The following is a 114004-nucleotide window of genomic DNA, read 5'->3' as shown; positions in this document are numbered from 1 at the left end:
GGCCCATGCCGCCGGTCGCGAGGACCACCGCGGGGGCGTGGACGGCCCCGACGCCGTCGTGCTGGCCCTCTCCCATGACGTGCAGGCTCACGCCGGCGGTGCGGCCCTCGGCGTCCGTGAGGAGGTCCAGGACGAGCGCGTTCTCGACGGTGCGCATGCCCCGCGCGCGGACGGCCTCGACCAGGGCGCGGGAGATCTCGGCGCCGGTGGCGTCGCCGCCCGCGTGGGCGATGCGGCGGCGGTGGTGGCCGCCCTCGCGGGTCAGTGCCAGCTCGCCCTCGGACTCGTCGAACCGGGCGCCGGTCTCGATGAGGCGGCGTACGGCGTCGGGGCCCTCGGTGACCAGCAGGCGGACGGCGTCCTCGTCGCACAGGCCCGCACCCGCGACCAGGGTGTCGTCCAGGTGCTGCTCGGGGGTGTCGCCGTCGCCGAGGGCCGCGGCGATGCCGCCCTGCGCCCAGCGGGTGGAGCCGTCGTCGAGACGGGCCTTGGTGACGACGACCGTCCGCAGGCCCGCGGCCTCGCAGCGCAGGGCGGCGGTCAGGCCCGCGACGCCGGAGCCGACGACGACCACGTCCGCGGCGATGGACCACCCGGGGGCGGGCGCGTGCAGTCGTATGCCTGTGGTGGTCACGAGGCGGCTCCGAAGCTTCCGAAGGTGAGGGGGATGTTGTCGATCAGCCGGGTCGTGCCGATCCGGGCGGCGACGGCGAGGACGGCGTCGCCGGTGAAGTCGTCCCCGATCTCGGTGAAGTCCGAGGGGTCGACCAGGGCGAGGTAGTCCAGGGCGAGCGGCGGATCGAGGCGGGCGGCCTCGTCGAGGAGCTGGCGGGCGGCCGCGCGTACGGCCGCCGGGCCGCCCGGGACGGCCGTCGCCACGGCGTGCGCGTCGGCCGCCGCGCGGGACTCCCCTATGGCGCTGAGGGCCTCGGCACGCGCCTGTGTGGCGGGTACTTCGCGGGCCCGGGCGCGCAGCGCCTCCTGCGCGGCATGCCGGTCCCGGCCCGCGAACAGAGCACCGGACAGGGCGAGGGCGGTGCGCCGCTCGGCGGCCGAGAGGTAGCGGTTGCGGCTGGACAGGGCCAGGCCGTCCTCCTCGCGGACGGTGGGCACACCGACGATCTCCACGCCGAAGTTCAGGTCCCGCACCATGCGGCGGATCAGGGCGAGCTGCTGGGCGTCCTTCTGCCCGTACAGGGCGACGTCGGGGCGCGTGAGGTGCAGCAGCTTGGCGACGACGGTGAGCATGCCGTCGAAGTGGCCGGGACGGGAGGAGCCCTCCAGGCGCTCGCCCATGGGGCCGGCGGTGATGCGGACCTGGGGCTCGCCGCCGGGATACACCTCGTCCACGGCGGGGGCGAACACCACGTCGGCGCCCGATTGTTCGGCGAGCTTGATGTCGGCGTCCAGGGTGCGCGGGTAACGGTCGAGGTCCTCCCCCTCGCCGAACTGCAGCGGGTTGACGAAGACGGTGACGACGACCTCTCCGTCCGGCCCGGCGATGCCGCGCGCGGTGCGGATCAGCGTGGCGTGGCCCTCGTGCAGGGCGCCCATGGTCATCACCACGGCGCGGCGACCCGCACGCGTGCGTGCCCGCAGTTCACCCGCGGTGCGCAGCAGGGTGGTGGTCATCGGGCGCCCCCTTCGGTGCCGTCGGTCCCGGTGGCGAGTACCCCGAGGAGGTCCTCGGCGAGTTCCGGCTTCAGCAGGCCGTGGGCCAGGGCCCGGTCGGCGGTCGCGCGGGCCATCGCCAGATAACCGGCGACGGTCTGCGGGGCGTGCCGGCGCAGCTCGGTGACGTGCGCGGCGACCGTGCCCGCGTCCCCGCGTGCGACCGGGCCGGTCAGGGCGGCGTCGCCGGAGCGCAGGGCGTTGTCCAGGGCCGCGCCGAGCAGCGGGCCGAGCATCCGGTCGGGGGCCGACACCCCGGCCGCGATCAGCAGCTCCATGGACTGGGCGACCAGCGTGACCAGGTGGTTCGCGCCCAGGGCGAGCGCCGCGTGGTAGAGCGGCCGGTTCTCCTCGGCGATCCACTCCGGTTCGCCGCCCATCTCGATGACCAGGGCCTCGGCGGCCAGGCGCAGCTCCTCGGGGGCGGTGACGCCGAAGGAGCAGCCGGCCAGCCGCTGGACGTCCACGGGGGTGCCGGTGAAGGTCATCGCGGGGTGCAGGGCCAGCGGCAGGGCGCCCGCGCGCAGGGCGGGGTCGAGCACCCGCGCGCCGTACCGGCCGGAGGTGTGGACGAGCAGCTGCCCGGGCCGCACGGACCCGGTGTCGGCGAGACCGGTGACCAGCTCGGGCAGGGCGTCGTCGGGAACGGTCAGCAGCACCAGGTCGGCCCGCTTCAGGACCTCGGCGGGCGGCATCACCGGCACCTCGGGCAGCAGTTGCGCGGCCCGGCGCCGGGAGGTCTCCGAGACCGCCGAGACGGCGACCGGGCGGTGACCGGCGAGCTGCAGGGACGCCGCCAGGGCGGGGCCGACACGGCCGGCGCCGACGACGCCGACGGTGAGCCGCGCGGGGCGGTCCTTGGGGTCTGGCTGTGGGGTTGTGTTCACTCGACGACGGCCTTCCCGTTCCAGTCCGCTCCGGGTACCGGACGATTTCTCGTCATGTTAACGCGATCGGTTCGAGGGGCGTTCGGTCGTCCACAGGCTGTGCACGCCCGTGCGGCGTTCCCGGGAGGGCGTAGCGAAATGCGGATGCCCGGCGACGCGCGGGCGAGGGAGGATCCGGCCATGACCGACACAACAGCGGAACAGGACGGGCAGCCGGACGGACGGCGGGCGGACGAGGACCGGGGGGCACGACTGCGGGAGCGGCGGCTGGCCGCCCACCGCGCGGCACGGCGCGTGTTCGCGCGCTTCGGCTTCCACCGCACCCTCCGGGAACGCCTGGCGGTGCTGGAGGAGGCGGCGGGCGTGCACGACCTGGACGAACTGTCCGACCTGTACGGCGGCGGTGTCGTCGAGGCGCTGGAGACGAAGGTGGCCGGGCTGCTCGGCACCGAGGCCGCCGCGTTCTTCCCGACGGGCACGATGGCCCAGCAGGTGGCCCTGCGCTGCTGGGCCGGCCGCACCGGGAACCCGACGGTCGCCCTGCACGCGCTCAGCCATCCCGAGGTGCACGAGCGGAACGCGTTCAGCGAGGTCGGCGGTCTGCGCCCGGTACGGCTGACGAGCGAGCCGCGGCTGCCGACCGCCGCGGAGGTGCGCGACTTCGAGGAGCCCTTCGGGGCGCTGATGCTGGAACTGCCCCTCAGGGACGCCGGTTTCCTGCTGCCCACCTGGGAGGAGCTCACCGCGGTCGTGGAGGCCGCGCGGGAACGGGACGCGGTCGTGCACTTCGACGGGGCCCGGCTGTGGGAGTCCACGGTCCACTTCGGCCGGCCCCTGGAGGAGATCGCGGGCCTGGCCGACAGCGTCTACGTGTCGTTCTACAAGTCCCTGGAGGCGTTCGGGGGCGCGGCGCTCGCGGGTCCGAGGGAGTTCGTCGAGGAGGCGAAGACCTGGCGGCACCGGTACGGCGGGATGGTCTTCCAGCAGTTCCCCACGGTGCTGTCGGCGCTGGTCGGGCTGGAGCGGCAACTGCCCCGGCTGCCGGAGTACGTGGTGCACGCGCGCCTGGTGGCCGCCGCGATGCGCGAGGGGTTCGCGGCGGCCGGGGTGCCGTGGGCGCGCGTGCATCCGGAGGCGCCGCACACCCACGACTTCCAGGTGTGGCTGCCCTACGAGCCGGACGTCCTCGCGGAGGCGGCGGTCCGCGCGGCCGAGGAGACGGGGGTCGTCCTTTTCGGCAGCGGCTGGGAGCGGGGCGGCCCCGGGCTGGCGTTCACGGAGGTGCATGTGCGGGCCGAAGGACTGGAGTGGACCGCCGAGGACGTGAAGGCGGCGGTGGCCGAGTTCGTGGCCCGGCTGCCGGAGCGGGACGGGTAAGGCGGCGCCACCGCCACCGCCACACGGCCTCCCGGAACGGCAGCGGTCCTGGCGGCCCGCCAGGACCCCACGGAAGCGCCGTTCGTCGCGCCGCTCCCGTACCACCGGCCGGTCGTGGGTGCCCGGCGCGGGCCGGGCGGGCTCGCCGAGCAAGCGGGCGCGGTGGGCTCCCGTACCACCGGCCGGTCGTGGGTGCCCGGCGCGGCCCGGGCGGGCTCGCCGAGCAAGCGGGCGCGGTGGACCAGGCGGGCCTGATCACCCGCCGCCGCGGCCGCTGCTCCCGCACCAGCTGGACGTGACCTTGGTGACCCTGCTCGGCAGCGAGTCCCTGGAGGGATCCTCAGGTAGCGGGCCCGGGCGGGCGGGTCAGCCGTGCCCGCCGGCCCGCACCAGCCCCGTCTCGTAGGCCAGCACCACGACCTGCACCCGGTCCCTGAGGCCCAGCTTGGTCAGGATGCGGCCCACGTGCGTCTTCACGGTCGCCTCCGACAGCACCAGCCGCGCCGCGATCTCACCGTTGGACAGGCCCTGCGCGACCAGCCCCATGACCTCGCGCTCGCGTTCGGTGAGCCGCTCCAGCTCCTTGTGCTGGGGCTGCTTGGTGCCCGGCAGCATGGGCGCGAAGCGGTCCAGGAGCCGCCGGGTGGTGGAGGGCGCGACGACGGCGTCACCGCTGTGCACGGCCCTGATCGCGGCCAGCAGCTCGGCCGGCGGCACGTCCTTGAGCATGAAGCCGGAGGCGCCCGCCTTCAGCCCGGAGAAGGCGTACTCGTCGAGGTCGAAGGTGGTCAGGATGAGCACCTTCGGCGGGTCGGTGTCCGCGCAGATCCGCCGGGTCGTCTCCACCCCGTCGAGCTTCGGCATGCGGACGTCCATCAGCACCACGTCGACCTCGGCCGTGCGCAGTTCCCGGAGGGCCTCGACACCGTCGCCCGCCTCCGCGACGACCTCCATGTCCGGCTGGGCGGCGAGCACCATCCGGAACCCGGTGCGCAGCAGCACCTGGTCGTCGACGAGCATCACGCGGATCGCCATCGGTCCTCTTCCCTAAGGGTCGTTACAGGTGTCAGCAAGGGGCGTGTGCCGGTGTCAGTGCGCGGGTTTGAGCGGCAGCAGGGCACTGATGCGGAATCCTCCGCCCGGGCGCGGGCCCGCGTCCAGGGTGCCGCCGACCATACCGACCCGCTCGCGCATGCCGATCAGGCCGTGGCCCTGACCGTCGAACCCGCCCTCCTCGTACAGCTCGTGCGGGGCGCCCTTGCCGTCGTCCTCGACGAGCAGGCCGAGGCCGTCGTCGAAGTACACCAGGCGCACGCTCGCGCCCGCGTTGGCGCCGCCGTGCTTGCGGGTGTTGGTGAGCGCCTCCTGCACGATGCGGTAGGCGGTGAGCTCGACGCCGCTGGGCAGCGGGCGGGGCGTGCCCTCGACCTTGAAGTCGACGGGCAGTCCGGAACCGCGGCACTGCTCGACGAGGTCCTCGATCTGCCGCACATCGGGCTGCGGCACGTACTCGCCGGCCTCCTGGTGCTCACCGGTGCGCAGCACGCCCAGCAGGCGGCGCATCTCGGCGAGGGCCTGGCGGCCGGTGGAGGAGATGGTCTCCAGGGCCTTCTTGGCCTGGTCGGGCGCGGCGTCGAGGACGTAGGCGGCACCGTCGGCCTGGACCACCATCACCGAGACGTTGTGCGCGACGACGTCGTGCAACTCGCGGGCGATGCGGGCGCGTTCGGCGGCGACGGCGACCTTGGACTGCGCCTCGCGCTCCTTCTCCAGTCGGGCGGCCCGCTCCTCGAGCTGCGCGAAGTAGGCGCGGCGGGTGCGCATGGAGTCGCCCAGCACCCAGGCGAGGGCGAAGGGCACGGCCATGAAGACGGTCAGGACGATGTTGCCGAAGACGGAGGTCTCGTCGCTCGGCCAGCGCGCCTGGGCCAGGGGGGCCGCGCACAGGCCGGCGCCCAGCGCGAAGCGGGAGGCCCAGCGCGCGCCCTCCGCGGCGACCGTGTAGACGATCACGAGCATGGCGAAGTCGGCAGGGCTGATCTCCACGTCGGTGATCAGCTGGGCCACCCCGGCCGCGGCCGCGAGCAGCAGCATCTTCTCCGGCATCCGCCGGCGCAGCGCGATCACCAGGCACAGCAGCAGGACGAGCGGAACGGCGGCGGCCGGAGGTCCGTAACCGCCCCCCACACCGCCCACCAGCGACATCCCGAGGAGGACGACGGCCCAGGTGCCGTCGACCCACGTCGGGTGCCTGCGGAGGAAGTCATAGAGGCGCTGCACGTAACCCAGCGTAGGGAAGCGGGATAGGTGCAGGGGTCAACCGGAGGGCCGATCCGTACCCGTCGCGCATACTCCGCAAGGTGGAGTTGCGTACGTTGCGTGCGCTTAGCCTGGGCCGGTGACAGCGGGAACCGGAGACCAGTGGCGCGGGTGGCGTGCGGCGGCGCAGGACGCCCTGTACGCGCCGGGGGGCTTCTACCGGCGCGCGGAGGGGCCGGCCGGACATTTCCGGACGTCCGTGCACGCCTCGCCACTGTTCGCCGGGGCCGTGGCCCGGCTGCTGTGCCGGGTCGACGAGGCCCTGGGGCGGCCCGCGGCGCTGGATCTCGTCGACATGGCGGCCGGGCGGGGCGAGCTGGCCGGCGGGGTGCTCACCGCGCTCCCCGCCGATGTGGCGGCCCGCACGCGCGCGTACGCCGTCGAGATCGCCGAGCGGCCCGCGGGGCTCGATCACCGGATCGAGTGGCTGGCCGAGCCCCCGCGGGGGACGACCGGGCTGCTGATCGCCAACGAATGGCTGGACAACGTCCCCGTGGAGGTCGCCGAGGTGGACGCCGCGGGCGTCGCGCGGCGGGTGCTGGTCCGGGAGGACGGCACCGAGCGGCTCGGTGAGCCGGTGGGCGGGGAGGCGGCGCGGTGGCTGGAGCGGTGGTGGCCGCTGCCCGGCGAGGAGGGACTGCGGGCCGAGATCGGCCTGCCCCGCGACGAGGCCTGGGCCGCGGCGGTCGCGACGGTCGTCCGGGGACTCGCCGTCGCCGTGGACTACGCGCACACGGCGGGCACCCGGCCGCCGTTCGGGACGCTCACCGGCTTCCGCGGGGGCCGCGAGACCACACCGGTGCCGGACGGCTCGTGCGACCTCACCGCCCATGTCGCCCTGGACGCGTGCGCGCTGCCCGGCGGGCGGGTGCTTCCGCAGCACGAGGCGCTGCGCGCCCTGGGCGTGACCGGCGCGCGCCCCCCGCTCACGCTGGCCTCCACCGACCCCGCCGGGTACGTGCGCGCCCTCGCGCGTGCCGGAGAGGCCGCCGAGCTCACCGCCGCGGGCGGGCTGGGCGACTTCGGCTGGCTGGTACAGCCGGTGGCGATCCCGGACCCGTTCCGGGAATGAGCCCTACTTGTCGATGTCCCCGACCACGAAGAACATCGACCCCAGAATCGCCACCATGTCCGCCACCAGCGTCCCCGGCAGCAGCTCCGTCAGCGCCTGGATGTTGTTGTACGACGCCGAGCGCAGCTTCAGCCGGTACGGGGTCTTCTCGCCCTTGCTGACGAGGTAGTAGCCATTGATGCCGAGGGGGTTCTCGGTCCAGGCGTACGTGTGGCCCTCGGGCGCCTTCAGGACCTTCGGCAGCCGCTGGTTGACCGGCCCGGGCGGCAGCTCGGCGAGCCGGTCCAGGCAGGCGTCGGCCAGGTCCAGCGCGTTGTGCGTCTGCTCCAGGAGGCACTCGAAGCGGGCCAGGCAGTCGCCCTCCTGCCGGGTGACCACCTTCAGGGTGTCCTGGAGCTGGCCATAGGCGAGGTACGGCTCGTCCCGGCGCAGGTCGAAGTCGACGCCCGAGGCGCGCCCGATCGGCCCGCTCACCCCGTAGGCGTGCACGGCCTCCGGCGTGAGCCCGCCCACGCCCCGGGTGCGGCCCCGGAAGATCTCGTTGCCGAGCACCAGGTCGTCGAAGCGGTCCATCCGGGAGCGCACATCGGCGACGGAGGCACGCGCGCGCGTGGTCCACCCGGCCGGCAGGTCCTCCTTGAGGCCGCCGACCCGGTTGAACATGTAGTGCATCCGCCCGCCGGAGACCTCCTCCATGACGTGCTGGAGCTCCTCGCGCTCCCGGAAGGCGTAGAAGATCGGGGTGATGCCGCCGAGCTCCAGCGGGTACGAGCCGAGGAACATCAGGTGGTTGAGCACCCGGTTCAGCTCGGCCAGCAGGGTGCGCAGCCACACCGCGCGCTCGGGCACCTCCATGCCGAGCATCCGCTCCACGGCGAGGACCACGCCCAGCTCGTTGGAGAACGCCGACAGCCAGTCGTGGCGGTTGGCGAGCATGATGATCTGGCGGTAGTCGCGCGCCTCGAACAGCTTCTCCGCGCCGCGGTGCATATAGCCGATCACCGGCTCCGCGTGCCTGATGCGTTCGCCGTCCAGGACAAGCTTCAGCCGCAGCACGCCATGGGTGGACGGGTGCTGCGGCCCGATGTTGAGCACCATGTCGGTGCTCTCCGCGGCGCCGCCGATTCCGACCATGGTCTCCGTCGTAGGAGTCATGGACACAGTCTCTCCTACGTACGCTGGCCCTATGGATACGGGGAGTGCGCAGGGGGCGGGACCGGACGGGCCGCGGGGCACGGTCGAGGCGGCCGGGGTCGAGCCGGTGTGGATCGCGCTGCCGCCCGGCCTGCTGAGGATGCGCCGGCTGCTGCTGGTGGTGTGGCTCGGGCTGATCGCCCTGGCCGCCGGGCTGCTGCCGGGGCTGCTGGCCGGGCCCGCCTGGGCCGCCTTCGCGCTGCCGCCGCTGGCGCTGATGGCCTGGGGCTGGGGGATGATCGAGCGCAACTGGCGTTCCTGGCGGTACGCCGAGCGCGCCGACGACCTGCTGATCAGCCGTGGCGTGCTGTGGCGGGAGGAGACGGTCGTGCCCTACGGCCGGATGCAGCTGGTCGAGGTCACCTCCGGGCCCGTCGAACGGCACTTCGGGCTGGCCAGCGTGCAACTGCACACGGCCGCCGCGGCCACCGACGCGACCATCCCCGGCCTGGACCCGGCCGAGGCGGAACGGCTGCGCGACCGGCTCACCGAGCTGGGCGAAGCCCGGTCGGCGGGGCTGTGACGGCGCCCGGGGCCGCCGAGACCTCACCGGGGGCCGTCGAGGTCATCGAGCGGCGGCTGCACCCCGTCACACCGCTGCGCCGCGCCTGGGCACCGGTCGCCGTGCTCATCGGCTGGACCGTGCACGACCCCGACGGGGCGCAGCGCCATCTGACCCGGCTGACGACGACCACCCTGCTGATCGGCCTCGCCGTGCTCGTCCCGGCCGCCGCCCTCTACGGCTTCTGCTCCTGGTGGTTCACGCACTTCGCGGTGACCGAGACCGAACTGCGCATCCGTACCGGACTCGTCTTCCGGCGCACCGCGCACATCCGGCTGGAGCGGATCCAGGCCATCGACGTCACCCAGCCGCTGCTGGCCCGGGTCGCGGGCGTGTCCAAGCTCAAACTCGACGTCATAGGCACCGACAAGAAGGACGAACTGGCCTTCCTCGGCGCCGATGAGGCCCGGTCGCTGCGGGCCGAACTGCTCGCCCGGGCGGCCGGTTTCGCCCCCGAGACCGCGCACGAGGTGGGCGAGGCCCCGTCCCGGCGGCTGCTGCGGGTGCCGCCCGGCGTGCTCGCCCTGTCGCTGGTGCTGACGGGTGCCACCTGGGTGTCGCTGGCCGCGGCGCTCGTCGTCCCGCCGGTGCTGTGGCTGTTCACCCACAGCCTGTGGACGGTCCTCGCGGTCGCCCTGCCGCTGCTGGGCGCGGCGGGCGCGAGCAGCGTGGGGCGGTTCGTCGCCGAGTACGACTGGACGGTGGGCGAGTCGCCCGACGGGCTGCGCATCGACCACGGGCTGCTGGACCGGGCCCACGAGACGGTCCCGCCGGGGCGCGTGCAGACCGTGCGGATCGTGGAACCGCTGCTGTGGCGGCGGCGCGGCTGGGTGCGCGTGGAACTGGACGTGGCGGGCTCGTCCAACTCCGTGCTGGTGCCGGTGGCTCCGCGCGAGATCGCCGAGGACGTGATCGGGCGCGTGCTGCCCGGGGTGAGCGTGCCGGAGGCCGCGGCCCTGTCGCCCGCGCCGCGCAACGCCCGCTGGTGCGTGCCCCTGTGGTGGCGGGGCTACGGACTCGCCGTCACGGACGCGGTGTTCGCGGCCCGGTCCGGGCTGCTGCGGCGGAGCCTGGCGCTGGTGCCGCACGCCAAGGTGCAGAGCGTGCGGATGACGCAGGGGCCGTGGGAGCGGGCCCGGGGCGTCGCCGACGTGTGTGTGGACACGGGCGCGAACAAGACGGTGCGGGCCCGGCTGCGGGAGGCCGGTGAGGCACGCGCGTTGCTGGCCGCGCAGGCGGAGCGGTCCCGGACGGGGCGCGGGGACGCGCGGCCGGACCGCTGGATGGCCTGACCGTCCGCACGCAGCAGGGCCCCGCGTCCAACGGCCACGGTCCCCGCAACTCCCACAGATCGCGGGCGTTGCGAGGACCGTTAGAACCCAAGCCGCAGCCGAGGGGCCCTGCGTCGCGGCGAGCGTCAGGACACCGCGCTGCGCAGTCCCTGGAGGTCGATCTGCTCCGTCTCGTCGTGCGCCGTCAGGTCGATGACCTGGCCGATGCCGCGCGACTCCTCGTCGGCCGGCTTGTACCGGGCCTCGGTCTCGGCCTTGTGCAGGGCGAGCGCCTCCTGGCCGACGACATCGGCGAGGTCCTCGTTCTGCACGGCCTCCAGGGCCGCGCGCGAGGTGCCCGCCTTGGTGCCGAAGAAGTCGAATCCGCCCTCCGCCAGCGGACGCCGGACCGGCGGCTGCGGCGGGACGGCCACCGCGGTCGGCACGGTGTAGTGCCCGGAGAGCCGGCCCCCGGACCGCTCGGCCCGGGCGGACTCCGGCAGCTGACCGGCCTCGCCGACCGGGCCGGAGCTCTTTCCGGCCGGGCCGGAGGTCTCGCCGCGCAACGCGGAGGTCTCGGCGCCGGGCGCGGAGGTCTCGGCGCCGGGCGCGGGCGTGTCGGCGGTCGCGCGCTCGTGCCCGTCGGCGGCCGCCTCGGACCGCCCCTGCTTCTCGTCCTCCCGCGCCTGTTCCCCCCGCTCCGCCTGCTCCTGCTTCGGCTGCTGCGCGGACTCCGCGTCCTCGCCCCGCGGCACGCCGTCGCCGTCACCGCCGCCGTCCGGGTCCGGGGCCGTCTCACCGTCGAACCGGGCCAGTGCGGCAGCGGCCCGCAGGAAGAGCCGGGTACCCTCGGGCGAGAACACGGCGGGAACCGCGGGCTCCTCCGCGGCGGCGAGAGCGGCCGGCGCCTCGTCCGGCCCCGGCGCCGCGTCCGCCGTCCCCGCCGGCAGCGCGGCCCGTGCCGGAACCGTCGCCTCTATCTCGAGCACCCGGCGTTCCTCCAGGACGCTCGCGCGCTCGGTCTCCGCCGTGGCGTACCGGCGCAACAGCGCGGCGTGCTCGTTGCGCAGCCCGGCCAGTTCCGTGCGCTTGGCGCGCAGCCGCTGCTCCAGCTTGCCGCGCAGTTCGCGCGACTCCTCCAGGTCGGCCTCCAGTTCGGCGACCCGCTCCTCGAAGCGCCACTCGTCGCTCGCACGCGCGCGTGTGAGGTCGGCGACGCGCTTGCCCGCCTGGGTGTCCCAACGGCGCAGCACGACCGCGCCGATGACCGCCGTCGCCGCCGCGGCGGCGGCCAGACCGCGGAGCACCATCGGCTCCGTGAACACCCAGGGCCCCAAGGCGCAGACGAGGGAGACGCCTGCGATCGCCGACGGGGGCAGCAGCCTGTGCAGGGGCGGGGAATGGCGGTGACGTCCACGTGGCATGGCCAGAAACTTACCGCGCGTAGGCGAATCATGGTGACCCACCCCGCAAAAACAAAGCCACACCGAAACGTTCACACGGCATCCGAACGCGCGAAGAAGTGGAATCGGCCGCTCAAGCAATTCCCAAGATCATTTCAACGCCCGCTCAGCCGCCCGCTCATCCACTCCAGGGCCGCCGGAATCTCACGCCGCCAGGTGTTGAAGTTGTGCCCACCGCTTTCCAAGACGATCGACGAGATCCGCGTCCGCCCGTTGCCCTCCACCCGCTCTATGAACCGCAGCGTGTCCCGGTAGTTGGCCTCTCCCCGCTTACTGCTGCTGACCAGCAGGGACGTATCGGGAGCGGGCATGTGCGCGAGGTACCACCACAGATCGGCGCGATTGCGCAGCCCCTTGTCGCCCTGGAAGAGATCGCCTGTCGTGGCGTCGATCGGCGCCTTGTAGTACGCGGACAAGCCCGCCCCGGCGCCGTACACATCGGGATGGTGCAGGGCGATCTTCAACGCGCAGTAGCCGCCCGTGGAGTTGCCGATGATGCCCAGACCACCCGGCTTATCGGCCACCCTGTAGTGGGTGCGCAACGCGTCGGGGAGATCCTTCGCGAAGAACGACTCGGTCTGCGGACCGCCCGGGATGTCGACGCACTCCGTGTCCCGGGGCGGCGCCACCGTGGGACGCAGCATCACGAGGATCATCGGCTTCGCCCGGCCGTCCCGGGCCAGTTCCAGCGCCGTACGCGGATAGTGGAGCTTCTCCACCAGCGCCGACGCCGTACCCGGATAGCCGGTCAGCACGACGGCCGTCGGGAACCTGTGGGTGCGGTACCGCGACTGGAAGTACTCCGGCGGCAGATAGACGTACGCAGGCGTCGAGATCCGCGTCGTACGGCCCACGATGTCGACCTGCTGGACCCGGCCGCCGGCCCGGGGCGCCACGCCGCCCGCCCCCGGCACCCGCCGCGAGCCGACCACCTCCAGCGGACCGCCGCCCGGCGTGTGGTCGACGACCACGCCCTGGTCCTTCTCCTGCCCGAACAGGTCCGCCCAGCTCGCGTAGAAGCCGAAGGCCTGGTTGGCGGCGAGGCCCACCGCGGCGAACAGCGCCAGCTGGGTGCCCAGCAGCAGGCCGACCCGCCCGCTCACGGCACGCCAACTGCGCCGGGCCAGCCGTGGCCACAGCCAGACCGTGCCGGCGAACAGCAGCACGGCGGACACCTCCGCCAGCGCCAGCGTTGTGTTGCTCGTCAGACCCATGGGTTGGTTACCTGTCCGCGCTCTCTGTCCGGGCCCGCCCCGCGATCACACCTTCGCAAGGGCTTGCCCCGGACTTTCCTCAGCCTTTGAAACGGCTTTGACATGGGGAGTGAACCTCTCCCCCCGAGACACCGTCCTAGAGGGCGCAATGTCGCCGGATGACCGAAGCGGCACCGGATTCAAGGTCTCTCGCAGAACTACGGGATGCGATGTCTGTCAGGACAGATGAGGAAATGTCGGGCGAGGTTCCGAGTCGCGGCAGCGGCACGGCCCGTCCGGGCCGGGTGCACCGGATACTGAGCGGACCACGCCCCGAGGCGGTCCCTGTCCTCGTCGGCAGAGCCTGCGCCCTGGTGGGCGCCCTGGACATCGCCGCGGGCGTCTTCCCCCGCTTCCGGCACAGCCGGATGCACACCATCGCCGAGGTCCTGCCCGGCGCGCTCGGCCCGTTCGCGGCCGCCCTCTCCCTCAGCACCGGCGTGCTGTTGCTGCTGCTCGCCCACGGCCTCAAGCGCGGCAAGCGCCGGGCCTGGCGGGCCGCGGTGGCGCTCCTGCCCGCCGGTGCCGTCGCGCAGTTCACCTACCGGCACTCGCTCGTGGGCGTGCTGATCTCCCTGGCCCTGCTGGCGCCCCTGCTGCGCCACCGCGACCAGTTCAACGCCCTGCCCGACCCGCGCAGCCGCTGGCGGGCCCTGGCCAACTTCGTCCTCATGGGCGCCGGTTCACTGCTGCTCGGACTGCTCATCGTCAGCGTCCACGCCGAGCACATCGTCGGCGACCCGAGCCTCGCCGACCGCATCACCCACGTCATCTACGGCCTGTTCGGCTTCGAGGGCCCCGTCGACTACCAGGGCAACACCTCCTGGACCGTCGCCTTCTCCCTCGGCGCCCTCGGTCTGCTCACCGCCGTCACCACCATCTACCTGGCCTTCCGCCCCGAACACCCGGCCGCACAGCTCACCGAGGAGGACGAGGCCCGGCTGCGCGCCCTGCTGGACAAGCACGGGCGCCGCGACTCCCTCGGCCACTTCGCCCTGCGCCGCGACAAGGCCGTCGTCTTCTCCCCCAGCGGCAAGGCCGCGGTGACCTACCGGGTGGTCTCCGGCGTGATGCTGGCCAGCGGCGACCCGATCGGCGACGTCGAGGCCTGGCCCGGCGCCATCGAACGGTTCATGGACGAGGCCAAGGCCCACTCCTGGACCCCCGCCGTCATGGGCTGCTCCGAGACCGGCGGCGAGGTGTGGACCCGCGAGACCGGGCTCGACGCCCTCGAACTGGGCGACGAGGCGGTGGTGGACGTCGCGGATTTCTCCCTCGCCGGCCGCGCGATGCGCAACGTGCGTCAGATGGTCAAGCGCATCGAGCGCGCCGGTTACGAGACCCGGGTACGACGTGTCCGTGACCTCGGCGAAGCCGAACTGGAACGCATCCGCCAAGCCGCCGACGACTGGCGCGGCACCGACACCGAACGCGGCTTCTCCATGGCCCTGGGCCGGGTCGGCGACCCCGCCGACGGCGACTGCCTCATCGCCACCGCCCACAAACAGGACGAGCACCCCGGCCCCTACGGCGACCTGAAGGCGATCCTGCACTTCGTGCCCTGGGGCACCGACGGCGTCTCCCTGGACCTGATGCGCCGCGACCGCTCGGCCGACCCCGGCATGAACGAACTGCTCATCGTGGCCGCCCTCCAGGCCGCCCCCAAGCTGGGCATCGCACGCGTCTCCCTCAACTTCGCCATGTTCCGCGCGGCCCTGGCCCGCGGCGAGAAGATCGGCGCCGGCCCGGTGCTGCGCGCCTGGCGCGGACTGCTGGTCTTCCTCTCCCGCTGGTTCCAGATCGAGTCCCTGTACAAGTTCAACGCCAAGTTCCGGCCGCGCTGGGAGCCGCGCTTCGTCGTCTACCGCGCCTCCGCCGACCTGCCCCGCATCGGCTTCGCCGCCATGCAGGCCGAGGGCTTCGTCAACCTCGCCGTGCCGCTGCCGCGCTTCCTGCGCCGCCGGCGCCCCGCCGCCCACCGCCCGTGCGCCCACGCCGCCAGAGCGGAACGCGACGTCCGGGCGGCCTGACCCGTCCCACGCGGACGCCGTCCGCCCGGGCCGCAGCGCCTGACGGCCCTCGCCGGGGCCTACGCTGAACATATGAGCAACCAGAGCGGACGCGGGCGCGTGGCGGGCCTACCCGAATGGGACCGCTGCGCGGTCATGGGAGTCGTGAACGTCACCCCCGACTCCTTCTCCGACGGCGGCCGCTTCTTCGACACCACGGCCGCCGTCAAACGCGGCCTCGGCCTGGTCACCGAAGGCGCGGACCTGGTCGACGTCGGCGGCGAGTCCACCCGCCCCGGAGCCACCCGGATCGACGAGGCCGAGGAACTGCGCCGCGTCATCCCCGTCGTGCGCGGCCTGGCCTCCGAGGGGGTCACGGTCTCCGTCGACACCATGCGCGCCTCCGTCGCCGAACGGGCCCTCGCGGCCGGTGCCGCCCTGGTCAACGACGTCAGCGGCGGCCTCGCCGACCCCCGCATGATCCCGGCGGTCGCCGACGCCCGCGCCCCCTTCGTCGTCATGCACTGGCGCGGCTACCTCCAGGGCGGCAACGTCCGGGGCGAATACGCCGACGTCGTCACCGAAGTCGTCGACGAACTGCACGCGCGCGTCGAGGCCGTCCTGGCCGGCGGCATCACCCCCGACCGCGTCATCGTCGACCCCGGCCTCGGCTTCTCCAAGGACGCCGAGCACGACCTCGCCCTCCTCGCCCACCTCGACCGGGTCCTCGCCCTCGGCCACCCGCTGCTCGTCGCCGCCTCCCGCAAACGCTTCCTCGGCCGGGTCCTCGCCGCCCCCGACGGCCCGCCACCCCCCGCACGCGAACGCGACGCGGCCACCGCCGCCGTCTCCGCACTCGCGGCGCACGCCGGAGCATGGGCGGTCCGCGTCCACGAGGTACGCGCCACGGCGGACGCCGTCCGGGTCGCCCGCGCCCTCACCGCGGCCCGCGGAACGAGCAGCGCGGAAGGAACCCGGTGAGCGCCCCGCACACCGACGTCGAGCAGGTCGAGGCCGCCAACACCGCCTTCTACGAGGCACTGGAACAGGGCGACTTCGAAGAACTCGCGTCGCTCTGGCTGACCCCCTCCGACCTGGGCGTCGACGAGACCTACCACGACCCGGCCGACACCGGCGTGGTCTCCTGCGTGCACCCCGGCTGGCCCGTACTCACCGGCCGCGGCGAGGTCCTCCGGTCATACGCGCTGATCATGGCGAACACCGACTACATCCAGTTCTTCCTCACCGATGTGCACGTCTCGGTCACCGGCGACACCGCCCTGGTGAACTGCACCGAGAACATCCTCAGCGGCGGCCCCGCCCCCGAGGGCGCCGACGAGGAGCTCGGCCCGCTCGTCGGACAGCTCGTGGTCGCCACCAACGTGTTCCGGCGCACGCCCCAGGGGTGGAAGATCTGGTCGCACCACGCATCCCCCGTCCTGGCCGAAACCGACGAGGACGAACAGGACGACACCCCCACCTGAGTGGGTACGCGCCAGGAAGTGGTTGGAAACACCCAGCCACGGGTAGGGGCGGCTACCAGCCTGTGAGCCGACGGGTTCCCCCGGGAAAACGCCGGATGAACCCTGCCGGACCCGGCCGAAGCCCCCACCCCGTGCCCCGGCCCCGTCGGTGCGCGCAGGTAGATTCGACCGAGGCCGGTGTGCCGACCGCACACGGCACCGCCCGGCCCTGACCGACGATTGCAGGAGTGATTCGCGTGGATCGTGTCGCGCTGCGCGGCCTGAAGGCCCGCGGGCACCACGGGGTGTTCCCGAAGGAACGCGAGGAGGGCCAGACCTTCATCGTGGACCTCGTCCTCGCCCTGGACACCCGCCCGGCCGCGGCCGACGACGACCTGGCGAAGACCGTGCACTACGGCATCGTGGCCGAGGAGGTCGTGGCCGCCGTCCAGGGCGAGCCCGTCGACCTCGTCGAGACCCTCGCCGAGCGCATCGCCCAGGTCTGCCTGAAGCACGAGGTGGTGCAGGAGGTCGAGGTCTGCGTCCACAAGCCGGACGCCCCGATCACCGTCCCCTTCGACGACGTGACCGTCACCATCACCCGGAGCCGAGTATGACCGCGCCCTTCATCAAGGGTCCGACCGACCCGACCGTACAGCCGGTGCCCGCCTCCGTCGTCGAGAAGGTCGACGCCGCCGACACGACGCTGTCCAACCCCAAACGGGCCGTGGTCGCCCTCGGCTCCAACCTCGGCAACCGCCTGGAGACCCTCCAAGGGGCCATCGACGCCCTGGAGGACACGCCCGGCGTCCGCGTCAAGGGCGTCTCCCCGGTCTACGAGACCGAGCCCTGGGGCGTGGACCCCGGCAGCCAGCCCGCCTACTTCAACGCCGTCGTCGTCCTCAAGACCACCCTTCCGCCGTCCTCGCTCCTGGAGCGCGCACACGCGGTCGAAGAGGCCTTCCACCGCGTCCGGGACGAGCACTGGGGCCCCCGCACCCTCGACGTCGACATCGTGTCCTACGCCGAGCTCGTCTCCGACGACCCGCGGCTCACCCTCCCCCACCCCCGCGCCCACGAACGCGCCTTCGTCCTGGCCCCCTGGCACGACCTGGACCCCGAGGCGCAGCTGCCCGGCCGTGGCCCCGTGGCCGGTCTGCTGGACGCCGTCACCCGCGACGGAGTGACGCCCCGCGCGGACCTGGAACTCCGGCTGCCCGAGTAGCCGTTAAGGTCAAGACGGCCGCGAACCGGGCCGGAAGCCGGGGGAATCGAAGGGACACCGTGAGAGAGCTGCGTATCCGGGTGCTGGCCGGCGTCTTCGTCGTGGCCGCAGTCCTGTCCTGGGCGGGCGCCCGCCTGTGGAACTCGGTCGGAACGCTCCCCAGCGTCCCCCTGGCCGCCCCCGTCGTCCTCGCCGTGATCGCCGTGATCCTGCTGGCCACCGCGCTCTCGATCCGCGCCCGTCTCAGGGCCCAGCGCGAGCGCCGCCCCGAGGCCAAGGGCGTCGACCCCCTCATGGCGGCCCGCGCGGTCGTCTTCGGCCAGGCCAGTGCCCTGGTCGCCGCCCTCGTCTCCGGCATGTACGGCGGCACCGGCGTCTTCCTCCTGGAGTCCCTCGACATCCCCGCCCGCCGCGACCAGGCCGTCTACGCCGGCCTTTCCGTCCTCGCGGGTATCGGCGTCATAGCGGCAGCGATCTTCCTGGAACGCGTGTGCAAGCTCCCGGAAGACGACGAGAACGACGGCACGGGAGTGGCCCCGACGGTCTGACGCGGGGCTTCGGCAGGGCGTCAGCGGGCCATGATGAGGCTCATCGCCTCGTTCCGCGTGGCCATGTCCCGCAGCTGCCCCCGCACGGCCGACGTCAGCGTCTTGGCTCCAGGCTTGCGGATCCCCCGCATCGACATGCACATGTGCTCGCACTCCACGACGACGATGACCCCGCGCGGCTCCAATATCTCCATCAGGGAGTCCGCGATCTGCGTGGTGAGGCGTTCCTGCACCTGTGGGCGCCGGGCGTAGACGTCCACGAGACGGGCCAGCTTGGACAGCCCTGTGATCTTGCCGTTGGTGGCCGGGATGTACCCGACGTGTGCGACTCCCCGGAACGGTACGAGATGGTGCTCACAGGTCGAGTACACCTCGATGTCCTTCACCAGCACCATCTCGTCGTGCCCGATGTCGAACGTCGTCGTCAGCACGTCCTCGGGCTTCTGCCACAGCCCCGCGAATATTTCCTTGTACGCCCGCGCCACCCGCGCCGGCGTCTCCCGGAGGCCCTCGCGGTCCGGGTCCTCACCGACCGCGATCAGCAGTTCGCGTACGGCGTTCTCGGCGCGCTTCTCGTCGAACTCGCCGATCCGGCCGTCGCCGTCCAGCGTCACGGGGTCGGTCATCTGGTGCCTCGTTCCTGTGTCTTCACGGGGCGGCCTGCGGAAATGGCGAAAAGCCGCGCCCCCCAGGCTAAAACCTGGGGAGCGCGGCATCCATTCCGGGGCCGTGGGCCGCCGGGAGAGCCCGGATCAGCTCTCGGGGCGGTCCTCCGGGGTGCGCTCGGGCGCCGGGGCGGGCTCCGCCGCGGTGCTCTTCGCGGTGGAGATGGCCGGCGTCGCGCCGTTCGCACCGTTCGTCAGGGCCAGCTCCTTGGGGGAGAGGACCGGCGGGCGGGTGGACGGCGTGCGGCGGGAGGAGCCGGTCCAGGCGGGCCTGGGCGGGCGCTTGACGATGGGGGCGAAGATCTCGGCGATCTGCTCCTTGCCCAGCGTCTCCTTCTCCAGGAGCTGCAGCACGAGGTTGTCGAGGACGTCGCGGTTCTCGACCAGGATCTCCCAGGCCTCGTTGTGCGCGGTCTCGATGAGCTTCTTGACCTCTTCGTCCACCAGCGCGGCGACCTCTTCCGAGTAGTCGCGCTGGTGAGACATCTCACGGCCGAGGAAGGGCTCGGTGTTGTCGCCGCCGAACTTGATCGCGCCGAGACGCTCGGTCATTCCGTACTGCGTGACCATCGCGCGGGCCAGGCCGGTGGCCTTCTCGATGTCGTTCGCGGCGCCCGTGGTGGGGTCGTGGAAGACGAGCTCCTCGGCCGCGCGGCCGCCCAGCATGTAGGCGAGCTGGTCCAGCATCTCGTTGCGCGTGGTCGAGTACTTGTCCTCGTCCGGCAGGACCATCGTGTAGCCGAGGGCACGGCCTCTCGACAGGATCGTGATCTTGTGGACGGGGTCGGAGTTCGGCGAGGCCGCCGCGACCAGGGCGTGTCCGCCCTCGTGGTACGCGGTGATCTTCTTCTCCTTGTCCGACATGATCCGGGTCCGCTTCTGCGGGCCCGCGACCACACGGTCGATCGCCTCGTCCAGCATGTGGTTGTCGATCAGCTTCTGGTCGCTGCGGGCCGTCAGCAGGGCGGCCTCGTTCAGCACGTTGGCCAGATCGGCACCCGTCATGCCGGGCGTACGGCGGGCGACGGCCGACAGGTCGACGTCGGGCGCGACCGGCTTGCCCTTCTGGTGGACCTTGAGGATCTCCAGACGGCCCTGCATGTCCGGGCGGTCGACGGCGATCTGCCGGTCGAAGCGTCCGGGGCGCAGGAGCGCCGGGTCGAGGATGTCGGGCCGGTTCGTGGCGGCGATGAGGATCACGCCGCCCTTGACGTCGAAGCCGTCCATCTCGACGAGGAGCTGGTTCAGGGTCTGCTCGCGCTCGTCGTGACCGCCGCCGAGGCCGGCGCCGCGGTGGCGGCCGACCGCGTCGATCTCGTCGACGAAGACGATCGCCGGGGCGTTCGCCTTGGCCTGCTCGAACAGGTCTCGGACCCGGGAGGCACCGACACCGACGAACATCTCGACGAAGTCGGAACCGGAGATCGAGTAGAAGGGAACGCCCGCCTCGCCCGCGACGGCGCGTGCGAGCAGGGTCTTGCCGGTGCCGGGGGGCCCGTAGAGCAGGACGCCCTTGGGGATCTTGGCGCCGACGGCCTGGAACTTGGCCGGTTCCTGGAGGAACTCCTTGATCTCGTGGAGTTCCTCGACGGCCTCTTCGGATCCGGCGACGTCGGAGAAGGTGGTCTTGGGGGTGTCCTTGGTGATGAGCTTCGCCTTGGACTTCCCGAAGTTCATGACCCGGGAGCCGCCGCCCTGCATCTGATTCATCAGGAACAGGAACACGACCACGATCAGCACGAAGGGCAGCAGGGAGAGCAGGATGCCGACGAACGGGTTCTGCTTGGACGGCGAGACGGTGTAGCCGTCCGGGATCTGCTTGTCCTGGTACTTGTTCTGCAGGTTGTTGGCGATGGCCACGCCCTGATCGCCGATGTAGCTCGCCTGGATCTTCGAGCTGCCCTCGATCTTTGCGCCGTCTTTGAGCGTGACCTTGATGATCGACTCGTCACCGGTGGTGAGCTTGGCCGACTCGACCTTGTTCTGGTTGATCGCCTGGACGACCTGGCCGGTGTCCACCGTCTTGTAGCCGCCGGACGAGCCGACGACCTGCATCAACACGACCACGGCAAGGACGGCCAGCACGATCCACATGACCGGCCCACGGAAGTATCGCTTCACGTCCATCCATACGGAGCGGTGCCGCCCCGTCCCTCCTGCCATAGTGAGTTTGATAAAGACTGTTCTTCGGACGGTACCCCAGCATTGTCACCTGAAGCCGCGAGGGACGGCTGGCGATCCGCCTACGCCTGCTCCAACGGCGGGAAGTCCGCTGGGGTTCCCGATCACCGGCACGGCACCCCGGCCGGGGTGTCAGCCGCCGTACACGTGGGGCGCGAGCGTACCGACGAACGGGAGATTGCGGTACTTCTCGGCGTAGTCGAGGCCGTAGCCCACGACGAATTCGTTGGGGATGTCGAAGCCGACCCATTCCACGTCGATGGCCACCTTCGCGGCCTCGGGCTTGCGCAGCAGCGTGCACACCTTGAGGGAGGCGGGCTCGCGCGAGCCGAGGTTGGAGAGCAGCCAGGACAGGGTCAGGCCGGAGTCGATGATGTCCTCGACGATCAGGACGTGCTTGCCCTTGATGTCGGTGTCGAGATCCTTGAGGATCCGCACCACACCGGAGGACTGGGTGCCCGCCCCGTACGAGGATACGGCCATCCAGTCCATGGTGACGGGGGTGGACAGCGCCCGAGCGAGGTCGGCCATGACCATCACCGCGCCCTTGAGGACTCCGACGATCAGAAGGTCCTTGCCCGCGTACTCCGCGTCGATCTTCGCTGCCAGCTCCGCCAGCTTGGCGTCGATCTCTTCCTTGGTGATGAGCACCTTCTCGAGGTCGGCACCCATGTCTTTCGCGTCCACCCGCATCACTTTCGGTCGTCCCACCGGCCGAGCGGCCCCTCCTGGCGACTGCGGGGAGGGGTCGCGGTTCAGCCTTGCCGAATCACCAGTCTGCCACCCTGCCGCTGTGCCACGACTTTGCCGGGGAGGTTGATGGCTCCCTGACCGCGCCAGCCGGTGATCAGCCGGTCGACTTCCTCGATGTGACGGGCGAACAACGATCCGGCGGGCGCACCGGCCGCGATGGCGGCCCGGCGCAGGACGCGGCGGCGTACGGCGGGCGGCAGGGCGTAGAGCTTGGCGCACTCCAGGAGTCCGGCGTCGTCGCGGACGGTGGCCTCGGCCTGGCCCGCCCAGGAGTCGAGGGCGTCGGCGTCGTCGCGGGAGAGCCGGGCCGTGCGGGCGAGGGCTTCGACGACGCCCTTGCCGAGGGCCTTCTCCAGGGCGGGCAGGCCCTCGTGGCGCAGCCGGGAGCGGGTGTAGGCCGGGTCGGCGTTGTGGGGGTCGTCCCAGACGGGCAGGGACTGGACCATGCAGGCCTTGCGGGCGGTCTGCCGGTCGAGTCCCAGGAAGGGGCGGCGGTAGCGGCCACCGGCCCCCGAGACCGCGGCCATGCCGGACAGGGAGCGGATGCCGGAGCCCCGGGCGAGGCCGAGCAGGACGGTTTCGGCCTGGTCGTCGCGGGTGTGGCCGAGCAGGACCGCGGCGGCGCCGTGGCGTTCGGCGGCGGTGTCGAGTGCGGCGTAGCGGGCGTCGCGGGCGGCGGCTTCGGGTCCGCCGGCGCGGCCGACGGTGACGGCGACGGAGTCGACCGGGTCGAGGCCGAGTTCGCGCAGGCGCTGGACGACCTCCGCGGCGCGGGCGTCGGAGCCGGGCTGGAGTCCGTGGTCGACGGTGACGCCGCCGGCCCTGATGCCGAGCTTGGGGGACTCGAAGGCGAGGGCGGAGGCGAGGGCCATCGAGTCGGCGCCGCCGGAGCATGCCACGAGCACGAGCGGCGGCTGCTGCGGCTCGTGCGGGGAGGCGTGCGGGACCGCGGCGGGGGCGCGGTGGTGTTCGGTGAGGAGGTCGTGGAGGACGCGGCGGACCGCCAGGCGTATCGCCGCGACCGCAGGATGGGGACCCATGTCCGGTTCCCTTCATGAAGTTTTCGGGGGGTGAGCCCGCGTGTCGGTCACGCAGAGTGTGTAGATGGTGACAGAACCGGGCCGTTCCCCGAGCATTGCACGCCTACCCCTGCGTCACGGTCCCTCGGACGGGTGATTGGAGGGGCGTTCGCCTGCCGTCGGCCGGTTTCCTTTCACGACCGTGCCGCGATGTTCACTACTCGGCCCTGCGATGCACCCGCGCGACCCAGTCCGCCGGTTTGGCGATCTCCGACTTGGTGGGGAGGGTGTTGGGCGAGGTCCACACGCGGTTGAAGCCGTCCATGCCGACCTCGTCGACGACGGCCCGCACGAAGCGTTCGCCGTCGCGGTACTGGCGGAGTTTGGCGTCCAGGCCGAGCAGCTTGCGCAGGGCCAGGTCCAGACGTGAGGCGCCCTTGGCGCGGCGCTGCTGGAACTTCTCGCGGATCTCGCCGACGGACGGCACGACGGACGGGCCGACGCCGTCCATCACGAAGTCGGCGTGGCCCTCCAGCAGGGACATCACGGCCGTGAGGCGGCCGAGGATCTCGCGCTGGGCGGGGGTCTGGACGATCTCGACGAGGGAGCGGCCACCGTCGTCCTCCTCGGCCTCGGGGCGGCCTCCGGCGAGGGTCTGGGCGGCTTCCCGGACGCGTTCCAGGACGGTCATGGGGTCGACGTCGGTCTCCGTGAGGAACGACTGGATTTCACCCTCAAGGTGGTCCCGCAGCCAGGGCACGGCGGTGAACTGGGTGCGGTGCGTCTCCTCGTGCAGGCACACCCAGAGCCTGAAGTCGTGCGGGTCCACGTCGAGTTCGCGCTCCACGTGCACGATGTTCGGGGCGACGAGCAGCAGCCGGCCGCCGCCGTTCTCGCCGGAGGGGAGTTCGCGGGTGGCCGGGGCGAAGGTCTCGTACTGGCCGAGGACGCGGGAGGCCAGGAAGGACAGCAGCATGCCGAGTTCGACGCCGGTGACCTTGCCGCCGACGGCGCTCATGACGGAGCCGCCGGGGGTGTCGCCGCGCCGTTCCTGCATCTTGTCGAGCAGGGGCCTGAGGATTTCCCGGAATCCGGCGACGTTGGCCCGGATCCAGCCCGCCCGGTCGACGACGAGGACGGGGGTGTCGTGCCCCTCCTCGGTGCCCAGCCGGGTGAATCCGCGGACGTGTTCCTCCGAGGCCTTGGCATGCCGGCGCAGTTCCGCGACGACGGCCCGTGCCTCGTCGCGACTGACCTCGGGGCCCGGCCGCACGAGCCGGGTCGCGGTCGCGACCGCGAGATTCCAGTCGACCATGCCGGTTGAAGCGCCACCGATGCTCGTCATGCGTCAACCGTACGTGAGCGCCGCCCGCTGGGGCAGGGCGGCGAGGGCCGGGTGACGCCGGGCCCGTCGTCCGGTGCCCGGCGCCGGGGGCCGTCATCCGCAGCCGCACGCCGCCAGGGCGCCGGCCACTCGGTCCAGGGCCTGCTGGGTCGCTTGCGGCCGGCCGGGGTCGGTGTCCGTGGCCAGGAACGCGAAGGCCAGCAGGCGGCCGTCCTCGTCGACCAGGGTGCCCGCGAGGGCGTGGACGCCCGAGAGGGTGCCGGTCTTGGCGCGTACGACACCGGCCGCGCCGTCCGCGTAGCGGCTGGTCAGGGTGCCGGTGAAGCCGGCGACGGGGAGGCCGGTGAGGGCCGGGCGGAGCTCGGGGTGGGCGGGGTCGGCCGCCTTGGCGAGCAGCGCGGTGAGGAGGCCGGGGGTCAGTCGGTCGGCGCGGTTGAGACCGCTGCCGTCCTTGAAGGCGGCGTCTTTCAGGGGGAGGCCGAGCTTGCGCAGCCGGGAGCTGACGGCCTTGCCGACGCCGGCGAAGTCGGCCCGCTCGCCCGTGGCGATCGCCGTCTGGCGGGCTAGGGCCTCGGCGATGTCGTTGTCGCTGTTGGTCAGCATGCGTTCGACGAGGGCGGAGAGCGGGGGCGAGGAGACCGCGGCGAGGGTGTGGGCGCGGGTGGTGGCCTTGGACGGGCCGGGGGCCGTGGTTTTGACGCCGTGGGACTTCAGGAAGTCCCCGAACCGGCGGGCCGCGTCCGCCGCCGGGTCCTGCACGCGTTCGGCCGGTCCGCTGGTCGAGTCGTTCGTGCGGCCCTCGTCGGCCATCAGGGGGGTGACGCGGGCGAGGTTGCCGTCGACCCCGATCGGGTGCATCTCGTCGCCCGCGTAGAGGGTCGTGTCGTAGGACAGGGTGACCTCGCGGACGCCCCGGTCGGCGAGGGCGGCGGCCGTATCGGCGGCCAGGGTGCGCAGGCTCGCCGAGTCCCCGGCCTTCTCGCGGGCGGTGAGGGTGGGGTCGCCGCCGCCGACCAGGACGACTTCCTTCGTGTCGGGTTCCAGCGCGGCGCGGGTGGTGAGGCGGTGGTCGGGGCCCAGGGCGGACAGCACGGCGACGGCTGTGGCGATCTTCGTGGTGGAGGCGGGGGTGAGCCCGGTGTCCGGGTTCTCGCCGTACAGGCGCCTGCCGGTGGTGACGTCGATGACCGAGGCGGCGGGCCGGGGGCCGAGGGCCGGGTCCTTCAGCAGGGGTGTGAGGGCTCCGGCGAGGGCCTTGGCCTGCGGGGCGGACTTCACGGTGCTGACGCCGCCGAGGCCGGTGAGCACCGGTCCGGCGCTGGGGGCGGGCCGGGGTCGGCCGGGCGCGCCGGGGGCGCTGCCGTGATCTGTGCCACCCGGGCGGCCCAGGGCCACTGCCCGGTCCCGCTCGGCCGTACGCTGACCCGAGGAGTCCCAGGGACCGGCGGCGGTCACGGCACCGGCGGCCAGTGCGAGCCCGGCGGTGGCGGCGCCTGCGGTGTACTGCCAGGACTTCGGCCGCGTGACCCGCGCGACCTGCGGTTTCCCGGTTCGTGCGAGCCGTGCGAGCCGTGGTTTCGTAGCCGCTGCGGCCCGGGCCAGGCTCGGTCGTACGGCATCCGCGAGCCGCACCACATGCGGTCTCGCGGCCCGCCAAGGCCTCAGCTCTGGCACGACCACCAGCCCCTTTCGCGATCACACACCTGCGTGAGGGACACTTAACCACCAGAACTATGTGTTGATCATGGAGGAGCCACCGGTGGAGTTCGACGTCACGATCGAGATTCCGAAGGGTTCGCGCAACAAGTACGAGGTGGACCACGAGACCGGTCGTATCCGCCTGGACCGGCGACTCTTCACCTCGACCGCCTACCCGACCGACTACGGCTTCGTCGAGAACACCCTCGGCGAGGACGGCGACCCGCTGGACGCGCTGGTCATCCTCGACGAGCCGACCTTCCCGGGCTGTCTGATCCGCTGCCGCGCGATCGGCATGTTCCGCATGACGGACGAGGCGGGCGGCGACGACAAGCTGCTGTGCGTGCCGTCGACGGACCCGCGTGTGGAGCACCTGCGGGACATCCACCACGTGTCGGAGTTCGACCGCCTGGAGATCCAGCACTTCTTCGAGGTCTACAAGGACCTGGAGCCCGGCAAGTCCGTCGAGGGCGCCGACTGGGTGGGCCGTACCGACGCCGAGGCCGAGATCGAGCGGTCCTACAAGCGTTTCAAGGACCAGGGCGGTCACTGACCCCCACTCCTGTTGCCGATGGGCCGCACGCGTGCGCGTGCGGCCCGTTCGTCCGTCTGTGCACATACTGAGGCTGTGGGGGGTACGAGGCTGACGTGTCGTACAGGGAGTACCAGGCAGTGAGGGACGCGGAGGACCGCAAGCCGAGGTCGGACGAGGTGCGGAGCGCGTTTCTGCCTCCGGCCGGGACCGGCCTCGACGGTGACATGTCGACGACGTCGGAGTTCGCGATCCCCGAGGGCCTGGCCCTGCACAGAGCGGTCGGTGCGGAGTCCGAGGCGACCTCCGAGTTCGCCCTGCCGCAGGGGCTGGACGTCCAGGCGGCGCCCCCGGTGGAGCAGGAGGGGTCGGCGTTCACCCCGCCGAGCACCTACAGCGCGAAGCACCCCCCGACGGCTTTCACACCGCCGAGCGGGATGCCCGTGGTCAGTCTGACCAAGGACGTGCCCTGGCAGGACCGGATGCGCACGATGCTGCGCATGCCGGTGGCCGAGCGGCCGGCGCCCGAATCGATCCAGCGCGGCGGCGACGAGAGCGGGCCGGCGGTGCCGCGCGTGCTCGACCTGACGCTGCGTATCGGCGAGTTGCTGCTGGCGGGCGGTGAGGGCGCCGAGGACGTGGAGGCGGCGATGTTCGCCGTCTGCCGGTCGTACGGGCTGGACCGCTGCGAGCCCAATGTCACCTTCACGCTGCTGGCGATCTCGTACCAGCCGTCCCTCGTCGAGGACCCGATCACGGCGTCGCGGACCGTGCGCCGCCGGGGCACCGACTACACGCGGCTGGCGGCCGTGTACCAGCTGGTGGACGACCTCAGTGACGGCGAGACGGCGGTCTCGCTGGAGGAGGCCTACCGGCGGCTGGCGGAGATCCGCCGTAACCGGCACCCCTACTCCGGCTGGGTGCTGACCGGTGCGAGCGGGCTGCTGGCCGGTGCGGCCTCCGTGCTGGTGGGCGGCGGCCTGATCGTGTTCGTCGCCGCGGCGCTGGGCGCGATGCTCGGTGACCGGCTGGCGTGGCTGTGCGCGGGGCGCGGACTGCCGGAGTTCTACCAGTTCACGGTGGCCGCGATGCCGCCGGCCGCGATCGGGGTCGCGCTGACGCTGGGCCACGTGGACGTGAAGGCCTCGGCGGTCATCACCGGTGGGCTGTTCGCGCTGCTGCCCGGGCGGGCGCTGGTGGCGGCCGTGCAGGACGGGCTGACGGGCTTCTACATCACCGCGTCCGCGCGGCTGCTGGAGGTCATGTACTTCTTCGTGGGCATCGTCGCGGGTGTGCTGCTGGTGCTGTACTTCGGCGTGCAGCTGGGGGCGCGGCTCACCCCCGACCAGGCGCTCGGGGCCTCCGACGACCCGCTGATGATGATCGGCGCGTCGATGCTGCTGTCCCTGGCGTTCGCGGTGCTGCTCCAGCAGGAACGATCCACCGTGGTGTGGGTGACGCTGAACGGCGGTGTCGCGTGGGTCGTGTACGGCGCGATGCACAACGTGGGGGACATCTCGCCGGTGGCGTCCACGGCGGCGGCCGCGGGGCTGGTCGGGCTGTTCGGGCAGTTGCTGTCCCGGTACCAGTTCGCCTCCGCCCTGCCCTACACGACGGCGGCGATCGGGCCACTGCTGCCGGGTTCGGCCACCTACTTCGGGCTGCTGGCCATCGCGCAGAGCGAGATCGACCAGGGGCTGGTGTCGCTGTCGAAGGCGGTGGCGCTCGCCATGGCCATCGCCATCGGGGTGAATCTCGGGTCGGAGATCTCCCGTATGTTCCTGCGGATCGGGTCCGCGGAGAAGCGGCGGGCCGCCAAGCGGACCAGGGGTTTCTAGCCGTCGGCGGCCGTGGGCCGGTGGAGTGAGGCGGTTCAGTAGCCGCCGTTGTACGGCTGCTGCGGCTGGTGCGGCTGGTGGCCGCCGCCCTGCTGCGGCTGGTGGCCGTAGCCCGGGGCCTGGGGGTACTGGCCGTAGTACTGCTGGTCGTCGTAGCCGTTCCGGTTGCCGTACGGCGGCTGCTGCGGCCGGTGGTGGGGCGGCTGGTCCTGCGGGGTGACGCGGCGGAGCTGGGTCGTGGCGTCGTCCATCACGGGGGGCTGCTGCCGCTCCACGGGCGCCTGCGCCGCCGCGCGCCTCCTCTTCGAGCGGTCCCGCAGGTACTCGACGATGATCGGGACGACGGACAGCAGCACGATCAGGATGAGGATCGACTCGACGTTCTTGTTGATGAAGTCGACCTGGCCGAGCCAGTAACCCGCGAGGGTGACGCCGGTGCCCCAGGCGATGCCGCCGATGACGTTGTACGTGAGGAACGTGCGGTACTTCATGCGGCCGGCGCCGGCCACGATGGGGGCGAAGGTGCGCACGATGGGGACGAAGCGGGCCAGGACGATCGCCTTGGGGCCGTACTTCTCCATGAAGTCGTGGGCCTTGTCCAGGTTCTCCTGCTTGAAGAGCTTGGAGTCGGGGCGGCTGAAGAGCCTCGGGCCGAGGACCTTGCCGATCGTGTAGCCCACTTGGTCGCCGAGGACGGCGGCGATCACGATCAGCGTGCAGACCAGCCACAGCGGCTGGGTGATGTAGGTGCCCTGCGCCACGAAGAGGCCCGCCGTGAACAGCAGGGAGTCACCCGGCAGGAAGGCGAAGAGACCGGACTCCGCGAAGACGATGAGCAGGATGCCGGGCAGGCTGAACGTCGAGATCAGGTAGTCCGGGCTGAGCCACTCGGGGCCGAGCGCAAGCGTGGTCACGGGGATGTGGCTCCTGCTGCTGTGGGATATGGGCGGGGCTGGCTGCCTCAAGGTATCAACGCAGCCGTCATGGCCCAGGTTCCACCAGGTTCCTTGGGCGTACTCAGGATGCACTGTGTGGGGTCCCGGTCAAAGCTGTGCACCATGGGCATCGATGAATACGGCGGCGGACAGGGCCCGGAGCCCGATGTCCTCGTCGTCACCACGAACGACATTCCCGGCTATCACGTGCGCGAGGTGATCGGCGAGGTCTTCGGCCTGACCGTGCGCTCCCGGCACCTGGGGAGCCAGATCGGCGCCGGGCTGAAGTCGATGGTCGGCGGCGAACTGCGCGGGCTCACCAAGACGCTCGTGCAGACCCGCAACCAGGCCATGGAACGGCTCGTCGAACAGGCACGCGCGCGTGGCGCCAACGGCGTGCTCGCCTTCCGCTTCGACGTGACGGAGGCGGCGGACGTGGGCACCGAGGTGTGCGCGTACGGCACGGCGGTGGTCCTGACCCGGGAGTGAGACACCCCCGGGCCGGGGATCAGGAGGTGTGACGCGCGGCGTTCGCGGCGATCGCGTCCTTCAGGTGCTCGGCGAGGCCCGGGCGCAGCGCGTCGTAGAACGCCTTGAAGCGCTCGTCCGAGACGTACATCTCGCCGAGGCAGCGGTGCAGCTCGTAGGAGCACTCGTAGAACCACGTGCAGATGTGCTGCCGGTGCTCCTCCGCCAGGGTCATGGCGGCCTCGCCGGTGGGCGGCTCGTCCGCCGCCATCAGGGCGCCGTAACGCTGCCCCCAGTCGGCGGCCTCGGCCTGGACGCGCTGCCAGTCCTCCTTGGTGTAGCTCGCGGTGCGGCGCTGCGACTCGGCGTACTCGTCCGTGCCGCCCCAGCGCTCCTCCACCTCGTCGGCGTACTGCTCCGGGTCCTTGCCCCCGAAGACCTCGAACTTCTCCTCGGGCGTGAGGTTGAGTCCCATCTTGCGTGCCTCCATGGCGTGTTCCACGGCCGCCGCCATCTTGCGCAGCTTCTCGATCCGGGTGGTCAGCAGCTCGTGCTGCCGGCGCAGGTGCGCGCGCGGGTCCACGTCCGGGTCGTCCAGCAGGACGGCGATCTCGTCGAGCGGGAAGCCGAGCTCCCGGTAGAACAGGATCTGCTGCAGCCGGTCGAGGTCGGCGTCGTTGTAGCGCCGGTGGCCCGCACGGCTGCGCTCGCTCGGGACGAGCAGGCCGATGTCGTCGTAGTGGTGCAGCGTGCGCACCGTGACCCCGGCGAAGCCCGCGACCTGTCCCACGGAGTAGCTCACGTCCGCTCCCTTCTTCTTCCGTGCTCCACGGTCGGGCCTCACGCCACGTGAGGCGCAAGCACGTTCCCCGTTTGTCCCCTATGAGGCGTTTATGGTGTGCGCGTGGTCCAGGATTCCGCGCAGCAGGCGCCCTCCGTCACCCCCGCGACTCCCGCCCGCGCCCTGCTGCCGACGATCCTGCCCGCTCTGGCCGTGGGGATCCTGTCCTGCCTGGTCCTGGTGGGGGTGGAGGTGGCCGCGGAGGAACTCCAGCACGTGCTCTGGGGGCCGTTGCCGGACGCGCTGGGCATCGGCCGGTACTCCGTGGCGTGGATGTTCGTGATGCTCTTCGCCACGGGGGTCGCGGTCGGGCTGGTGGTGTGGAAGGCGCCGGGGCACGCCGGTCCGGATCCGGCGACCGTCGGACTGGACGCCCCGGTGCTGCCGCCCGTGGTGCTGCCGGGACTGCTGCTGGTGACCGCGCTGATGCTGGCCGGCGGGCCCAGTCTCGGCCCGGAGAATCCCGTCATCACCGTGAACGTCGGCCTGGCGGCCTGGCTGGGCACCCGGCTCGTGCCGCGGGCGCCGGGCCGCGTCTGGCCGGCGCTGGCCGAGGCCGCGACGATCGGCGCCCTGTTCGGCACGCCGGTCGCGGCCGCCCTGGTGATCTCGGAGGCGCTGGCCCTGCGGGAGACCCGCGGGCTGCTGTGGGACAACGTCTTCGCGCCGCTGACCGCCGGCACGGCCGGTGCCCTCACCGCCACCCTCATCGACCGTCCGAGCTTCGACCTGGACCTGCCCTCCTTCGGCCGGCCCGGCTGGGGCGACCTGCTGTCGGCGATCGTGGTCGCCTCCGTGGGCGCCCTGCTCGGCATGGCCGTCGTGCGGGCCTTCCCGTACGTGCACGGCGTGTTCCACCGGCTGCGCCACCCGATGCTGCTGCTCCCGGCGGGCGGCCTCGTGCTGGGCGCCCTCGCGGCCCTGGGCGGTCATCTGACGCTGTTCAAGGGACTGGACGAGATCGCCGAACTCGCGCGGGACCCGGACGGCCGGTCGGCCGGGGAGTACGCCCTGCTGACGGTCGTGAAGCTGGCCGCGCTGCTGGTCGCGGCGTCCTGCGGCTTCCGGGGCGGGCGCATCTTCCCGGCGGTGTTCGTCGGCACCGCCCTCGGCCTGGGCGCCCACGCCCTGGTGTCCGGAGTGCACCCTTCGATCGGGGTCTCCGCCGCCGTGCTCGGACTGCTGCTGGCCATCACCCGGCAGGGCTGGGTGAGCCTGTTCGTCGCCGCGGTGCTGGTCGACTCGCCGGGGATCATCGCCGTGCTCTGCGTCGCCTCACTGCCCGCCTGGCTGCTGGTGACGGGCCGGCCGCAGATGCAGTTGCGCCACGACGGCACGTCCGTCCACTGAAGCCACCCCTCCCCCACCACCCTCTGGAGGCACTCATGCCGCTCACCGAAGGCTCCCCCCGGCCCGGCGACCGCCGCCTGTCCGTCAACCCCTTCTACGGCCCCGCCAACCCGCTCGGCGACATGGCCGAGGCCCCGCCCACGCACCGGCTCCCGGCCCAGCCCATGGCTCCGGCGACCGCCCACCAGCTGGTGCGCGACGAGCTGATGCTCGACGGCAACGCGCGGCTGAACCTCGCCACCTTCGTCACCACCTGGATGGAGCCGGAGGCGGGGATGCTGATGGCGGAGTGCCGGGACAAGAACATGATCGACAAGGACGAGTACCCGCGCACCGCCGAACTGGAGCGGCGCTGCGTGGCGATGCTCGCCGACCTGTGGCACGCGCCCGACCCGGCGAGTGCCGTGGGGTGTTCGACGACCGGGTCGAGCGAGGCGTGCATGCTCGCCGGGATGGCGCTCAAGCGGCGCTGGACCACGCGCAACGCCGACCGCTACCCCGGAGCCCGGCCCAACCTGGTGATGGGCGTGAACGTGCAGGTCTGCTGGGAGAAGTTCTGCAACTTCTGGGAGGTGGAGGCGCGGCTGGTGCCCATGGAAGGCGAGCGGTTCCACCTGGACCCGCAGGCCGCCGCCGAGCTCTGCGACGAGAACACCATCGGTGTCGTCGGCATCCTGGGCTCCACCTTCGACGGGTCCTACGAGCCGATCGCCGAGCTCTGCGCGGCGCTGGACGCGCTGCGGGAGCGCACCGGGCTCGACATCCCCGTGCATGTCGACGGGGCGTCGGGCGCCATGGTCGCGCCGTTCCTCGACGAGGACCTGGTGTGGGACTTCCGGCTGCCGAGGGTGGCGTCGATCAACACCTCGGGACACAAGTACGGGCTGGTCTACCCGGGCGTCGGCTGGGCGCTGTGGCGGAACGCGGAGGCCCTGCCGGAGGAGCTGGTGTTCCGGGTGAACTACCTGGGCGGCGACATGCCGACGTTCGCGCTCAACTTCTCCCGGCCGGGCGCGCAGGTCGTGGCCCAGTACTACACGTTCCTGCGGCTGGGCCGGGACGGCTACCGGGCCGTCCAGCAGGCCGCGCGGGACGTGGCCACGGAGCTGGCCGGGCGGGTCGCGGCGCTCGGCGACTTCCGGCTGCTCACCCGGGGCGACCAGTTGCCGGTGTTCGCCTTCACGACGGCGCCGGACGTCACGGCGTACGACGTCTTCGACGTCTCCCGGCGGCTGCGCGAGAGCGGCTGGCTGGTGCCCGCCTACACCTTCCCGGAGAACCGTCAGGACCTGTCCGTGCTGCGGGTGGTGTGCCGCAACGGCTTCTCCGCCGACCTCGCGGAGCTGCTCGCGCAGGACCTGGAGCGACTGCTGCCGGAGCTGCGCCGGCAGCCGCGCCCGCTGACCGAGGACAAGGGGGCGGCGACCGGCTTCCACCACTAGGCGGTGTCGTCGGGCGGCAGCACGCCGGCGAACGGGTCGCCCTCGCCCGCGAAGGTGTAGGCGCCGGCGCGGACACGTTCGATGAGGTCGCGGGTCCACTCCGCACCCGCGTCGGCCGAGTGGACCCAGAAGTTCATGATCTCGCCGATGTGGCCGAGCTGTTCCGGGCCCTGCGCGGGCAGGTAGTCCCTGACCACGGTGGCCCGCCACTCCTCGATGGCGCGCACGCGCTGTTCGAGCAGGCCGAGGGCCTCCTCGCGACCGAGGTCGACCATGAAGCCGAGCGCGGTGGTGAGCACGTCCGGCTTCTGGTCGTAGGCGGTGAGGGACTGCCGGAGCAGCCTGAAGTACTCCTCGGTGCCCTGCTCGGTGACCTCGTACTCCGTGCGCGGCGGGCCACCGGCCGTGGACGGGGCGATCTCGTGTGCCCGCAGCATTCCCTGCTTCGCCAGTTGCTTCAGGGCGTGGTAGATCGAGCCGGGCTTGGCGTTGGACCACTCGTGCGCGCCCCAGAACTCCAGATCGTTGCGCACCTGGTAACCATGGGCCCGCCCGTGCCGGCGGACCGCGCCGAGCACCAGGAGACGGATCGCTGACATGGGGCCAGCGTAGAACCGGAGAGGTCAGCCCCGGCTGCCGCCCTGTTCCTTCGCCACCAGTTCGAAGGCGGTCGCACCGTCCAGCGACTCGCGGACGATGTCGGCGTGGCCCGCGTGCCGGGCCGTCTCGCGGATCAGGTGCAGACACAGCCAGCGCATCGAGAGCTGCTCGTCCTCCGGGTTCCAGGACGTCTTCGGCAACAGGAAGGTGTCGTCGAGGCTGGGCACCGAGCGGATGAACGCCTCCGTGCCGGCGGCCACCTTCTCGTAGTACGCCAGACACGAGTCCACCGTCTCGTCGCCGACCAGCCGGAAGCACTCGTGCCAGTTCGAGTCGTCCCGGTGGACGGCCGGCGGCTCGCCCTTGGCGCGTGCGATCCAGCCCTGCTCGACCTCGGCGACGTGCTTGAGCAGCCCGGCGAGCGACAGCTCACTGGCGCTCGGAGTGCTCACGGCCTGCTCGTCCGTCAGCCCGAGCAGGGCCCGGCGGATGCCGCCGCGCTGCTCGGCGAGGAAGGAGAGCAGTGCTCCGCGCTCGTCGCCGTGTGCCTCCGCGGGAACGTGCTTGACCATGACCGCCGCCTTTCGCCCACTCGGCCCCCGCGTCGGGAGCCCTGCTGTCTGACACCGACCACGCTACGGACCCTTGCGGTCAGCTTCTGTCCGCAAGGGTCCGCGGCGTCTGCGCAACGGGCCTGTGGCGACGGCCTGGGCGGGACTCCTCTACCGGTCGAGGTACAGACTCAGGTGCTGACCGGTGTGCGAGTGGACCGCCCGTGCCAGTTCGGCCGGGGTCCCCGTGAAGACGATCTCACCGCCGGTGTTGCCGCCCTCGGGCCCGAGGTCGATGACCCAGTCGGCCTGGGAGATCACGGCCAGGTCGTGCTCGATGACGATGACGGTGTTGCCCCGGTCGACGATCCGGTTCAGCAGGCCGACGAGGTTGTCGATGTCGGACAGGTGGAGGCCGGTGGTCGGCTCGTCGAGGATGTAGACCGTCCCCGAGCCGGAGAGCCGGTCCGCGAGCTTGAGCCGCTGCCGTTCACCGCCGGACAGGGTGGCCAGCGACTGGCCGAGTCCGAGGTAGCCGATGCCGGTCTCGATCAGGGCGTTGGCCTTGGCGCGCAGCGGCCCCGAGAGGAAGAAGTCCCCCGCCCCCTCGGCGGACATCGCCAGGACGTCCGCGATGTTCTTGCCGCGCACCCGGTGCTGGAGCACCGACTCCTTGAAGCGGCGGCCCTCGCAGACCTCGCAGTGCGTGGTGACCGGGTCCATGTAGGCGACCTCGGTGATGAGCAGGCCGCGGCCTTCGCACTCCTCGCACGCGCCCTTGGAGTTGAAGCTGAAGAGGCTGGCGTCCTCGCCACTGGCCTTGGCGAAGAGCTTGCGGATCGGGTCCATCAGCTTGAGGTAGCTCGCCGGGGTGGACCGCGAGGACCGCGGGATGGACGACTGGTCGACGAAGACGGCCCCCGGGTACTGGGCGCGGAAGGCCTGGGCGATCAGGGAGCTCTTGCCCGCCCCGGCCACGCCGGTGACGGCCGTGAGGACCCCGGTCGGAATCTCGGTGGAGACGTCCTTCAGGTTGTTCACCGTCGCGTTCCGGATCGGGAGGGTCCGGCCCCACGGACGGGGTGTCTCCTTGATCCCGCCGGTGCGCCGCAGCCCCTGTCCGGTCAGCGTGTCGGTGACGCGAAGCTCCTCGTAGGCACCCTCGAAGACGATGGTCCCGCCGTGCACGCCGGCCCGCGGCCCGATCTCCACGACGTGGTCGGCGACCGCCATGACGTCGGGATCGTGCTCCACGACGAGGACCGTGTTGCCCTTGTCGCGCAGTGCGCGCAGCAGGTCGTTGAGCCGGCTGACGTCCCGGGGGTGCAGGCCGACGCTGGGCTCGTCGAAGATGTAGGTCAGGCCGGTCAGTTCGCTGCCGAGGTGGTTGACGAGCTTGAGCCGCTGGCCCTCGCCGCCCGAGAGCGTGGAGGTGGCCCGGTCGAGGGTGAGGTAGCCGAGGCCGATGGCCTGGATCTGCTCCAGGGTCTCGATGATGGTGGTGACGAGCGGCGTGTCGAGCCGCTCCCGGAGCTCGGCGACCACCCCGATGAGGTCGCTGACCTGCATCTGGCACCAGTCGGCGATGTTGTGGCCGTCGATACGGGTGGCGAGCGCCTTCTGGTTGAGCCGGGCGCCCTCGCACGTGGGGCAGACGCCCTCGGTGAAGAACTCGGCCGCCTTGTCGCGGGCGGCCTTGCTCATGCCCCCCGTGTCCCGCTTGAGGTGGCGGCGGACGAAACTGTCCACCAGGCCCTCGTAGCGCAGGGCCAGCACGTTGCCGTTGGGGTAGGTCACCTCGACCGTGCCGCTGCTGCCGTGCAGCAGGGTGTGCATCTCCTCGTCCGTGTAGTCGGCCAGCTTCTTGTCGGCGTCGAGGCGCTCGTAGTTGGCGTAGAACTGCCAGTTCGCGCTGCCGACGGTGTAACCGGGGAGGAGGATGGCGCCCTCGGCGATCGACTTGCCGAGGTCGGTCATGAGTTCCGGATTGGGGCGCCGGGCGCGGCCGAGGCCCTCGCACTCCGGGCACATGCCCTTGGGGTCGTTGAAGGAGTAGAGCCAGGTCTGGCCGAGGCCGTCGTTGCCGTGGTTGGCGAACAGCACACGCATCACGGTGTAGACGTCGGTGACGGTGCCGACGGTGGACCGGGCGTTGCCGCCCAGGGGCCGCTGGTCGACGACCACCGGGGTGGTCAGCCTGGTGACCGCGTCCACGTGCGGGCGTTCGAACTTGGGCAGGTCGTGCCGGATGTTCCAGGGGAAGGTGGCATTGAGCTGCCGCTGGGCCTCCACGGCGACGGTGTCGAAGACCAGGGAGGACTTTCCGGAGCCGGAGACGCCGACGAAGACTGTGATCCGGTTCTTGGGGATGACGAGGGAGACGTCCTTCAGGTTGTTCTCTCGGGCACCGACGACCTGAATGCCCTCGTCGGTTGCGGTAACCGGCGTCTGGTTCACAAATCATCCTCTCTGCATCGTGTGAGTCGTCGAGGAGCTGAGACTCGACGGGCTCAGTGCAACTGCGCGCGTACGGCGCGCAGGAGTTCGGGGTCCTGCGGGTCGACCGTGGGGCCGAAGCGCCCCACGCATGCGCCGGCGGACGAGACGAGGAACTTCTCGAAGTTCCAGCGCACGTCCCCGGTGTGGCCCTCCGCGTCGGCGAAGGAGGTCAGGGCTGCGTAGAGGGGGTGCCGGTCCGCTCCGTTGACGTCGGTCTTCTCGGTGAGCGGGAACGAGATCTGCTGGACGGAGCAGAAGTCGGCGATCTCCTCCGGGGTGCCCGGCTCCTGCTCGCCGAACTGGTTGCAGGGCACTCCGATGACGCTCAGCCCGTCCTCGCGGTGACGGCGGGCGAGCGTCTCCAGTCCGGCGTACTGGCCGGCCAGGGCGCAGCGGGAGGCGACGTTGACGATGAGCAGGGTCCGGCCGCGGTGCCGGGACAACAGGTCGGCCGGGCCGTTCAGTTCCGCGATGTCGATGTCGAAGAGGGTCATGCGATGCACGCTAGGTTCGGCCGCTCCGGACGTGGTCGACATCGCTTCGCGGGGACCTCGCGCACCGCTCGACGAATCGCCCGCCGGGTGGCGGGCGGGCTGGGGGGTGTGAGCCGGCCCGGGGGATGTAGCCGGCTCACACCCCGGCACGGGGCCGTCCCTACCGGCTCAGGGCGCGGTACTTGCGGACGGCCAGCGGGAAGAACACCAGGAAGATCGCGAGCGGCCAGACGAACGACATGAGCATCGCGTGTTCGGCGATCCACGAGGTGCCCCCCACGCCCGGGTTGCCGAACAACTCACGGGTGGCGTGGGCGGTCGACGACAGCGGGTTCCACTCGGCGATCGTCGCCAGCCAGCCCGGCATCATCTCCGGGGAGGCGAAGGTGTTGGCGACGATGCCGAGCGGGAAGAGCAGGGTGTAGACGGCGGAGGCCGCCTCCGGGGTGCTGATGATCAGCCCGAGGTAGATGCCGACCCACAGCAGGGCGAACCGGAGCAGCAGCAGCAGCGCGAAGGCGCCCAGCGCCTGCCCGATCCCGTCGTTCCAGCCCCACCCGGCGATGACCCCGCAGCCCATGAGGATCATCAGGACCACGGTGCTGTACAGCATGTTGACGATGCTCTGCCCGATGACCACCGATGCGGCGGACATGGGCATGGAGCGGAACCGGTCGGTGACGCCCTTGGAGGCGTCGGCGGTGACGCCGGCCATGGTCTCACCGATACCGAAGGCCATCGACATGACGAACATGCCGGGCATCAGGAACTCCATGTAGTCCCCGCCGCCCTCGACCTGCATGCCGCTGCCGAAGATGCCGCCGAACAGCAGCACCATCAGGATCGGGAAGGCGAGGCCGGCCAGGATCTGGGTGGGGTTGCGGGCCCAGTGGGACAGTCCGCGGAGGGTGAGCGTCCAGGAGTCCGCGAGGACCCAGCCCAGTTTGGCCAGTGGGTTCCTGGGCAGTTCGGGCGCGATGATCGCGGTCATGACTGGGCGACCTCCTTGAGGCTCGGATCGGCGGACGTGGCCGCCCCGTTTCCGGTCAGGTTCAGGAACACCTCGTCGAGTGTCGGCCTGCGCAGGGCGATGTCCTCGGCCTCGATGCCGGCGTCGTCGAGCTCGCGGGTCACGGCGGTGAGGGCGGCGACCCGGTTGGCGACGACGACGCTGACGCGCCGGTTGTCGGCGTCCGTCTCGGGCTCGGAGCGCAGTAGGGCGCCGATCATGCGGGCGGCGCGCTCGATGTCGTGGGACCGGCGGAGCACGACATCGATCCGGTCGCCGCCGATCTTGTTCTTGAGCTGGTCGGGAGTGCCGGACTCGACGACCCTGCCGTTGTCGATCAGGGCGATCCGGTCGGCCAGTTGGTCGGCCTCCTCGAGGTACTGGGTGGTCAGCAGGACGGTGCGGCCCTCGGCGATCAGGCCGCGGACGGACTCCCAGACGTCGTTGCGTCCCCGCGGGTCGAGCCCGGTGGTGGGCTCGTCGAGGAACAGCACGGACGGGGCCAGGATGAGGCTGGCGGCGAGGTCGAGCCGCCGCCGCATACCGCCGGAGTACTGCTTGGCCGGCTTGCCGGCGGCGTCGGCCAGGCCGAAGCGCTCCAGCAGCTCGTCGGCCCGGCTCTGCGCGTTGCGCTTTCCGATGTGGTATAAGCGCCCGAACATCACGAGGTTCTGACGCCCGCTCAGATCCTCGTCCACCGCGGCGTGCTGACCGAGGAGTCCGATGCTGTAGCGGACCTGGGCCGACTGGGTGGCGACGTCGTAGCCGGCGACCCGGGCCATTCCCTCGTCGTACTTCAGCAGGGTGGAGAGGATGCGGACCGCGGTGGTCTTTCCGGCGCCGTTCGGGCCGAGAAGCCCGTAGACGACGCCTCGGGGTACCTCCAGGTCGAGTCCCGCGAGGGCCTCCTTGTCGCCGTATTTCTTCTTCAGAGCTTCGGTCTGGATCGCCAGGTCGGCGCCGCCCATGCCCACCCCTTCTTCCGGGTGCTCAAATTTGGGTACCCGGCGAGCATAGTGAGGGCGGGCCGGATATTCAAGTTTTAGTACCCCCCGTCGGCGTCCTCTCCCCGGGCGTCCCAGTGGTCACGGTGAGCGGCGTACCACTCGACCGTCTCGCGCAGCCCGTCCGCCAGCGACCAGCGCGGCTCGTAACCCAGTTCGCGGCGGATCTTCGTGTCGTCCACGGCGTACCGGAAGTCGTGTCCCTTGCGGTCCTCGACCCGCTGCACGAGGTCCCAGTCGCGACCGCACAGCGCGAGGAGGCGGCCGGTCATCTCCTTGTTGGTCAGGTGGGTGCCGCCGCCGATGTTGTAGACCTCCCCCGGCCGGCCCCCGTCCAGCACCAGTCGCACCGCACGGCAGTGGTCGTCGACGTGCAGCCACTCCCGCAGGTTCGAGCCGTCCCCGTACAGCGGGACCGGCCGTCCGTCGAGGAGCCGGGTGACGAACAGCGGGACCAGCTTCTCGGGGTGCTGGCCGGGGCCGTAGTTGTTGGCACAGCGGGTGATGCGCACGTCGAGACCGTGGGTGCGCCAGTACGACCGGGCGATCAGGTCGGCCGCCGCCTTCGACGCCGCGTACGGCGAGTTGGGGAGCAGCGGCTCGTCCTCCGTCCAGCGCCCCTCGGCGATGGAGCCGTACGTCTCGTCCGTGGAGATGTGGACGAAAACGCCTGTCCCGTGCCGCAGCGCCGCTTCGAGCAGGGCCTGCGTGCCGAGCACGTTCGTGCGGACGAAGGCCTCGGCCCCCGCCACCGAACGATCCACATGCGACTCGGCGGCGAAGTGCACCACCGCGTCGTGGCCCGGGAACACCTTGTCCAGCAGTGTGGTGTCGCAGATGTCGCCGTGCGCGAAGTTCAGCCGCGGGTGGTGCGGGGGCAGGTTGTTCAGCGTTCCCGCGTAGGTGAGCTTGTCCACGACGGTCACCCGGTCCCCCTCGTGACCGGGGTATCCGCCGCCGAGCAGTGTTCTGACGAAGTGCGAGCCGATGAAGCCGGCCGCGCCGGTCACCAGGATGTTCACGCTTCTCCCGTCCTCGCCACGTCAGCGCGCCGCGGCCGGCGATCGGTGACGTGCCGTCAGTTTTTCCAGGGTGGGCACCACTTCGTTGGGGCTCGGCGCCGCCAGCATGGCCAGACGCAACCGCCGCGCCCCCTCCGTGAACGAGGGGTCGTCGAGCACCCGCATGAGCTTGTCGCGCAGGATGCCGACGGTCAGGCCCTCGGAGTGCAGGTGCAGCCCCGCGCCCAGTTCCTCCACCCGCTGGGCCCGGTAGATCGCGTCCCACATCCAGCCGAGCGCCACCTGCGGCACCCCGTGCGCGGCGGCGGTCGCCCAGGTGCCCGCGCCACCGTGGTGCACGATCGCCGAGCAGGTGGGCAACAGGGCCAGCAGAGCCACGTGGTCCACCACCCGGGTGTTGTCCGGCACCCGCGACACATGGGCGAGTTCCTTCTCGCTCAGCGTCGCCACCACCTCGACGTCCAGGTCGGCCAGCGAGGCGAAGACGTCGTTGACGTCGACGGCGTTGGGGAACTCCGTGTCCCGGATGGTGAGCCCGAGGGTGAGGCAGACGCGGCGGCGCTCCGGCGGCCGGCGCAGCCAGTCCGGTACAACGGCCGGGCCCGGCCCGTTGTACGGCACGTAGCGCGTGGGCACCGTCGGCAGACCGAGCTCCATCCGCACACCGGGGGGCATCTGGTCGACCGACCACTGTCCCGTGATCACGTCGGGATCGAACGTCGCGCCGTGCCGGTCGAGGGTGTACGCCAGCCATTCCTCCAACGGGTCGTCGCGAAGCTCCCCGGGCAGTTCCGCCTGACGGCGGCGCAGCGTCAGATAGGTGTGGGCGAAGAGGTCGGGGAACGCCAGCAGCCGGGCGTGGGCGGCTCCCGTCGCCTTGGCGGCGACGGCACCGGCGAAGGTGAAGGGTTCCCAGAGCACCAGGTCCGGCCGCCAGAACCGGGCGTAGTCGACGAGCGCGTCGATCATCGTGTCGTTGTTGATCTGCGCGTAGAAGGTCGCCGTCAGTATCGCGTTCGACGCCCGCAGGTAGTCGAGGCTCAGCCGCTCCGGACGGTTCTCGAGGTAGTCGCGGTCCATGTGGTGCACGAGCATCCCGGGACCGACGGTGGGGATGACGGCGTCCATCCGGTGGTTCTCGCCCACCGGAACGGCCGTCAGACCGGCCCGGGTGATGCTCTCGACCGCGGCCGGCTGGCTGGCCACCCGGACCTCGTGCCCGGCGGTCCGCAGCGCCCAGGCGAGCGGGACGATGCCGTTGAGATGGGCGTCCTGTGCGAAGGCTGTCAGCAGTACACGCACCGAGGTGCTCCTCCCCTGGTGATGGTCGGTCCGGTCATGCGACCGGGAAGCGCAGGACACCGCGCAGCACCGCCGAGCGCATGCGGTGCAACACCTCGGCACCCGTGCGCAGGCCGGGCCGGAGCTCGGCGAGAACGCGGACCGCTGCTTCCGTCTGGACCCGGACCAGCGCCTCGGTGACCGGCGCCGCGGGACCGCCGAGGAGCGTGAGTGAACGGTCACCGTCGGCGCGGTCGGGGACGAAGGCGTCCGGGTCGGCGAAGGACTCCGGGTCGCGGTTGGCCGCGTCGACAAGCACCACCACGCGCCGGCCCTCCTCGACGGTCTTGCCGTCGAACTCGATCCGCTCGCGCGCGATACGGCTCTCGAACCTGAGCGGCGGAGCCAGTCGCAGGGCCTCCCGGACCGCGGCCCCGGCCAGTTCCGGGTTCTGCCCGATCCGCTCCCACTGCCCGGGGTGGTCCAGGAGGACCTGCACCGCGTTGCACACGGCGGTGGCGGTGACCTCGACGCCCACCACCACGGCGAGCGCCCCGATCGCGACGGCGTCCTGCGGCGAGGCGCCGGAGAGAGCGGCGAGGCCGGTGGCGCGGTCGGCGTCGACCAGGCCGGTCAGCTCGGCGGACAGGTCCGTCACGGCTGTGAGCAGCGCCCGGGCGGTCGCCAGCTGCTGCGGGCAGTGCCCGGCGTCCAGGGCGGTGGCGAGGCCGGCGTGCAGGTCGGCGAGGCGCTCGCGGGTTTCCGCGGGCAGGCCGAGCACGTCGGCCACCGCACGCAGGGCGGCGGGGACGGCGAAGTCCCGGTACAGGTCGAACCGTTCGCCCCTCGCGGCCAGCGTCTCGCGGTAGACCGCCTCGATCTCCGGCAGCCGGGCCTCGAGCGCCTCGGCCGACAGCAGCGGAGCCGCCGCCTCGGCCAGCTTCCGGTATGCGGACGGGTCGAGGTTGAGGTGGGCGTCGTCGAGGGGGACGACGTGGCACAGCAGCGGGTTCTCCCAGACGTCGACGCCCGGGTGGTGCTGGGGCCCTTCCTCGGCATGGCGCGGGGAGAACCGCGCATCGCCGAGGATGCGAGCACCGAGTTCGCGGCCGGCGGTGACCCACGCGCCGATGCTGCTCTCGTGCAGGCCGAGTTCACGGGCACGCGCCCCGTGGCCGAGCGGCTCGTCGTCACCGGCGCGAAGGATCATGGCGAAGGGGTCGCCCTGGGCGCCGAAGATGAACTGGACGCCTCGGATGGTCAGCAGATGCCGACCCAACTCGCTGTTGGTCTGCTCAGTCAGCATGACACCGTCCTCGGGAGAAGAATCCTGACAGGTGAGGAGAGGTCCGCCGGTTCGGACGAGAGGTCCGCGGATCCGACGGACGGAAGAAGGGGCAAAGCGCCAGGGGCGACGCTAGGCCGCGTGCCTACAAAGGCACTCGACACGCGCTACACCGCCCGTGCGGCCGGTAGCGGAGCGAGCTGCCGCAATGCCTCGGCGGCGGCGCGCACCGCGGCCACGTCGTCCTCGGCGGTTCCCGGCCGGGCGGGCAGCAGCGGGACGATGGCCGAGCCGCCGGACCGCACGGCCGGGTGGCGGCGGGCCAGCTGGGACAGCCCCTGTCCCGGGCCGGCCTCGACGAGCACCAGGTCACCCTCCGCGAGAAGCGCGTCGAGGGCGGGCCAGAAGAGCACCGGCGCGACCGGCTGACGGGACCAGAAGGCCGGGTCCTTCGCCTCGGCGGGCGTCAGGAACCGTGCCGTGTACCCGGACATGACCGGGATGCGGGGCTCACCGACGGGGAGGGTGGCGATCCGCTCTCCGGCGCCGCTCATGGCCGGGGCCAGGGCCGGACTGTGGAACGCCGTGGAGGCCGGTACGCGCTGGAGCACGAACCCGGCTTCGGCCAGTGCCGCCGTGACGGTGCCCAGCGGGTCGTCGAGTCCGGCGAGGACCGTCTGGCGTGCCGCGTTGACGGCACCGACGACCACGCCGTCTGTGAGGAAGGGCTCCATCTCCTCCGGGGTGGCGGCGACGGCGACCATCCCGCCGGGCGGCGCGTCCGCCAGCCGCGAGACGCGGTCGTGCACCATGGCCGCGGCGTCCCGCAGCGTGAAGACGCCGGAGAGGACCGCGGCCGCCACCTCGCCGATGCTGTGGCCGAGCAGAGCGACGGGCCTCACCCCCCAACTGAGCACGAGCCGCCCGAGGGCGTAGTCCACCGCGAACAGCAGCGGCTGGGACCGGGTGACGTGGTCCATCACCGTGGGGTCGTCGGCCCCCAGCCAGTCCTCGCGCAGCCCGGTGCCGGCCTCGCCCGGCCCGCCGAGGCCCGTCAGCGCGGTCAGCGCCTCGTCCATCGCCCCGGCGAAGACGGGCTCGGCGGCTACGAGTCCCGCGGCCATGCGCAGGTGCTGGGATCCCTGGCCGGGCAGCAGCAGGGCGACCGGGCGGGCCGCGGCCTCGTCCTTCCCGTCCGCGGTCGGACGCACGCCGTTCATCGGTTCCTCCAGGAAGGTGCTTTCAGGATCTCGACCACGGCGCAGGACCAGCTGAAGCCGGCGCCGACACCGAAGAGCAGGCACGTGTCACCGGGTCCGAGCGACCCGCTGGTGACCAGGTGGTCGAGTCCGGCGAAGGGGTCTCCGGCGCCCAGGTGCCCGATCGTCCGGCTCCAGGACCAGGTGCTGCGTGCGGGGTCGATCCCGAACTTGGCGAAGTAGGCGACGTGGAGCCTGCGGTGGCCCAGGTGCGGCAGGACGAACCGGTCGATGTCCGCGAGGCCGAGCCCCGCGTCGGCGAGCGCCTGCTTGACGACGGCCTCCTGCGCGGCGGCGACCCGGGCGACGGTCGGAGTCACGCCGTGGCGGGCCAGGAAGTCCCGCTTGTGCGCCTCGAGATCGACGACCTCGCGGTGGCTGAACGGGGCGGGCCCGAACGGGTCGTCGCCGCGGTGCATGCCCTCCAGGTCGGGCGCGGAGACGGTCGCGATGCTGCGGACCCGGGCGAAACCGGAGTGCCGTGAGACCACGAGGGCGGTGCCGCCGTCGCCGTAGACGGTTCCCGGGTCACTGCGCCATCGGTCGAACCCGGGCAGGCAGAACCGGTCCCCGGTGGTCAGCAGGGCCGCCACCCGGGCCGGGTCGGAGGCCAGGTAGGCCCAGGCCAGGTCGAGTGCCGCCATGCCGCCGTTGGAGACCTGCCGGATCTCCATCGCGGGGCACTGGTTGCCGACGGCGGTGCGCTGGACGTACGAGGCGGGAGCCCACAGGTCGAAGCCCTGGTAGTAGAAGCTGGCGTGCAGCACCAGGTCGATGTCGCCCGGTTCGGCGGCGGCCCGCTCCAGCGCGGTCCGGGCGGCCCGGGCCGCCATCTCGGGGGCCGGGTCGTCCGCGGAGACCGTCACCGACTCCATCCGGGTGGAGCGGGCGACGACCGCGTCGCAGCGGCCGTCCGCGACCGCGTCCGCGACCTGCTCGACGGGAGGCAGCCACGTCCCGGTCGCTCTGATGTACAGCTCGCCGCCGTTCACGCCGCCGCCCTCCCCCCGGACCGGGCAGCGACCGCGTCGGCGGGCGCGGGGGCCCGTACGACCATGGCGCTGTTGAAGCCGTGGTGGCCGCGGGCCAGGACCAGTGCCGCGGTGCCGGAGACGGGCCGGGGCCCGCCGACGACGAGGTCGAGACCGTAGATGTCGGGAACCCGCGTGACGTTGACCGTCGGCGGGGCGAGCTGTTCGCGCAGGGTCATCAGAGCGGTGACCACGTCGAGCGGACCGGCACCGGAGTAGAGCCGGCCGGTGGCCGTCTTGGGCACGGTGACCGGGACTCCTCCCGCGCCGAAGACCTCGGTCAGCGCAGTGGCCTCGGCCGCGTCGAGTTCGGGCACGCCCGCACCGTCGGCGAAGACGACGGCGATCTCCTCCGGCCCCGTTCCGGCGTCGGCGAGCGCCTGCTCGACGGCCCGGCGCAGAGCCGGGGGCCGCCCGGATCCGGGGCGGGGGTCGAAGGTGGCGCCGAATCCGGCGATCTCGCCGTAGTGACCGCGTTCCCGCTCACGGGCCCGATCGCCGCTCTCCAGGGTCAGGAGAGCGCCGCCCTCGCCGGGCAGATGACCGGAGGCCCGGTCGTCGAAGGGCCGGTAGGTGTCGGCGGTGAGCCGTCCACCGGCCAGTTGGGCGGCCATGCCGTACGGGCACAGCGAGCAGTCCATACCGCCGGAGATCATCAGCTGCGCACCGGCCCGGATCTGGCGTCGGGCGTGGGCGAGGGCGTCCAGACCGCCGGCCTGCTCGCCGACGAAGACGCCGGTCGGCCCGTTCATGCCGTGCCGGATGGAGATCTGGCCGGTGTTGACGGCGTAGAACCAGGCGAACGACATGTAGGCGCTGACCTTCTTGGGGGACTCGCCCCACAGGTGCTGGAGCTCGCGCTGGCCGAAGCCGAAGCCCCCGGAGGCGCCGGCCGTGATGACCCCGCGATCCAGTGACGGCACGGTGTCGAGGTCGATGCCGGCGTCGGCGACGGCCCAGTCGGCCGCGGCCAGGGCGAACTGGGTCATGCGGTCGGTCTGCGGGATCAGCCGGCCGGGCAGGTGGTCACCCGCCTCGAACTCGGTCACCTCACCCGCCCGGCGCGTCGGATAGCGGCTGGGGTCGAACGCCTGGAGGCGTCGGATGCCGTCCTCGCCGCGCAGCGTCGCCGCCCAGTAGGCGTCCAGTCCGATACCGGTGGGGGCGACGACACCGATGCCCGTGACCACGACCGGGGTCATGCGGCCCATCCCTCGGGCCGGCGCAGCACCATGGCGCTCTGGAAGCCGCCGAAGCCGCTGCCCAGGGTGAGCGCGGCCGACATGTGCTGCTCCCTGGCGTGCAGGGGGACGTAGTCCAGGTCGAGCTCGGGGTCGGGGTCGGTCAGGTTGGCGGTGGGCGGGATGACGCCGTGTTCGAGGGCCAGCGCGGTCGCGGCGATCTCGATGGAACCGATGGCGCCCAGCGAGTGCCCGATCATCGACTTGATGGAGCTGACCGGGACCCGGTGGGCATCGGCTCCGAGACTGCGTTTGATGGCCGCGGTCTCGTGCACGTCGTTCTGCTTGGTGGCGGTGCCGTGGGCGTTGACGTAGCCGAGCGCGGCGGGACCGAGCCGGGCCTCGTCGAGGGCGGCGTCGACGGCGGCGGCCAGCTCGCGTCCGTCGGTGCGCAGTCCGGTCATGTGGTATGCGTTGCCCCGGGAGGCGTAGCCGGCGATCTCGGCGTACACATGGGCGCCCCGGCGCCGGGCCGCTCCGAGCTCCTCGAGGACCAGGACGGCGGCACCCTCGCCGAGGACGAAGCCGTTGCGGGTGCGATCGAAGGGACGCAGCGCGGTCGCCGGGTCGTCGTTGCGCGGCGAGGTGGCCCGGATGGCGTCGAAGCAGGCCACGGTGATCGGGGAAATGGGGGCATCGGTGGCTCCGGCGATCATCACGTCGGCAGTGCCCTCGCGGATGAGGGCCGCCGCGTGCCCGACCGAGTCGAGGCCGGAGGTGCAGCCGGCCGAGACGACGGTGCAGGGGCCTTCGGCGCCGGCCTCCCAGGCGAGTTCGGCGGCCATGGAGCTCGGGACGAAATGGTCGTACAGGTGCACGCCGGCGGCGGTGTGGTCGACCAGCCACTCCCGTCCGCCGTCGCTCAGGGCCACGTACTCCTCTTCGAGCTTCTGGGTACAGCCGACCGCGCTGCCGAGACTGACGCCGGTGCGGTGGGCGCTGTCGGGGTCGGGTTCGAGACCGCTGTCGGCGACGGCCTCGCGCAGCGCGACCAGGGCGAACTGTGCCGCCCGGTCGAGCCGTCCGACGTCCTCGGGGCTCAGACCGTGCTCCGCGGCGTCGAAGTCGCACTCGGCCGCGATCCGGGAGCGGAAGGGCGCCGGGTCGAAGAGGCTGATGGTCCGGGTCGCGGTACGGCCTCCGGTGACGGTCTCCCAGAACTGCTTGGTGCCGATGCCGCCGGGGGCCACCACTCCGATACCGGTGATCGCGACCCGCCGGGTCATCGTGTCTCCCCGGTGGCGCTGTGGCGCTCGAGGTACAGATTCGAGCTGCTGCTGCTGATCGCCCGCAACGCCTCGGCATGCGGCCGGAAGTCGGCCTGGCCGACGGCGGCGCGGAAGGAGCCGACGTCGGCCCAGCGGGCGATGTTGACGTAGGCCTGCGGCTGTTCCAGGTGGCGTACGAGGCTGTAGCCGAGGAAACCGGGCTGGCGCTCCATGAAGCGTGCCGTGCGGGCGAAGACGTCCTCGAACTCCTCCGGGGTGGTGCGGAGGGTGAAGCTGTTGACGAAGGTGGCCGGGCCGCCGGAGGCGGGGCCGGGCTGCTCAGCTGACATGGGATCGGTGCTCCTCATCGTCCGGGCGTCCGGCGACGCGTACGCCGAGGTCAGACTGAAACCCTCGGTGGCGTGCCTCGCGACGGCCTAGAAGACGGCTGGATACCGCTCCCCGGTGGATACCGCCCCGGGTCAGGGGCCGACGCGCCCCAGCCGCACGGGGATGCCGACGTCGCGCTGCCAGGCGTGGCCGAGTCCGGCGGCGGCGGCGATGGCGCTCCAGCCGGCCAGCTCACCGCCCCGGTAGTGGACGATGTCGGAGCCGTACCGCCGGGGCAGGGCCCGGCCCGCGACGATCTCGGCGAGCAGCAGGGGCTCGTGCCGGCGACCCGCGGAGCGGTCCCAGGGGGGAGCGAGGCTGATGTGCCGGACGTGGGGTTTGGAGGTGGCGGGCGTGGCCGTGGCGGTCTGGTCGATCAGGAGGGCCCCGGCCGCGAGCCATTCGGCCCGGACGGATGGATGGCCGCCGGTGACGGCGACGACATCGGCGCCACCCGCGGTGGTGCGGGCGTCGTCGCAGACGCGCACCCGCAGGCCGGTGCGCAGGGCGGCCGCATCGGCGAAGTCCCGGGCCCGGCGCGGCTCCCGGTCGACGACGTGCACCTCCGAGAGCGACGGCAGCGCGCGATGCAGGACGAGGAGGCAGGACCAGGCCGGTTCGCCGGTGCCCAGGAGGGCGAGCAGGGAGGGCACCGGCGGGGCCAGGTACCGCGCGGCGAGCCCGGACGGGATGGCGCTGCGCCATCCGTCCAGGGCACCCGCGTCGACCAGGCCGAGGAGGGACCCGTCATCGGCGAGCAGCAGTTCCACGCGCGGGGCGGACGAGTCGGCGCCGGGGTCGAGACGGACGGCGAAGCAGCGGCCGAAAGGGCCGGGCGCGTGCGGTCCCACGGTCATCCGGCAGTGTGTGGCGGGGAGCAGGACCAGGTTCTCGGGGCCGAGCGCCGGCCCGCGGCCGAGGAGCAGTCGCTGGACGTCGGAGAACCGCTCCTCCATGAAGGCCTCGTCGTCGAAGGCGTCGTCCACGTCCTCCGAGGTCAGCATGATCGGCACAGCGGACGTCCTCTCGGGACGGGCGTGATGGGTATGCAAACTTGAGTATCACGGGACGCGTGCCGTCATCCACCAAAGTGCCGTCAACGGCCGGAAGGGCGCCATGTCAGGCGCCCTTCTCCTCCCCGGCCATCACGTAGGCGCCCGCCTCCAGACGCTCGATCAGGGCCTCGGTCCAGGCGGCCTGGCTCGCGGCGCCGTGTTCCCAGAGGCCGAGGAGCTCACGGATGTGGGCCCGCTGCGGCCGCTCCCCCGCCGTCTCGTCGACCTTGGCGATCAGCTCCCCCTGCTCGGCCGAGAGGGACGCGATGCGCTCGCGCAGCAGGTGGATCGCCTCCTCGCGGCTGAGCGCGGGCAGCAGGACCAACGCCGCCCCCAGCATGTCCGGCCGGTTGTTTCCCTGGCGCAGCGCGTCGCGGAGCAGCCGGAAGAACTCCTCCTCACCGGGGGGCGCGATCTCGTAGTCGACCCGGCCCGGCCAGTCGGGGATGTCGGTCGACTTCAGCAGCCCGTCCTTGGCCAGCTGCCTGAGCGCGTGGTAGATCGAGCCGAACTTGATGTGCGCCCATTCGTCGGCACCCCAGGACAGCAGCTCGGAGCGGACCAGATAGCCGTGTGCCCGGCCGTGCATCCGCACGACTCCCAGAACGAGCAATCGCGTGGCGGACATCGTCTCCCTGCTGAATCTCCCTCACGGCCCGGCCTGCAACCGGTGCTCCGCGCATCGACCGGGCCTCGCCGGCTGGTCCCACGGTAGTACATGACCTGCTGTTCTCCGCGGGCGCGGGAGGGACGGAACGCGCGCAGCGTCCCCTGTCGAGCGCCGCTGCAACGACTCTCGACTTCCCTGCGAGGTCACGGCTCGAGGGTGGAGGCCCATCGCACACGGTCATTCGCCGAACAGGGGTTGGGATGCGGGTACTCTTCACCACCTTCGCCGCCAAGTCGCACATGCACGCCCAGGTGACACTCGCCTGGGCCCTCAAGGCAGCGGGCCATGACGTCAGGATCGCCAGTCATCCCGATCTCGCCGACGAGATCACCCGTACCGGGCTGACCGCCGTCGGTGTCGGGGAGGAACTGCATCTCGACGAGCAGATGCAGGAGACCCAGGAGAACATCGGCCAGGACGTCGACCAGCTGGAGAGCCAGGCGCAGGTCGGTCTCGACATGAGCGAGGTCCGCCCGGAGCGGCTGACCTGGGACTACACACTCGGCGTGTTCACGGCCATGACCTCGGTCGTCTTCCAGAACTGCTGTTCCGACCAGATGGTCGACGAGCTGGTGGAGCACTGCCGTTCCTGGAAACCCGACCTGGTCCTGTGGGACACCATGACCTTCGCCGGCGCGATCGCCGCCATGGCCACCGGGACGGCGCACGCCCGGCTGCTCTTCGGCCTCGACCTGGCGGGCCGGATGCGCGAGACCTTCCTGGAGCAGCTGGCGGCGCGCCCGCCGGAGCTGCGGGACGATCCGCTGCGCGAGTGGCTCACCTGGAGCCTGGAGCGGCACGGCGCCTCCTTCGAGGAGGCCGCGGTGACGGGCGACTTCACCGTCTGCCCGCTGCCGGCGTCCATGCGGTTCCCGGTGGACCTGCACTACGTCCCGGTGCGGTACGTGCCCTACAACGGCCAGTCCACGGTGCCGCGGTGGCTCCAGGAACCACCGAAGCGGGGCCGCCGGGTGTGCATCACCCTGGGCGTGGCGCACCGCGAGGTGCTGGGGGCCGACCGGGCTTCCATCGGCGACCTGCTGGAAGCCGTCGCGGGTCTCGACGACGTCGAGGTCGTCGCCACGCTCAACGAGAGTCAGCTGAAGGACTTCGACACCCTCCCGGACAACGTGCGGGCCGTCGACTTCGTCCCGCTCGACGCCCTGCTGCCCACCTGCGACGCGGTGATCCACCACGGTGGGTCGGGCAGCTTCGGCACGGCGATGATCCACGCCGTGCCCCAGCTCATCGTCGTCGACGGCGTCTGGGACACGATCAACAAGTCCCGCTACCTGGAAGAGCACCAGGCCGGGCTGTACGTGCCCGGCAAGCTCAGCGCGAAGGGACTGCGCGAGCTGCTCGTCCGCCTGCTCGAGGAACCGGTCTTCAAGCGCAACGCCGAAGCACTGCGGCGTGAGGCGCTGGCCGCTCCCGCACCCGCACAGGTCGTTCCCACGCTGGAGCGCCTGGCCGCCGAGTACCGCCGCCGGTGACCGGCGCGACACGCGCACCAGGGCCGCCGGCCCAGCCGCACCCCACTACCACCCGGACGGTGAACCAAGCGATGCAGATCCGTAAGCTCAAGGTCGAGGGAGCGTACGAATTCACCCCCCGTCAGTTCCGCGACCATCGCGGGCTGTTCGTCTCGCCCTTCCAGCTGGAGGCGTTCCAGCAGGCCCTGGGACGGCCGCACTTCCCGGTGGCGCAGACCAACCACAGCATCTCCCGGCGCGGCACGGTCCGCGGCATCCACTTCACCGTCACGCCGCCCGGCACCGCGAAGTACGTGTACTGTGCACGCGGCCGGGCCCTCGACATCGTGGTCGACCTGCGGGTCGGCTCGCCGACCTTCCGGCAGTGGGACGCGGTCGAGATGGACCAGGTCCATTTCCGCGCCTCGTACTTCCCGGTCGGCGTCGGTCACGCCTTCGTGGCACTCGAGGACGACACCGTCATGTCCTACCTGCTCACGGGCCCGTACGTGGCCGAGAACGAACTCGCCATCGACGTCTTCGACAAGGATCTGGGCGTGCGCGTCCCTTCGGACCTGGACACGGTGCAGTCGGACCGGGACCGGGTCGCGCTGTCCTTCGCCGCGGCACGGGCCCAGGGTCTGCTGCCCGACTACGCCGAGTCCGCGGAGGTCGAGGAGCGCCTGTGGCAGCCCTCCGGCATCGGCGTCCAGCGCTGAGCCCGGTGATGTCCACCAGGAAGCAGGACGAGACGGCCGCCGGCAGCGTGGCCGTGCTGGGTGCCACCGGGTGCGTCGGCCGCAGTGTCTGTGCCGAACTGCTGCGGACCGGGCACCGGGTGCTCGCGGTGGCCCGGCGCCCGGCTCCCCACACACGGGCGCACGCCTTCGTTCCCCTCGATGTCGTCGACACCACGCCCGAGCAGCTGGCGGCACTCCTCGACGCGCACCGGGTCGACACGGTCGTCAACGCCACCGGCGGCTGGGGCACCACTGTGGAGGAGATGCGCCGCGCCCACATCGACCTCCTGGAGCGCCTGGTCGACGGGTGTGCCGCGACATCCCGACGGCTGCGGATCGTCCAGATGGGATCGATCCACGAGTACGGACCCGTGCCCGACGGTGTCCTCATCGACGAACACCGCCAACCCGGCCCGCTGACCCCGTACGGGCTGACCAAGCGCACCGGCTCCGAGCATCTGCTCGCCCAGACCCGGGCGGGCAGGGTGGACGGGGCCGTGCTGCGCGCGGTCAACGTCTGCGGACCGCACACCACGTCGGCCAGTTTTCTCGGTGCCGTCGTGGCCCGGCTGCGCGCCCTCGGTCCCGGCGACGAGCTCACCCTCGACGTCGCCGACGCCCGGCGGGACTTCGTCGACGTGCGGGATCTGGCCCGGGCGGCCGTCGCCGCGGTGCACGCACCCGTCACCGGCCTGGTCGTGAACATCGGGCGCGGTGAGGCGGTGCCCATGCGCGACCTGGTCGAGTCCCTGTTCGACGCGGCCGGCGTGGACGCCACGTCGGCACGGCTCAACTCCGCCGAGGTCGCCAGCAAGGGTGGCGGCTGGACCTGCGCGGACATCCGGTTCGCCGCCCAGGTGCTCGGCTGGCGGCCCACGATCCCCCTCGGCGACTCCGTCCGGGCGATGTGGGAAGCGGCAGCCGGCACCACCTCCCTGGAGGCTTCATGACCGACTCCCGTGCCCACACTTCCACGTCGACCCGCGATCCCGTCGAGCGGCGGATCGACGCGTCGGCGCGACTGCGGACCGGCCCTCTCGGCGACCTCTCCGACTTCACGGACTGGTTCGCCGACTACGGCCGGCGGGCCTACACCCATGTCGACCGGATCCCCCTGCACGCCCTGGAGGGCTGGGAGACCGACCCGGACACCGGCGACCTGCGCCACCACACGGGCCGGTTCTTCACCGTGCACGGACTGGAGGTCGAGCGTCCGGGCGCGCCGGTCCCGCGGTGGACCCAGCCGATCATCAACCAGCCCGAGATCGGCATCCTGGGCATCCTCACCGCCCCCGTCGACGGGGTGCTGCACTGCCTGATGCAGGCGAAGGTCGAGCCCGGCAACGCGGAGGGGCTCCAGCTCTCCCCGACCGTCCAGGCGACCCGCAGCAACTACACCCGGGTCCACCAGGGACGCCCGGTGCCGTATCTGGAGCACTTCCTGGACATCCACAGCCGTCCCGGGGTGCTCGCCGACGTACGGCAGTCCGAACAGGGGTCGTGGTTCTACCGCAAGCGCAACCGCAACGTGGTCGTCGAACTGCCGGAGCCGGTGGAAGCCCTCGACGGCTACCGGTGGATGCCGCTGGGCCAGATCCATGAGCTGATGGCGCGCAGGGACACCGTCAACATGGACGCCCGGACCGTGCTGTCGTGTCTGCCGTTCACCGGGGCGGGTGTCGACAAGCCGGACAGCGACGACTTCCGGTCCGCGCTGGTGCGCTCGGGCGATCCCGGGTCGCGCAGCGTGCACAGCGAGGCGGAGGTCCTCGGCTGGATCACCGACCGGCGCACGAGCAACGACATCGCGGTCCGCCGGGTCGCGCTCGGCGAGCTGCGGGAGTGGAACCGCACCGACGAGCGCATCCGTCATGAGGCGGGCGCCTTCTTCGACGTCATCGGGGTACGGGTGGATGCCGGCGGCCGAGAGGTCCACCAGTGGAGCCAGCCGATGATCGAACCGGTCGGAGAGGGCGTCATCGCCTTCCTCGTCCGTCGGTTCGAGGGGGTGCTGCACGTCCTGGTGCACGCGCGCGTGGAGCCGGGCTTCGCCGACGTGGTGGAGCTGGGCCCGACCGTGCAGTGCGTCGCGGAGAGCTACGCGCAGCTGCCCGGCGGGACCGCCCCGCCCTTCCTCGACGAGGTGCTCGGGGCGCCCGCGGAGCGCGTCCGGTTCGACACGGTGCTCTCCGAGGAGGGCGGCCGCTTCTTCCAGGCGCTCAACCGCTACCTGATCGTGGAGACCGACCAGGACGTGCCCCGCGACCATCCCGACTATCGCTGGATGACCCTGCACCAGCTGTCGGACCTGCTGCGGCACAGCCATTACGTCAACGTCCAGGCCCGCAGTCTGATCGCCTGTCTGCACAGCCTGTACCACAGGGCCTGACGGCAGACCGGGAAACACCGTGTCCCGGTGAGGCCGGCGCCTCACCGGGACACGGTGTTTCCCGCGCGCGCACGGCTTCAGAGGGTGGTCAGACCCGGCTGGACGGACCGCAGCCAGAACTGCCTGCCCGCCACCTGCGAGGCACCCGCCGACGCCGCGGTCATGGGCCCCTACTTCACCGAGCTGATGCAGATTCCCACGCGCAGCCACCACCCGCTCGAATCCGGCAGCACCTGCCGGGCGGCACAGTCACCTGCTCTCTACCGGCCCGTATGCGAGGGAAATGGGACCGCTGGCCCTACTTCAGTGAGGTTCAGTGAGGGCTGCGGCGGTACCACTGCGGGCGTTGTCCCGACCACGGCTTCGGCTCCCATGCCACCTGTGCGCTGGAAGGCGCGCCGTCCCAGCCGTCCCAGAGCGCGGTAGAAGCGGTCCGGCAGGAACGCGGCATCGGCGACGATCATCGCGCCGGAGAAGAGTGGTAGCCCCATGAGCAACGCGATATTCACATGCATGCCGAACAGCAGGAGCAGGACGGGGTATTTCATCCTGCTGAACAGGGTGAACGGAAAAGCGACCTGCACCAGCACCGTCAGGTAGGCGACGACGGCGATCAGGACATGATGGCCGGCGATCAACTGGGACAGTTCCGGCCAGGGCCGGAACAGGTCGATGTTCAGGACGTAGTGAAGGGCGGTGCCATCACCCCACTTCGCGCCCTGCACCTTGTACAGGCCCGCGCATCCGTAGAGGAAGCAGACCTGGGCGGCGATGACGAACATGCCGCAGTTGTGCAGCACGGTGGTCAGGATGACGCGGGCATCGCCGAGATGGTGCCGGAGGTCGCCGCTCCGCGGTCCTGCGGTCCTGCCCGCCGACGCCTGGAGCCGGGTCCTGCGGGCGTCGAGGGACCAGCGCCGGCCGCACGCGGTGAACAGGAGGTAGACAGCCATGAGGACCATAAGGTTGTCCCCGCCGTCGGCCAGGTAGATCGCCCTGGCGTGGAACGACACCACCACGACCGCGAACAGCACGGACACCGCCCGCGTCCGCCAGCCCAGCAGGAACAGCGCACACGTCACCAGGGCCAGGGCGTAACAGACCTCGAAGTACACGTGGCTGTCGGACAGGGTGAGAAGGCTGACCCACCCGCTTTGGTCGAACATCTGCCTGGCCAGCGCGGGCGTCCACGGTGCATCCGGGCCCCACATGTCGTGGCGGTGGGGAAATTCGCGGAGTAGGAAGACGAGATAAAGCAGCCCGTACCCGATGCGCAGCACCGCCGCCGCGTACAGGGACACCGGCCGCTCGGTCAGCAGCGCGACGAGCACCTGGGCCCCCTCGGGCACACTGCGGACGGCTCCTCGGTCCGTTACCGGTGCGGACGCCCTGGGCGCCGCAACCGGTCGCTGTTCAGACCGTTCCATGAGAGGCTGCCTTCCACCAGGGCAGATACCGCGTTTGGGTCCGCGTCGATGCCGTGGTCGCCGGGGGATTCCCACCAGCTGCGCCGGGCGCGGCGACGGGCTGAGAGATCACCCGCAGTTGGATGGAGTCGAAGGCGCCGTCTTGTTGTGCGGCGACGCGTTCTGTCGCGATGTTGCGCAGATACTTCTCGATCATCAGAGCCCGCTCCGAATACGGCCGGTTGTCGCTGCCGTGCGTTTTCAGATACGCATTCCATGCCTGGCGCAGCATGTTCTGTGCCGTATGGCTCGGAAAGACGTTGTGCTTGACTGCGGCATCGTCCGCAGCGGTCAGATCGATCCAGCCACTCACCTGTGTGGTGCCGTCCGGTGCCGTCCGGCTGACCCTCGCAGAAATCTGCCGGTTGGCCGACTGAGGGTTCGGGGCGAAAAGCCGCCAGTTCTGCTCAAAAAAGGGCCGGACCCACACGTTGACCTGTCGACTGTACGCCTGCGAGATGGTGTTCGGAGGCGCCACGTGCAGGAACACCAGGAATACATGGCCCAGAGTCACCGCCAGACACAGGGCCACCGCGATTCCCGTTGCGGCGCTCAGCAGGCGGGGCGGCCCCGAGTTCCCCCGGGAGCCAGCCGCTCCCCCGACACCGTTCTGTGCTGCCAATTCAGCGCCGGCCTGTCTCGCCTCCTTCACGTCTGTCGAATCAGTACCACTCAGCACGGCCCCATCCGGTCCTTCCCATCCTGACTGCTCACACCCGCTGCTCCTGCTTCTGCATGCGGCACGACGGAAGTCCATGACAATCCGCCGCGCTCCACCCGTCTCACATTCAGTGCTGGAAGGGCATCTAAGGCACCTTGGGCAGCCTGTGCGCGCCCGACTCCTTGTCAGTCATGGCCGGGTTTCCCCGGCTTGCCGCCGTGACCGGCCTTTCCGGGCTTGTCTCCGTAACCGGGCTTACCCGGCTTACCCGGCTGCATGTGGCAGCCACAGGGGTGTCCGCCGGTGGCGGCGTCACCCGTGGCGGCGTCACCCGTGGCGGCGTCACCCGTGGCGGCGTCACCCGTGGCGGCGTCACCCGTGGCGGCATCGCCCGTGGCGGCATCGCCCGTGGCGGCATCGCCCGTGGCGGCATCGCCCGTGGCGGCATCGCCCGTGGCAGCGTCACCCGTGGCAGCGTCACCCGTGGCAGCGTCACCGGTCGTAGCGTCGCCGGTGGCGGCATCACCCGTCGCAGCATCGCCGGTGGCGGCATCACCCGTCGTAGCGTCACCGGTGGCGGCATCACCCGTCGCAGCATCGCCGGTGGCGGCATCACCCGTCGCAGCATCGCCGGTGGCGGCATCACCCGTCGTAGCGTCACCGGTGGCGGCATCACCCGTCGTAGCGTCACCGGTGGCGGCATCACCCGTCGCAGCATCGCCGGTGGTCGTGGTGGCGGTGTCACACTCCGGCCTGGTGATCACGTTGTTGTCCAGAGTCACGGCCCCGTTGCGGGCCAGTACCCGGCCCTCGACGGTTGCCCCACTGTTGACAGTGATCGAGGTGAGCGCCATGAGGGTGCCCACAAAGTGGGATCCCGATCCGAGCGTGGCCGATTCGTCGGTCACCCAGAACACGTTGCACGCCTGGGCGCCGTTCTGAAGGACGATGTTGCTCCCGGACGCCGTCGTCAGCCCCGCCGGAACCTTGAACACCCAGACGGCATCGGGGTTGCCCCCGGCATCAAGGGTCCAGGTACCGTTGACCAGCAGGCCGGACTCGACGGCATAGGTGCCCGGAATCAGTGTGGGATTCACGGGCGCCGCGGAAAGGTTGAATTCCGTGGGCTGGCCGAAAGCGTCGTCATACGCCGTACCAAGGGAGGCCTGCGCTCCTGCCGCCGCCGCGCCCGCGTAGATCGTCCCGTCGACAACCATCCCCGGCGGGAATCCGGTGATGGCCGTCCCCGGAGACACACCGACGTCTCCGGTGACCACAGAAGGTCCTGTGTTGGTGACCGTGGAACCGGCCAGTACCGCGTAGCTTTCCGCATCGCCCAGATCCACGAATGTCGCTGCATTTGCTCGCGTAGGCGTCACGGCCACAACGGCGGCGGCGACCAGCAGAGCGAGTACCCCGGCGATCCAGACCATCAATGTGCGCCGTTGTGGCGCATCGGGGATGTTGAGTGTCATCGAGTTTCCAACTCCTGTGGGGGCTTCCGGCGTTCCGCGTCGAACAGAATCACCTCTTCTGTCGGCGGCATATTACGCAGGCGCCTGACACCGGTGACGATTCACTCGGGCGGTGTCGCCGGAATCAACCAATATTCATCCAGCAATACGATGAATATTGGGCCGAATGACTGCCTCCGTCCGTGCGGTAATCCCATCACGGCGTCGGAGCCGCCCTGGATAGCCCCGTTCACCCGGCTGAACCCACGTCAGTTGCCTGGTCGACCAGGCGTGGACCGCCACGGAGCCAGACCCGAAGCGCATCGAGTTCGAAGAGGGACGCTGGCTCGACCCTGCCCGAGGGGCAGACCACCGTACGACGGCGTTCTTGAAGCCCTGGTCGACGAGGGCCTTCTGCACGGTGCCGGTGTCGGTGGCGACCTTGTCCAGCAGCACGACGCCGACGGCGTTCTCGTGCGCAGACGCGGCCGCCACGACTACCGCGATCACCAACCCCAGGACGTCAACGGCCAGGCCGCGCTTGCGGCCCGGTACTTCTCTGCCGCATCGCGCCCCGTCGACTCAGCGGGACTCCCGCCGCCGCGTGCAGGCTCCGGGTGTCGAGCACCACCAGGCTCGGGTCCGCCTTCCGACGCGCCATTTCCCGCACCCGCCGGCGCAGCAGGTCGTGAATGGTCTGGTCGACGCCGTCGTCACGCCCCGGTGTGGAAGTAGTACTTCACCGCGCCGGGTCGCGGAAAGCCGTGCGGGAGCAGCGCCCACCGGCAACCGGTCCGGCCTGGTAGAGCAGTGCGTTGCCGATCTCCCGCCTCGCGTACCGACCCTGATGGCCGCTGACCGAGGGATGCGCGGCCTTCCACGCGGCGAGCGCAGGCTCGACCAGCGCCCACTGCTCGTCGCTCACGTCGGTCTTGCAGGGCTTGCGCTCGCTCACGGTGCCCAGCCCAACATGCCCATGGCCACCGACCGGTCGGGATGCCGCACCGCCACACGTTCAGGTGACGACCCCATGCACTCTCGTTCCGCCCTCTCAGAGTCCGGCGATCACCTCACGGAGCGCCTCGATCACCTTCTCCTGGACGTGCTGCGGCAGCGAGGGATACATCGGCAGGGAGAAGATCTCCTTCGCCAGCCGCTCGGTCACCGGCAGATCGCCCGCACGGTAGCCGAGGTGCGAAAAGCCGCTCATCGTGTGCACCGGCCAGGGGTAACTGATGTTCAGCTCGATGTCGTACGCCTTGAGCCGCTCGATGATGCGGTCCCGCTCGGGGTGGCGCACCACGTGGACGTAGTGGACGTGATCGTTTCCCACCGCGTTCGCGGGGAGGACCAGGCCGGTGTCCCCCAGCCCCTCCGCATAGCGTCGCGCCACGCGCCGCCGGCCCTCGATGTAGGCGTCGAGACGCCGTAGTTTGCGGCGGAGGATCTCGGCCTGGACCTCGTCGAGGCGACTGTTGTGTCCGGGGGTCTGGACAACGTAGTACCTGTCCTCCATGCCGTAGTAGCGCAGCCGTCGCAGATGCGCGTCCGTGCCGGCGTCCCGGGTGACCACGGCGCCGCCGTCGCCGTACGCCCCGAGCACCTTCGTCGGGTAGAAGGAGAAGGCCGCGGCGTCTCCCATGGTCCCGGCCAGCCGGCCGTGGTGCCGGGCGCCGTGGGCCTGGGCGCAGTCCTCCAGGACCTTCAGTCCGTGGCGCTCGGCGAAGGCGGTCACCGCGGCCATGTCGACGCACTGCCCGTACAGGTGCACCGGCACGATGGCCGTGGTGCGCTCGGTGAGCGCGTCGGCGAGCAGGTCGGTGCGCATGAGGTAGTCCTCCTCGCGCACGTCGACGAAGACCGGCCGGGCCCCGACGGCGTCGATGGCCAGGACGGTCGGGGCCGCCGTGTTCGACACGGTGATCACCTCGTCACCCGGTTTCACCCCGAGCGCCTGCAGGCCGAGGACGATGGCGTTGGTGCCGTTGTCCACACCCACGCAGTGCCTCTGCCCGTGGTAGGCGGCGAACTCCTGCTCGAAGCGGGAGACGCTCTCTCCGAGGACGAGCTGACCGGACTGGAACACCGTGTCGACGGCGTCGAGGAGTTCCTCGCGCTCCTCGGCGTACTCCCGCAGATAGTCCCAGACGTATGTGGTCATCGTCCGGACACCTCCCGCTCCTTGACTCCGACGAAGAGGCCGCGGCCCGTCGGCGGACCCGGCTGGTACGTGACGGAGCAACCGGCGTCCGTGAACGCCTGCTCGTACTCCTCGCGCGTGAAGAGGGTCAGAACGTCGATCTCGGTGAAGGTCCTGATGCCCGACGGTTCCCCGACGAGGAAGCGCACCTCCATGCGGGTGGCGCGCCCCTGGAGGGTGGAGTGGGAGATCCGGGCCACGGTCCGGTCGCCCTCGCGAGCCAGGTCCCCGGCCACGAACCCTTCCTCGAACTGTTCGGGGAACCACCACGGTTCGATGATCAGCGCGCCTCCCGGGTCGAGATGGCGGGCCATCGAGGCCACGGCGGAACGCATCTCCTCGACGCTGCCCAGGTAGCCGATGGCGCAGAACATGCAGGTGACGACGGAGTACCGGCGGCCGAGGTCGAAGTCGCGCATGTCGCCCTCGTGGATGGTCAGGCCGGGCCACCGCTTCAGCGCCAGGTCACGCATCGGCGCGGCGATCTCCAGGCCCTCCGCCGTGGCGAAGAGCTTGCTGAACGGGCCGAGATGGGCGGCGGTGCCGCACGCCACGTCGAGCAGTGTGTCGGCGCCCGGGGCGTGCCGGCGTGCCACGGCCGCGATGTCCTCGGCCTCCGCCGCCCAGTCCTTGCCCCGGCTGCGGTACACCGTCTCGTAGACCTCGGCGAGGTCCGTGCTGTACATGGTTTCTCCTCGGGTCGGCTGCTGTCTTGGGCGCCAGGCGGCGGTGGGCCGTGCTGGTCCTGGGAGGGGTGGCGAACGACACCCCCTAAGGCCCTTCTGATGGATCTGCGTGGGAGAAGGAGCGGCGTTCGGTGCGTGCTCTGGGGGTCCCCCTGCTCGAAGAGCTTGGGGGAGTGCCGCGCGGAAGCCCCCGTAGCGGAGCTACCTGGGCTTTCGCGCGGTGCGGCGGTGGGGGCCCGTTCGAGCGAAGCCGAGAGCGGGGGAGCGTGCCGGGCGTCGCGACGCCGCGCAGATCCATCAGGCGGAGATCCATCAGAAGGGCCTTAGTCGTCGACGAGGGCGACCGCTCGCGCCCAGCCGGCCCCGGCACCGGCCACCTTCACCGGGAAGCAGGCCACCTGGAAGCCGTACGGTGCGGGCAGTTCCTCCAGTCCCGCGAGCCGCTCGATCTGGCAGTACTCCCGGTGACGTCCGGCGAAGTGAGCCGGCCAGAGCACGGCGGGATCCCCGGTCCGCCGGTATTCGGCGATGATCGTGGCGAACGGCGCGTCCAGACTGAACGCGTCGGTGCCGACCACGCGGATGCCGGCGTCGAGCAGGAAGGCGATGGCGCTCGCGTCGAGTCCGACGAAGTCGGTGAAGTACCGGCTGGTGCCCGACCATGCGGCGGCGCCGGTGTGCAGGATGACGATGTCGGACGGGGCGAGTGTGTACCCGATCCGGTCCAGTTCCTTGCGCAGGTCGGCCGCGTCGACCACGCCCGCCTCACGGCCCCGGACGTCCAGGACCACTCCGGGGGCGAGGAACCACTCCAGCGGCATCGCGTCGATGTGCCGGGGCACACCAGTGCCGTACGTCGTCCGTGAGCCGTAGTGCGAGGGCGCGTCGACGTGCGTGCCGGTGTGGGTGGTCAGACTCAGCCGGTCCAGCGAGAGGAACTCGCCGTCGGGCAGGTCGTCGGGGTCGAATTCGATACCGAAGTGCTGCCGCATCTCGTCGCGCATGTGCAGCGCGCCCTCACGCGGGGACATCACCTCATGGACAACCGGGTCCGGTTCGAACGAGCCGGAGTCCACCGGCGAGGACAGGTCAATGATGCGCACGGTCACCTCCTGGACGACCCGGCCAGCCTGGCCGCAGCCGCTCGGAAGGCATTGGAATCCCGCTCGACGACCGCCGCCGTCTCGAGCGGGACTCGACAGGGGTGCGTCAGGGTCGGGCAGGGAGGATCGTCGTCACGGGAGGCCGTTCATGGACAACGCGAACAGCGCACACAGCACGGACATCCAGCAGTTCTACGCCCGCCACATGCAGCTGCTCGACCGTGGTGAGGCCGAGGCGTGGGCCGGCACGTTCACGTCCGACGCCACCTTCGCCGCCCCGTCGATGACCGAGCCCGTCCGGGGCCGGGACAACATCGCCGCCGGCGCGCGGGCGGCGACCGAGGGACGGGCCGCGGCCGGGGAGGTGCACCGTCACTGGGTGACGATGACGACCGCCCGCGGCACCGCCGACGGCTTCGAGACCGTGTCGTACGTGCAGATACTGGCGACCCCGCGCGGTGGCGCCCCGCGGGTGCACCTGTCCTGCGTGATGCGCGACCGGCTGGCCCGGCAGAGCGGTGAACTGCTCGTGGCGGAGCGGCGCATCACACGGGACGACCGGCCGGGCGACTGACCTCGACCGAGCTTCGAGCCGTCGTCAGTAGCGTCCCGGCATGACTCCTAGGACTGTGATCATCACTGGTGGCGGCACCGGAATCGGCCGTGCGACGGCCCGCCGTTTCGCCGGGCAGGGCGACCGAGTCCTGGTCGTGGGCCGCACCGCCGCCGCCCTCGACGAGACCGCCGACGGCCACGACGGAATCCGCACCCTGGTGGCGGACATCACCGAACCGGCAGCCGGTGAGGTGGTGGTGGAGACCGCACTGCGGGCGTTCGGACGTGTCGACGTGCTGGTCAACAACGCCGGGACCGGCACGTTCGCGCCGCTCGCCAAGCTCGACCGGGCCGCGACCGAGCAGCAGGTCGCCATCAACCTGATCGCGCCGGCCTTCGTGGCACAGGCCGCGCTGGACGCCTTGGAGGCGACCGGCGGCACCATCGTCAACATCAGCTCCGCCGGGTCGCTGGGCATTCAGGCATTCCCCGACAACTCGGTCTACTGGGCCACGAAGGCGGCGCTCAACCACTTCACGCGCACCTGGGCCGTGGAGCTCGCGCCGCGCGGTATCCGCGTGGTGTCGGTGGCCCCGGGCGTGACCGACACCGGCATCGGGGAGCGGATCGGCATGTCGGCCGAGGAGTACCAGGGTTTCCTCCGTCAGCTCTCCGAGCGGATCCCCCTCGGGCGGGTGGCCACGCCCGAGGACGTGGCGTGGTGGGTCACGGCTCTGGCCGACGCCGGCGGCCGTTACATGACCGGCGCGGTCGTCCCGGTCGACGGCGGCCTCTCCCTCACCTGACCCCCCCGGAAGAGGGGTTCACGCACGCCTGCGGGCCGCACCGGAGAACGGTGCGGCCCGCAGGCGTGCGTGCGGTCGAGTGAACGCTCAGACGCCGTCGTGCTCGACCCTGCGGTGGCGGACCAGCCAGCCGGCCCCGTGCGGCACCAGTTCGTCCTCGCACACCGCGCTCAGGTGCAGTCTGGTCTGCCCCCCTGCCGGGGTCACCAGGACCTGGGCGTAGCAGCGGGTGCTCAGGGAGCCGTCGGGTCCGGGCACCACGGTGAGCATGGAGAACACGTGCCGCCGCTGCTCCGGGGTGTCCGCCGTGCGTTCCAGGTTCCGGCGTACGGCCGTGGCGACGGCCTCCCGCCCGCGCAGCGGCTCGGGGACCGTGTTCTGCGCGAAGACGCCGTCCTCGGTGAACGTCCCCGCCCACTCGTCGGCCTGCCGCTCGTCGAGGAGCCGCATCTGCCGCGCGTAGAACTGCTGCACGGCGACGTACGTCTCGGCGGAGACCGGCTCGGCGGTGTGCAGCCGCTTCGCGTGCTCCGCGGCGCATCGCAACGTGGTGAGACTGTTGCGCCCGAGTGCCTCCCGGATCATGGTGCGGGCGGCGGCCACGTCGGCCTGCGGGCCGAGGACGGTGGTCACGGCGTCCGGCTCGATCCGCACGGTGTGCCGGGAGGTGACCGTGCAGCCCCGCCCGTCCTCCTGGAAGATCCATTCGCCGGTGTGCGCGGCCATCAGCGCCGGCGTCCGGATCTGCTTGTACACGATCCGCTCGGCGGGGAAACAGACACGCACCGAACGGGTGGTGTGGGTCTCGCCGTCGGCGGTGAGCGTGTCCATCTCGAGAATCTGCTCGTTCGGGGTGTCCTCGGTGAGGACGACCCGGGCGACGTGCGGCAGCCGCTCCCTCCAGCGGTCGGCGGCGCGGATGAACTCATAGGCGTCCTTCGCCGAGCCTTCCACATGCACGCTGTCGTCGAACGTGAAGGTGAGGCCCGGGGCCGCGTCCTCGACGCCCCTGCGCAACGCCTCGAGTTCGGCGCCGCTGTTGGTGTCGATCGCCCGGCGGATCCACTCGACGTGCTCCGGGGCGTCGTCGACGGCGGTGAACGCGTGTGTGAACCGCACCCGGGTGTGGTCCGCGCCGAGCGGCTCCAGCCGCCACTCGCCGCTCATGCTCCGCACCGGCTCCCGGGACACTTCCTGACGAAACGTCACTCGCAGTCCCGCACGGTCCAGTTCGCGGCTCGAGGTCCAGCTCTTGACCTCGCCGTTGGCCGTCGCCCAGATCCTCAGCCGCTCCTTCCGGTCGTCGCCCTCCAGTCGCTCGACATGGACACTGGGCGGGAAGTGCACCGGCCAGCGCGAGGCTTCGGCGACGAGGTCGAACACCGCTTCGGCAGGCGCTCGCACGTCGATCTCGTGAACGGTGTGGTGCACGGTCTCGTCCGGCATGGCTCTCCTCAGTAGTTGCCCAGCCCGCCGCAGACGTTGATCGCCTGCGCGGTGATGGATGCGGCCGTGTCGGTCACCAGGTAGCCGACCAGGCCCGCCACTTCGTCGGTCGTGCTGTAGCGGCCGAGGGGGATCTTGGCCTGGAACCGGTCGAGCACCTCCTCCTCCGTGGTCTCCCAGGCGGCGGCGTAGCCCTGCCGGACCCGCTCCGCCATGGGGGTCTCCACATAGCCGGGGCACACCGCGTTGACCGTGATGCCGGTCTTGGCCAGCTCCAGGCCCAGGGCCTTGGTGAAGCCGACGACCCCGTGCTTGGAGGCGGAGTAGGGGGCGCCGAGCACCACGCCCTGCTTGCCTCCGGTGGAGGCGATGTTCACGATCCGCCCCCAGCTCCCCTCCCGCATGCGGCCGGTGGTCAGCACGGTGCGGGTGACGCGGAAGACGCTGTCCAGGTTGGTGGCCATCACGTCGTCCCACAGTTCGTCGGTGATCGTGTGGGTCGGGCCGCCACCGCTGCGGCCGGCGTTGTTGACGAGCACCTCGACGGGCCCGTAGCGCTCCACGGCGGCGGCGACCAGGGTCCCGATCTGCGCCACGTCGCGTACGTCGCAGGCGGCGCCGTCCACGTCGTGGCCCTCCGCGCGCAGCTCCTTGACGGTGAGCGCGACCCGGTCGGCGTCCCGGGCGCAGAGGAACACACGGTGGCCGGCGGCGGCCAGCGACCGTGCGACGGAGAGGCCGATCCCGCTGGTGGCGCCGGTGACGACGGCGACCCGGCTGGCTTGTGCGGACATGGTCTGATCAGCCCCTTCGCGTGCAGAACTCGGTGATGGACTCGACGACGTAGTCGAGCATTTCGCTGGTGAGCCCCGGATAGACGCCGATCCAGAAGGTGTCCTCCGTGACGGTGTCGCAGTTGGTCAGCTCGTCCACGACCCGGTAGCGCACGTCCTGGTAGGCGGGGTGGCGGGTGATGTTCCCGCCGAACAGCCGGCGGGTGCCGATCTTCCGGCCTTCCAGGAAGTCGACCAGGTCCCTGCGGGTGAAGCCCGCGCCGGGCAGCACGGTCAGGGCGAAGCCGAACCAGCTCGGGTCGCTGCCCGGCGTGGCCCGCGGCAGCAGCAGTCCGGGCACGCCGGCCAGTCCGTCGTGCAGCCGCCGCCAGTTGCGCCGCCGGGCCGCGCCGAAGTCGTCCACCTTCTGCAACTGGCTGAGCGCCAGGGCTCCCTGGAGGTCGGTGGCCTTCAGGTTGTAGCCGACGTGGGAGAAGATGTACTTGTGGTCGTAGCCGGCCGGGAGGGTGCCGAGCTGGTAGTCGAACCGCTTCAGGCAGGTGTTGTCGGTGCCCGGTTCGCACCAGCAGTCCCGGCCCCAGTCGCGCATCGACTCCACGATCCGGGCCAGTTCGAGGCTCGACGTGAGAACGCAGCCGCCCTCGCCCGCGGTGATGTGGTGGGCGGGGTAGAAGCTCACCGTCGACAGGTCGCCGAAGGTACCGGTGAGCCTGCCCCCGTAGGTGGAGCCGACGGCGTCGCAGTTGTCCTCGATGAAGAACAGGTCGTGGCGGGAGGCCAGTTCCGCCACCTCGGCGACCGGGAACGGGTTGCCGAGAGCGTGCGCGATCATGATGAGCCTGGTGCGCGGGGAGATCGCTGCCTCGATCTGGGCCAGCGAGGCGTTGTAGGTGCCCAGTTCCACGTCGACGAAGACCGGTGTCAGACCGTTCTGTACGAGCGGGTTGATCGTCGTGGGGAAACCGGCGCCCACCGTGATGGCCTCGTCGCCGGGGCGCAGCCGCAGGTCCTTCAGCTTCGGCGAGGTGAGCGCGCTGACCGCCAGCAGGTTGGCCGACGATCCCGAGTTCACCATGTGCGCCTTGCGCAGCCGGAAGTAGCGGGCGAAGTCGCTCTCGAACTTCCGGGTGCGCGCACCGGCGGCGATCCGCATCTCCAGCGCCGCCTCGACCAGAGCGTGCCGGTCCTCCTCGTCGAGGACCGCACCCGAGGACAGGATCGGCGTGATCCCCGGTTCGAAGACGCGCGTTCCCTGTTCCTTGTGGTACTTGCGCGCCAGTTCCAGCACCAGCGCCTTGGTGTCCGTCACCTCTGAACCCCTCACCCTCGGTCGTGGACTGAGCCGTTCGTGCCGTACGCCGCCCGTCCGGCAGGGGGATCGCCGCGGTGTTCGGCGACCAGCCGCTCCAGCACCGGGACGACCTCGTTGGGGCTGGGCACGGCGAGCAGTTCCTCTTGGAGCCGCCGGGCCCCGTGGGCGAACGACGGCTCGGTGATCAGTCGCTGGACCTGTTTGCGCAGCACATCCGGAAGCAGGTCGGCGCTCGGCACGCACAGGCCGGCGCCGATGTCCTCCAGGCCACGGCCCATGACCTCGGTGTCCCAGCCGAAGGCCAGGATCAGCTGGGGCACGGCGTGCAGTTCGGCCGTCGCCTTCGTGCCGACGCCCCCGTGGTGCACGACCGCGTCACACGTGGGCAGCAGGTCGTTGAGCGGGACGAAGTCCACCAGGCGTACGTTGTCCGGCAGGTGCTTCGCCGCCTCACGGGTCGCCTCGTCGACGGTGGCCACGATCTCCGCGTCCAGTTCCGCGAGATGGGCCAGGAGTCCGGCCAGGTCGACGCCGACGTCCGAGGCCGAGGAACCGAGTGTCACGCAGATCCGGCTTCGCCCGGGATCGGCCCGCAGCCAGTCCGGCACCACCGCGGGGCCGTTGTACGGCACGTGCCGCACCTGGACGGTCGGCAGTTCCAGGTCGAGCTGGGTGCTGGGCGGCGTGGTGTTGACCGTCCACTGGCCGGTGACCATGTCCTCGTCGAACCCGGCGCCGGATCCCAGCCGCAGCAGCGTGCGTTCCAGCCACTCCGCCGTGGGGTCCTCGCGGTGCTCCGGCTCCTGCTCGGCGGCCAGCCGCAGGAACTCCTTGCGGGCCCGCACGCTGATGTCGGGGCCGGAGACCAGCCGGCAGTGTGCCGCGCCGGTCACGCGCGCCGCGATGGCCCCGGCGAGGGTGAAGGTCTCCCAGACGACGAGGTCGGGCTGCCAGGAGCGGGCGAAGTCCACCAGGGCGTCGACCATGGTGTCGTTGTTGAGCGCGCCGTAGAGCGTGGGCACCATGACGCTTTCCAGGCCCAGCAACTGCTCGTAGGTCCACGGGTGTTCGCCCCGGGCGGCGTAGTCGAAGCCCTGGACGTGCGCCGAGGCCTCGTCGTGGAGCTTGCCGAGCAGCCCCAGGTCCTCCAGCGCACCGAGCGACCACTCGACGGGCACGGCGGTCAGTCCCGTGCCCGTGATGACGTCGGTCAGCTCGGGCTGGCTGGCGATCCGCACCTCGTGGCCCGCGGTACGCAGCGCCCACGCCAGCGGCACGAGTGGGTAGTAGTGGGTGTGGTGGGCCAGTGAGGTGAACAGAACCCTCATCGCGTCTCCTCCTCGCCGAGTCGGACCGGCAGCCTGACCAGGCGCCGGGTCAGGGGCGCCCTGCGCGCACGCACCGGCGAGCCGTCCGGCCGCAGCAGCGGGAACCGCGCGGCCAGCGCCGCCAGCGCCTGCTCGGCCTGCGCCCGTGCGGCCGGGAGCACGGTGGCGCAGGCGGCCACGGGCAGCGGGGCCGGATCGCCGCCGCTTTCGGTGATCACGGCGGTGACGGGGTCACCGGTCTCGATACGGTTACCGGCCACCTCGGCCGGGGCGAGGGCCACCAAGGGGTGCGCCCGCCACAGCGGCCGGTCGCGCAGGGCCTCCACGACCACCCGGGCCGCGTGCGCGGGATCGGAGCGCAGCAGTTCCCACTCGCGCGGCCGGTCGAGGAGCGTCTGGAGGGCGTTGCCGAGCAGGTCCGCCGCGGCCCGCGCGCCGGCCACGGCGAGCACCAGGCCGGCCTCCGCCCGGTCGCCCCCGGCGAAGAGCGCCCGCAGTCCCCGGACACCCTCCGCCAGGCGCCGCGTCACCTCCAGCGTCTGTGGACAGAGCAGCGCGTCCACGGCCGGGGTCACCGCGGCGATGTCGGCGGCGAAAGCCGCGTGCCGCTCTTCGGGGACGTCCAGGAGTGCGGCGTACACCGCCGCGGTCAGTGGCTGGACGAAGTCCGCCACCAGGTCGGCCCGGCCCGGTTCGAGCCGGGCAGCGGCCTGTCCGGCCCGTTCCCGTAGCGTCCCGGTGTGCCCGCGCACGGCCCTCGTCCCGCCCCGCAGTGCCAGGTCCCTGGCGAGCTCCGTCGTGTGCTGGCGCGCCGGGTCGGGCAGCCAGGCCTCCGCCTGCGGCACGGCGGCGGACACCGCCAGGTCCGGGCAGCCGGACAGCTGCCGGAGCGCCGCCGGGCCGGTGACGACCCAGGTGTCGAGCCGGCTGCGCCACACCGGCCCTCGCTCCGCGATCGACGCGAGCACTTGGCCCGCGTCGTCCGTGCCGCCTTCGCCTGTCTCGAATCCCCGCACCAGCCGCGCGTACGGGTCGCCCTCCCCCGGCACGAACGGCTCGCCGTTGATCGCGTAGAGCCACTGTGCCGCGTGGACGAGTTGCAGTTCGCGTCCCAGGGCATGCGTCGCCGCCGTCACCCCGCCACCTCCGTCATCCGATTCCCTCGGCAAGGTACGGGGCCGTATTAGAAGAACACTCGAACTGCCCTTTTCCGCATCCACCGTTCCTCAAGCGGTGCTTGATCCGCCGCCCGTACGGTGGGCAACCCACTGGACTCCCGCAAGGTGATGAGGACCCCTATGCCAGAGCACCGTCAGCAACGGGCGCTCCGAATGGGCGTGATCGGTACGGCGAACATCGCGATGCGCCGGATCATGCCCGTTCTCGCCGCGCATGACCACGTCGACCTCGTCGCGGTGGCCAGTCGTGACAAGGCCAGGGCCGAACGCGTGGCAGCCGCATTCGGCTGCGGTGGTGTGGGGGATTACGCGGAACTCGTCGAGCGGGACGACCTGGACGCCGTCTATATTCCACTGCCGCCCGGCATGCATCACGAGTGGGCGCTGCGGGCTTTGCGGTCGGGAAAGCACGTGCTCGTCGAGAAACCGATGTCGGACGCGTACGAGAAAACGCTCGAGCTGATGTCGACCGCGTCGGAACTCGGGCTCGTGCTCGCTGAGAACTTCATGTTCCTGCACCATTCCCAACACGCCGCGGTGCGCGCAATGCTCGGCGAGGCCGTCGGAGAACTGCGGCAGTTCTCGGGATCGTTCGCCGTGCCGCCGCTGGCGCCGGAGTCGTTCCGGTACCAGCCGGCGCTGGGCGGCGGCGCGTTGCTCGACGTCGGGGTGTATCCGCTGCGGGCGGCCCAGCTGTACCTGACGGGAGAGCTCGACGTGCTCGGCGCCTGTCTGCGCGTGGACGAGGCGACCGGCGTGGATGTGGCGGGCAGTGTGCTGCTGAGCGACGACCGGGGGGTGACGGCCCAGCTGGACTTCGGCTTCGAGCACTCCTACCGCTCGACCTACGCGCTGTGGGGCAACCGGGGCCGGGTGAGCGTCCGGCGTGCCTTCACGCCGCCGGAGCAGCTGAAGCCGGTGGTCAGGATCGAACAGCAGGACGTGGTGACGGAGCGCTCGCTGCCCGAGGACAACCAGGTCTTCAACGCGATGGACGCCTTCGTCCGCGCGGCTCTCTCGGGCGGCGGCCCCCTCACCGACACGTCGGCGATCCGCCGCCAAGCCCTCCTGGTCGACCGCGTCCGCCGGGCGGCCGCACTCATCGGTGACCCGAAGTCCCGTGCGCACGACGTCCTGTCGCAGGAGCTGGACCTGGCCTGACGCACGGCGGGCGCCCGCTCGGTCCGACGGCTGGGCATGACGCCGGAGGGCCCCGCGGGCGCCACCGGCGTGAGCCGCCGGGGCCGAGGCGCTCACCCGCTGTGGGGATTCCGCCGGCGGGGACGCGGCCGTCACGGCTGCCGGCGGCAGGTCCGCCGCACCCGGCCGCTCCACGATCTGCCGGCCGTGCCTGATGCCGTGAGCTCTGATCTCCACCGCCGGCCCGTGGCCGCCTCCGGCACCCTGTGGGCCTCGCACCAGCGCCCTCTGCCGTACGCCCCGCCCGCGAACGTCCGCCGTACCCGCTCCCGATCCACCTGCGCCGGTTCCGGAACCCCGGCAGGCCGGCGCACCCCGCCGAACACTCCGGCGGGGTGCGGGGTCGGGGCCCCTGCCGCGTGCCGACTCGGTGTCAGCGAGCCAGGACCTTGCGCAGAACACCGCCGAGGGTGTTCGCCGCGTCGGCCGCCGGTTCGTCGGTGCGCCAGGCGACGATGCCGTCGGGGCGGACCAGACTCGCGCCGGCCTTGCCGATGCCGTAACGGTGGGCCACCGCGTCCTCCGGGTCCGTGAGGCCGGCGCCGATCCGGTACGCCCGGACGGGTACGCCCAGTTCCGTCGCGACCGTCTCCGCCGCCGCGACCCAGTCGGACCCCAGCTCACCGGCCAGCAGGGTCCAGCCGTCGCCGAACAGGTCGACCGTGGAGATCCGCTCGCCGTGCCGGGACACCATGACGTGCGGTCCGCGGAAGCCCGGGCGACCGCTCGGGTCCAGCGGGTTCTCCACCCGCGCCGGGTCGACGTCCGTGGCCAGAACCGCCGAGGAGCGGTAGCGGAAGCCGAGCAGCGTCTCGGCGTACCCCACCGACTTGTCCCACACATCCGCCATGTGCGGCGCCATCCGCTGCGCGTAGATCGCCAGCGCCTCGGCCACGACCAGCTCCGCGGCGACCTTGCGCTCGTCCTCGTAGGTGTCGAGGAGCCCCGGCCCGGCCTGCCCGTGCAGCACCGCCGCCAGCTTCCAGGCGAGGTCGAACCCGTCGGCGACGGCCGCGTTGCCGCTCATGCCCCCGGTGGGCGGGGTGACCTTCGCCGCGTCCCCGGCCAGGAACACCCGCCCCTCGCGCCAGCGTTCGGCGATGCGGGCCGCCATCTCCCAGCCCTGGATGTCGACGAGCTCGGGCCGCACCTCGGGGGCGTCCAGCGCGAGGCCGATGAGTTCGATGCAACGCTGTGGTGTGAAGTCCTCGGGACTCTCGCCCTCGTCGGGGTCGTACTCGACGAAGAGGGTGTGCCGATCGGGCCGGTCCGTGGGCCCGAAGGTGCCGGTGAACTGGGGATGGTGCAGGTAGTACCAGCCGGTCGTGCCCGGCTCCATGATGCCGGAGAGGTCCGCGTCGAAGATGATGCCGACCATGTGGGTCAGCGTGCCGTGCCCGAACCGCTCGATGCCCAGCGACTCCCGCACCAGGCTGCGGTTGCCGTCGGCACCCACGAGATACCCGGCGCGCAGGTCGTACTCGCCCTCGGGCCCCTCCAGCCGGGCCGTGACACCGTCCTCGTCCTGGTGGAACGACATCAGCCGGGTGCCGAAGCGGATGGCGCCACCGTGGCGCTGCGCCTGTGCGAGCAGGATCGGCTCCAGCTTGTCCTGGGACAGCATCGCCCAGCCGGCCGGCGTGCACGGATCGGTCGCGGCCACCATGTCGTCGAAGCTCTCCGACACGGTCCGCAGAATCTCCCCCCGCACGCTCTGCGCGAGCCGGATGACGAAGTCGCCCTGGGCTCCGCGGATGTCGTCGGCCCGGGTCACCTCGTCCGCGACGCCCCCGATGCGCAACAGCTCCATGGTCCGCGGGTTCTGCCCGGCGGCCCGCGGATAGGGGGAGAGGCCTGACCTGCGCTCCACCACCAGCACCCGGACACCTTGCCGGGCGAGGAACATCGCCGTCGACAGGCCACCGAGACCCGCACCCACCACCAGAACGTCGACCTCGTGGTCGTTCATGTCGTTCCTCTCTCGTCGTTTCTTGCGGGTTCCCGTCGCTGCTTCACCCGAGGACGCCGACGAACAGGCCACGGCCCGACGGTGCCTCGGGCAGGTACTCGACAGCGAAACCGGCCTCCCTGAACGCCTGTTCGTACTCGGCCCGGCTGAACAGGGAGATGATGTGCGTGTCGACGAAGTGCCGGGCTCCGACGCCGGGTTCGGCGACGACGAAGTGCACGTCCATGTGGGAGGTGCGGCCGCGGCGGGCGGAGTGCGAGACCCGGGAGACGGTGACGCCGTCGACGGTCACGACGTCGGCCGAGACATGGCCGTCGGCGAACGTCTCGTAGAACCACCACGGGTCGACCACGGCCACTCCGCCGGGCTCGAGATGCCGGGCGAACATGCTCAGCGCCCGGCGCAGTTCGGTGACCGACGACATGTAGCCGATGGAGCCGAACATGCAGGTCACCACGTCGAAGGTGGCGTCGAGACGGAAGTCGCGCATGTCCCCCGGGTGCACGGTCAGTCCGGGCAGCGCGGCGCGGGCCGCCTCGGCCATCGGCGCGGACAGCTCCAGCCCCTCGACATGCGGGAAGAGCTGGGCGAAGTGCCGCAGATGCCCGCCGGTGCCGCACGCGATGTCGAGCAGCCGCCGGGCGCCGGGCCTGCGCTGCCGGGCGGCGGCGGCGACCGCCTCGGTCTCGGTGCGGTAGTCCTTGCCGCGCTCCCGGTGCACCAGGTCGTAGACGCGGGCGAGATCAGCCCCGTACATCGTCTCGCCCGCCCGCTGTTCGTCCGCGACGGTCATGACACCGAGCGGGCGTGGGCGAGGATGACCTCGGCCAGCGGGCCGTGGACCGAGGACGGCAAGGCGTGTCCCATGCCCGGGATCTCCACCAGACGGGCGGTGGGGATGAGCCCGGCGAGGTGCTTGCCGTGCGGTGCGGGTGCGATGGGGTCGTGCTCGGCCTGGATGACCAGGGTCGGCACGGTGACGTCACTCAGTTCGGCGGCCCGCGCCGGCGGCGGCAGGGTCAATGAGTAGTGCGCGTACGGTTCGGTGAGAGTGCCGCCCGCGTGGTCGATCGCCCGTTCCTCCCAGCGCGCGTACTCCGCGTCGTCGAACGGCACGCCCGTTCCGGAGAGGATGCGCCACTTGCTCACGCGCTTGGCCACCTCGGCGGCGCGCCCCTCGGCGGGCTGGTTCATCAGGGCGAGCGCGTCCAGGAACGGCTGCTGGGGCCCGGGCAGGCCGTCCGGTGTGGGTTCACCGCGCATCACGCGCTCGATGTTGCCGTCGAAGTCGATGTCGAGTCCGCCGCCCAGCATCATGGTCAGGCTGCTCAGCCGCTCGTGGTGGTCCAGAGCGATGATCTGGGTGATGGTCGCACCCATCGACAGGCCGACGACATGGGCGCGGTCGACGCCCCAGCCGTCGAGGACGGCGACCGCGTCGGCGGCCAGTTCGCCGAAGCCGTAGGGGTGGGCGGCGAAGTCGCGGGTGGTCGAACGGCCGGTGTCGCGGTGGTCGTAGCGGATGACGTGGAGACCGCCGTCGGCGAGCCGCTGGGCGAACTCGTCGGGCCAGCCCAGGGCGGAGAGGTTGCCGCCCATGACGAGCAGCAGCGCCGGGTGCGCCGGGTCACCGAAGTCGTCGCTCCACAGCTCGACGTCACCACTGGGCACGATGCGTTCGGACATGTGTCTACTCCTGTGCTGGGAGGACGGGGTGGGCCGCCCCGGGAGCGGCGGTGAACTCGAGGACGGAGAAGTCGAACGGGAGGGTCGTGGAACCGCTGGCGCGCTCCGAGGCCAGGGTGAGGCCGGCCGATGCGGCCAGGGCCACCACCTCGTCCCGGGTGCGCACGCGGCCCCCCATGAACGTCAGCATCCGCAGGTCGAGCAGGGTGCTGAAGAAGCGGTCGGCGCCGTCCCCGTCGACGTCGGCACGGTCGAGGACGAGGAGCCTGCCTCCTGGTTCCAGCGCCTCGACGCACCGGCGCAGGATCGTCAGCGCGTCCTCGTCGGACCAGTTGAGCAGGATGAAGGACAGCACGACGAGGTCGGCGGTGACGGGCAGCGGTTTGAAGAAGTCGCCCTCCGCCACGGTGACCCGGTCGGCGAGTCCGGCGTCCGCGAACGTGCGCCGGGCGCGCTCGGCGGGGCCCGCCAGTTCGATCAGGGTGCCCCGCAGATGCGGCGCCCGCAGGGCGATCGCCGCGAGCAGACCGCCGTTGCCGCCGCCCACGTCGAGAACGTGCCGCACCGCCGACCAGTCGTACGCGCCGGCCGGGGCCTCGTAGGCCAGGTCCTCGTCGCAGGACATCAAGGCGTCGAAGGAGTCGGCCAGCGCCCGGTCCTCCGAGAGGTGCTCCCAGAAGGGCCGCCCGTACCGCCCGGAGTAGGCGGGGCGGCCGGTGCGGACCACGTCGAGGAGCCCGGTGAAGGCCAGGTCGGCGTGGGAGACGGCCCCGTTCAGGTCCAGCCAGGCCCGCTGCTGCGCCGGATGGTCGTCGGCGAGGAGCAGCCCGAGGCGGGTGGGCCGCAGCGGCCGGTCAGGCTCTCCGCCCTCCAGGACGCCGACCACGGTCAGGTGGCGGACCAGGCGGGCGAGCGCCTGGGGGTGGGTGTCCGTGCGGGCGGCGAGGCCGGCGACGGTGTCGGCTCCGGCCAGGAGATGGTCGACCAGGCGGAGCGTCGCGGCGACCCGGACGGCCATCGGGGTCACCAGATTGCCGAGGTTCTTCAGGAGTACGTCGAGGTCCTGGTCGGTCGATTCCAGGGGTTCCCCGGGTGAGGAAGCGCTCACCGTGTTCCTTCCCTTGGGCATGGGCGTGCCGGACACGCTGCTCAGGGCCGCCAGCCCTCCTCCGTGGGCCAGGGCTCGCCGAGCTGGCGGTAGGTGCCGAGGTAGTCCGGCCAGTCGCGGTGGTCGCGGATCTTGCCGTCCAGGATCCGGATGAGGTGGATCTGCTCGCCGGAGAACTTGCGCCCGGTGGCGGGCATCCCCACGAGTTCGCCCACCTGGCGTCCGTACAGGGCGAGTTTCGCCCGCACCCAGCTGCCCTTTTCCTCGTATCCGATCTCCTCGAGATACGCATCCTCGGAGAAAGTGAGCTTCAGCCACTTCACCGCGAGTGCGAACGCTTCGGGACCACGCAATTCCGGCATGTGTTCCAGGGCGCCCGGATTGAGGTACTCCTCGTGGATGAACTCGGCCACGTCGTCCGTTTGTCCGGTGTTGTAGCTGTTCACCATCCGGCGAACAATGTCGATGTGATCGCTCACGGTCGGCACTCCTGTCGGTCGTCGATGCGCTCATCCTGACTTGCACGGCTCTCCGCAACAATCCTTTTCCACACAACTCGACCCGTCGACAAGCCGGTTTCGAGCAGCTGCCGAGCGCATTCCGACCCATATTTCAGACGGACGGGTCAGGGTGGTCCGGTCGGCTTTCGTCACGCGGAGGACCCATGGACAATACGAAGTACAAATCGACGGTCACCGAGGCGTTCAACAATGCCGCGGCCACCTATGACCAGTTGGGCGTCGAGTTCTTCACACCGATGGGCCGACGACTCGTGGAACGGGCCGATCCACAACCCGGGCAGCGCGTTCTCGACGTGGGGTGCGGTCGCGGCGCGTCGCTGTTCGTGGCGGCGGAGCGGGTCGGCCCGTCCGGTCATGTGCTCGGCATCGACATCGCGCCCGCCATGGTGGAGGAGGCCCGCCGGCAGGCCAGGGCGCTCGGCACCCGGCATGTCGAGGTCCGGGTCATGGACGGTGAGCAGCCCGACCTCCCGCCCGCCTCGTTCGACGTGGTGACCGGCAGCTACAGCCTGATCTTCCTGCCGGACGCACCGGCCGCGCTCCCGCGGTACGCGACCCTGCTGCGACCGGGCGGCCGGATCGCCTTCACCAGCCCGGTCTTCACGGAGGACACGTTCCCCTTCCTCCCGCCCGTGTTCACGGAGCTGATTCCGGAACGGCTGCTGCGCAACCTGCCGACCGACTGGCGGCCGGAAGCGCTGAAGCGGCGGTTCAACAGCTGGCTGCAGGACACCGGCGACCTGACCCGCACCATGGTTCGCGCCGGGTTCGAGGAGGTGGAGGTCATCGACGAGCACATCCCACTGCGCGCGCCGGACGGCGAGACCTGGGTCGACTGGTCCCACACTCAGGGAATGCGGTTGCTGTGGCAGCACCTCCCGGAGTACGAGAGCCGGCAGCTGCGCCACCGCCTGACCACCGAACTGGACCGCCTGCGCGGCGACGGCCCCCTCCATCTGCCCACGCCCGTCAGGTTCGTCAGCGCGTCGACCCCGGCCTGAGCGGCCACCGCCCGGTCCGGCGGTGGGAGAACGCGGCGGCCCCGGTCACCGGGCGGGGGACCCGCCCCGCCCGGAGGACCGGTCCGTCGGACTCCGGGGCAGGGCATCCGCTCTCCAGGAGCGCTCGACGGACTCCCGGCGGCCGGGCGCCCGCGCCACCAGGGGTGGTCTGCCGCCCCACGGGCGACCACCCGCCGCCGCAAGGACCTGCCCCCTGCAGCGCAGAAGGCCCGGCTGCCGCACCGCGCGACGACCGCCCCACCTCAGCCCCACCTCACCACGGAACACCCGGCGGCCACGCCGCAAGACCCCCACCGCGCCACGGAACACACGGAGCCCGGTCCGCCGCCGGACGGACCGGGCTCCACCCGGTGTCAGTAGATCCGCACCGCTCCGGAGGACGACATGCGCACGATGTCCCCCGTCGGCCTGCGAAGGTTGCCCTGGGCGTCGATCGACTCCGCGTTGAGGATGGAGCGGTGCAGTTCCTGGGCCATCGGGCCCGGCTCGAGGCCGAGATGATTCACCAGGTTGACCCTCAGACGCTGGAAGAGCTCCAGGGCCTGCGCACGCCGGCCGTTGAGGTAGAGCGCCCGCATGTACTGGGCGTGCAGCCCCTCGTGGTACGGGTTGTCGGCCGTCAGCGCCGCGAGCTCGGTGAGCACCTCCCGGTACATGCCGAGCCGCAGCTGGGTGTCGACGAGGTACTCCAGGACGACCAGCCGGGACTCCTCGAACTGCTGGCGCCGCCCCTCGAGGATCCGCCCGGCGACGACGTCGACGAGTGCGGGTCCGCGCCACAGCTGGAGCGCGCTGGAGAGGGTGGACAGCGCGGCGTGGTCGTCCCCCGACGACAGCGCCCGCCGTCCGTCCGCGACCAGCTCGTGGAACCGGTGGACGTCCAGGTCCCCCTCGGTTGTCCGGAACAGATAGCCGCCGGACCGGGTCACGAGGATCTCGGAGGCGACCTGACGGGCGGTCATTCCCGTCGCGGACGCCAGCAACTTGCGCAGGTTGAGGATGTAGGTCTGCAGCGTGGTCAAGCAGCTGACCGGAGGGTCCTCGTCCCACAGTTCGCGTATCAGTGACGATACGGGCACGACCTGGTCGGCGTGCACCAGGAGTGTGGCCAGAACACTTCTCATCTTTGGTGCGCTCGGAGTGTGCAGATCACCTTCGACCTGCACGGAAAGCGGGCCTAAGACACCCAGCTTCACGACGTTCCCCCATAGATCGCAGAAAGCTACTGGTCTACCGAGCATCAACGCCTCAGGCGGTTCACAAGTTCCCCACAGCGGGTCCGGCATTTCGCCGGAATGGAAAGCGCCTGCTGCGCATGCGCGCGTAACTGATTGCGCAATCAACAAATCGATCTGGGTGTGACGAGCGTCACAGTGCGATTTCAGGCCACTTTCAGAAGACCGTTGACCACGGCCAGAAACCCGGCGGGGGTCGTCACCTCGGAAAGCCCCTCTTCAGGGATGTCGACGTCGTACTCGCTCGAGACCCGGGCAGCGGTCTCCAGGAGGGCCAGCGAGTCGTACCCGAGGTCGGTGAATTCCATGTCAACTGCGTTTTGCGCGCTGGTCACAGACTCCTCTTCCCCCGCGCACTCACGCAGGATGGCAAAAAGTTTCTCGCTCGTCAGTTCCGCCACGACGGTTCTTCCTCCCCTTGCGGTCGTTTCCTCGCGCTCCTTCGGTGCCGGCCGGCGACGTCGGTTACTGGTCGGATGATGCATCACCGCGGTCGACTACGGCCATGAAGTGCACCCTATGCAGATTCGGAAGGAACAGACTCGAGAACCGATCGAGCGGACTCGAACGGAAGGTGACCATGGAGCCGTCACCTCGTATCACGGTCAATATCGGCAAGACGATTGTTGTCCGCCGGGAGGCTTCCGGCCTACTGTCACTGACAATGCCCAGACAAAGGAGGAGCCAGTGAAAGGAATTGTGCTGGCGGGCGGCTATGGAAGCCGTTTACACCCGATCACCCTGGCTGTTTCGAAGCAGTTGCTTCCCGTCAACGACAAGCCGTTGATCTACTACCCTCTCTCGGCCCTGATGCTGGCCGACGTCCGGGACATCCTCATCATCGCCCTGCCCGGCGACATCCCCCAGTTGCGCAGGCTGCTGGGCGACGGCAGCCACCTGGGGATCTCCCTGACGTACGCCGAACAGCCCGTTCCCAACGGGCTGGCGCAGGCCTTCCTGACCGGGGCCGACCACATCGGCGACGACTCGGTCGCCCTCGTCCTCGGCGACAACATCTTCCACGGAAACGGTTTCTACGATCTCCTGGCGGCACACTCCCAGAACATCGACGGGTGCGTCCTCTTCGGATATCCGGTCACCGATCCCGAGCGCTACGGCGTGGGGGAGGTGGACGAAACAGGCCGGCTCGTCTCACTGGCGGAGAAGCCCGAAAAGCCCCGCTCGAATCTCGCCATTACCGGTCTCTACCTCTATGACAACGACGTCGTGGAGATCGCTCGTCACATACGCCCCTCAGCCCGCGGCGAACTGGAAATCACCGACGTCAACCGGATCTACCTGGAACAGGGCAGAGCCGAACTCGTCACGTTCGGCCGCGGCTTCGCCTGGCTCGACGCCGGCACCCCGCAGTCACTGCTCCAGGCCGGTCAGTACGTGCAGACCCTGGAGGACCGGCAGGGCGTCCGGATCGCCTGCCTGGAGGAGGTCGCCCTGCGCATGGGCTTCATCGACGCCGACGCCTGCCACCGGCTCGGGGCGAAGCTGTCGCGGTCGGGGTACGGCGAGTACGTCATGGCCGTGGCGAACGAGATGAGCGCCTGACCCGCCCCGCGGACGGCCGGGCCGGGGATGGTGGCCCCCGGCCCGGGCGACGGCCGGTTCCTCACGTCTCGTCGAGCAGGGCCACCTGCTCGCCGTCGAGGGCGATGTCCGCCGCCGCCATGTTCGCCCGCAGGTGGGACAGCGACGCCGTGCCCGGAATCGGCATCACGACCGGCGAGCGGTGCAGCAGCCAGGAGAGCGCCACCTGCGTCGTCGTCGCTCCCACCTGCGCGGCGACCCGGGCCAGGGCACTTTCCCGGGCCGGCCGGGCGGTACCGGCGAGCGGCTTCCACGCGATGAAGGCGATGCCCTCCTGCTCGCAGTGGGCCAGCTCCTTCTCGTAACGCCGGTCGAAGAGGTTGTACTTGTTCTGCACGCTCACGATGCGCGCGACACCGCGGGCCTGCTCGATCTGTTCCACCGTCACCTCGGAGAGCCCGATGTGCCGGATCTTGCCTTCGTCCTGGAGCTGTTTCAGCGCTCCCACCTGGTCCTCGAGTGGCACCTGCGGGTCGACCCGGTGCAGCTGGAAGAGCTCGATGCACTCCAGCCGCAGCCGGCGCAGACTCAGCTCGGCCTGCTGTCGCAGGTAGTCGGGCCGGCCGAGCACCCGCCACTGGTGCGGGCTCGGCCGGACCTCGCCCGCCTTGGTGGACACGACCAGGCCCGGCGGGTAGGGGTGGAGCGCCGTGGCGAGCAGTTCCTCGTTGGCCCCGAGTCCGTAGACGTCGGCGGTGTCGATGAACGTGACGCCGAGGTCGACCGCACACCGTGCCACCTCGGCGGCCTTGTCCGGCCGGGCGGGCGGCCCCCAGTGGTGGGGGCCGGTGAGCCGGAGCGCCCCGAAACCGAGCCGGCCCACGGTGAGATCGTCGCCCAGGGTGATGTGTGTACCGACGGCTCGGCCGGGTCGCACGGTGACGGTTTCCTTTCAGCCGGGGATCAGGGGAGCCGGACGGAGAGCGGGTGGCGGAAGACGCCGCGCGGGTCCCACTTCGCCTTGACCTGCTGGAGGCGGCGGTATCCGTCCTTGTAGTAGAGCGTGTGCCAGGGCACGCCGGAGGTGTTCCAGCGCTCGTCGGCCAGGTCGGTGTCGGGATAGTTGATGTAGCAGCCGTCGTGCTCGTCGTTCGGCACGGGCACACCGCCGGTGTCGCGGAAGACGTCCCGGTACAGCTCGCGGATCCAGTTCAGGTGCTGGCCGTCGAGATCCCGGTCCATCCAGGTGACGGAGAACCACGCCTTGAGGATCGAGTCCCGCTGGGGCAGGGCGGTGGCCTCGGGCGCCACGGTGTTGACCTTCCCCCCGTACGAGTAGAGATCGACGGCGCCCCAGCCGTCGAACGCGGGATCGGTGAGGTGCTTGTGGACGGTCGCGATGCGCTCGGGGGACCATGCCCGCTTGAGATAGGCGCTCTTGGACTTGTGCCGGTCGTACCCGCCGGTGTCGAAACGTGCACCGAGGGTGGCCTGGAGCCACAGGTCGTCCTGGTGCTCGACGGTCGGTTCCAGGCCGGTGCCCGCGTTGACGGCGGCGACGTAGCGCTCGATCAGTTCGGCGGCGTCGGCGCGGCCACCGTCGAAGCGTGCCTCCAGCGACACGGAGCCGACCGCGTGCGTGTTGAGGTGCAGGGTGCTGTAGAGGCTGCCGTAGCGGGCATCGGCGTGGTTCTCCTCGTACCACCGGCTGTAGTTGGTGACGAGCCGGGTGAACCGGGGGAGGTCGAGGTCGGCCCACGACCACGTCACGAAGGTGGAGCGGAGCCGGGTGGGCGGCTTGGGCAGCAAGGCCGAGGGGTCGTTGCCCGAGGCTCCGGGCGTACGGAACAGATAGCGGGTGACGATGCCGAAGTTGCCGCCTCCGCCCCCGGTGTGCGCCCACCAGAGATCGTGGTTGGGGTCGTCCGGCTCCCGGGTGGCGGTGACGGTGCGCGCCTTGCCGTTGGCGCCGACGACGACGACCTCGACACCGTGCAGATGGTCGACGACGGTTCCGTCGCGACGGGTCAGCGGCCCGTATCCGCCGCCGGCGACGTGCCCGCCGGCACCGACCTGGGGGCAGACCCCGGCGGGCAGGGTGACACCCCAGTCGTAGAACAGCGTGCGGTAGACCTCGGCCAGCGTGGCGGCGGGCTGCACCGCGAACGCCCGGTGCTCCTTGTCGAAGTAGACCGCGCGCATCGGCGAGGTGTCGATGAGCACACGGACGTCACGGTGGTCCGCGAAGTTCTCGAAGCAGTGCCCGCCGCTGCGGACCGCGATCTGCCTGCCGGCCGCCACGGCGTCGGTGACCACCTGGTCGATCTGCTTGGGCGTGTGCACCACGTGTACGAGCTCCGGCGCCCCGACGAAGCGACCGTTGAATCCCCTGCTGACCAGTTCGCCGTACCGGGGATCGGCGGCGGCGACCGTGGTGAGCGACGCCTCCGGCACGCACACGGCCTTGCTCCGCACCGCCTCGGCCGGTGCGGCCGCGGCCCCCGTGACGGCCACCGCGGCGGCACCGGCCCCCGTCGTTCTCAGGAACCCCCGACGACTGAATCCGCCCATGGCACACATCCAACCCTTCGATGAGAAACGAGCGGGTGGAACGGCACGATGACGCGTCCCCCCTCACGGCACGGCCCCCTGCCGTCCGCGCGCGGGGCCCGGCGAACCGGGCCCCCGACCGACGCGCACTCCCCCGAGCATCGCCGTAGCCGCCTCCTCACCGGAGGCGCCGGGCACCCGTCATCCTCGTGCGGGCCCCTGTGGCTCCAGCACGACCACGGGGATCTTCCGGTCGGTCTTCTTCTGGTAGCTCTTGTACTGCGGAAAGATCACGGTCATCGCCTCCCACAGGCGCGCCCGCTCCCCCTCTTCCGCCTCCCTGGCGACCGCCTCGAACGTCTCCGCCGCCACCTGAACCGACACCCGCGGCTCCGCCAGCAGGTTCAGATACCAGTGGGGGTGGTGGTCGGATCCGCCGTTGGACCCGACGACGACGTAATTCCCCTGGTCCTCCCCGTAGATCAGCCCGGTTCGCCGCAGCGCCCCGGACTTGCGTCCCCGTGTGGTCAGCACCAGTGTCGGCTTCCCGTACCAGATGTGCCCGCTCGCGCCCTCGCTGGATACGTACCGGCGCACATGCGTGGCGACCCAGCCGGTCGGGCTGTCGAGCACCTCGTTCTGTTCGTCCATGCACTCACTCCGTCCGTCGGGAGGCACACCGTACCACCGGATACTTAAATTTGAGTATGGCGCACCGCTTCCCCTGAAACCACGTTGTTACAGGGGAAGTTGAGATGCCCGAGGGTTTCCGGTGGGCGTGACGGACGCGCTTAGAGCATGTGCGACGGCCCCGCCGCACGCAACGAGTTCCGGACACCGGCCACATGCCTTCGAGTACTTCTCGAGTGGCCCACGACCGGCCCTCATGGCCTCACGGCCACGCCTCTAGAACGGGAAGCCGCTCCGGCCGTGCTGCACCGAGATCCACTTGGTCGTGGTGAAGGAGTCCAGCATCGTGTCGCCGTTGAGCCGGCCCAGGCCCGAGTGCTTCTCGCCGCCGAAGGGGACGATCGGCTCGTCGTGGACCGTGCCGTCGTTCACGTGGAACATGCCCGTGTCGATCCGCTTGGCGAAGTTCACCCCGCGCTCGATGTTCCCGGTGTGCACGGCGCCGCTCAGCCCGTACGGGGTGTCGTTGACGAGGCGTACGGCCTCCTCCTCGCCGTCGAACGGGACGAGGAACGCGACCGGGCCGAAGACCTCCTGCCTGAGCAGCGCCGAGTCGGCCGGGACGCCGGTCAGCACGGACGGCTCGACGAGGTTGTCGGTCCGCCCGCCGCGCACCAGGGCCGTGGCGCCCTCGGCGAGGGCCTGCTCGACCACACCGGAGACGGCGTCCGCCTGCGAGGAGTTGATGACCGGGCCGATGACGGTCTCCGGGTCGCGCGGGTCGCCCGCCTTGAGGTTCCTCACCTTGGCGACGAACTTCTCGGTGAACTCGTCCGCGACCGCGCGGTCCACGAGGATCCGGTTGGCGGCCATGCACACCTGGCCCTGATGGACGTACCGGCTGAAGACGGCCGCGTCGACCGCGTAGTCGACGTCGGCGTCGTCGAGGACCACCAGTGCGCTGTTGCCGCCCAGTTCGAGGACGCAGCGCTTGAACGACCGGGCGCACACCGTCGCCACGTGCCGGCCGACCTGGTCGGAGCCGGTGAAGGAGATGACCTTGGGGACCGGGTGCTCGATGAACGCGTCGCCGATCTCCGCGATGTCGGTGATGACGACGTTCAGCAGACCGCCGGGCAGCCCCGCGTCCTCGAAGAGCTTCGCGACCAGGGAGCCGCCGACGACGGGCGTGTTCTGGTGCGGCTTGAGGACCACGGCGTTGCCGAGCGCGAGCGCCGGGGCGACGGACTTGATCGACAGCAGGAAGGGGAAGTTGAAGGGGCTGATCACGCCCACGACACCGACCGGCACGCGGTAGACGCGGTTCTCCTTGCCGTCCACCGGCGAGGGGATGATCCGGCCCTCGGGGGCCAGCGCCAGATGGACCGCCTCGCGCAGGAACTCCTTGGCGAGGTGCAGCTCGAAGGCGGCCTTCAGGCGTGTGCCGCCGAGCTCGGCGATGATGGCCTCGGAGATCTCGGCCTCGCGCTCCTCGATCAGGCGCAGCGCCTTCTCGAAGACCGCCCGGCGGGCGTAGGGGTTGGTCGCGGCCCACTGCCGCTGGGCACGGGCGGCGGCCCGGTACGCCTGATCGACCTCGTCGACCGTGGCTATGGTGATCGACGCGAGCTTCTCGTCGTCGTACGGGTTGAAGTCGATGATGTCCCAGGAACCGGTACCCGGGCGCCACTCACCGTCGATGTACTGCTGTGCAAGGTCGGTGAAGCAGGACGACGACAATGTGATCCCTCGATCCCTAAGCAGACCTCTGATCGCGCCTTCACGATCTGATCACGCGTCATCGTACTTGTGATTAACGGGAGTTGGAGGGGTCGTTCGGGAGAGGAGGGATCCTTCAGGAGAGCTGGAGGAGTCCTCGCAGGAGGTCCCGGCTCTCCGAGGGGCCCGGGCTGTCGCTCTGGAGCTCCTTGAGGGCCTTCTCGTACTGGGCGACGTCCTCGGCCTTGTCCAGGTACAGCGCGCTGGTGAGCTGCTCCAGGTAGACGACGTCCGACAGGTCCGACTCCGGGAAGCTGAGGATCGTGAACGCGCCACTTTCACCGGAGTGGCCGCCGAGGCTGAACGGCACCACCTGGAGCCGTACGTTGGGCCGCTCGGAGATCTCGATGAGGTGCTGGAGCTGGCCGCGCATCACCTCGCGGTCGCCGTACGGGCGGCGCAGGGCGGCCTCGTCCAGGATGATGTGGAAGTCGGGTGCGCGCTCGTCCACGAGGTACTTCTGGCGCTCCAGACGCAGCGCCACGCGGCGCTCGACGTCGGCCTCGCTCGCCCCCTGCATGCCCCGCCGGACCACCGCGTGGGCGTACGCCTCGGTCTGCAGCAGTCCGTGCACGAACTGCACCTCGTAGGCCCGGATCAAGGACGCGGCGCCCTCCAGGCCGACGTAGGTCGGGAACCAGCTGGGCAGCACGTCCGAGTAACTGTGCCACCACCCCGCGACATTGGCCTCTTTCGCCAGGGACAGCAGGGAGGCGCGCTCCTGCTCGTCCGTGATGCCGTACAGGGTCAGCAGGTCCTCGACGTCTCTGGTCTTGAAGCTCACCCGGCCCAACTCCATCCGGCTGATCTTCGACTCGGAGGCGCGGATCGAGTAGCCCGCCGCCTCGCGCGTGATGCCCCGAGCCTCACGCAGTCGCCTGAGTTGTGATCCGAGCAGCATGCGCCGCACCACCGATCCCGGCTCTCCCGCGCTCACGTTCGCCAGCCTCCCCAACGTCTTCAAGGGCCGCAGTCTGCCACTAAAACACTCCGAGCAGTACTCGTCCGGTTACGGAAACGGAATCGAATCGGTCGACGCTCGCGCGCGGGAGCAAGAAGAAGGCGAGTGAACGACCGGAGAGAGACGTGAAGATGACGGAAAAATTGGCCAACAAGCGGTACGGGACATCGCATTCCGGTCACGTGCACGTGCATCTGCCCTTGCATCTGCTGTACGCATCCGAAACCATGGTGCCGCACCACCGCCGCATCGCACCGACCGCGAATTCCCGGGAGTGCCTCGCATGGGGACGAATGGATCGACCATGCTCGAGCCGTTAAGGCAGGGCCTTCCGCCGCTGGATCCCGCGGCCGTGTCCGACGCCGCCTCCTGCGCTCTGCCCGCCCGCTACGAAGCGGTGCGCGAGGCGCGGCGGTTCACCCGCAGAACCCTCGACCAGTGGGACCTGGGCGACCGGTTCGACGACGTCTGCCTGGTGGTCTCGGAGCTCGTCACCAACGCCCTGCGGCACGGTCTGCCGACCGGCAGCGCGTGTGTCAGCGGGCGGGAGCCTCCCGTGCGCCTGCACCTGATGCGGTGGACCGAGCGGCTGGTGTGCGCGGTGCGCGACCCCAGTCACGACAGTCCGGTCACCCGGGAGACCGACGACTTCTCGGCCGAGTCGGGCCGCGGACTGTTCCTCGTCGACTCCTTCAGCGACAGCTGGGGCTGGCACCCGCTGGCGGGCGCGCTCGACGGCAAGCTGGTGTGGGCGCTCTTCCGGCTGCCCAGGGCCGGTTCACGGCCGAACGGGGAATGAGCCGCCGCGGCGCTTTTTCGCGCCGCGGTTCTACGCGCGTCACCGCGCAACGGACGTCGGAGGGCCGCCCTGCCGGACGTCAGGGCCGTCATCCGACCAGGTGATCGAACTCGCCGTCCTTCACGCCCAGGAGCATCGCCTCGATCTCCGCACGGGTGTAGACCAGAGCGGGACCGTCGGGGAAGCGCGAGTTGCGGACGGCCACGTCCCCGCCCGGCAACCGGGCGAACTCCACGCACGACCCCTGCGAGTTGCTGTGCCGGCTCTTCTGCCAGGCCACGCCGTGCAGCCCGGCGGCCGCCATACCGTTGTACACGTCGTGGTCCACAGGTCGCTCCCCGGTGGTGCACTGGCTGGTGTGGCCATTGATGCAGTGGTCAACTGACCCGGATCATAGCCCTGTTCACGTGCAGCTGCATGGGCAGATGCACGTGCACGCGGGGTGGTCTCCTGGTTACAGCTGTGACGACCGCTTTACCGAAGTTCTTGACTGTTTGACGGCTCGGTCCCGCCTCCCGTTCCCGAACGCCTGCGCCGGGTCGGTGTGTTCGGCGGAGGTTCCGTGGAGGCGGAGCATCCGCTCACCGGCCGGACGCGGGGCCGCGCCGGGTCCCTGCCGGAGAACCGGGAGCTGGGGCGCTGGGCGCGGGACGGGCCGTTCGACCGGCCGACCCGCATCCGGAAGACGGCCGCGGCCTGCGGGGACGGCGAGAAATGGGCCTGTCGCAGGAGGTCCGGGTCCTCTCCGCGTCCGATGCCGTGCTCGGCCCATCGCCGGACAGGCGCTCGGCTCCCGGCCCACCGCCGGACACACGCGCGGCTCCCGGCCCGTCCGACCAGGCGGCACACTCCCCGGCTCACCCCGGGGACGACCTCCGTGAGGCCGCCCCCGACCGGCCAAGAGCCCGGTCCCGGCCACCCGCCACGCCCTCCGCCGCCCGACGTCCGGCGGCGATGTCCGGCTCGGTCGACGCACGGGCAAGAGGTCCCCGGGCCGTCAAGCGTGGGGAACCTCACCCGGGCCGGATGGGCTCAGCGGCCGACGGGGGGTGGCAGCGGGGCTGCTCACTCATAGCTGACAGCCGCCGCCCGAGCGGGGAGCCCCGGCGCGCACTCGCCGGTCTCGACAGCCCGACGCGGAGCCCGGCGCAGGCGGACAGCCGACGGACGGCGTGCGGTTCGGCGCTCGCAACGTCGTCCGGGCCCCGCGCGGCGCGACGCCCGGCCGGACGCATGCATGCGTGCGTGCGTGAGCAGCAGGCCCCCGGCCGTCAGGCGCGGGCGGACAGCCGACGGCGACGTCCGGTCCATCACGCCTAGCCCGGCGCACGGCGGCAACCGGCGACACCGAACGGCCGGACGCATGCATGAGCAGAAGGTCCCTGGAATCCGCCGTCGGGCGCGGAGGGCCTCGCCGGCGCCGGGCGGGCTCGGCGGCCGACCGGGACGGAAGGGCCACGCGCACGCACCTGGCAGCCGCCGCCCGAGCGGCAAGCCTCGGCGCACACTCGCCGATCTCGACAGCCCGGCGCGGGGGGCCTCGCCGGGGCCGGGCGGGTTCAGCGGGCGGAGTAGGGCAGCAGGGCCATCTCGCGTGCGTTCTTGATGGCCTTGGCCAGTTGCCGCTGCTGCTGGGACGACACCCGGGTGACGCGACGGCTGCGGATCTTGCCGCGGTCGGAGATGAACTTCCGCAGCAGTTCGGTGTCCTTGTAGTCGATGTAGGTGATCCGGGCCTGGTCCAGGGGGTTGGGCCGGTCCTTGACGGGCTTGCGGTCGGGCTTGCGCGGCATGGGGTCAGACCTCCAGGAGGGTGTCGAAGGCGTGCGGCAGTCGCTGCCAGGCATCGCGCCCGGCGGCGTACTCGGCATCGGTGAGCAGGCAGGACTCCAGCAGTCGCTCCAGGCCGTCCCGGTCGAGGCCGGGCGAGGTGAAGACGAGGTGCTGGCCGCGGTCACCGTGCTCGGGGTGCCAGTCCAGTGCGGCGGCGGCGCGGCGCACCGGCGGGACCATCTCCCAGGCCGCGTCCGGCAGGGAGGCCAGCCACGGGCCCGCGCTCTCCACGCACAGGGCGCCGCCCGCCGCGTCCCAGTGGAACAGCGTGTCGGGCTTGTCGGCGAGCCAGAACCGGCCGCGGCTGCGGGCGGCCGCGCAGGTCAGGTCCTCCAGTGCGGCGTAGAGCCGCTCCGGATGGAACGGGCGGCGCCGGCTCCAGACCAGGGTGGAGACGCCGTGCGCGTCGGACTCGGCGGGCAGCAGGGCGCAGGCCGGGTGCTGGGCGGCGGCGGCCGCCTCGACGTCGAAGCCGGCCAGGGCGGCCTGGGCAAGGGACGAGAGCGGGCGCCGGCGTGGGGTCGGCACCGTCAGACCGTCGCCGGCGGGGCCCTCGGTGGTCTCTTGCCCGATGGGAGCCTGGAGGGCCGTCGGATGCAGCTGCGCGAGCAGCTCGCGGTCCTCGTCGTCGGCCTCCGGGGAGTCGGCGACCGCGAGGACGGGGGCGTACTCCAGCTGACGCGCGAAGGTGTCGGCGACCGTGCGCTGGTCGGTCGCGGCGGCGGCGAGACCGCCGTCGGCCAGGTCGTCGCCGTTGCCGAGGTACGGCAGGACCAGGGCCGGGTCGACGGCGGTGATCACGCCGCTGACGGTGAGTCCGCCGGCCGTGACGACCTCGGCCATGGCCTTGGGCTCGACGGAGTCCCACAGCTCGACGACCGCGAGCCGGGTGGCTCCGGCGTCCCGCAGCCGTTCCAGTTCCGGCACGAGGTCCTCGCGCAGGGCGCAGCAGGCGCAGTCGTTGACGAGCGGCGTCTCCCCCGTGTCGAGGAGGCCGGAGGCGTCCCTGACGGTCCGTACGACCGTGCCCGCGACGGCCGTCGACAGGTCGTGGTGGAGGACGACACTGCCGGGCACTTCGGCGAGCAGCCGTGCGACGGCCGCCTTGCGGGCGTCGGCGTGCAGCCCGCCGACGATCACGACGGGGAGCTCGGGCACCGGCTCAGCCCTTCTTTCCGTACCGGCGCTCGAAGCGCTCCACGCGGCCTGCGGTGTCCAGGACGCGGGCCGTGCCGGTGTAGAAGGGGTGGCTGACGTCGGAGATCTCGACGTCCACGACCGGGTAGCTCCGGCCGTCCTCCCACTCGATCGTCTTCTCACTCGTCATGGTCGAGCGGGTGAGGAAGGCGTAGTTCGCGGCACGGTCGCGGAAGACGACGGGGCCGTACTCCGGGTGGATTCCCTTGCGCATGGTCAGCGCTCCTCTCGGAATTCGACGTGGCGGCCGGCGACGGGATCGAACTTGCGCAGGGTCAGTCGGTCCGGGTCGTTGCGGCGGTTCTTGCGGGTCACGTAGGTGAAGCCGGTCCCGGCGGTGGACCGGAGCTTGATGACCGGCCGGAGTTCGTTGCGTGCCATGCCGCCATAGTACTGAAAATGACTTCCATTTCCATCGCTTGCCCGGAGAGGTACGTCACCACCATGTCCGCGCACCGCATGCCGACCGGCACCCGGCCCGGTTTCGGCAACCGCATCTCGCACTCCCACCGGCGCACGTCGCGCCGGTTCGACCCCAACCTCCAGTCCAGCCACTGGCTACCGAACGAGGGCCGGTACGTCCGGCTCCGGCTGAGCGCCAGGGAGATCAAGACCGTCGACACGATCGGGGTCGAGGCGGCCGTCGCCCGGATCCGCGCCCGGGGAGCGAGGGGCTGATGGCCAAGAAGAGCGAGATCGCGAAGAAGGACCGGTGGCAGGAGATCGTCGCGCGTCACGCCGCCCGGCGGGCCGAGCTGAAGGAGATCATCCGGCGGCCCTCGTCGACGGAGGCCGAGCGGCTCGCCGCGCAGGCGGAGTTGCGCAGGCGGAGTTGCGCAGGCGGAGTTGCGCAGGCGGAGTTGCGCAGGCGGAGTTGCGCAGGCGAAGTTGCGCAGGCGGAGTTGCGCAGGCGGCAGCGACGCGAGTGCCACGCGCGTGCGCAACCGCAGCCAGGTGGACGGCCGGTCGCGCGGCTGCTTCCGGGCGCTGGGCTGTCCCGGAGTCGGTCTGAGGGAGCAGGCGCACGCGGGGTATCTGCCCGGCGTGCGCAAGTCGTCCTGGTAAGAGGCGTTTCCGAGGGCCCCTTGACGTGCCCTGGTACCTTGCTGCGATCGTTCCGGCCAGGAGGCCGGCCGGTGCCGTGCGTACCGGCCGGCCGGTCGACCGGTCGGTCGGCCGGTTCGGACGGCTACAGCTTGGGGGCTTGCAGTGTCATCGGTGATCTTCTCGCGCCGCTCCGGCGCCGTGCGTGTCGCGGCGGCCGCCGCGGGGCTGGCGAGCGCGCTCGCGCTGACCGCGTGCAGCAGCAGCGGCGACTCGGGCGACGACTCGGCCTCCAGCCCGACCCCGTCCCCGTCGGCGTCCGCCGGAACGGACGGCGGCTCGGGCGACACCGGCTCCGGTGGGCCGGCCGGCGAGCTGGAGGGCAACTGGCTCGCGACGACCGGCGGCAAGGCCGTGGCCCTGGTGATCACCGGGAAGCAGGCCGCGCTGTTCGCCACCGGCGGGAGCGTGTGCAGCGGCACGGCGGCTGAGGAGTCCGGGATGCGGATGATCCGCCTGAAGTGCACGGACGGTTCCAAGGACCGGGCGTCCGGCATGGTCGACTCCGTGAACGGGAACAGCCTGAAGGTCACCTGGGAGGGCGGCCTCGGGGCGGAGACGTACACGAAGGCGGAGGGCGGCAAACTCCCGACGGGCCTGCCGACGGCGGGCCTCGACTGACATCTGGCCTCTGCCCCCTGGCCCCTGGCCCCTGGCCTCTGACCCTGGCCTCTGACCCTGGCCCCTGGCCCCTGGCCCCCCGGGCCTCTGATGGGCGGGCCGCGACCGCCCGCGGGCGATGCCGCCCGTCCGGCGTTCGGGGGAATCACAGGGGGTGCGTGCCCCTGGGGCAGGTGCGTGCGTGATGATCCAGGGGCCCGGAGCCGCTTTCGTTCGACACGCCCAGAGGACCCCATGCGCACCTACCCCCTCCCCCTCCCCCTGGCCGCCGCCCTCGCCGCGACGGTCCTGCTGACCGGCTGCAGCGACGACAAGGCCGGTGGCGACGACGTCAAGAACGCGGACCGCCCGAGCGACTCGGCCTGTGCGCTCGGCGACATGGGGGTGGAGGTCGGCGCAGGCGCCGCCCCGGCCGCCGGCGACACCGGCACCGTCACCGTCACGCTCACCAACAAGGGCGCTCAGTGCACGCTGAAGGGCTTCCCCGGCGTGGATCTGATGTTCGAGGGCGGCACGACGTCCGTCTCCCCGGACGAGGGCGCGAAGGCCCGGTCGCTGACCCTGGGGGAGGACGGCACCACGTCCTTCACGATCACGTATGTCCGGGGCGAGGCGGGCTCCGCGAAGAGCCTCGACGTGCACCAGGCGTCCTTCACCCTGCCCGGCGACACCAGGACGGCGCACGAGCTGGAGTGGACGTACGGCGAGGTCGCCCGGACGGAGGGAACGGAGGCCTCGGTGAGCGGCTTCGAGACCTCGGGCGACTGACGGGGGACCGGCTGACGGGAGACCGACTGACGGGAGACCGACTGAGGGTAGACCGACTGACAGAAGACCGGCGCGGAGGAGATCAGCGCAGCGGCGGCCGGTGCCGGACCTGGGCCCGGTCCGCCGCCCGCGCGCCCTCCGTCCAGCCCGCCGCGTCGCTCGCCCCGCGCAGCCGGGTCGTGGTCGTCTGCGGGAACATCCGGTCCAGCCGCCCGGTGACCGCCACCTCGCGGGAGGCGAGGACCGGGAGCAGGTCGTCGGTCACCTGGGTCTCGGCGGCCGCTGTCAGACGGGTGCCGATGCGGTGGGCGTAGGCCGCGAGGAACGACTGCCGGAACGTCTTGGTGCGCTTGCGGCCACCGGTACGCTGCGCGGCCTCCGCCTTGGTCATCGCGGATGTGGCCTGCACGAGGAGTGAGGTGTAGAGGAGTTCGACCGCCTCCAGGTCGGTTTCGAAGCCGACGACGGTGGAGAAGCCGAAGGGCTCGTTCCATACCGCCCGGCAGTGGTTGGCATCGGCGACGGCGTCCAGCAGTACCGCCTTGGTCTGCTCGTACGGTGGCTCGACACCGATCCGGCAGGCCCCGGGTGTGTGTGGCGAGGGCGCCCGCGCCGCAAGCAGCGCCTCGTCGACACTGTGCCGGGCCATCAGCTCCTGCGCCTTGGCACTGAGCGCCTCGGCCTCCTCCGGGAAGCCGGTCGCCTCCGCCTTGGCGAGCAGGGCGCGGATGCGGGTGAGCATGCGGGACTCGGTGGGCGCCTCCCCGGACGCCTCGTCGAGCGCCTCCAGCGTCGGCAGCCGCAGCAGCAGCCGGTACAGCTCCAGCACGGCCGTGGCGTGCGAGAAGCGGTCGGTGCGGGGCGGGGCGTCGGCGGGCAGGTCCGCGAGCTGGGCGTTCCAGCGGCGGCCCCGGGGCCCATCGGTGGGTGCCTGTGCGCGGATCAGCGCTGCGGCGAGCAAGACGTGCACCTCGTCCAACTCGCGCCGAACGAGCCGTACGACGTCGGCCGGCTGCCAGCCGCGCCGCCAGGCCGCCGCCACGAACTCCTGCCCGCGCAGGGCGAGTTCGGCGTCCGCCGCCGGGTCGGAGGCGAGCAGGGACGCGCCGGTGTCGAGGGCCGTCTCGCCGGTCGCGTAGAGGGCCGCCGCGAAGGCGCGGTCGACGGTGCTGGACGTACTCACGGGCCGATGGTGCCACGCCGTCGTGGCGGAAACGGAACCCCCCGACCGACTGTCAACCCAAGGTTGACAGTCAAGGGGGCGCAACCTACGGTTGACACATGACGAACCCCGACACCACGTCATCCATCCGTCTCGACGACCTCATCGCGGCCATCAAGAAGGTGCACGAGGAGCCGCTGGACCAGCTCCAGGACGCGGTGATCGCCGCGGACCACCTGGGCGACGTGGCCGACCACCTGATCGGCCACTTTGTCGACCAGGCCCGGAGGTCCGGCGCGTCCTGGACCGACATCGGCAAGAGCATGGGCGTCACCCGGCAGGCCGCGCAGAAGCGGTTCGTGCCGAAGGAGTCGGCCGACCTCGACCCCGGCCAGGGCTTCAGCCGCTACACCGTGCGCGCGCGGAACGTGGTCATGACCGCCCACAACGAGTCCAGGGCCGCCCGCAACGCCGAGGGCGTGCCCGAGCACCTCGTCCTCGGACTGCTGGCGGAGCCCGAGGGCCTCGCCGCGAAGGCGATCGTCGATCAGGGCGTCTCCCTCGACGCCGTCCGCGAGGCGGCGACGGCGGCGCTCCCACCCGCCGTCGACGAGGTCCCGGAGCTGGTGCCGTACGGCCAGGCGGCCAAGAAGGTCCTCGAGCTCACCTTCCGTGAGGCCCTGCGCCTGGGCCACAACTACATCGGCACCGAACACCTCCTGCTCGCCCTGCTGGAGCACGAGAACGGCGAGGGCGTCCTCAGCGGCCTCGGCGTCGACAAGGAGCGGACGGAGCGGTACGTCGCGGCGGTGCTGGAGAAGATCGTGCAGGCGCAGAAGCAGGTGCTGGACGAGTCCTGAGGGCCCCTGCGTCGGCAGAGCGTCACCAGCAGAGGACAGCCCAACAGGGCGTCGGCCGGACCCCCGGCCACGCCCACCGGGGCCTGATCATCAGCGGCGATGTCAGACCCCCCTGGCACACTCGCGGCATGGCCGACCGGTGGGCACTCGCTCCGGCCGAGGACGGTGGCGTGGACATCGCCCCCCTCGGCCCGGACGGGCTGCCCTCCGGCCCGGTGCGGCGGGAGGCGGATCCCGCCGAGGCCGTCCGGAGCCGTCCCGGCGTCTCACGCTGGGTGTGGCGGTCCACCGCCGAGGTCTACCCGCGCCTGCTCGCCGCGGGAGTGCGAGCCGAGCGGTGCTACGACATCGAGGCCGCCGAGACCCTCCTCCTCGGCCAGGAGGGGCGGTACGGGGAACCACGCTCGGCCGCGGCCGCCCTGGCCCGGCTGCGGGGCGGCCCCGTACCACCCGATCCGCCGCAGCGTTCCGCCGAGCCGGGCTCCCAGTCCGCCCTGTTCGAGCCCCAGGGCGTCCACCTGCCCCTGCCGGACCTCCTCGCGGTCTACGCCGAGCAGCAGCGGCGGCACGAGAGCGCCGAGCACCCCGACCGCATGCGGCTGCTGACGGCCGCCGAGTCGGCGGGCATGCTGGTGGCCGCCGAGATGAACCGCGCCGGGCTGCCCTGGAGCGCCGAGGTGCACCGCGCGTTGCTGCACGACCTGCTGGGCGAGCGCTACGCGGGCGGCGGCGAGCCACGCCGGCTGGCCGAGCTGTCCGACGAGGTGTCCGCCGCGTTCGGCAGACGGGTCCGGCCCGACCTGCCCGCCGACGTGGTCAAGGCCTTCTCCCAGGCCGGTGTCAAGGTCGCCTCGACCCGCCGTTGGGAGCTCGAGTCGGTCGACCACCCTGCCGTGAAGCCCTTGATCGAGTACAAGAAGCTGTACCGCATCTGGGTGGCCCACGGCTGGTCCTGGCTGCAGGACTGGGTTCGCGAGGGCCGCTTCCGGCCCGAGTTTCTCGCGGGCGGCACGGTCACCGGGCGCTGGGTCACCAACGGCGGGGGCGGGCTCCAGATCCCCAAGGTGATCCGGCGGGCGGTGGTCGCCGACCCCGGCTGGCGGCTCGTCGTCGCCGACGCCGACCAGATGGAGCCGCGCGTCCTCGCGGCGATCTCCCGCGATCCAGGCCTGATGGAGGTGGCCGGCCGGGAGAGCGACCTGTACCAGTCCGTCTCCGACCGCGCCTTCTCCGGTGACCGCGCCCAGGCCAAACTCGCCGTGCTCGGCGCGGTCTACGGCCAGACCTCCGGTGACGGCCTGAAGAACCTCGCCGCCCTCAGACGCCGCTTCCCCCAAGCGGTGGCGTACGTCGACGACGCGGCCCGGGCCGGTGAGGAGGGCCGGCTCGTGCGGACCTGGCTCGGCCGGACCTGCCCGCCCGCGGCCCGGGGGACGGACGACGCGGCCGAGGAAGCCGGCATCCCCACCGGCTCCGTCGCCCCCGAGGACGGCGACCAGCCCGGCACCGGTGCCCCGTGGGTGCCCGGCTACGCCTCCACCAACGCCCGCGCCCGCGGTCGCTTCGCCCGTAACTTCGTCGTCCAGGGCAGCGCCGCCGACTGGGCGCTGCTGCTGCTCGCCGCGCTGCGCAAGAGCTGCGCGGAGCTGGCGGCCGAACTGGTCTTCTTCCAGCACGACGAGGTGATCGTGCACTGCCCCGTGGAGGAGACGGAGGCGGTCGTCGCGGCGATCCACGAGGCGGCGGCCCTGGCCGGGCGTCTGACCTTCGGTGAGACGCCCGTCAGGTTCCCGTTCACCACGGCGGTGGTGGAGTGCTACGCGGACGCCAAGTGATCAGACGAGTGATCGGACGAGTGATCGGACAAGGGATCGGACAGGGGATGAGACAGGAGGGCCAGACAGGGGGTCAGACGGAGGGTCAGACGGGGGAACCCAGCAGCTCACGCAGTTCGGCGGCCACCGCCCGTTCGTCCGTCCCCTCCAGCGCCGCGAGAGCCGAGCACCACGCCTCACGCGCCTGGCCGAGGTGCCCGCGCTCGCGCAGCAGCAGTCCGTGCTGGTGGCGGGCGAGAGCGCCGGTGTAGTGGTCGGCGCGGGCGTCGGCCCGGCCGAGCAGCTCGGCGCACTCGCGGACGGCCCTGCGGCCGCGGCCCAGCAGCCGTAGAGCGCGCACCAGGCCGAGCCGGGTCCGGGACTCGCCGTGCCAGTCGCCGTGGTCGCCGAGGATGCGCAGGCTCTCCTCGAAGTGCGGGAGCGCGGCGGCCGGTTCGCCGAGCCGCAGATACGCGTACCCGATGTTGCAGTGCGCGGAGTGCCGCACGATGACGGCACCGATCTCGTCCCCGAGGGCGAGCGAACGCCGGTGCCGCTCGATCGCGGCCCTCGGATCGGTGTGCTCGATGAGGTTGCCGAGGTGGCTGTGGGTGACGGCCTCGCCGTACGGGTCGTTCAGCCGGCGGGCGTACTCCAGGCTCCGGGTCAGCGTCTCGCCCGCCTCGGTGGGCCGGCCGAGCCCGTCCAGCAGCAGGCCGCGGTTGTTGAGGCAGCGGCGGATCCAGGAGGGGTGGTCCAGCCGGCGCCAGATGGCGAGCGCGAGGTCGTTGAGGGCGAGGGCCTCGTTCCGCCGGCCGGTGAGGAAGTGCAGCCCGGCGAGGTCGACCAGCGCGTACGCCTCCGCCGCCGCGTCACCGAGCCGCCGCGCCACCCGGAGGCCGGCCTGCCCGAGCACCGCCATCTCGGCGACGCGGCCCCGTCTGTGCGCGTAGGGGGCGATCAGCCGGACGAGCCTGCACACCAGGCCCGCCCGCCGGGGGGAGGGGTCGTCCGCGTACCGCCGGACCAGGGTGACGATGTTCTCCAGCTCCCGGTCGCCCCAGACGAAGGCCTCCTCCGGGGCAGCGAAGGGGGCGACGGCGAGGTGGGACGCGTGGCCGCTCGGCCGGCTCGCGGTGGGGCGACGGCGGTCGTCCTGGTCGGGGCCGGGTTCCACGATGGCGACGAGGACGCGCTCGGCGACGGCCGCGTACCAGTGCAGTGCCGTGTCGACGGTGTCGTCGCTGTCGTGGGCGTCCCGCTCGCCGGCCGGCTCGCGGGCGAAGTCGCGCACCAGGTCGTGCGGTGCCCAGTGGCCGTACGTGGTCTCCTCCAGCAGGGCCACGTCGAGGAGGCGGTCCAGGGCGGCCTCGGTGCGGGGTTCGCCGATACCGGTGAGGCGGGCGAGCAGAGGGGCGCCGTACGCGGGCAGGTCGAGCGCGCCGATGCCGCGCAGGGTGCGGGCCGCGTCCCGGTCGGTCTCGCGCTCGGACGCGGCGAGCGCGTCGTGGGCGACGGCCAGGGAGCGCCGGACGCTCAGGTCGTCGTAGTCCAGGTGGTGCAACCGTCCGTCGGCGGCGGCCAGTTGCCCGGCGAGGACGTCGGGGGTCAGCGCCCGGCGGGCGGCGAGCCGCGCGGCGACGACGCGCAGGGCCAGCGGGAGACGGCCCGTGAGCCGGACGAGGAGACGGGCGGCGTCCGTGCCGTCCAGGCCGTCGCGGCCCGAGGCGGCGCGCAGAAGCTCGGCGCCTTCCTCGTCCGACAGCGGGGCGAGTGGGAACCGGGCCGCGCCGTCCAGGGCGGTCAGCGGCGAACGGCTGGTGACGATCACCCCGCATCCGGGGCCGCCCGGCAGCAGCGGCCGTACCTGTGCGGCGCTCGCGGCGTCGTCCAGCACCAGCAGCGTCCGGGTCGGCGCGAGCAGCGAGCGCAGCAACGCGGAGGCCGCGTCCACGTGGTCCGGGATGCGGCGGGGTTCGGTGCCGAGGTCACGCAGCAGGGCGGTGAGCGCCTGACCGGGGGTGAGGGGGATCACGCCCGGGGTGGCGCCGTGCAGGCCGAGGTGGAGCTGCCCATCGGGGAAACGTTTCTCCAGCTGATGGGCGACATGCAGCGCGAGCGCGCTCTTGCCGACACCGGCCATACCGCTGATGACGACGGTGGGATGCGCATCGGGTGCCGTGAGAACGCGGCACAGGGAATCGCGCACGGCGGTGCGTCCGACGAAGTGGAGTGGCGGCGGAGGCAACTGGGCGGGCGACGGTCCCGGTTCACGGGGCTGCGCCGAACCGCCCTCCCCCACAGCTCCCCGCAGCACTTCCCCATGGGCCTCCCGCACCCCCGGCCCCGGCTCGACGCCGAGTTGGCCGACGAGACGGGTGCGCAGATCGCGGTGGACGGCCAGGGCCTCGGCCTGTCGGCCGGTGCGGTACAGGGCGAGCATCAGATGCCGGTGGAACACCTCCCGAAGCGGATACTCGCCGGTCAACGCGGCAAGCTCCGGCACCAGTTCACGCACCCGCGGGCCGCCCAGTGCCAGCCCGGCGTCGTAGCGCCACTCCAGAAGCAGCAGCCGGGCCTCGCGCAGCCGCTGTGCGAAGGCGTACCCGCCCACCTCGGACGGCAGTCCGGCCAGCGGCGCGCCCCGCCACAGCGCGAGCGCGGCCTCGCACTCGCGCACGACCCGCTCCCAGTCCCCGTCGGTGTGCGCGGCGCGCGCCGCGGTGACGTGGGCGTCGAAGACGTGGACGTCGAGATCACCCTCGTCGAGCCGCAGCACATACCCGGACGGCACGGTGCGCAGCCGCTCGGGATCGTCGAGCAGCCGCCGCACCCGGGCGATGTGATTGTGCAGCGAGGCCTGGGCGGAAACGGGCGGTGCCCCGCCCCACAGGGCGTCCTTGAGCGCATCGACGGAGACGACCCGCCCGGCATCGAGGAGCAACGCGGTCAGCAGGCTCCCGGACTTGGGGCTCGCGACGATCCTGGCTTCACCGGGGCCGCCGCCCCGGGCGTCGTAGAACAGCGCCGGCGGCCCCAGCAGCCCGAACCGCATACCCCCGTGGCCCCCCGCCTTGACGCGTTCCCACCTCTGGGCGGCGAACTCCCGCCACCTCGACCTTCATCCGCTCCACCGCGACCGGCCGCCGTTCCGGCCCTCCCGGACCTCGGTTCGGCGACTTCCGGCCGATCGGCGGACGACGCAACGGCGAACCGTTGGCCACATGTTAGCGATCGGTTGGCAAAGCCTGATGTGATCACTGCATCGGATCTGGCCCGGCGGTACGCGCGTCTGGACGCGCGACTCGGGGGAGTGTCGCCGCCGCGGCCGGGTCCGGGTCCCGGTCGGCGGAGGTGAACGGCCGGGGCCTCTCCCTCCCTCCGGCACGTCAGATGACGGGCGGCCGCCCCAGTCGGGTGAGCCGCCACACCGTCCGCCACCGCATGGGCCGCCGCTCCCCCGCCGGCTCCCGTAGGCCTTCCACGAAACCCCCGCACCACGCGCGCAGCCCGGCGCCCGACCTGTTCCGGGCCAGGGTGAGCAGCACCCACACACCCAGATGGACCGGGACGAGCGGGAACGGAAGCCGGCGACGGGCCAGCCAGACCCTGTTGCGGGCGTTCACCCGGTAGTAGATGGCGTGCCGGGCGGGCGAGGTCTTCGGATGCCGCAGCAGCAGCTCCGGCGCGTACAGGATCCGCCACCCGGCATCCACGGCGCGCCACGCGAGGTCGGTCTCCTCGTGGGCGAAGAAGAACTCGGCGGGCCAGTCACCGATCTCGTCGAGCATCACCAGGCGCAGCGCATGCCCGCCGCCGAGGAAGCCGGTGACGTAACCGCCCCGGCCGGGGTCCGCGTTGCCGATCCGGGGCACGTGCCGCTGCTGCGTCTCACCGAGCTCGTCGACGATACGGAAGCCGACGATGCCGAGCCGCTCGTCGGCGGCGTACAGGTCGCGCACCCGGCGCAGCACATCGGGGTCGACGAGCAGACCGTCGTCGTCCAGATCCACCACGACGTCGATGTCGCCGAACTCGCGCAGCCGCGCCAGGGCCGCGTTGCGCCCGCCGGGGCAGCCGACGTTCTCGTCGAGCTCGACGGCGGTGACCTCGCCGGGCAGCGACAGCCGCCGGGCGAAGTCGGGCAGCGGGCATCCGTTGCCGACGACGACGATCCGCTCGGGCGGCACGTCCTGCTTGGCCACGGACTCCAGCAGGGCGTCGACCTCCTCGGGCCGGTTGCCCATCGTCACCACGGCGACGGCGATCCTGGGCGCCCCCATGTCCTCACCTCATCCGGTCGGCAACTGACGGGTCGACGGGCGATGCTAGCCGCTCACGGCGGCGACGACCGGCGTACGCCCGCCCGACGGCGGTTCGCCCTCGCCGACCAGCGCGGGCGGCCACCCGACCGCAGCGGGCACGGGATGTCGGGTGCTGCGGGACCCGCGCTGCCTAGCGTGAGGACACGAAAAGGAAGGACACCGGACGTGCTGGACCGGCTCAACCAGGCGATGGACCGGATCGAACAGAACCTCGACGGAACCGTCGACGCAGCCGACCTGGCGCGTACGGCGTACACCTCGGAGTACCACCTGCGCCGCATGTTCTCCGCCCTGGCAGGCATGCCCCTGTCGGAGTACATCCGCCGCCGTCGGCTGACGGTCGCGGGCGCGGAGGTGTTGTCGGGGGACGCGACGCTGCTGGAGATCGCGGTCCGCTACGGATACGGCTCGGGCGAGGCGTTCGCGCGGGCGTTCCGCGCCATGCACGGCGTGGGTCCGGGCGAGGCCCGGCGCACCGGCGCCGCGCTCGTCTCCCAGCCCCGGTTGACCTTCCACCTCACCCTCGAAGGGAGCCGCAGCATGCACTACCGCGTCATCGACCGCCCGGCCTTCACCGTCACGGGCTTCAAGACCCGGATCCCGCTCGTCCACTCCGGCCCGAACCGGGCGATCATCGACTTCGTCCGTGGCCTCGACAAGCCGGCCGTGGAACACCTGGGGAAACTGTCCGACCAGGAACCGCGGGGCGTCGTCGCGGTCTGCGACGACCTGGATCCGAGCCGTGCGGAGGGCACGGAACTCGACTACTACCACGCCGTGATCACCTCGGGCCTCGCCCCGGCCCCGGCGCCCGAGGGCACCACCACGCTCCCGGTCCCGCCGGGCACCTGGGCGGTCTTCACCACGTCGGGCCCGGCCCCCGAGGCCGTCCAGGAACTCTGGCGCGACGTGTTCACCGAGTGGTTCCCGTCCAACCCCTACCGCACCCGCCCCGGCCCGGAGATCCTCCGCACCGCCCTGTCCGACGACGGCACGAAGGCCGACGCCGAGCTGTGGCTTCCGGTGGAACGGGAAAGCACCCGCTGAACCACGCGAAAACCCCAGGCCGGATTGCGTCCGGCCTGGGGTTTCAGTGGAGCCGCCTTCGGGATTCGAACCCGAGACCTACGCATTACGAGACCATGAGCGATCATGTTGTCTGGTGCCTTGCCGTGCTACACGGTGACGTTTTTCCTGATCAGCGCATGCGCAGCAGGTTGACCCGTACCACCCCGTGATGCACTGTCCAAAGGCGTCTGTCCATCGGCTGTCCACCGACGGGGCCGCTTGGTCGGCCGCATCCCGCCGCCCCATCGCTTCTAGCGAAACCCCCGACAGGGGCGGAGCCGGCATGAGGACGACTGTCCATTTCTCACAAGGAGCGACCGCGCGACACGTCACCATGAACGCCGCGGCCTCCATCCACTACGGGACCTTCGACCGAAACGATATCTATCATCGTCAATGAATGGTATCGTTTCACGGACGAAAGTATCGCCGAGAGGATCATCCACATGGCCAGAACCGTCATCGACCTCGATGAAAACATGGTCACCGAGGCCATGCGCATCTTCGGGACCAAAACGAAAGCCAAAGCCGTCCGCCTCGCCATGGAAGACGCCGTCAAGAGGCACCTGCGGCAGGAGGGCTTCGACGCCATGGAGGCCGGCGAGCTCGACTTCAGTGAGATCGTCGAGAACACCGGGCCCCGCAACGCAGACGGCTCCCTCAAGCACAACGGCGACCGCGACGGAGGCCGGGCCGCCTGATGCAGGACCGCTACCTGATCGACAAGTCCGCACTCGCCCGCTGGACGAAGCCGAGCGTCAAGGAGGTACTCAAGCCTCTGCACGAGCGCTACCTCCTCGCCGTATGCCAGCCCACCGAATTCGAGATGATCCACTCTGCACGGGACAGCTCGGAAGCAACACGGATCAGCACCTGGCTCCACGCCTTCGACTACCTCCGCACCGACGACGACACCTTCACACGCGCTCTCGAGATCCAGCGCCATGCCCTCAACGCGGGCTTCCACCGCGCCCTGTCCCTTCCCGACCTGCTGATCGCCGCCACAGCGGAACTGAACCGGCGAACGGTCCTCCACTACGACGGTGACTTCGACATGATCGCCTCCCTCACCGGCCAACCCACCGAATGGGTCGTTCCGCCCGGCAGTGCCGACCGATGAGCATGTCGGCCTTCCCCGCCTCCGATGAGTGTCCGGTGTCACTCTGGGCGATCGCTTGGGGTGTGGCAGCCGCCCTCCGTCAGCGCGCCGGTCGCCCTGTACAGCCCCGCTCTGCGCGGATCCCAGCAGGGCCTGGACCGGGCTCCGGGCGAGCCTCGTCGAACTGGCCCTCGCCGTCTTCTGATCGCGAACGCTCCCTCGGCCGGTTCGACCTGCCGGGACGGCGGCGAGGGTTGTCGCCACCGGCCTGACGCTCCTTATCCGGCGGATGGACCCGACGGCGCTGGAGGACCGAGCCGCCCGCCTGGAAACAGAACGCGCCCAGCGCGTCCGGCTCACCGCGGCGATGGGGCGCTCACGGGCCGCGCGAGAGATGGGCGCGCTGGCAGGCCCCGCGCCGCGGCCCCGGCCACACCATCGCCCGCCAGCTGCAGCACCTCACGCACGGGGCCACGACGCAACGCGGCAAGCAGCGCCACCCAGTCCTGCGTGTGGAGCGCGCCTCGTACGGCTCGCAGCCCGTCCTCGTCCCATCCCTCGGCCACGGCTCCGACCGTAGCGCGCCACCGGGGACGTACGACGCACGGTCCACCGGTTTCCCGCCGCTCGACGCCGTGCCGGTGCCGGTCTCACCCGGCGCCTTCATGAGCAGGCGGTCATGCGCTGGTCAGCGGTGCCGCTTGCGGCCACTCTTGCCGGCGGTGCGCCGCCGCTGCCGGGCGCGGCCGAGTCGGGCGGCGGGAGTACGCAGTGCCCGGGCCGCGAGCTGCCCGAGCTCTTCGAGTCCGGCCCGGTCAGGATGCCCGGACTCCAGCGCGGCGGCAACCGCGTCCCTGACCTCGGAGCCCTGGGCACGCAGCACCTCCTCGGCACCGTCCCCGCCGCCCGCCAGTTCCACGAGCTGGAGCAGGCTCTCGGCGATCAGCAGCAGATGCTCGGCATCGGTCATGTCCTCGGGGGACAGCAGCTCACGGTGCGCCAGCGCGGTCAGCACGAGCGGCGCCAGCGCTGCGTCACCACGCAGCCCCCGCAGCAGCCGCTCGCCCTCACCGTCCGGCAACGCCGTCAGCAGTACGGCGAGCATCGCCTGCGCACGCACCCGGAAGGGCATGGACCGTACCGCCTCGACGAGTTGCCGCAGCGCGGCATCCCGCTCGCCACGGGCCGCGATCCAGCCGGCCAGCTCCACCCTTGCGGCATCCGGGTCGTAGTCGTCGGCCAGCACACCCAGCAGGCCCGCCGCCGGGGCATGAGCCAGCTCGCCGACCAGCGGTGCGTCCCTGCCAACCGCCAGCAGCCGCTGCCGTACCGCCCGGGTACCCAACTCGGTAAGACGGAGGAGCTCCACCGGCCCGGCACTCAGCTCCTCACGCAGGCGGCGGTCACGCTCCTGTGCCGCCGGGTCCGGCGCCGCCCCTGCTGCGCCCAGCAGCTCCGCGAGCTCCGGCGGCATGCCTTCGGGCAACTCGGGTTCAGCGGAAAGATCGACCTCGAGGAACACCGGATCGGTCATCCCCCGCTCACGCTCGATCGCGCCCAGGTCCGCGAGCATGTCGAGCACCGTGCACAGGTCCCGGTCGGCGTGCTCGAACCACATCCGGTGCTGGATGTCCGAACCACCGTCCAGCTGGAAGCCGGCCCGGTAGGCCAGGTGCACGGAGTCACGCAGCCGCGGCCAGGGCATCGGGTACGGCAGGCTGTAGAGCGTGTTCAGCACGTCCTCCAGCACGTCCTCGTAGACATCGAAGAGCATCGACTCGACGTGCCAGCCACTGCGCGGACCGATCAGGGCCTGCCGCATCTCGAAACACGCCTCGAAAGCGCGGAGCCACAGCTGAAGCGGGTCGGCCAGCACCGGCCGGGCCCTGGCCACCGCACACAACCGCCCCTTGACCACCCGTACCAGCCGCGCCTTCTTCGCCCACTCCACCAGCAGCCCCAGCCGCGGCAGATCGGCCGACGAACGCACCCCCTCGACCTTGTCGCCGGTACCCAGCACCTCCACCAGCTCACGGGCATCGGCCATCCGCAGCCGCCCCGCCGCCGTCACCGCGCGGCCGCCCTGCCCCGCCCACTCGGCGAGCCCGCGCAACTGTCCCACGATCGTCGAGGCCTCGGCCCGTCGGTGCAGCTCGTCGTCCGGGGGCAGCTCTACCGGCAGTTGCGGCTCGGCGCGAGCCGCACTGGACAGCGCACGGCCGGTCAAACGCCGTTCCATGATCACACCAAGGGCCTGCTGGTCGTAGCCGACCTCCCCGCGCTGCGCCCGCTCCGCGAACCGCTGCAACGCCGCCCCGTCCAGCACGTCCACGCCCTGCTCGGCCGCTGTCATCGCCCAGAACTTCGCCAAGCTCCAGCGGCTACGGTCCGCCATCGCCGCCGGATACCGCTCCGCGACCACGTCGACCGCGGCGAGGGAGTCCTCAAGTGCGGGGCCGCGCGGGTCCACCAGATGCGCGGCGTGCAGATAACGCAGCAGCGTACGCAGCGTGCCCGGGGCGTCGCCGCGTTCCTCACCGGGGAGTTCAGTGATGGTCTCCGGCAGCCAGCAGAGCAGCAGCTCCTCCACATGCCGCGGCTCCCACAACCCCAGCCGACCGTCGACAGTCGCCTGGTGCCGGTAATCCAGCGCCGCCTCCGCCATGAACCCGTCCACCGGCAGACCCTGCACCCCAGCCCACCGGACCAGGCGGACGACCAGCAGCCCGCACGCCGCCTCGAACTCCTCCTCGGCCCCGGCTTCGAACCGCATCCGCATGAACTTCGCCCAACCTGTTCGCAGCTTCCATGCTTTCCTTGCCGCGCCACGCTACCGCCGAACCGCGACGCACAACGCGGCCAGGGACAAGCGGCCAGTTACCCGCCAGGAGTGCGGTCACGTGTTGTCGCGGCACGACTGCGGTTCGCTCATCCGATCGGTGAGCCGACGGCGACGTCGGCACACTTCACGACAACGGGACGCGACGGAGAACCCGGGTGCGGAGGTATGCGAGAACCCTTTCCACCGACTGGCGAAAGACCCACCGTCGGATACCCGGCCGCCGAGACTGGCCCAAGGGGCCGACTACCGACGGATCGCCCGAGCCGGATGTGAGGGCTGTCGGGACCGGACAGTCCCCACGATGCCGATCGCTCCATCTGAGACCGGTGGATCCCCACCCGTCGACACAAGGGCAGCGGGAGTCTCCTGATGGAGCATCACGCACGGCTGTCCACCGGTTGTCCACCGGAGCCCTTTGCGCCAGCGTGATCCATCCCCTATGAGCGGGTAAAAGACCAGGTCGGAACCTTTGATCGTCGACCTCGTCACAGAAAACGAACCTCCGACCTACGCATTACAGTGCGCAGACCACAGGTGCCGGATTGGCCAGGATTCCAAGGTCAACGAATACAAGAAACCCCAGGTCAAAGGCCTGACCTGGGGTTCACCATGGAGCCGCCTTCGGGATTCGAACCCGAGACCTACGCATTACGAGTGCGTTGCTCTGGCCATCTGAGCTAAGGCGGCGCGCTGTCCGCACTATGGTGCGATCAGCAACGACGGTAAGTCTACACAGTTTCCGAGAGTGCTCCGCACCAGCCCCGGAGGCGGGCCTTCCGGGGCTGGTGCGGGGCTATGAGCAGCGCTTTCCGTCTGTGGGCGGGGTGCCGCGGAGGAGGTAGGCGTTGATCGTCCGGTCGATGCAGGAGCTGCCGCGGCCGTAGGCCGTGTGGCCGTCGCCCTCGTAGGTGAGCAGGCGCCCCGAGGAGAGCTGGCCGGCCAGGGCACGCGCCCAGCGGTACGGAGTCGCCGGGTCCCGGGTGGTGCCGACCACGACGATGGGCGCCGCGCCCTTCGCCTCGATGCGATGCGGCTCACCCGTGGCGTGCACCGGCCAGTACGCGCAGTTCAGGGCGGACCAGGCGAGGACCTCACCGAAGACCGGCGACGCCTTCTCGAACTCGGGCAGCGCCTTGCGCACCTCCTCGGGGGTGGCGAAGGAGGGTGGCAGGTCCAGGCAGTTCACCGCCGCGTTGGCGAACATCAGGTTGCTGTAGGCGCCGTCGGCGTCCCGCTCGTAGTAGCCGTCGGACAGGACGAGGAGCCCGGAGCCGTCGTTCTCCTTCATCGCGGTCGTCAGCGCCTCGCGCAGCTGCCCCCAGGAGCCCTCGTCGTACATGGCCGCGATCACGCCGGTCGTGGCCAGCGACTCGGTGAGCCTGCGGCCGTCGGCGTCGCCGGTGGCGGCGGGGCGGGCGTCCAGCTTGTCGAAGAACGCCTTGAGGTTCTCGCCCACCTGCTCGGGCGAGGTGCCCTTGCCGCCCAGCGGGCAGTCCGTCTGCCGCACGCAGTCCTTCGCGAACGACCGGAACGCCGTCTCGAAGCCCGCCGTCTGTTCGAGGTTCAGCCGCCGGGCCGGCAGCGACGGGTCCATCGCGCCGTCCAGCACCAGCCGGCCCGCCCGGTCCGGGAAGAGCCCGGCGTATGTGGCCCCCAGGAAGGTGCCGTACGAGGCGCCGACGAAGTTCAGCTTCTTGTCGCCGAGTGCCGCCCGCACGATGTCCATGTCCCGGGCCGCCTCCACGGTGGACACATGGCGCAGCAGCCGGGGCGCGTCCGCGCCGCAGCCCTCGGCGAACGTCCGGAACGCCGTGACCAGCCCGTCGGCCTCCTTCCCGTCGTCGGGCGTGTTGTCCGTCTGCGTGTGCGTGTCCATGGCCGGCCCGTCCAGACACTCGACGGGCTCGCTTCGGGCCACGCCGCGCGGGTCCACCGCCACCATGTCGTAGCGGGCACGCACCTCGGCCGGGTAGCCGATGCCCGCGTACGCCTGCACGTAGCGGATCGCCGAGCCGCCCGGCCCGCCGGGGTTCACGAGCAGTGAGCCCAGCCGCTTGCCCGGGCCGGTGGCCTTCTTGCGGGTGACGGCGAGACGGATGTCGCCGGAGGACGGCTTGGCGTAGTCCAGCGGCGCCTTGAGGGTGGCGCACTCGAAGCCCGGGACGCCGCAGTCGCGCCAGGCCGGCTTCTGGCCGTAGTACGACGAGAGCGCCGCGGGGGTGGCCTGTGGCAGCGCGACCAGCGCGGCCTCCGCCGCCGCGGAGGCGGCGGACGTCGTCGTGCTCCCGGAGGAGCACGCGGAGACGAGCAGCGCGGCCGTGGCGAGCAGACCGGCGGCGGTCTTGGCCCGGTTTCGCGTCATGCGGTGGAGGCCGCCGGAGCCGGAGGCGGAGCGGGGGATGCGCCTTGTGTCCATCCAGCGAGCGTAACTCTGCGCGACGATTCGAGCGCCCTGCGCACACGCCATGCCTCGTACGAGTTACGGCGTCAACCCGGCGTGCGGTTCGTGCGGCGGCCGGCCCGCTCGCCCTGCCGGCCCCTCAGCCCGCTCTGAGCGCCATCGTCATCGCCTCCACCGCGAGCAGCGGCGCCACATTGCGGTCGAGGGCGTCGCGGCAGGCGGCGATCGCCTCGATGCGGCGGAGTGTGGACTCCGGAGAACCCGAGCGGGCGAGGCGCTCCAGGGCGTCCTCGGCGTCCGCGTTGGCGATGGCCACGCGCGAGCCGAGCTGGAGGGCGAGGACATCCCGGTAGAAGGCCGTGAGATCGGTCAGGGCCAGGTCGAGGCTGTCACGCTGGGTGCGCGTTCTGCGGCGCTTCTGCTTGTCCTCCAGGTCCTTCATCACGCCCGCGGTGCCGCGGGGCATGCGCCCGCCCTGGACAGCGCCGAGAGCGGCCTTCAGTTCCTCGGTCTCCTTGGAGTCCATTTCCTCCGCGAGCTGCTTGGCGTCCTCGGCGGCCGCGTCGACGAGCTCCTGGGCGGCCTTGAGCGCACCGCCGATCTCCTCGACGCGCAGCGGCAGCCTGAGTACGGCGGCTCGGCGCTCCCGCGCGGCCGGGTCGGTGGCCAGGCGACGCGCCCGGTCGACATGGCCCTGGGTCGCGCGGGCGGCCGAGGCGGCGACGTCCGGCTCGACGCCCTCGCGGCGGACGAGCATGTCGGCGACGGCGTCGACCCTGGGCGTGCTCAGGTTCAGGTGGCGGCAACGGGAGCGGATGGTCGGCAGGACGTCCTCGATGGAGGGGGCGCACAGCAGCCAGACCGTGCGCGGAGCGGGCTCCTCGACGGCTTTGAGGACGGCGTTGGCCGACTTCTCGTTCAGCCGCTCGGCGTCCTCGACGAGGATGATCTGCCAGCGGCCGGTCGCCGGCGAGGTGAACGACTTGCGGACGGTGTCGCGCATGTCGTCGGCGAGGATCTGCGTGCCGACGGCCGCGACGGTGGTGACGTCGGCGTGCGTACCGATCAGTGCCGTGTGGCAGCCGTCGCAGAACCCGCAGCCCGGGGAGCCGCCGAGGGCGCGGTCCGGGCTGACGCACTGGAGGGCCGCCGCGAACGCCCGCGCCGCCTGGTTGCGTCCGGCCCCGGGAGGGCCCGTGAACAGCCACGCGTGCGTCATCTTCGACGCCTCCGGCGGAGGGGTGCCGGTGGTGGCCGCGGTGACCAGGGCGTCGGCGTCCCGAGCGGCGGCGGCCAGCTGCTCGCTCACCCTCTCCTGCCCGACGAGGTCGTCCCACACGGTCATGGGTCACGCCGCCCTTCCGTCACGTTCCGCGTTGCGAGATCCATTGTGGGGGCGACCACTGACAACGCCTGCCGCCCCCACCCGGCACCGCGGTGGCGGGGTCCGGGCTCCCGCGCGTCCGTCCGCCGGAGGCGTCAGCGCCCCCGGCCTCCCCTGCCCCGGCGTCCGCGCCCCTCGTCCGGCTCGTCGTGCGGTCCGAGCAGCTCGTCCGCCAGCGAGGGCAGGTCGTCCAGCGGCGTCTCCTCGGCCCAGTCGGACCGGCGGCGGCGCGGCGCCCCGTCGGCGTCGACGTCGACCTGGGGCATCTCCCGCGTCCGGTCGGTGCCCTCGGGCCGGGCGGCCGGGGCGTCCTCGCGGAAGTACCCGGGCGGAACCCGGTCCGCGCGCTCGTCACCTCGCACGGGCGGCAACACGGCCGTCTCCTCGGCATCCTCCGGGCTGACCGGGGGCAGTACCGCCGTCTCCTCGGCATCCGGGCGGACCGGAGGGATCACGGCCGTCTCGTCGGCGTCCGGGCGGACCGGGGGCAGTACCGCCGTCTCCTCGGCCGCACCGGCGTCCCGGTCGCGCACCGGCGACAGGACCTCGGTCTGGTCACCGGCCGACGGAACCGGCGGCTTCGGCAGCTCGGCGGTCACCTCCGCCTCGGAGGCACCGGAGGTCCGGCCCGCACCACGCTGTTCGTCCCGCACCGGGCGCAGCACCGTCGTGTCGTCACCCGCGCCACCGGGGGCCACCGCGGGCGTCGACACGGTCGCCGCGTCCTGAGCCGGAGCCGCGGAACCCGTGGCGCGCTTCGGGGCAGGGCTCTTGGGGCCGGCCTCGGCCGCGGCGGCCGCCGCTTCCGCGAGCCGTCGTGCCTCCTCGGCCCGCAGCAGCGCCTGCTCGGCCTTGCGCTGCTTCTCGAGGCGGAGTGCCTCGGCCTCGGCACGCAGGCGCGCCTCCTCCTCGGCCTGCTTGCGGCGACGCTCCTCCTCGACCTTGCGGCGGGCCTCCTCCTCGGCACGGGCCTTCTCCTCCGCGAGAAGCCGGGCCCGTTCTTCCTCGGCCTTCCGGCGGGCTTCCTCGGCGCGGCGCCGGGCCTCCTCCGCCTGCCGTTCGGCCTCGCGGCGCTGCGCCTCCTCCAGCTCGCGGCGCTTGCGCTCCTCCTCCTCGGCGCGCAGTTTGGCGAGCTGCTCCTGGCGCTCGCGCTCCAGGCGCTCCTCCTCCGCCTTGCGGGCGGCCTCTTCCTCGGCCTTGCGGCGGGCTTCCTCCTCGGCCTTCCTGCGCGCCTCCTCCCGGGCCTCGATCTCGGCCTCGGACAGCGGCAGCACCTGGTCGAGCCGGTGGCGGATGACGGTCGTGACGGCTTCGGGCTCCTGCCCGGCGTCCACCACCAGGTACCGCCCGGCGTCGGCCGCGGCCAGGGTGAGGAATCCGGCCCGCACGCGCGCGTGGAACTCGGCGGGCTCGGACTCCAGCCGGTCCGGCGCCTCGGTGAACCGCTCACGGGCGGTCTCCGGCGCGATGTCCAGCAGTACGGTCAGATGCGGCACCAGCCCGTCCGTCGCCCAGCGGTTGATGCGGGCGATCTCGGTGGGCGACAGGTCACGGCCGGCGCCCTGGTAGGCGACGGACGAGTCGATGTACCGGTCGGAGATGACGACGGCTCCGCGCTCCAGAGCGGGCCGTACGACGGTGTCGATGTGCTCGGCCCGGTCGGCCGCGTACAGCAGCGCCTCCGCGCGGTGGGACAGGCCCGCGCTCGACACGTCCAGCAGGATCGACCGCAGCCGCTTGCCGACCGGCGTCGCCCCCGGCTCGCGTGTCAGCACGACCTCGTGGCCCTTGCCGCGGATCCACTCGGCGAGCGCCTCGGCCTGCGTGGACTTGCCGGCTCCGTCGCCACCCTCCAGGGCGATGAAGAAGCCGGAGGCCGCGGTCCCCGGCTCCGGGTCGTCGCCGCCGAGCAGCGCGTCCTTCAGGTCCTGCCGCAGGGGCACGCCGGAACGGTCGTCGACCTTGGCCAGCACCAGCGCGGCGACCGGCAGCAGCAGGGCGCCGGCGAGCATCAGCGTGAAGGCCGCGCCGCCGTGCGCGAAGACGAACTTGCCGCTCTCCAGTCGGTGCGGGCCGATCGCCGCCGCCACCAGCGGGGCGATCACCGCGCCGAGCGCCACGCAGACCCGGACGACCGCGTGCAGGTGCTCCGTCGTGCGGGGGCGCCGGTACTCCTCGGTCTCCTGGTCGAGCAGGGTGTGGCCGATGTTGGCGGACATGCCCGCGCCGACACCGGCGAGCGCGAGGATCAGCAGCACGGTGGTGACGTCCGGGACCAGCCCGGCGGCCAGCAGGGCGACACCGGTGAAGGCGATCGTCAGCGCGAGCAGCCTGCGGCGGGACAGGGCGGGCAGGAGGGCGGGCGCCGTGCGGATGCCGACGACGACACCGCCGGTCAGCGCGGCCACGAACAGGCCGTAGAGTACCGGGCCGCCGCCCAGGTCCTTGGCGTGCAGCACGGCGACGGCGACCGCGGCCGACACCGCGGCGGCGACGGCGGCGCAGGCGAGGACCAGCAGTGGCATCGCGCCGGTGCGGCCCTTGTCGGTGCCGGTGCCGGTCTTCGGGCGGCGCAGCCCTTCGAGCGGCGACCGCGCGCGCGGGGTGCGCGTGCCGGGCAGTTCCAGGAAGGTCAGCACGGACAGGGACGCGGCGAAGAGCCCGGCGGCCACGTAGGAGGCGAGGGCCGCCTGGTGCTGGCCGAACCAGTCGATGCCGGCGCCGAGAAGGTTGTTGAACAGGGACGCCACGACCAGCGCGACGGCCGCGAGGGGGATCGCCACGAAGCCGGTGCGCAGGGACAGGCGGCGCAGGGCGTCCATGTGGTCGGGCAGGGGCCGGACCGTCGCGCCCTCCGGCGGCGGGGCGGGCAGCAGCGCGGGAGCCGCGCTCTCGCGGCACACCGTCCAGAACCGCTCGGCGCCCCCGGTGACGAAGGCCGTGACGAGAAGGACGGCCAGTGCGTCCTCGGGCGTCCAGTCGATCCACAGGGGCGCGACGATGAGCAGCGCCGCGCGCAGCCCGTCGGCGCCCACCATGGTCCAGCGGCGGTCCAGGGGGCCGTCCTGCGAGGTGAGGGCGGTGAGCGGGCCGAGCAGCACGGCGCCGAACAGGAGCGTCGCGAGGATGCGCACCCCGAAAACGGTCGCCACTGCGAACGCCACGCCGCGGTAGCCACCCCCGAACGAGCCTTCGGCGACGGCCGCCTGGAGCGCGAGGACGACCAGCACGAGGAGGGCGAGGGTGTCCCCCGCACCTCCCACGAGCTGTGCGCTCCACAACCGCTTCAGCTGCGGTCGGCGCAGCAGGGCGCGGACGGCCCGCTCGCGGGAGTCGGCGACCAGGGCATCGTCGGGGGCGGGCTGAGGGGCCGTTGGGTGGTCGGCTCGCGTCATGCGTTCAGCCTATCGGGAGCCACCGTCACGCTGGAGGGCGCGGGCTGGCATGCGCACGCCCCGACACCGAAGTGTTGCCGGGGCGTTCGCTTTCCGAACCCAGGGCGAAGATCCGGGCGCGGTGGTCCGGATTCCGAACAGGGATCAAAACGGTGTCAGTCCTCCGTGGACTTGGCGGCCGTCGCCGTCTTGGCGGCCGTCTTCTTCACGGCGGTGGTCTTCTTCGCCGTCGTCTTCTTCACGGTCGTGGTCTTCTTCGCCGCGGTCTTCTTGACCGTCGCCGCCTTCTTCGCCGGCGCCTTCTTGGCCGCCTTCTTCGCGGTCTTCTTCGCCGGTGCCTTGGCACGCTTCTCGGCGAGCAGCTCGAAACCGCGCTCGGGAGTGATGTCCTCGACACTGTCGCCGGAGCGCAGGGTCGCGTTGGTCTCCCCGTCGGTGACGTACGGGCCGAAGCGGCCGTCCTTGACCACGACCGGCTTCTCGCTCACCGGGTCGGTGCCCAGCTCCTTCAGCGGCGGCTTGGCGGCCGCCCGGCCACGCTGCTTGGGTTGTGCGTAGATCGCCAGCGCCTCCTCCAGCGTGATCGTGAAGAGCTGCTCCTCGGCCTGGAGCGAGCGCGAGTCCGTGCCCTTCTTCAGGTACGGGCCGTAGCGGCCGTTCTGCGCGGTGATCTCCTGGCCCTCGGCGTCGACGCCGACGACACGCGGCAGCGACATCAGCTTCAGGGCGTCGTCGAGCGTCACCGTGTCCAGGGACATCGTCTTGAACAGGGACGCCGTGCGCGGCTTGACCGCGTTCTTGCCCGTCTTCGGGGTGCCCTCGGGGAGGACCTCCGTCACATACGGACCGTACCGGCCGTCCTTGGCGACGATCGTGTGGCCGGTGGCGGGATCCGTGCCCAGCTCGTAGTCACCGCTCGGCTTGGCGAGCAGTTCCTCCGCGAGGTCGACGGTCAGCTCGTCCGGCGCGAGGTCCTCGGGGATGTCGGCGCGCTGGTGCTGCTCGGAGTCCTTCTCGCCGCGCTCGATGTACGGCCCGTAGCGGCCGACCCGCAGCACGATGTCGTTGCCCACGGGGAACGACGACACCTCGCGCGCGTCGATCGCGCCCAGGTCCGTCACCAGTTCCTTGAGGCCACCGAGATGGTCCCCGTCGCCGTTGCCCGCGTCGGCGGCGGCTCCGGTGACCCCCGCGGCGAAGCCGCTGTCAGGCCCTGTCTCGCCGAAGTAGAACCGCTTCAGCCACGGCACGGACTGCGCCTCACCGCGGGCGATGCGGTCGAGGTCGTCCTCCATCTTGGCGGTGAAGTCGTAGTCGACGAGCCGCCCGAAGTGCTTCTCCAGGAGGTTGACCACGGCGAAGGACAGGAAGGACGGCACCAGGGCCGTGCCCTTCTTGAAGACGTAGCCGCGGTCGAGGATCGTGCCGATGATCGACGCGTACGTCGACGGGCGGCCGATCTCTCGCTCTTCCAGCTCCTTGACCAGGGACGCCTCGGTGTAGCGGGCCGGGGGCTTGGTGGCGTGCCCGTCGACCGTGATCTCCTCGGCGCTCAGGGC

Annotated in this window: 104 protein-coding genes, 1 tRNA gene and 2 pseudogenes (2 of these 107 running past the window's edge); 36 read left to right on the top strand and 71 right to left on the bottom strand. The window is 71.6% G+C overall.

Going from position 1 to position 114004, the window contains the following annotated elements; translation table 11 throughout:
* The 3 genes in view from ABTX62_RS09385 to ABTX62_RS09375 are tightly spaced (each overlapping or abutting the next) and all read right to left on the bottom strand, a layout consistent with a single transcriptional unit that may run on beyond the window.
* Positions 1 to 634, bottom strand: partial view of an L-aspartate oxidase gene (locus ABTX62_RS09385; RefSeq protein WP_352115590.1) — the beginning only. Its footprint begins 1073 nt before the window's first position; only the first 634 of its 1707 coding nucleotides appear in the window; the start codon lies at positions 632 to 634; the stop codon falls past the left edge of the window.
* Positions 631 to 1632, bottom strand: coding sequence for a pantoate--beta-alanine ligase (panC, locus tag ABTX62_RS09380; protein ID WP_352115589.1), 1002 nt, complete (start codon positions 1630 to 1632; stop codon positions 631 to 633). Before panC ends, ABTX62_RS09385 begins: the two co-directional genes overlap by 4 nt.
* Positions 1629 to 2558, bottom strand: coding sequence for a Rossmann-like and DUF2520 domain-containing protein (locus ABTX62_RS09375; RefSeq protein ID WP_352115588.1), 930 nt, complete (start codon positions 2556 to 2558; stop codon positions 1629 to 1631). The genes panC and ABTX62_RS09375 overlap by 4 nt, the downstream gene beginning before the upstream one ends.
* Before the next feature lie 180 nt (positions 2559 to 2738).
* Between ABTX62_RS09375 and ABTX62_RS09370 the strand changes: the two genes are divergently transcribed.
* Positions 2739 to 3935 (top strand): threonine aldolase family protein, encoded by a 1197-nt coding sequence (locus ABTX62_RS09370; RefSeq protein ID WP_352115587.1) that lies wholly within the window; start codon positions 2739 to 2741, stop codon positions 3933 to 3935.
* 366 nt (positions 3936 to 4301) lie between these two features.
* Here ABTX62_RS09370 and ABTX62_RS09365 read toward each other — a convergent pair whose 3' ends face one another.
* Complete coding sequence (locus tag ABTX62_RS09365) at positions 4302 to 4970, bottom strand: response regulator (protein ID WP_352115586.1); 669 nt, start codon at positions 4968 to 4970, stop codon at positions 4302 to 4304.
* Between the two features lie 54 nt (positions 4971 to 5024).
* Entirely contained in the window at positions 5025 to 6215 is a 1191-nt protein-coding gene (locus tag ABTX62_RS09360) for a sensor histidine kinase (RefSeq protein WP_352115585.1), read from the bottom strand.
* Positions 6216 to 6333: 118 nt separating this feature from the next.
* Between ABTX62_RS09360 and ABTX62_RS09355 the strand changes: the two genes are divergently transcribed.
* Positions 6334 to 7326 carry an SAM-dependent methyltransferase gene (locus ABTX62_RS09355; RefSeq protein WP_352115584.1) on the top strand — a complete coding sequence of 331 codons (993 nt, stop codon included), beginning with the start codon at positions 6334 to 6336 and terminating at the stop codon, positions 7324 to 7326.
* 3 nt (positions 7327 to 7329) lie between these two features.
* Here the strand turns inward: ABTX62_RS09355 and ABTX62_RS09350 are convergent, their stop codons facing one another.
* On the bottom strand, positions 7330 to 8481 hold the full coding sequence (locus ABTX62_RS09350; protein WP_352115583.1) for an NADH-quinone oxidoreductase subunit D: 1152 nt from the start codon (positions 8479 to 8481) through the stop codon (positions 7330 to 7332).
* A 31-nt stretch (positions 8482 to 8512) separates the two neighbouring features.
* Here ABTX62_RS09350 and ABTX62_RS09345 point away from each other — a divergent pair, with 31 nt between their 5' ends.
* Both ABTX62_RS09345 and ABTX62_RS09340 read left to right on the top strand, forming a co-directional pair.
* Complete coding sequence (locus ABTX62_RS09345) at positions 8513 to 9043, top strand: PH domain-containing protein (protein ID WP_352115582.1); 531 nt, start codon at positions 8513 to 8515, stop codon at positions 9041 to 9043.
* Positions 9040 to 10374 (top strand): PH domain-containing protein, encoded by a 1335-nt coding sequence (locus ABTX62_RS09340; protein WP_352115581.1) that lies wholly within the window; start codon positions 9040 to 9042, stop codon positions 10372 to 10374. The genes ABTX62_RS09345 and ABTX62_RS09340 overlap by 4 nt, the downstream gene beginning before the upstream one ends.
* Positions 10375 to 10499: 125 nt before the next feature.
* On the opposite strand, the gene ABTX62_RS09335 is transcribed toward ABTX62_RS09340, so the two are convergent.
* Both ABTX62_RS09335 and ABTX62_RS09330 read right to left on the bottom strand, forming a co-directional pair.
* A complete protein-coding gene (locus tag ABTX62_RS09335) occupies positions 10500 to 11777 on the bottom strand; it encodes a hypothetical protein (RefSeq protein WP_352115580.1) in 1278 nt (425 codons plus the stop codon).
* Positions 11778 to 11911: 134 nt separating this feature from the next.
* Entirely contained in the window at positions 11912 to 13030 is a 1119-nt protein-coding gene (locus ABTX62_RS09330) for an alpha/beta hydrolase (protein WP_352115579.1), read from the bottom strand.
* Between the two features lie 233 nt (positions 13031 to 13263).
* Here ABTX62_RS09330 and ABTX62_RS09325 point away from each other — a divergent pair, with 233 nt between their 5' ends.
* The 6 genes from ABTX62_RS09325 to ABTX62_RS09300 all read left to right on the top strand — a co-directional run bounded on the left by ABTX62_RS09325 (position 13264) and on the right by ABTX62_RS09300 (position 18314).
* Positions 13264 to 15099, top strand: coding sequence for a phosphatidylglycerol lysyltransferase domain-containing protein (locus ABTX62_RS09325; protein ID WP_352115578.1), 1836 nt, complete (start codon positions 13264 to 13266; stop codon positions 15097 to 15099).
* A gap of 72 nt (positions 15100 to 15171) precedes the next feature.
* Entirely contained in the window at positions 15172 to 16059 is an 888-nt protein-coding gene (folP, locus tag ABTX62_RS09320; RefSeq protein ID WP_352115577.1) for a dihydropteroate synthase, read from the top strand.
* On the top strand, positions 16056 to 16562 hold the full coding sequence (locus ABTX62_RS09315; protein WP_352115576.1) for a nuclear transport factor 2 family protein: 507 nt from the start codon (positions 16056 to 16058) through the stop codon (positions 16560 to 16562). Before folP ends, ABTX62_RS09315 begins: the two co-directional genes overlap by 4 nt.
* Positions 16563 to 16798: 236 nt before the next feature.
* Positions 16799 to 17158, top strand: coding sequence for a dihydroneopterin aldolase (gene folB / locus ABTX62_RS09310; RefSeq protein ID WP_283967943.1), 360 nt, complete (start codon positions 16799 to 16801; stop codon positions 17156 to 17158).
* On the top strand, positions 17155 to 17766 hold the full coding sequence (gene folK, locus ABTX62_RS09305; RefSeq protein ID WP_352115575.1) for a 2-amino-4-hydroxy-6-hydroxymethyldihydropteridine diphosphokinase: 612 nt from the start codon (positions 17155 to 17157) through the stop codon (positions 17764 to 17766). The genes folB and folK overlap by 4 nt, the downstream gene beginning before the upstream one ends.
* A gap of 59 nt (positions 17767 to 17825) precedes the next feature.
* Complete coding sequence (locus tag ABTX62_RS09300) at positions 17826 to 18314, top strand: DUF3180 domain-containing protein (RefSeq protein WP_352115574.1); 489 nt, start codon at positions 17826 to 17828, stop codon at positions 18312 to 18314.
* 20 nt (positions 18315 to 18334) lie between these two features.
* Here the strand turns inward: ABTX62_RS09300 and folE are convergent, their stop codons facing one another.
* The 6 genes from folE to dacB form a co-directional block, all read right to left on the bottom strand.
* A complete protein-coding gene (folE, locus tag ABTX62_RS09295; protein WP_352115573.1) occupies positions 18335 to 18940 on the bottom strand; it encodes a GTP cyclohydrolase I FolE in 606 nt (201 codons plus the stop codon).
* Between the two features lie 126 nt (positions 18941 to 19066).
* Positions 19067 to 21106, bottom strand: coding sequence for an ATP-dependent zinc metalloprotease FtsH (gene ftsH / locus ABTX62_RS09290; RefSeq protein WP_352115572.1), 2040 nt, complete (start codon positions 21104 to 21106; stop codon positions 19067 to 19069).
* A 186-nt stretch (positions 21107 to 21292) separates the two neighbouring features.
* Positions 21293 to 21853 (bottom strand): hypoxanthine phosphoribosyltransferase, encoded by a 561-nt coding sequence (gene hpt, locus ABTX62_RS09285; protein WP_030845937.1) that lies wholly within the window; start codon positions 21851 to 21853, stop codon positions 21293 to 21295.
* 62 nt (positions 21854 to 21915) lie between these two features.
* On the bottom strand, positions 21916 to 22953 hold the full coding sequence (gene tilS, locus ABTX62_RS09280; RefSeq protein ID WP_283967947.1) for a tRNA lysidine(34) synthetase TilS: 1038 nt from the start codon (positions 22951 to 22953) through the stop codon (positions 21916 to 21918).
* A gap of 196 nt (positions 22954 to 23149) precedes the next feature.
* The gene (locus ABTX62_RS09275) at positions 23150 to 24277 is read right to left on the bottom strand and encodes an Rv3626c family coenzyme F420 biosynthesis-associated protein (protein ID WP_352115571.1); all 1128 of its coding nucleotides are present in this window, start codon (positions 24275 to 24277) and stop codon (positions 23150 to 23152) included.
* A gap of 93 nt (positions 24278 to 24370) precedes the next feature.
* Positions 24371 to 25957: a D-alanyl-D-alanine carboxypeptidase/D-alanyl-D-alanine endopeptidase gene (gene dacB / locus ABTX62_RS09270; protein ID WP_352115570.1), complete on the bottom strand. Its 1587-nt coding sequence runs from the start codon at positions 25955 to 25957 to the stop codon at positions 24371 to 24373.
* A gap of 79 nt (positions 25958 to 26036) precedes the next feature.
* Between dacB and ABTX62_RS09265 the strand changes: the two genes are divergently transcribed.
* Positions 26037 to 26528: an inorganic diphosphatase gene (locus ABTX62_RS09265; RefSeq protein ID WP_007452023.1), complete on the top strand. Its 492-nt coding sequence runs from the start codon at positions 26037 to 26039 to the stop codon at positions 26526 to 26528.
* Between the two features lie 119 nt (positions 26529 to 26647).
* Positions 26648 to 28345: a threonine/serine exporter family protein gene (locus tag ABTX62_RS09260; RefSeq protein ID WP_352115611.1), complete on the top strand. Its 1698-nt coding sequence runs from the start codon at positions 26648 to 26650 to the stop codon at positions 28343 to 28345.
* A gap of 35 nt (positions 28346 to 28380) precedes the next feature.
* Here ABTX62_RS09260 and ABTX62_RS09255 read toward each other — a convergent pair whose 3' ends face one another.
* Complete coding sequence (locus tag ABTX62_RS09255; protein ID WP_352115569.1) at positions 28381 to 29259, bottom strand: DedA family protein; 879 nt, start codon at positions 29257 to 29259, stop codon at positions 28381 to 28383.
* Between the two features lie 144 nt (positions 29260 to 29403).
* Between ABTX62_RS09255 and ABTX62_RS09250 the strand changes: the two genes are divergently transcribed.
* Positions 29404 to 29769 (top strand): YbjQ family protein, encoded by a 366-nt coding sequence (locus ABTX62_RS09250; RefSeq protein WP_283967952.1) that lies wholly within the window; start codon positions 29404 to 29406, stop codon positions 29767 to 29769.
* A gap of 19 nt (positions 29770 to 29788) precedes the next feature.
* On the opposite strand, the gene ABTX62_RS09245 is transcribed toward ABTX62_RS09250, so the two are convergent.
* On the bottom strand, positions 29789 to 30550 hold the full coding sequence (locus tag ABTX62_RS09245) for a MerR family transcriptional regulator (protein ID WP_352115568.1): 762 nt from the start codon (positions 30548 to 30550) through the stop codon (positions 29789 to 29791).
* Between the two features lie 102 nt (positions 30551 to 30652).
* Here ABTX62_RS09245 and ABTX62_RS09240 point away from each other — a divergent pair, with 102 nt between their 5' ends.
* On the top strand, positions 30653 to 31939 hold the full coding sequence (locus tag ABTX62_RS09240; protein WP_352115567.1) for an ion channel protein: 1287 nt from the start codon (positions 30653 to 30655) through the stop codon (positions 31937 to 31939).
* A gap of 35 nt (positions 31940 to 31974) precedes the next feature.
* On the top strand, positions 31975 to 33381 hold the full coding sequence (gene gad, locus ABTX62_RS09235) for a glutamate decarboxylase (RefSeq protein WP_352115566.1): 1407 nt from the start codon (positions 31975 to 31977) through the stop codon (positions 33379 to 33381).
* Here the strand turns inward: gad and ABTX62_RS09230 are convergent.
* From ABTX62_RS09230 to ABTX62_RS09155, 16 genes are all read right to left on the bottom strand, one after another.
* On the bottom strand, positions 33378 to 33980 hold the full coding sequence (locus tag ABTX62_RS09230; RefSeq protein WP_352115565.1) for a PadR family transcriptional regulator: 603 nt from the start codon (positions 33978 to 33980) through the stop codon (positions 33378 to 33380). The two genes, gad and ABTX62_RS09230, sit on opposite strands and share 4 nt — an antisense overlap.
* A 24-nt stretch (positions 33981 to 34004) precedes the next feature.
* Complete coding sequence (locus ABTX62_RS09225) at positions 34005 to 34553, bottom strand: DinB family protein (RefSeq protein WP_352115564.1); 549 nt, start codon at positions 34551 to 34553, stop codon at positions 34005 to 34007.
* A gap of 150 nt (positions 34554 to 34703) precedes the next feature.
* Positions 34704 to 36989: an ATP-binding cassette domain-containing protein gene (locus ABTX62_RS09220; protein ID WP_352115563.1), complete on the bottom strand. Its 2286-nt coding sequence runs from the start codon at positions 36987 to 36989 to the stop codon at positions 34704 to 34706.
* A 53-nt stretch (positions 36990 to 37042) separates the two neighbouring features.
* Positions 37043 to 37525, bottom strand: a complete 483-nt coding sequence (locus ABTX62_RS09215; RefSeq protein WP_352115562.1) for a glutathione peroxidase — start codon at positions 37523 to 37525, stop codon at positions 37043 to 37045.
* 160 nt (positions 37526 to 37685) lie between these two features.
* Positions 37686 to 38516, bottom strand: coding sequence for an ABC transporter permease (locus ABTX62_RS09210; RefSeq protein WP_283967960.1), 831 nt, complete (start codon positions 38514 to 38516; stop codon positions 37686 to 37688).
* Positions 38513 to 39502: an ATP-binding cassette domain-containing protein gene (locus ABTX62_RS09205; protein ID WP_352115561.1), complete on the bottom strand. Its 990-nt coding sequence runs from the start codon at positions 39500 to 39502 to the stop codon at positions 38513 to 38515. The genes ABTX62_RS09210 and ABTX62_RS09205 overlap by 4 nt, the downstream gene beginning before the upstream one ends.
* Positions 39503 to 39576: 74 nt before the next feature.
* The gene (gene rfbB / locus ABTX62_RS09200; RefSeq protein WP_352115560.1) at positions 39577 to 40560 is read right to left on the bottom strand and encodes a dTDP-glucose 4,6-dehydratase; all 984 of its coding nucleotides are present in this window, start codon (positions 40558 to 40560) and stop codon (positions 39577 to 39579) included.
* 21 nt (positions 40561 to 40581) lie between these two features.
* A complete protein-coding gene (locus ABTX62_RS09195) occupies positions 40582 to 41862 on the bottom strand; it encodes an activator-dependent family glycosyltransferase (RefSeq protein WP_352115559.1) in 1281 nt (426 codons plus the stop codon).
* Positions 41863 to 41896: 34 nt separating this feature from the next.
* On the bottom strand, positions 41897 to 43147 hold the full coding sequence (locus ABTX62_RS09190) for a cytochrome P450 family protein (protein WP_352115558.1): 1251 nt from the start codon (positions 43145 to 43147) through the stop codon (positions 41897 to 41899).
* Positions 43148 to 43293: 146 nt separating this feature from the next.
* Positions 43294 to 44346: an acyltransferase domain-containing protein gene (locus ABTX62_RS09185; RefSeq protein WP_352115557.1), complete on the bottom strand. Its 1053-nt coding sequence runs from the start codon at positions 44344 to 44346 to the stop codon at positions 43294 to 43296.
* The gene (locus tag ABTX62_RS09180) at positions 44343 to 45377 is read right to left on the bottom strand and encodes a ketoacyl-ACP synthase III family protein (RefSeq protein WP_352115556.1); all 1035 of its coding nucleotides are present in this window, start codon (positions 45375 to 45377) and stop codon (positions 44343 to 44345) included. Before ABTX62_RS09180 ends, ABTX62_RS09185 begins: the two co-directional genes overlap by 4 nt.
* Complete coding sequence (locus ABTX62_RS09175) at positions 45374 to 46618, bottom strand: ketosynthase chain-length factor (RefSeq protein ID WP_352115555.1); 1245 nt, start codon at positions 46616 to 46618, stop codon at positions 45374 to 45376. Before ABTX62_RS09175 ends, ABTX62_RS09180 begins: the two co-directional genes overlap by 4 nt.
* A complete protein-coding gene (locus ABTX62_RS09170) occupies positions 46615 to 47883 on the bottom strand; it encodes a beta-ketoacyl-[acyl-carrier-protein] synthase family protein (RefSeq protein WP_352115554.1) in 1269 nt (422 codons plus the stop codon). Before ABTX62_RS09170 ends, ABTX62_RS09175 begins: the two co-directional genes overlap by 4 nt.
* Positions 47880 to 48215 (bottom strand): antibiotic biosynthesis monooxygenase family protein, encoded by a 336-nt coding sequence (locus ABTX62_RS09165; protein WP_352115553.1) that lies wholly within the window; start codon positions 48213 to 48215, stop codon positions 47880 to 47882. Before ABTX62_RS09165 ends, ABTX62_RS09170 begins: the two co-directional genes overlap by 4 nt.
* A 132-nt stretch (positions 48216 to 48347) precedes the next feature.
* On the bottom strand, positions 48348 to 49259 hold the full coding sequence (locus ABTX62_RS09160) for a hypothetical protein (RefSeq protein ID WP_352115610.1): 912 nt from the start codon (positions 49257 to 49259) through the stop codon (positions 48348 to 48350).
* Positions 49260 to 49374: 115 nt separating this feature from the next.
* Complete coding sequence (locus tag ABTX62_RS09155; protein WP_352115552.1) at positions 49375 to 49938, bottom strand: PadR family transcriptional regulator; 564 nt, start codon at positions 49936 to 49938, stop codon at positions 49375 to 49377.
* 242 nt (positions 49939 to 50180) lie between these two features.
* Between ABTX62_RS09155 and ABTX62_RS09150 the strand changes: the two genes are divergently transcribed.
* The 4 genes from ABTX62_RS09150 (at position 50181) to ABTX62_RS09135 (ending at position 54581) form a co-directional block, all read left to right on the top strand.
* Positions 50181 to 51473 (top strand): activator-dependent family glycosyltransferase, encoded by a 1293-nt coding sequence (locus ABTX62_RS09150; protein WP_352115551.1) that lies wholly within the window; start codon positions 50181 to 50183, stop codon positions 51471 to 51473.
* Between the two features lie 71 nt (positions 51474 to 51544).
* Complete coding sequence (locus ABTX62_RS09145; protein WP_352115550.1) at positions 51545 to 52171, top strand: dTDP-4-dehydrorhamnose 3,5-epimerase family protein; 627 nt, start codon at positions 51545 to 51547, stop codon at positions 52169 to 52171.
* An 8-nt stretch (positions 52172 to 52179) separates the two neighbouring features.
* A complete protein-coding gene (locus ABTX62_RS09140; protein ID WP_352115549.1) occupies positions 52180 to 53142 on the top strand; it encodes an NAD-dependent epimerase/dehydratase family protein in 963 nt (320 codons plus the stop codon).
* Complete coding sequence (locus tag ABTX62_RS09135) at positions 53139 to 54581, top strand: NDP-hexose 2,3-dehydratase family protein (protein WP_352115548.1); 1443 nt, start codon at positions 53139 to 53141, stop codon at positions 54579 to 54581. Before ABTX62_RS09140 ends, ABTX62_RS09135 begins: the two co-directional genes overlap by 4 nt.
* A gap of 260 nt (positions 54582 to 54841) precedes the next feature.
* Here the strand turns inward: ABTX62_RS09135 and ABTX62_RS09130 are convergent, their stop codons facing one another.
* The 8 genes from ABTX62_RS09130 to ABTX62_RS09095 form a co-directional block, all read right to left on the bottom strand.
* On the bottom strand, positions 54842 to 55930 hold the full coding sequence (locus ABTX62_RS09130; protein ID WP_352115547.1) for an HTTM domain-containing protein: 1089 nt from the start codon (positions 55928 to 55930) through the stop codon (positions 54842 to 54844).
* 64 nt (positions 55931 to 55994) lie between these two features.
* Positions 55995 to 56726 (bottom strand): DUF5819 family protein, encoded by a 732-nt coding sequence (locus tag ABTX62_RS09125; RefSeq protein ID WP_352115546.1) that lies wholly within the window; start codon positions 56724 to 56726, stop codon positions 55995 to 55997.
* A 167-nt stretch (positions 56727 to 56893) separates the two neighbouring features.
* A complete protein-coding gene (locus ABTX62_RS09120; RefSeq protein ID WP_352115545.1) occupies positions 56894 to 58183 on the bottom strand; it encodes an ice-binding family protein in 1290 nt (429 codons plus the stop codon).
* Positions 58184 to 58318: 135 nt separating this feature from the next.
* Positions 58319 to 58675: a hypothetical protein gene (locus ABTX62_RS09115; RefSeq protein ID WP_352115544.1), complete on the bottom strand. Its 357-nt coding sequence runs from the start codon at positions 58673 to 58675 to the stop codon at positions 58319 to 58321.
* Between the two features lie 226 nt (positions 58676 to 58901).
* On the bottom strand, positions 58902 to 59117 hold the full coding sequence (locus ABTX62_RS09110) for a hypothetical protein (RefSeq protein ID WP_352115543.1): 216 nt from the start codon (positions 59115 to 59117) through the stop codon (positions 58902 to 58904).
* A gap of 96 nt (positions 59118 to 59213) precedes the next feature.
* Complete coding sequence (locus ABTX62_RS09105; RefSeq protein WP_352115542.1) at positions 59214 to 60323, bottom strand: DegT/DnrJ/EryC1/StrS family aminotransferase; 1110 nt, start codon at positions 60321 to 60323, stop codon at positions 59214 to 59216.
* Entirely contained in the window at positions 60320 to 61048 is a 729-nt protein-coding gene (locus ABTX62_RS09100) for a class I SAM-dependent methyltransferase (RefSeq protein WP_283967975.1), read from the bottom strand. The genes ABTX62_RS09105 and ABTX62_RS09100 overlap by 4 nt, the downstream gene beginning before the upstream one ends.
* A 323-nt stretch (positions 61049 to 61371) precedes the next feature.
* Positions 61372 to 62151, bottom strand: coding sequence for a cyclase family protein (locus ABTX62_RS09095; protein WP_283967976.1), 780 nt, complete (start codon positions 62149 to 62151; stop codon positions 61372 to 61374).
* Positions 62152 to 62299: 148 nt separating this feature from the next.
* Here ABTX62_RS09095 and ABTX62_RS09090 point away from each other — a divergent pair, with 148 nt between their 5' ends.
* Positions 62300 to 62725 (top strand): nuclear transport factor 2 family protein, encoded by a 426-nt coding sequence (locus ABTX62_RS09090; RefSeq protein ID WP_352115541.1) that lies wholly within the window; start codon positions 62300 to 62302, stop codon positions 62723 to 62725.
* A 55-nt stretch (positions 62726 to 62780) separates the two neighbouring features.
* Positions 62781 to 63512, top strand: coding sequence for an SDR family NAD(P)-dependent oxidoreductase (locus ABTX62_RS09085; protein WP_352115609.1), 732 nt, complete (start codon positions 62781 to 62783; stop codon positions 63510 to 63512).
* An 87-nt stretch (positions 63513 to 63599) separates the two neighbouring features.
* Here the strand turns inward: ABTX62_RS09085 and ABTX62_RS09080 are convergent, their stop codons facing one another.
* Genes ABTX62_RS09080 through ABTX62_RS09060 form a run of 5 tightly spaced genes read right to left on the bottom strand, consistent with a single transcriptional unit; the run spans position 63600 to position 69528 of the window.
* Positions 63600 to 64958 (bottom strand): nuclear transport factor 2 family protein, encoded by a 1359-nt coding sequence (locus ABTX62_RS09080; RefSeq protein ID WP_352115540.1) that lies wholly within the window; start codon positions 64956 to 64958, stop codon positions 63600 to 63602.
* Between the two features lie 8 nt (positions 64959 to 64966).
* Positions 64967 to 65752 carry an SDR family NAD(P)-dependent oxidoreductase gene (locus ABTX62_RS09075; RefSeq protein WP_352115539.1) on the bottom strand — a complete coding sequence of 262 codons (786 nt, stop codon included), beginning with the start codon at positions 65750 to 65752 and terminating at the stop codon, positions 64967 to 64969.
* A 7-nt stretch (positions 65753 to 65759) separates the two neighbouring features.
* On the bottom strand, positions 65760 to 67061 hold the full coding sequence (rfbH, locus tag ABTX62_RS09070; protein WP_352115538.1) for a lipopolysaccharide biosynthesis protein RfbH: 1302 nt from the start codon (positions 67059 to 67061) through the stop codon (positions 65760 to 65762).
* 11 nt (positions 67062 to 67072) lie between these two features.
* Complete coding sequence (locus ABTX62_RS09065) at positions 67073 to 68392, bottom strand: activator-dependent family glycosyltransferase (RefSeq protein WP_352115537.1); 1320 nt, start codon at positions 68390 to 68392, stop codon at positions 67073 to 67075.
* Positions 68389 to 69528 (bottom strand): cytochrome P450 family protein, encoded by a 1140-nt coding sequence (locus ABTX62_RS09060; protein ID WP_352115536.1) that lies wholly within the window; start codon positions 69526 to 69528, stop codon positions 68389 to 68391. The genes ABTX62_RS09065 and ABTX62_RS09060 overlap by 4 nt, the downstream gene beginning before the upstream one ends.
* 195 nt (positions 69529 to 69723) lie before the next feature.
* Here ABTX62_RS09060 and ABTX62_RS09055 point away from each other — a divergent pair, with 195 nt between their 5' ends.
* A complete protein-coding gene (locus ABTX62_RS09055; protein WP_502997926.1) occupies positions 69724 to 70731 on the top strand; it encodes a Gfo/Idh/MocA family protein in 1008 nt (335 codons plus the stop codon).
* Between the two features lie 412 nt (positions 70732 to 71143).
* Here ABTX62_RS09055 and rdmE read toward each other — a convergent pair whose 3' ends face one another.
* The 5 genes from rdmE to ABTX62_RS09030 are packed head-to-tail and all read right to left on the bottom strand — an operon-like array spanning position 71144 to position 76012.
* The gene (gene rdmE / locus ABTX62_RS09050) at positions 71144 to 72739 is read right to left on the bottom strand and encodes an aklavinone 12-hydroxylase RdmE (RefSeq protein WP_352115534.1); all 1596 of its coding nucleotides are present in this window, start codon (positions 72737 to 72739) and stop codon (positions 71144 to 71146) included.
* Between the two features lie 43 nt (positions 72740 to 72782).
* A complete protein-coding gene (locus ABTX62_RS09045; RefSeq protein ID WP_502997925.1) occupies positions 72783 to 73496 on the bottom strand; it encodes a class I SAM-dependent methyltransferase in 714 nt (237 codons plus the stop codon).
* Between the two features lie 32 nt (positions 73497 to 73528).
* Positions 73529 to 74425 carry an anthracycline biosynthesis tailoring methylesterase RdmC gene (gene rdmC, locus ABTX62_RS09040; RefSeq protein ID WP_352115532.1) on the bottom strand — a complete coding sequence of 299 codons (897 nt, stop codon included), beginning with the start codon at positions 74423 to 74425 and terminating at the stop codon, positions 73529 to 73531.
* Positions 74426 to 74429: 4 nt separating this feature from the next.
* On the bottom strand, positions 74430 to 75533 hold the full coding sequence (locus ABTX62_RS09035; protein ID WP_352115531.1) for a methyltransferase: 1104 nt from the start codon (positions 75531 to 75533) through the stop codon (positions 74430 to 74432).
* Between the two features lie 41 nt (positions 75534 to 75574).
* Entirely contained in the window at positions 75575 to 76012 is a 438-nt protein-coding gene (locus ABTX62_RS09030; RefSeq protein WP_352115530.1) for a SnoaL/DnrD family polyketide biosynthesis methyl ester cyclase, read from the bottom strand.
* A gap of 185 nt (positions 76013 to 76197) precedes the next feature.
* Here ABTX62_RS09030 and ABTX62_RS09025 point away from each other — a divergent pair, with 185 nt between their 5' ends.
* On the top strand, positions 76198 to 77055 hold the full coding sequence (locus ABTX62_RS09025) for a class I SAM-dependent methyltransferase (RefSeq protein ID WP_352115529.1): 858 nt from the start codon (positions 76198 to 76200) through the stop codon (positions 77053 to 77055).
* 374 nt (positions 77056 to 77429) lie between these two features.
* On the opposite strand, the gene ABTX62_RS09020 is transcribed toward ABTX62_RS09025, so the two are convergent.
* Together ABTX62_RS09020 and ABTX62_RS09015 are read right to left on the bottom strand one after the other, a co-directional pair.
* Positions 77430 to 78200: an AfsR/SARP family transcriptional regulator gene (locus tag ABTX62_RS09020; protein WP_352115528.1), complete on the bottom strand. Its 771-nt coding sequence runs from the start codon at positions 78198 to 78200 to the stop codon at positions 77430 to 77432.
* Positions 78201 to 78457: 257 nt separating this feature from the next.
* Entirely contained in the window at positions 78458 to 78712 is a 255-nt protein-coding gene (locus ABTX62_RS09015; RefSeq protein WP_283967991.1) for an acyl carrier protein, read from the bottom strand.
* A gap of 286 nt (positions 78713 to 78998) precedes the next feature.
* On the opposite strand from ABTX62_RS09015, the gene rfbA reads away from it, so the two are divergent.
* The gene (gene rfbA / locus ABTX62_RS09010) at positions 78999 to 79874 is read left to right on the top strand and encodes a glucose-1-phosphate thymidylyltransferase RfbA (RefSeq protein ID WP_352115527.1); all 876 of its coding nucleotides are present in this window, start codon (positions 78999 to 79001) and stop codon (positions 79872 to 79874) included.
* Between the two features lie 61 nt (positions 79875 to 79935).
* On the opposite strand, the gene ABTX62_RS09005 is transcribed toward rfbA, so the two are convergent.
* The 5 genes from ABTX62_RS09005 to ABTX62_RS08985 form a co-directional block, all read right to left on the bottom strand.
* Positions 79936 to 80790, bottom strand: coding sequence for an aldo/keto reductase (locus ABTX62_RS09005; protein WP_352115526.1), 855 nt, complete (start codon positions 80788 to 80790; stop codon positions 79936 to 79938).
* A 26-nt stretch (positions 80791 to 80816) separates the two neighbouring features.
* Positions 80817 to 82424 (bottom strand): FAD-binding oxidoreductase, encoded by a 1608-nt coding sequence (locus ABTX62_RS09000; protein ID WP_352115525.1) that lies wholly within the window; start codon positions 82422 to 82424, stop codon positions 80817 to 80819.
* A gap of 180 nt (positions 82425 to 82604) precedes the next feature.
* A complete protein-coding gene (locus ABTX62_RS08995; protein WP_352115524.1) occupies positions 82605 to 83054 on the bottom strand; it encodes a nitroreductase family deazaflavin-dependent oxidoreductase in 450 nt (149 codons plus the stop codon).
* A gap of 255 nt (positions 83055 to 83309) precedes the next feature.
* Complete coding sequence (locus ABTX62_RS08990) at positions 83310 to 84773, bottom strand: aldehyde dehydrogenase family protein (protein ID WP_352115523.1); 1464 nt, start codon at positions 84771 to 84773, stop codon at positions 83310 to 83312.
* A 115-nt stretch (positions 84774 to 84888) separates the two neighbouring features.
* The gene (locus tag ABTX62_RS08985; protein ID WP_051715698.1) at positions 84889 to 85713 is read right to left on the bottom strand and encodes a Sco1979 family transcriptional regulator; all 825 of its coding nucleotides are present in this window, start codon (positions 85711 to 85713) and stop codon (positions 84889 to 84891) included.
* Here ABTX62_RS08985 and ABTX62_RS08980 point away from each other — a divergent pair.
* Together ABTX62_RS08980 and ABTX62_RS08975 are read left to right on the top strand one after the other, a co-directional pair.
* Positions 85712 to 85882 carry a hypothetical protein gene (locus ABTX62_RS08980; protein WP_352115522.1) on the top strand — a complete coding sequence of 57 codons (171 nt, stop codon included), beginning with the start codon at positions 85712 to 85714 and terminating at the stop codon, positions 85880 to 85882. The two genes, ABTX62_RS08985 and ABTX62_RS08980, sit on opposite strands and share 2 nt — an antisense overlap.
* A gap of 174 nt (positions 85883 to 86056) precedes the next feature.
* Positions 86057 to 86572, top strand: a complete 516-nt coding sequence (locus tag ABTX62_RS08975) for an ATP-binding protein (protein ID WP_352115521.1) — start codon at positions 86057 to 86059, stop codon at positions 86570 to 86572.
* An 88-nt stretch (positions 86573 to 86660) separates the two neighbouring features.
* Here ABTX62_RS08975 and ABTX62_RS08970 read toward each other — a convergent pair whose 3' ends face one another.
* From ABTX62_RS08970 to rpmG, 5 genes are all read right to left on the bottom strand, one after another.
* Entirely contained in the window at positions 86661 to 86876 is a 216-nt protein-coding gene (locus ABTX62_RS08970; protein ID WP_283968392.1) for a DUF397 domain-containing protein, read from the bottom strand.
* A gap of 1255 nt (positions 86877 to 88131) precedes the next feature.
* Positions 88132 to 88365 carry a 30S ribosomal protein S18 gene (gene rpsR, locus ABTX62_RS08965; protein ID WP_283967999.1) on the bottom strand — a complete coding sequence of 78 codons (234 nt, stop codon included), beginning with the start codon at positions 88363 to 88365 and terminating at the stop codon, positions 88132 to 88134.
* Positions 88366 to 88369: 4 nt separating this feature from the next.
* Positions 88370 to 89563: a CobW family GTP-binding protein gene (locus tag ABTX62_RS08960; protein ID WP_352115520.1), complete on the bottom strand. Its 1194-nt coding sequence runs from the start codon at positions 89561 to 89563 to the stop codon at positions 88370 to 88372.
* Between the two features lie 4 nt (positions 89564 to 89567).
* Positions 89568 to 89816, bottom strand: coding sequence for a type B 50S ribosomal protein L31 (locus tag ABTX62_RS08955; protein WP_352115519.1), 249 nt, complete (start codon positions 89814 to 89816; stop codon positions 89568 to 89570).
* 2 nt (positions 89817 to 89818) lie between these two features.
* Positions 89819 to 89983: a 50S ribosomal protein L33 gene (gene rpmG, locus ABTX62_RS08950; RefSeq protein WP_033310252.1), complete on the bottom strand. Its 165-nt coding sequence runs from the start codon at positions 89981 to 89983 to the stop codon at positions 89819 to 89821.
* 63 nt (positions 89984 to 90046) lie between these two features.
* Between rpmG and rpmB the strand changes: the two genes are divergently transcribed.
* From rpmB to ABTX62_RS08930, 5 genes and pseudogenes are all read left to right on the top strand, one after another.
* A complete protein-coding gene (rpmB, locus tag ABTX62_RS08945; RefSeq protein WP_352115608.1) occupies positions 90047 to 90280 on the top strand; it encodes a 50S ribosomal protein L28 in 234 nt (77 codons plus the stop codon).
* Positions 90280 to 90433, top strand: a pseudogene (locus ABTX62_RS37875) (30S ribosomal protein S14); the annotation flags it as partial. The gene rpmB and the pseudogene ABTX62_RS37875, both read left to right, overlap by 1 nt.
* Before the next feature lie 87 nt (positions 90434 to 90520).
* Positions 90521 to 90667: pseudogene (locus ABTX62_RS37870) on the top strand (uS14 family ribosomal protein); the annotation flags it as partial.
* Positions 90668 to 90820: 153 nt separating this feature from the next.
* Entirely contained in the window at positions 90821 to 91327 is a 507-nt protein-coding gene (locus ABTX62_RS08935; protein WP_352115518.1) for a hypothetical protein, read from the top strand.
* Positions 91328 to 91561: 234 nt separating this feature from the next.
* Positions 91562 to 92095 (top strand): DUF4232 domain-containing protein, encoded by a 534-nt coding sequence (locus ABTX62_RS08930; RefSeq protein WP_352115517.1) that lies wholly within the window; start codon positions 91562 to 91564, stop codon positions 92093 to 92095.
* An 82-nt stretch (positions 92096 to 92177) separates the two neighbouring features.
* Here the strand turns inward: ABTX62_RS08930 and ABTX62_RS08925 are convergent, their stop codons facing one another.
* On the bottom strand, positions 92178 to 93278 hold the full coding sequence (locus tag ABTX62_RS08925) for a DUF2786 domain-containing protein (protein ID WP_352115516.1): 1101 nt from the start codon (positions 93276 to 93278) through the stop codon (positions 92178 to 92180).
* A 98-nt stretch (positions 93279 to 93376) separates the two neighbouring features.
* Here ABTX62_RS08925 and ABTX62_RS08920 point away from each other — a divergent pair, with 98 nt between their 5' ends.
* The gene (locus ABTX62_RS08920; RefSeq protein ID WP_352115515.1) at positions 93377 to 94117 is read left to right on the top strand and encodes a Clp protease N-terminal domain-containing protein; all 741 of its coding nucleotides are present in this window, start codon (positions 93377 to 93379) and stop codon (positions 94115 to 94117) included.
* 128 nt (positions 94118 to 94245) lie between these two features.
* Positions 94246 to 95952, top strand: a complete 1707-nt coding sequence (locus ABTX62_RS08915) for a bifunctional 3'-5' exonuclease/DNA polymerase (RefSeq protein ID WP_352115514.1) — start codon at positions 94246 to 94248, stop codon at positions 95950 to 95952.
* Positions 95953 to 96037: 85 nt separating this feature from the next.
* Here the strand turns inward: ABTX62_RS08915 and ABTX62_RS08910 are convergent, their stop codons facing one another.
* The gene (locus ABTX62_RS08910) at positions 96038 to 98986 is read right to left on the bottom strand and encodes an AfsR/SARP family transcriptional regulator (protein ID WP_352115513.1); all 2949 of its coding nucleotides are present in this window, start codon (positions 98984 to 98986) and stop codon (positions 96038 to 96040) included.
* Positions 98987 to 99320: 334 nt separating this feature from the next.
* On the bottom strand, positions 99321 to 100214 hold the full coding sequence (locus ABTX62_RS08905) for a glycosyltransferase family 2 protein (RefSeq protein WP_352115512.1): 894 nt from the start codon (positions 100212 to 100214) through the stop codon (positions 99321 to 99323).
* Positions 100215 to 100421: 207 nt separating this feature from the next.
* Here ABTX62_RS08905 and ABTX62_RS08900 point away from each other — a divergent pair, with 207 nt between their 5' ends.
* The 3 genes from ABTX62_RS08900 (at position 100422) to ABTX62_RS08890 (ending at position 102444) form a co-directional block, all read left to right on the top strand.
* Positions 100422 to 101303: an AraC family transcriptional regulator gene (locus ABTX62_RS08900; protein ID WP_352115511.1), complete on the top strand. Its 882-nt coding sequence runs from the start codon at positions 100422 to 100424 to the stop codon at positions 101301 to 101303.
* Positions 101304 to 101770: 467 nt separating this feature from the next.
* Entirely contained in the window at positions 101771 to 102025 is a 255-nt protein-coding gene (locus ABTX62_RS08895; protein ID WP_062049103.1) for a type II toxin-antitoxin system VapB family antitoxin, read from the top strand.
* The gene (locus ABTX62_RS08890; RefSeq protein ID WP_013001762.1) at positions 102025 to 102444 is read left to right on the top strand and encodes a PIN domain nuclease; all 420 of its coding nucleotides are present in this window, start codon (positions 102025 to 102027) and stop codon (positions 102442 to 102444) included. The genes ABTX62_RS08895 and ABTX62_RS08890 overlap by 1 nt, the downstream gene beginning before the upstream one ends.
* 667 nt (positions 102445 to 103111) lie before the next feature.
* Here ABTX62_RS08890 and ABTX62_RS08885 read toward each other — a convergent pair.
* From ABTX62_RS08885 to topA, 6 genes are all read right to left on the bottom strand, one after another.
* Positions 103112 to 105196, bottom strand: coding sequence for a hypothetical protein (locus ABTX62_RS08885; RefSeq protein ID WP_352115510.1), 2085 nt, complete (start codon positions 105194 to 105196; stop codon positions 103112 to 103114).
* Between the two features lie 679 nt (positions 105197 to 105875).
* Positions 105876 to 105952 (bottom strand) — tRNA-Thr (locus ABTX62_RS08880).
* Between the two features lie 106 nt (positions 105953 to 106058).
* Positions 106059 to 107681, bottom strand: coding sequence for an alpha/beta hydrolase (locus tag ABTX62_RS08875; protein ID WP_502997921.1), 1623 nt, complete (start codon positions 107679 to 107681; stop codon positions 106059 to 106061).
* 124 nt (positions 107682 to 107805) lie between these two features.
* On the bottom strand, positions 107806 to 109011 hold the full coding sequence (locus ABTX62_RS08870) for a DNA polymerase III subunit delta' (protein ID WP_352115509.1): 1206 nt from the start codon (positions 109009 to 109011) through the stop codon (positions 107806 to 107808).
* 134 nt (positions 109012 to 109145) lie between these two features.
* Complete coding sequence (tmk, locus tag ABTX62_RS08865; RefSeq protein WP_352115508.1) at positions 109146 to 112445, bottom strand: dTMP kinase; 3300 nt, start codon at positions 112443 to 112445, stop codon at positions 109146 to 109148.
* A gap of 155 nt (positions 112446 to 112600) precedes the next feature.
* Positions 112601 to 114004, bottom strand: partial view of a type I DNA topoisomerase gene (gene topA / locus ABTX62_RS08860; RefSeq protein WP_352115507.1) — the 3' end only. It continues 1452 nt past the right edge of the window; 1404 of the gene's 2856 nt are visible here — the last part of the coding sequence; the start codon falls outside the window, past its right edge — the gene reads right to left on this strand; it ends in the stop codon at positions 112601 to 112603.

This window comes from Streptomyces sp. NPDC096046 (assembly GCF_040303285.1).
In the GTDB taxonomy this organism is placed as follows: domain Bacteria; phylum Actinomycetota; class Actinomycetes; order Streptomycetales; family Streptomycetaceae; genus Streptomyces.
This window is presented reverse-complemented; position numbering and strand designations above follow the sequence as displayed.

Coding starts and splice junctions, on each gene's coding strand:
- panC (WP_352115589.1), bottom strand. CDS start 1,632: ATGACCACCACCCTGCTGCGCACCGCGGGTGAACTGCGGGCACGCACG.
- ABTX62_RS09370 (WP_352115587.1), top strand. CDS start 2,739: ATGACCGACACAACAGCGGAACAGGACGGGCAGCCGGACGGACGGCGG.
- ABTX62_RS09365 (WP_352115586.1), bottom strand. CDS start 4,970: ATGGCGATCCGCGTGATGCTCGTCGACGACCAGGTGCTGCTGCGCACC.
- ABTX62_RS09350 (WP_352115583.1), bottom strand. CDS start 8,481: ATGACTCCTACGACGGAGACCATGGTCGGAATCGGCGGCGCCGCGGAG.
- ABTX62_RS09345 (WP_352115582.1), top strand. CDS start 8,513: ATGGATACGGGGAGTGCGCAGGGGGCGGGACCGGACGGGCCGCGGGGC.
- ABTX62_RS09335 (WP_352115580.1), bottom strand. CDS start 11,777: ATGCCACGTGGACGTCACCGCCATTCCCCGCCCCTGCACAGGCTGCTG.
- ABTX62_RS09330 (WP_352115579.1), bottom strand. CDS start 13,030: ATGGGTCTGACGAGCAACACAACGCTGGCGCTGGCGGAGGTGTCCGCC.
- ABTX62_RS09325 (WP_352115578.1), top strand. CDS start 13,264: ATGTCGGGCGAGGTTCCGAGTCGCGGCAGCGGCACGGCCCGTCCGGGC.
- folP (WP_352115577.1), top strand. CDS start 15,172: ATGAGCAACCAGAGCGGACGCGGGCGCGTGGCGGGCCTACCCGAATGG.
- folK (WP_352115575.1), top strand. CDS start 17,155: ATGACCGCGCCCTTCATCAAGGGTCCGACCGACCCGACCGTACAGCCG.
- folE (WP_352115573.1), bottom strand. CDS start 18,940: ATGACCGACCCCGTGACGCTGGACGGCGACGGCCGGATCGGCGAGTTC.
- ftsH (WP_352115572.1), bottom strand. CDS start 21,106: ATGGACGTGAAGCGATACTTCCGTGGGCCGGTCATGTGGATCGTGCTG.
- hpt (WP_030845937.1), bottom strand. CDS start 21,853: ATGCGGGTGGACGCGAAAGACATGGGTGCCGACCTCGAGAAGGTGCTC.
- tilS (WP_283967947.1), bottom strand. CDS start 22,953: ATGGGTCCCCATCCTGCGGTCGCGGCGATACGCCTGGCGGTCCGCCGC.
- ABTX62_RS09275 (WP_352115571.1), bottom strand. CDS start 24,277: ATGACGAGCATCGGTGGCGCTTCAACCGGCATGGTCGACTGGAATCTC.
- ABTX62_RS09250 (WP_283967952.1), top strand. CDS start 29,404: ATGGGCATCGATGAATACGGCGGCGGACAGGGCCCGGAGCCCGATGTC.
- gad (WP_352115566.1), top strand. CDS start 31,975: ATGCCGCTCACCGAAGGCTCCCCCCGGCCCGGCGACCGCCGCCTGTCC.
- ABTX62_RS09230 (WP_352115565.1), bottom strand. CDS start 33,980: ATGTCAGCGATCCGTCTCCTGGTGCTCGGCGCGGTCCGCCGGCACGGG.
- ABTX62_RS09225 (WP_352115564.1), bottom strand. CDS start 34,553: ATGGTCAAGCACGTTCCCGCGGAGGCACACGGCGACGAGCGCGGAGCA.
- ABTX62_RS09215 (WP_352115562.1), bottom strand. CDS start 37,525: ATGACCCTCTTCGACATCGACATCGCGGAACTGAACGGCCCGGCCGAC.
- ABTX62_RS09210 (WP_283967960.1), bottom strand. CDS start 38,516: ATGACCGCGATCATCGCGCCCGAACTGCCCAGGAACCCACTGGCCAAA.
- ABTX62_RS09205 (WP_352115561.1), bottom strand. CDS start 39,502: ATGGGCGGCGCCGACCTGGCGATCCAGACCGAAGCTCTGAAGAAGAAA.
- ABTX62_RS09190 (WP_352115558.1), bottom strand. CDS start 43,147: ATGCTGACTGAGCAGACCAACAGCGAGTTGGGTCGGCATCTGCTGACC.
- ABTX62_RS09185 (WP_352115557.1), bottom strand. CDS start 44,346: ATGAACGGCGTGCGTCCGACCGCGGACGGGAAGGACGAGGCCGCGGCC.
- ABTX62_RS09175 (WP_352115555.1), bottom strand. CDS start 46,618: ATGACCCCGGTCGTGGTCACGGGCATCGGTGTCGTCGCCCCCACCGGT.
- ABTX62_RS09170 (WP_352115554.1), bottom strand. CDS start 47,883: ATGACCCGGCGGGTCGCGATCACCGGTATCGGAGTGGTGGCCCCCGGC.
- ABTX62_RS09165 (WP_352115553.1), bottom strand. CDS start 48,215: ATGTCAGCTGAGCAGCCCGGCCCCGCCTCCGGCGGCCCGGCCACCTTC.
- ABTX62_RS09160 (WP_352115610.1), bottom strand. CDS start 49,259: ATGCTGACCTCGGAGGACGTGGACGACGCCTTCGACGACGAGGCCTTC.
- ABTX62_RS09155 (WP_352115552.1), bottom strand. CDS start 49,938: ATGTCCGCCACGCGATTGCTCGTTCTGGGAGTCGTGCGGATGCACGGC.
- ABTX62_RS09150 (WP_352115551.1), top strand. CDS start 50,181: ATGCGGGTACTCTTCACCACCTTCGCCGCCAAGTCGCACATGCACGCC.
- ABTX62_RS09145 (WP_352115550.1), top strand. CDS start 51,545: ATGCAGATCCGTAAGCTCAAGGTCGAGGGAGCGTACGAATTCACCCCC.
- ABTX62_RS09140 (WP_352115549.1), top strand. CDS start 52,180: ATGTCCACCAGGAAGCAGGACGAGACGGCCGCCGGCAGCGTGGCCGTG.
- ABTX62_RS09135 (WP_352115548.1), top strand. CDS start 53,139: ATGACCGACTCCCGTGCCCACACTTCCACGTCGACCCGCGATCCCGTC.
- ABTX62_RS09120 (WP_352115545.1), bottom strand. CDS start 58,183: ATGACACTCAACATCCCCGATGCGCCACAACGGCGCACATTGATGGTC.
- ABTX62_RS09105 (WP_352115542.1), bottom strand. CDS start 60,323: ATGACCACATACGTCTGGGACTATCTGCGGGAGTACGCCGAGGAGCGC.
- ABTX62_RS09100 (WP_283967975.1), bottom strand. CDS start 61,048: ATGTACAGCACGGACCTCGCCGAGGTCTACGAGACGGTGTACCGCAGC.
- ABTX62_RS09090 (WP_352115541.1), top strand. CDS start 62,300: ATGGACAACGCGAACAGCGCACACAGCACGGACATCCAGCAGTTCTAC.
- ABTX62_RS09080 (WP_352115540.1), bottom strand. CDS start 64,958: ATGCCGGACGAGACCGTGCACCACACCGTTCACGAGATCGACGTGCGA.
- ABTX62_RS09075 (WP_352115539.1), bottom strand. CDS start 65,752: ATGTCCGCACAAGCCAGCCGGGTCGCCGTCGTCACCGGCGCCACCAGC.
- ABTX62_RS09065 (WP_352115537.1), bottom strand. CDS start 68,392: ATGAGGGTTCTGTTCACCTCACTGGCCCACCACACCCACTACTACCCA.
- ABTX62_RS09055 (WP_502997926.1), top strand. CDS start 69,724: ATGGGCGTGATCGGTACGGCGAACATCGCGATGCGCCGGATCATGCCC.
- rdmE (WP_352115534.1), bottom strand. CDS start 72,739: ATGAACGACCACGAGGTCGACGTTCTGGTGGTGGGTGCGGGTCTCGGT.
- ABTX62_RS09045 (WP_502997925.1), bottom strand. CDS start 73,496: ATGTACGGGGCTGATCTCGCCCGCGTCTACGACCTGGTGCACCGGGAG.
- rdmC (WP_352115532.1), bottom strand. CDS start 74,425: ATGTCCGAACGCATCGTGCCCAGTGGTGACGTCGAGCTGTGGAGCGAC.
- ABTX62_RS09025 (WP_352115529.1), top strand. CDS start 76,198: ATGGACAATACGAAGTACAAATCGACGGTCACCGAGGCGTTCAACAAT.
- ABTX62_RS09020 (WP_352115528.1), bottom strand. CDS start 78,200: ATGAGAAGTGTTCTGGCCACACTCCTGGTGCACGCCGACCAGGTCGTG.
- ABTX62_RS09000 (WP_352115525.1), bottom strand. CDS start 82,424: ATGGGCGGATTCAGTCGTCGGGGGTTCCTGAGAACGACGGGGGCCGGT.
- ABTX62_RS08995 (WP_352115524.1), bottom strand. CDS start 83,054: ATGGACGAACAGAACGAGGTGCTCGACAGCCCGACCGGCTGGGTCGCC.
- ABTX62_RS08980 (WP_352115522.1), top strand. CDS start 85,712: ATGCGCCGCACCACCGATCCCGGCTCTCCCGCGCTCACGTTCGCCAGC.
- ABTX62_RS08985 (WP_051715698.1), bottom strand. CDS start 85,713: ATGCTGCTCGGATCACAACTCAGGCGACTGCGTGAGGCTCGGGGCATC.
- ABTX62_RS08975 (WP_352115521.1), top strand. CDS start 86,057: ATGGGGACGAATGGATCGACCATGCTCGAGCCGTTAAGGCAGGGCCTT.
- ABTX62_RS08970 (WP_283968392.1), bottom strand. CDS start 86,876: ATGGCGGCCGCCGGGCTGCACGGCGTGGCCTGGCAGAAGAGCCGGCAC.
- rpsR (WP_283967999.1), bottom strand. CDS start 88,365: ATGCCGCGCAAGCCCGACCGCAAGCCCGTCAAGGACCGGCCCAACCCC.
- ABTX62_RS08955 (WP_352115519.1), bottom strand. CDS start 89,816: ATGCGCAAGGGAATCCACCCGGAGTACGGCCCCGTCGTCTTCCGCGAC.
- rpmG (WP_033310252.1), bottom strand. CDS start 89,983: ATGGCACGCAACGAACTCCGGCCGGTCATCAAGCTCCGGTCCACCGCC.
- rpmB (WP_352115608.1), top strand. CDS start 90,047: ATGTCCGCGCACCGCATGCCGACCGGCACCCGGCCCGGTTTCGGCAAC.
- ABTX62_RS08930 (WP_352115517.1), top strand. CDS start 91,562: ATGCGCACCTACCCCCTCCCCCTCCCCCTGGCCGCCGCCCTCGCCGCG.
- ABTX62_RS08920 (WP_352115515.1), top strand. CDS start 93,377: ATGACGAACCCCGACACCACGTCATCCATCCGTCTCGACGACCTCATC.
- ABTX62_RS08915 (WP_352115514.1), top strand. CDS start 94,246: ATGGCCGACCGGTGGGCACTCGCTCCGGCCGAGGACGGTGGCGTGGAC.
- ABTX62_RS08910 (WP_352115513.1), bottom strand. CDS start 98,986: ATGCGGTTCGGGCTGCTGGGGCCGCCGGCGCTGTTCTACGACGCCCGG.
- ABTX62_RS08905 (WP_352115512.1), bottom strand. CDS start 100,214: ATGGGGGCGCCCAGGATCGCCGTCGCCGTGGTGACGATGGGCAACCGG.
- ABTX62_RS08895 (WP_062049103.1), top strand. CDS start 101,771: ATGGCCAGAACCGTCATCGACCTCGATGAAAACATGGTCACCGAGGCC.
- ABTX62_RS08890 (WP_013001762.1), top strand. CDS start 102,025: ATGCAGGACCGCTACCTGATCGACAAGTCCGCACTCGCCCGCTGGACG.
- ABTX62_RS08885 (WP_352115510.1), bottom strand. CDS start 105,196: ATGCGGTTCGAAGCCGGGGCCGAGGAGGAGTTCGAGGCGGCGTGCGGG.
- ABTX62_RS08875 (WP_502997921.1), bottom strand. CDS start 107,681: ATGGACACAAGGCGCATCCCCCGCTCCGCCTCCGGCTCCGGCGGCCTC.
- ABTX62_RS08870 (WP_352115509.1), bottom strand. CDS start 109,011: ATGACCGTGTGGGACGACCTCGTCGGGCAGGAGAGGGTGAGCGAGCAG.
- tmk (WP_352115508.1), bottom strand. CDS start 112,445: ATGACGCGAGCCGACCACCCAACGGCCCCTCAGCCCGCCCCCGACGAT.